This window comes from Pseudomonas lutea, from assembly GCF_000759445.1.
Taxonomy (GTDB): Bacteria; Pseudomonadota; Gammaproteobacteria; order Pseudomonadales; family Pseudomonadaceae; genus Aquipseudomonas; species Aquipseudomonas lutea.
Genome location: NZ_JRMB01000001.1, coordinates 1 through 115343, shown reverse-complemented (window position 1 = coordinate 115343; position 115343 = coordinate 1). Strand labels below are relative to the sequence as shown.

95 protein-coding genes, 3 tRNA genes and 3 rRNA genes (1 of these 101 running past the window's edge) are annotated in these 115343 nt (G+C 59.5%); 54 read left to right on the top strand and 47 right to left on the bottom strand.

Features of this window, described 5'->3' with window-relative positions:
- Both tnpB and tnpA read right to left on the bottom strand, forming a co-directional pair.
- On the bottom strand, positions 1 to 37 hold the start of the coding sequence (gene tnpB / locus LT42_RS26105; RefSeq protein ID WP_160176700.1) for an IS66 family insertion sequence element accessory protein TnpB. Its footprint begins 260 nt before the window's first position; the window shows 37 of its 297 coding nt (coding positions 1-37); the start codon lies at positions 35 to 37; its stop codon lies off the left edge, out of view.
- Positions 15 to 404: an IS66-like element accessory protein TnpA gene (gene tnpA / locus LT42_RS25040; protein WP_081955357.1), complete on the bottom strand. Its 390-nt coding sequence runs from the start codon at positions 402 to 404 to the stop codon at positions 15 to 17. Before tnpA ends, tnpB begins: the two co-directional genes overlap by 23 nt.
- Before the next feature lie 237 nt (positions 405 to 641).
- Here tnpA and LT42_RS26100 point away from each other — a divergent pair, with 237 nt between their 5' ends.
- A complete protein-coding gene (locus LT42_RS26100; RefSeq protein ID WP_276209476.1) occupies positions 642 to 773 on the top strand; it encodes a hypothetical protein in 132 nt (43 codons plus the stop codon).
- A gap of 147 nt (positions 774 to 920) precedes the next feature.
- Here LT42_RS26100 and LT42_RS00485 read toward each other — a convergent pair whose 3' ends face one another.
- From LT42_RS00485 to LT42_RS00475, 3 genes are all read right to left on the bottom strand, one after another.
- A complete protein-coding gene (locus LT42_RS00485; RefSeq protein ID WP_052074944.1) occupies positions 921 to 3008 on the bottom strand; it encodes a glycosyl hydrolase family 28-related protein in 2088 nt (695 codons plus the stop codon).
- A gap of 324 nt (positions 3009 to 3332) precedes the next feature.
- On the bottom strand, positions 3333 to 3674 hold the full coding sequence (gene copM, locus LT42_RS00480) for a CopM family metallochaperone (RefSeq protein WP_037008967.1): 342 nt from the start codon (positions 3672 to 3674) through the stop codon (positions 3333 to 3335).
- 538 nt (positions 3675 to 4212) lie between these two features.
- The gene (locus LT42_RS00475; RefSeq protein ID WP_037008966.1) at positions 4213 to 4671 is read right to left on the bottom strand and encodes a winged helix-turn-helix transcriptional regulator; all 459 of its coding nucleotides are present in this window, start codon (positions 4669 to 4671) and stop codon (positions 4213 to 4215) included.
- 134 nt (positions 4672 to 4805) lie between these two features.
- On the opposite strand from LT42_RS00475, the gene LT42_RS00470 reads away from it, so the two are divergent.
- Complete coding sequence (locus LT42_RS00470; RefSeq protein WP_037008964.1) at positions 4806 to 6083, top strand: MFS transporter; 1278 nt, start codon at positions 4806 to 4808, stop codon at positions 6081 to 6083.
- A 73-nt stretch (positions 6084 to 6156) separates the two neighbouring features.
- On the opposite strand, the gene LT42_RS00465 is transcribed toward LT42_RS00470, so the two are convergent.
- The 3 genes from LT42_RS00465 to LT42_RS00455 form a co-directional block, all read right to left on the bottom strand.
- Entirely contained in the window at positions 6157 to 6822 is a 666-nt protein-coding gene (locus LT42_RS00465) for a polysaccharide lyase family 7 protein (RefSeq protein WP_037008961.1), read from the bottom strand.
- Between the two features lie 78 nt (positions 6823 to 6900).
- Entirely contained in the window at positions 6901 to 8373 is a 1473-nt protein-coding gene (locus tag LT42_RS00460; protein ID WP_052074943.1) for a mechanosensitive ion channel domain-containing protein, read from the bottom strand.
- A gap of 802 nt (positions 8374 to 9175) precedes the next feature.
- On the bottom strand, positions 9176 to 9937 hold the full coding sequence (locus tag LT42_RS00455) for an SDR family oxidoreductase (RefSeq protein WP_037008958.1): 762 nt from the start codon (positions 9935 to 9937) through the stop codon (positions 9176 to 9178).
- Positions 9938 to 10236: 299 nt separating this feature from the next.
- Between LT42_RS00455 and LT42_RS00450 the strand changes: the two genes are divergently transcribed.
- The 3 genes from LT42_RS00450 (at position 10237) to LT42_RS00440 (ending at position 13344) form a co-directional block, all read left to right on the top strand.
- On the top strand, positions 10237 to 11241 hold the full coding sequence (locus LT42_RS00450; RefSeq protein WP_037008955.1) for an NADP-dependent oxidoreductase: 1005 nt from the start codon (positions 10237 to 10239) through the stop codon (positions 11239 to 11241).
- A 110-nt stretch (positions 11242 to 11351) separates the two neighbouring features.
- A complete protein-coding gene (gene pssA / locus LT42_RS00445; RefSeq protein WP_037008952.1) occupies positions 11352 to 12695 on the top strand; it encodes a CDP-diacylglycerol--serine O-phosphatidyltransferase in 1344 nt (447 codons plus the stop codon).
- 4 nt (positions 12696 to 12699) lie between these two features.
- Positions 12700 to 13344, top strand: a complete 645-nt coding sequence (locus LT42_RS00440) for a TetR/AcrR family transcriptional regulator (protein ID WP_037008950.1) — start codon at positions 12700 to 12702, stop codon at positions 13342 to 13344.
- A 1120-nt stretch (positions 13345 to 14464) separates the two neighbouring features.
- On the opposite strand, the gene LT42_RS00435 is transcribed toward LT42_RS00440, so the two are convergent.
- The 4 genes from LT42_RS00435 to LT42_RS00420 form a co-directional block, all read right to left on the bottom strand.
- Entirely contained in the window at positions 14465 to 18070 is a 3606-nt protein-coding gene (locus LT42_RS00435) for a molybdopterin cofactor-binding domain-containing protein (RefSeq protein ID WP_037008947.1), read from the bottom strand.
- Positions 18067 to 18585 (bottom strand): (2Fe-2S)-binding protein, encoded by a 519-nt coding sequence (locus LT42_RS00430; protein ID WP_037008945.1) that lies wholly within the window; start codon positions 18583 to 18585, stop codon positions 18067 to 18069. The genes LT42_RS00435 and LT42_RS00430 overlap by 4 nt, the downstream gene beginning before the upstream one ends.
- A gap of 751 nt (positions 18586 to 19336) precedes the next feature.
- Positions 19337 to 19771: a MarR family winged helix-turn-helix transcriptional regulator gene (locus LT42_RS00425; RefSeq protein ID WP_152597634.1), complete on the bottom strand. Its 435-nt coding sequence runs from the start codon at positions 19769 to 19771 to the stop codon at positions 19337 to 19339.
- A 253-nt stretch (positions 19772 to 20024) separates the two neighbouring features.
- Positions 20025 to 21074 carry a 2,5-dihydroxypyridine 5,6-dioxygenase gene (locus LT42_RS00420; RefSeq protein ID WP_037008941.1) on the bottom strand — a complete coding sequence of 350 codons (1050 nt, stop codon included), beginning with the start codon at positions 21072 to 21074 and terminating at the stop codon, positions 20025 to 20027.
- A gap of 340 nt (positions 21075 to 21414) precedes the next feature.
- Between LT42_RS00420 and LT42_RS00415 the strand changes: the two genes are divergently transcribed.
- The 4 genes from LT42_RS00415 to LT42_RS00400 all read left to right on the top strand — a co-directional run bounded on the left by LT42_RS00415 (position 21415) and on the right by LT42_RS00400 (position 25707).
- Positions 21415 to 22563, top strand: a complete 1149-nt coding sequence (locus tag LT42_RS00415) for an FAD-dependent monooxygenase (RefSeq protein WP_037008939.1) — start codon at positions 21415 to 21417, stop codon at positions 22561 to 22563.
- Entirely contained in the window at positions 22560 to 23378 is an 819-nt protein-coding gene (locus LT42_RS00410) for an alpha/beta fold hydrolase (RefSeq protein WP_037008937.1), read from the top strand. Before LT42_RS00415 ends, LT42_RS00410 begins: the two co-directional genes overlap by 4 nt.
- Positions 23379 to 23555: 177 nt before the next feature.
- Positions 23556 to 24203: an N-carbamoylsarcosine amidohydrolase gene (locus LT42_RS00405; protein WP_037008934.1), complete on the top strand. Its 648-nt coding sequence runs from the start codon at positions 23556 to 23558 to the stop codon at positions 24201 to 24203.
- A gap of 190 nt (positions 24204 to 24393) precedes the next feature.
- Complete coding sequence (locus LT42_RS00400; RefSeq protein ID WP_037008932.1) at positions 24394 to 25707, top strand: MFS transporter; 1314 nt, start codon at positions 24394 to 24396, stop codon at positions 25705 to 25707.
- A gap of 684 nt (positions 25708 to 26391) precedes the next feature.
- Here LT42_RS00400 and LT42_RS00395 read toward each other — a convergent pair.
- Entirely contained in the window at positions 26392 to 27210 is an 819-nt protein-coding gene (locus LT42_RS00395) for an aldo/keto reductase (protein WP_037008929.1), read from the bottom strand.
- A 339-nt stretch (positions 27211 to 27549) separates the two neighbouring features.
- On the opposite strand from LT42_RS00395, the gene LT42_RS00390 reads away from it, so the two are divergent.
- The gene (locus LT42_RS00390; protein WP_037008927.1) at positions 27550 to 27885 is read left to right on the top strand and encodes a hypothetical protein; all 336 of its coding nucleotides are present in this window, start codon (positions 27550 to 27552) and stop codon (positions 27883 to 27885) included.
- A gap of 207 nt (positions 27886 to 28092) precedes the next feature.
- Here LT42_RS00390 and LT42_RS00385 read toward each other — a convergent pair whose 3' ends face one another.
- A complete protein-coding gene (locus LT42_RS00385) occupies positions 28093 to 28434 on the bottom strand; it encodes a carboxymuconolactone decarboxylase family protein (protein ID WP_037008925.1) in 342 nt (113 codons plus the stop codon).
- Between the two features lie 112 nt (positions 28435 to 28546).
- Here LT42_RS00385 and LT42_RS00380 point away from each other — a divergent pair, with 112 nt between their 5' ends.
- A complete protein-coding gene (locus LT42_RS00380; RefSeq protein ID WP_037008924.1) occupies positions 28547 to 29473 on the top strand; it encodes an AraC family transcriptional regulator in 927 nt (308 codons plus the stop codon).
- Here the strand turns inward: LT42_RS00380 and ligD are convergent.
- Together ligD and ku are read right to left on the bottom strand one after the other, a co-directional pair.
- Positions 29470 to 32151, bottom strand: coding sequence for a DNA ligase D (gene ligD, locus LT42_RS00375; RefSeq protein ID WP_037012696.1), 2682 nt, complete (start codon positions 32149 to 32151; stop codon positions 29470 to 29472). The two genes, LT42_RS00380 and ligD, sit on opposite strands and share 4 nt — an antisense overlap.
- Before the next feature lie 90 nt (positions 32152 to 32241).
- Positions 32242 to 33162, bottom strand: coding sequence for a non-homologous end joining protein Ku (gene ku, locus LT42_RS00370; RefSeq protein WP_037008921.1), 921 nt, complete (start codon positions 33160 to 33162; stop codon positions 32242 to 32244).
- 292 nt (positions 33163 to 33454) lie between these two features.
- Here ku and LT42_RS00365 point away from each other — a divergent pair, with 292 nt between their 5' ends.
- Complete coding sequence (locus tag LT42_RS00365) at positions 33455 to 34639, top strand: MFS transporter (protein ID WP_037008917.1); 1185 nt, start codon at positions 33455 to 33457, stop codon at positions 34637 to 34639.
- Positions 34640 to 34744: 105 nt separating this feature from the next.
- Here LT42_RS00365 and LT42_RS25865 read toward each other — a convergent pair whose 3' ends face one another.
- The 5 genes from LT42_RS25865 to LT42_RS00345 all read right to left on the bottom strand — a co-directional run bounded on the left by LT42_RS25865 (position 34745) and on the right by LT42_RS00345 (position 39322).
- Positions 34745 to 34915: a hypothetical protein gene (locus LT42_RS25865; RefSeq protein ID WP_160176698.1), complete on the bottom strand. Its 171-nt coding sequence runs from the start codon at positions 34913 to 34915 to the stop codon at positions 34745 to 34747.
- Positions 34916 to 34948: 33 nt separating this feature from the next.
- Positions 34949 to 35482 (bottom strand): hypothetical protein, encoded by a 534-nt coding sequence (locus LT42_RS00360; RefSeq protein WP_037008914.1) that lies wholly within the window; start codon positions 35480 to 35482, stop codon positions 34949 to 34951.
- Between the two features lie 249 nt (positions 35483 to 35731).
- Positions 35732 to 36460 carry an alpha/beta hydrolase gene (locus tag LT42_RS00355; protein ID WP_037008912.1) on the bottom strand — a complete coding sequence of 243 codons (729 nt, stop codon included), beginning with the start codon at positions 36458 to 36460 and terminating at the stop codon, positions 35732 to 35734.
- Positions 36461 to 37040: 580 nt separating this feature from the next.
- Positions 37041 to 38366 carry an LLM class flavin-dependent oxidoreductase gene (locus tag LT42_RS00350; RefSeq protein ID WP_037008909.1) on the bottom strand — a complete coding sequence of 442 codons (1326 nt, stop codon included), beginning with the start codon at positions 38364 to 38366 and terminating at the stop codon, positions 37041 to 37043.
- A 14-nt stretch (positions 38367 to 38380) separates the two neighbouring features.
- Positions 38381 to 39322, bottom strand: coding sequence for an aliphatic sulfonate ABC transporter substrate-binding protein (locus tag LT42_RS00345; RefSeq protein ID WP_037008906.1), 942 nt, complete (start codon positions 39320 to 39322; stop codon positions 38381 to 38383).
- 207 nt (positions 39323 to 39529) lie between these two features.
- Between LT42_RS00345 and LT42_RS00340 the strand changes: the two genes are divergently transcribed.
- From LT42_RS00340 to LT42_RS00320, 5 genes are all read left to right on the top strand, one after another.
- The gene (locus LT42_RS00340; protein ID WP_037008903.1) at positions 39530 to 39973 is read left to right on the top strand and encodes a hemerythrin domain-containing protein; all 444 of its coding nucleotides are present in this window, start codon (positions 39530 to 39532) and stop codon (positions 39971 to 39973) included.
- A gap of 625 nt (positions 39974 to 40598) precedes the next feature.
- On the top strand, positions 40599 to 45068 hold the full coding sequence (locus LT42_RS00335; protein ID WP_276209515.1) for an RHS repeat-associated core domain-containing protein: 4470 nt from the start codon (positions 40599 to 40601) through the stop codon (positions 45066 to 45068).
- Positions 45065 to 45475 carry a hypothetical protein gene (locus tag LT42_RS00330; protein WP_037008902.1) on the top strand — a complete coding sequence of 137 codons (411 nt, stop codon included), beginning with the start codon at positions 45065 to 45067 and terminating at the stop codon, positions 45473 to 45475. The genes LT42_RS00335 and LT42_RS00330 overlap by 4 nt, the downstream gene beginning before the upstream one ends.
- 120 nt (positions 45476 to 45595) lie before the next feature.
- The gene (locus tag LT42_RS00325) at positions 45596 to 46105 is read left to right on the top strand and encodes an SUKH-3 domain-containing protein (RefSeq protein WP_276209475.1); all 510 of its coding nucleotides are present in this window, start codon (positions 45596 to 45598) and stop codon (positions 46103 to 46105) included.
- A gap of 25 nt (positions 46106 to 46130) precedes the next feature.
- On the top strand, positions 46131 to 46763 hold the full coding sequence (locus LT42_RS00320; protein WP_037008900.1) for a hypothetical protein: 633 nt from the start codon (positions 46131 to 46133) through the stop codon (positions 46761 to 46763).
- A gap of 566 nt (positions 46764 to 47329) precedes the next feature.
- Here LT42_RS00320 and LT42_RS00315 read toward each other — a convergent pair.
- Positions 47330 to 48328 carry a bile acid:sodium symporter family protein gene (locus LT42_RS00315; RefSeq protein WP_037012692.1) on the bottom strand — a complete coding sequence of 333 codons (999 nt, stop codon included), beginning with the start codon at positions 48326 to 48328 and terminating at the stop codon, positions 47330 to 47332.
- Positions 48329 to 48498: 170 nt separating this feature from the next.
- On the bottom strand, positions 48499 to 48729 hold the full coding sequence (locus LT42_RS00310; RefSeq protein WP_037008892.1) for a hypothetical protein: 231 nt from the start codon (positions 48727 to 48729) through the stop codon (positions 48499 to 48501).
- A gap of 414 nt (positions 48730 to 49143) precedes the next feature.
- Here LT42_RS00310 and umuC point away from each other — a divergent pair, with 414 nt between their 5' ends.
- Positions 49144 to 50424 (top strand): translesion error-prone DNA polymerase V subunit UmuC, encoded by a 1281-nt coding sequence (gene umuC, locus LT42_RS00305; protein WP_037012691.1) that lies wholly within the window; start codon positions 49144 to 49146, stop codon positions 50422 to 50424.
- A gap of 129 nt (positions 50425 to 50553) precedes the next feature.
- Here the strand turns inward: umuC and LT42_RS00300 are convergent, their stop codons facing one another.
- A complete protein-coding gene (locus LT42_RS00300; protein ID WP_037008891.1) occupies positions 50554 to 50994 on the bottom strand; it encodes a LexA family protein in 441 nt (146 codons plus the stop codon).
- A 98-nt stretch (positions 50995 to 51092) separates the two neighbouring features.
- Between LT42_RS00300 and LT42_RS00295 the strand changes: the two genes are divergently transcribed.
- Positions 51093 to 51821: an SOS response-associated peptidase family protein gene (locus LT42_RS00295; protein WP_037008889.1), complete on the top strand. Its 729-nt coding sequence runs from the start codon at positions 51093 to 51095 to the stop codon at positions 51819 to 51821.
- A 42-nt stretch (positions 51822 to 51863) separates the two neighbouring features.
- Here the strand turns inward: LT42_RS00295 and LT42_RS00290 are convergent, their stop codons facing one another.
- Complete coding sequence (locus LT42_RS00290) at positions 51864 to 54278, bottom strand: TonB-dependent siderophore receptor (RefSeq protein WP_037008886.1); 2415 nt, start codon at positions 54276 to 54278, stop codon at positions 51864 to 51866.
- Between the two features lie 208 nt (positions 54279 to 54486).
- Positions 54487 to 55371, bottom strand: a complete 885-nt coding sequence (locus tag LT42_RS00285; protein ID WP_037008883.1) for an EamA family transporter — start codon at positions 55369 to 55371, stop codon at positions 54487 to 54489.
- 319 nt (positions 55372 to 55690) lie between these two features.
- On the opposite strand from LT42_RS00285, the gene LT42_RS00280 reads away from it, so the two are divergent.
- Positions 55691 to 55891: a hypothetical protein gene (locus tag LT42_RS00280; protein ID WP_037008881.1), complete on the top strand. Its 201-nt coding sequence runs from the start codon at positions 55691 to 55693 to the stop codon at positions 55889 to 55891.
- A 77-nt stretch (positions 55892 to 55968) separates the two neighbouring features.
- Here LT42_RS00280 and LT42_RS00275 read toward each other — a convergent pair whose 3' ends face one another.
- Together LT42_RS00275 and LT42_RS00270 are read right to left on the bottom strand one after the other, a co-directional pair.
- Positions 55969 to 58110 (bottom strand): methyl-accepting chemotaxis protein, encoded by a 2142-nt coding sequence (locus tag LT42_RS00275; RefSeq protein WP_037008878.1) that lies wholly within the window; start codon positions 58108 to 58110, stop codon positions 55969 to 55971.
- 164 nt (positions 58111 to 58274) lie between these two features.
- A tRNA-Ser gene (locus LT42_RS00270) sits at positions 58275 to 58365 on the bottom strand.
- A gap of 168 nt (positions 58366 to 58533) precedes the next feature.
- Here LT42_RS00270 and LT42_RS00265 point away from each other — a divergent pair.
- The 7 genes from LT42_RS00265 (at position 58534) to LT42_RS00235 (ending at position 62797) form a co-directional block, all read left to right on the top strand.
- Complete coding sequence (locus tag LT42_RS00265; RefSeq protein ID WP_037008875.1) at positions 58534 to 59205, top strand: Bax inhibitor-1/YccA family protein; 672 nt, start codon at positions 58534 to 58536, stop codon at positions 59203 to 59205.
- 111 nt (positions 59206 to 59316) lie between these two features.
- A complete protein-coding gene (gene tusD / locus LT42_RS00260; RefSeq protein ID WP_037008872.1) occupies positions 59317 to 59709 on the top strand; it encodes a sulfurtransferase complex subunit TusD in 393 nt (130 codons plus the stop codon).
- 1 nt (position 59710) lies between these two features.
- A complete protein-coding gene (tusC, locus tag LT42_RS00255) occupies positions 59711 to 60073 on the top strand; it encodes a sulfurtransferase complex subunit TusC (RefSeq protein WP_037008869.1) in 363 nt (120 codons plus the stop codon).
- On the top strand, positions 60073 to 60369 hold the full coding sequence (tusB, locus tag LT42_RS00250) for a sulfurtransferase complex subunit TusB (protein WP_037008866.1): 297 nt from the start codon (positions 60073 to 60075) through the stop codon (positions 60367 to 60369). The genes tusC and tusB overlap by 1 nt, the downstream gene beginning before the upstream one ends.
- Positions 60366 to 60701 (top strand): TusE/DsrC/DsvC family sulfur relay protein, encoded by a 336-nt coding sequence (locus LT42_RS00245; RefSeq protein WP_037008864.1) that lies wholly within the window; start codon positions 60366 to 60368, stop codon positions 60699 to 60701. Before tusB ends, LT42_RS00245 begins: the two co-directional genes overlap by 4 nt.
- The gene (locus tag LT42_RS00240; protein ID WP_037008861.1) at positions 60698 to 61699 is read left to right on the top strand and encodes a glycosyl transferase family protein; all 1002 of its coding nucleotides are present in this window, start codon (positions 60698 to 60700) and stop codon (positions 61697 to 61699) included. The genes LT42_RS00245 and LT42_RS00240 overlap by 4 nt, the downstream gene beginning before the upstream one ends.
- Positions 61700 to 61795: 96 nt before the next feature.
- Complete coding sequence (locus LT42_RS00235; RefSeq protein WP_037008858.1) at positions 61796 to 62797, top strand: glutathione S-transferase family protein; 1002 nt, start codon at positions 61796 to 61798, stop codon at positions 62795 to 62797.
- Positions 62798 to 62931: 134 nt separating this feature from the next.
- On the opposite strand, the gene cysG is transcribed toward LT42_RS00235, so the two are convergent.
- From cysG to LT42_RS00205, 6 genes are all read right to left on the bottom strand, one after another.
- The gene (cysG, locus tag LT42_RS00230) at positions 62932 to 64326 is read right to left on the bottom strand and encodes a siroheme synthase CysG (RefSeq protein ID WP_037008856.1); all 1395 of its coding nucleotides are present in this window, start codon (positions 64324 to 64326) and stop codon (positions 62932 to 62934) included.
- Positions 64327 to 65607: a serine--tRNA ligase gene (serS, locus tag LT42_RS00225; RefSeq protein ID WP_037008855.1), complete on the bottom strand. Its 1281-nt coding sequence runs from the start codon at positions 65605 to 65607 to the stop codon at positions 64327 to 64329.
- A 44-nt stretch (positions 65608 to 65651) separates the two neighbouring features.
- Positions 65652 to 66026, bottom strand: a complete 375-nt coding sequence (gene crcB, locus LT42_RS00220) for a fluoride efflux transporter CrcB (RefSeq protein ID WP_037008854.1) — start codon at positions 66024 to 66026, stop codon at positions 65652 to 65654.
- Positions 66023 to 67348 carry a replication-associated recombination protein A gene (locus LT42_RS00215; RefSeq protein ID WP_037008852.1) on the bottom strand — a complete coding sequence of 442 codons (1326 nt, stop codon included), beginning with the start codon at positions 67346 to 67348 and terminating at the stop codon, positions 66023 to 66025. The genes crcB and LT42_RS00215 overlap by 4 nt, the downstream gene beginning before the upstream one ends.
- A gap of 18 nt (positions 67349 to 67366) precedes the next feature.
- The gene (gene lolA, locus LT42_RS00210; protein ID WP_037008847.1) at positions 67367 to 67990 is read right to left on the bottom strand and encodes an outer membrane lipoprotein periplasmic chaperone LolA; all 624 of its coding nucleotides are present in this window, start codon (positions 67988 to 67990) and stop codon (positions 67367 to 67369) included.
- A gap of 76 nt (positions 67991 to 68066) precedes the next feature.
- Entirely contained in the window at positions 68067 to 70472 is a 2406-nt protein-coding gene (locus tag LT42_RS00205) for a DNA translocase FtsK (protein ID WP_037008846.1), read from the bottom strand.
- 437 nt (positions 70473 to 70909) lie between these two features.
- Between LT42_RS00205 and aat the strand changes: the two genes are divergently transcribed.
- The 3 genes from aat to infA all read left to right on the top strand — a co-directional run bounded on the left by aat (position 70910) and on the right by infA (position 72674).
- Complete coding sequence (gene aat, locus LT42_RS00200) at positions 70910 to 71599, top strand: leucyl/phenylalanyl-tRNA--protein transferase (protein WP_037008845.1); 690 nt, start codon at positions 70910 to 70912, stop codon at positions 71597 to 71599.
- 47 nt (positions 71600 to 71646) lie between these two features.
- Complete coding sequence (locus LT42_RS00195) at positions 71647 to 72354, top strand: arginyltransferase (RefSeq protein ID WP_037008844.1); 708 nt, start codon at positions 71647 to 71649, stop codon at positions 72352 to 72354.
- A 101-nt stretch (positions 72355 to 72455) separates the two neighbouring features.
- Positions 72456 to 72674: a translation initiation factor IF-1 gene (gene infA, locus LT42_RS00190; protein WP_002553999.1), complete on the top strand. Its 219-nt coding sequence runs from the start codon at positions 72456 to 72458 to the stop codon at positions 72672 to 72674.
- Positions 72675 to 72975: 301 nt separating this feature from the next.
- On the opposite strand, the gene clpA is transcribed toward infA, so the two are convergent.
- A complete protein-coding gene (gene clpA, locus LT42_RS00185) occupies positions 72976 to 75246 on the bottom strand; it encodes an ATP-dependent Clp protease ATP-binding subunit ClpA (protein WP_037008843.1) in 2271 nt (756 codons plus the stop codon).
- Between the two features lie 29 nt (positions 75247 to 75275).
- Complete coding sequence (gene clpS / locus LT42_RS00180) at positions 75276 to 75641, bottom strand: ATP-dependent Clp protease adapter ClpS (protein ID WP_037008841.1); 366 nt, start codon at positions 75639 to 75641, stop codon at positions 75276 to 75278.
- A gap of 222 nt (positions 75642 to 75863) precedes the next feature.
- Between clpS and cspD the strand changes: the two genes are divergently transcribed.
- The 23 genes from cspD to nuoN all read left to right on the top strand — a co-directional run bounded on the left by cspD (position 75864) and on the right by nuoN (position 103959).
- On the top strand, positions 75864 to 76130 hold the full coding sequence (gene cspD / locus LT42_RS00175; RefSeq protein WP_037008839.1) for a cold shock domain-containing protein CspD: 267 nt from the start codon (positions 75864 to 75866) through the stop codon (positions 76128 to 76130).
- A gap of 543 nt (positions 76131 to 76673) precedes the next feature.
- On the top strand, positions 76674 to 78899 hold the full coding sequence (locus tag LT42_RS00170; RefSeq protein WP_037008838.1) for an NADP-dependent isocitrate dehydrogenase: 2226 nt from the start codon (positions 76674 to 76676) through the stop codon (positions 78897 to 78899).
- 196 nt (positions 78900 to 79095) lie between these two features.
- Positions 79096 to 79536 carry an NUDIX hydrolase gene (locus tag LT42_RS00165; RefSeq protein ID WP_037008836.1) on the top strand — a complete coding sequence of 147 codons (441 nt, stop codon included), beginning with the start codon at positions 79096 to 79098 and terminating at the stop codon, positions 79534 to 79536.
- A gap of 250 nt (positions 79537 to 79786) precedes the next feature.
- Positions 79787 to 80917: a tRNA 2-thiouridine(34) synthase MnmA gene (gene mnmA, locus LT42_RS00160; protein ID WP_037008834.1), complete on the top strand. Its 1131-nt coding sequence runs from the start codon at positions 79787 to 79789 to the stop codon at positions 80915 to 80917.
- A complete protein-coding gene (hflD, locus tag LT42_RS00155) occupies positions 80917 to 81537 on the top strand; it encodes a high frequency lysogenization protein HflD (protein ID WP_037008832.1) in 621 nt (206 codons plus the stop codon). The genes mnmA and hflD overlap by 1 nt, the downstream gene beginning before the upstream one ends.
- A gap of 132 nt (positions 81538 to 81669) precedes the next feature.
- The gene (gene purB, locus LT42_RS00150; RefSeq protein WP_037008831.1) at positions 81670 to 83040 is read left to right on the top strand and encodes an adenylosuccinate lyase; all 1371 of its coding nucleotides are present in this window, start codon (positions 81670 to 81672) and stop codon (positions 83038 to 83040) included.
- 84 nt (positions 83041 to 83124) lie between these two features.
- On the top strand, positions 83125 to 84291 hold the full coding sequence (locus LT42_RS00145; RefSeq protein ID WP_037008830.1) for a ribosomal protein uL16 3-hydroxylase: 1167 nt from the start codon (positions 83125 to 83127) through the stop codon (positions 84289 to 84291).
- Positions 84284 to 84709: a GNAT family N-acetyltransferase gene (locus tag LT42_RS00140; RefSeq protein WP_037008829.1), complete on the top strand. Its 426-nt coding sequence runs from the start codon at positions 84284 to 84286 to the stop codon at positions 84707 to 84709. Before LT42_RS00145 ends, LT42_RS00140 begins: the two co-directional genes overlap by 8 nt.
- 161 nt (positions 84710 to 84870) lie before the next feature.
- Entirely contained in the window at positions 84871 to 85659 is a 789-nt protein-coding gene (locus tag LT42_RS00135; RefSeq protein ID WP_037008827.1) for a secretin N-terminal domain-containing protein, read from the top strand.
- Positions 85660 to 87201: 1542 nt separating this feature from the next.
- Positions 87202 to 88527, top strand: a complete 1326-nt coding sequence (gene aceA, locus LT42_RS00130; RefSeq protein WP_037008825.1) for an isocitrate lyase — start codon at positions 87202 to 87204, stop codon at positions 88525 to 88527.
- 511 nt (positions 88528 to 89038) lie between these two features.
- Positions 89039 to 89452: an NADH-quinone oxidoreductase subunit A gene (locus LT42_RS00125; protein WP_037008823.1), complete on the top strand. Its 414-nt coding sequence runs from the start codon at positions 89039 to 89041 to the stop codon at positions 89450 to 89452.
- A 10-nt stretch (positions 89453 to 89462) separates the two neighbouring features.
- Complete coding sequence (locus LT42_RS00120) at positions 89463 to 90137, top strand: NuoB/complex I 20 kDa subunit family protein (RefSeq protein ID WP_037008821.1); 675 nt, start codon at positions 89463 to 89465, stop codon at positions 90135 to 90137.
- Between the two features lie 74 nt (positions 90138 to 90211).
- Positions 90212 to 91993, top strand: coding sequence for an NADH-quinone oxidoreductase subunit C/D (gene nuoC / locus LT42_RS00115; RefSeq protein ID WP_037008819.1), 1782 nt, complete (start codon positions 90212 to 90214; stop codon positions 91991 to 91993).
- 2 nt (positions 91994 to 91995) lie between these two features.
- Entirely contained in the window at positions 91996 to 92493 is a 498-nt protein-coding gene (nuoE, locus tag LT42_RS00110; RefSeq protein ID WP_037008818.1) for an NADH-quinone oxidoreductase subunit NuoE, read from the top strand.
- Complete coding sequence (gene nuoF, locus LT42_RS00105) at positions 92490 to 93848, top strand: NADH-quinone oxidoreductase subunit NuoF (RefSeq protein WP_037008815.1); 1359 nt, start codon at positions 92490 to 92492, stop codon at positions 93846 to 93848. Before nuoE ends, nuoF begins: the two co-directional genes overlap by 4 nt.
- Positions 93849 to 93981: 133 nt before the next feature.
- Positions 93982 to 96693: an NADH-quinone oxidoreductase subunit NuoG gene (gene nuoG / locus LT42_RS00100; protein WP_037008814.1), complete on the top strand. Its 2712-nt coding sequence runs from the start codon at positions 93982 to 93984 to the stop codon at positions 96691 to 96693.
- A complete protein-coding gene (nuoH, locus tag LT42_RS00095; RefSeq protein ID WP_037008811.1) occupies positions 96690 to 97679 on the top strand; it encodes an NADH-quinone oxidoreductase subunit NuoH in 990 nt (329 codons plus the stop codon). The genes nuoG and nuoH overlap by 4 nt, the downstream gene beginning before the upstream one ends.
- 11 nt (positions 97680 to 97690) lie before the next feature.
- Complete coding sequence (gene nuoI / locus LT42_RS00090; RefSeq protein WP_037008808.1) at positions 97691 to 98239, top strand: NADH-quinone oxidoreductase subunit NuoI; 549 nt, start codon at positions 97691 to 97693, stop codon at positions 98237 to 98239.
- 9 nt (positions 98240 to 98248) lie between these two features.
- Positions 98249 to 98749, top strand: a complete 501-nt coding sequence (gene nuoJ, locus LT42_RS00085) for an NADH-quinone oxidoreductase subunit J (protein WP_037008804.1) — start codon at positions 98249 to 98251, stop codon at positions 98747 to 98749.
- 4 nt (positions 98750 to 98753) lie between these two features.
- The gene (gene nuoK / locus LT42_RS00080) at positions 98754 to 99065 is read left to right on the top strand and encodes an NADH-quinone oxidoreductase subunit NuoK (protein WP_037008802.1); all 312 of its coding nucleotides are present in this window, start codon (positions 98754 to 98756) and stop codon (positions 99063 to 99065) included.
- Positions 99062 to 100909, top strand: coding sequence for an NADH-quinone oxidoreductase subunit L (nuoL, locus tag LT42_RS00075; protein ID WP_037008800.1), 1848 nt, complete (start codon positions 99062 to 99064; stop codon positions 100907 to 100909). Before nuoK ends, nuoL begins: the two co-directional genes overlap by 4 nt.
- A 52-nt stretch (positions 100910 to 100961) precedes the next feature.
- The gene (nuoM, locus tag LT42_RS00070; RefSeq protein ID WP_037008799.1) at positions 100962 to 102494 is read left to right on the top strand and encodes an NADH-quinone oxidoreductase subunit M; all 1533 of its coding nucleotides are present in this window, start codon (positions 100962 to 100964) and stop codon (positions 102492 to 102494) included.
- Between the two features lie 7 nt (positions 102495 to 102501).
- On the top strand, positions 102502 to 103959 hold the full coding sequence (gene nuoN / locus LT42_RS00065) for an NADH-quinone oxidoreductase subunit NuoN (RefSeq protein WP_037008798.1): 1458 nt from the start codon (positions 102502 to 102504) through the stop codon (positions 103957 to 103959).
- 123 nt (positions 103960 to 104082) lie between these two features.
- Here the strand turns inward: nuoN and LT42_RS00060 are convergent, their stop codons facing one another.
- The 6 genes from LT42_RS00060 to LT42_RS00035 all read right to left on the bottom strand — a co-directional run bounded on the left by LT42_RS00060 (position 104083) and on the right by LT42_RS00035 (position 109711).
- A complete protein-coding gene (locus tag LT42_RS00060; RefSeq protein ID WP_037008791.1) occupies positions 104083 to 105147 on the bottom strand; it encodes an AI-2E family transporter in 1065 nt (354 codons plus the stop codon).
- Positions 105148 to 105288: 141 nt separating this feature from the next.
- The gene (locus tag LT42_RS00055; protein WP_037008789.1) at positions 105289 to 106968 is read right to left on the bottom strand and encodes a methyl-accepting chemotaxis protein; all 1680 of its coding nucleotides are present in this window, start codon (positions 106966 to 106968) and stop codon (positions 105289 to 105291) included.
- Between the two features lie 82 nt (positions 106969 to 107050).
- Positions 107051 to 108409 (bottom strand): ATP-binding protein, encoded by a 1359-nt coding sequence (locus LT42_RS00050; RefSeq protein WP_052074942.1) that lies wholly within the window; start codon positions 108407 to 108409, stop codon positions 107051 to 107053.
- Positions 108406 to 109074, bottom strand: coding sequence for a response regulator transcription factor (locus LT42_RS00045; RefSeq protein ID WP_037008786.1), 669 nt, complete (start codon positions 109072 to 109074; stop codon positions 108406 to 108408). Before LT42_RS00045 ends, LT42_RS00050 begins: the two co-directional genes overlap by 4 nt.
- Positions 109074 to 109403: a PepSY domain-containing protein gene (locus LT42_RS00040; protein ID WP_037008783.1), complete on the bottom strand. Its 330-nt coding sequence runs from the start codon at positions 109401 to 109403 to the stop codon at positions 109074 to 109076. The genes LT42_RS00045 and LT42_RS00040 overlap by 1 nt, the downstream gene beginning before the upstream one ends.
- Positions 109403 to 109711, bottom strand: coding sequence for a PepSY domain-containing protein (locus LT42_RS00035; protein WP_037008780.1), 309 nt, complete (start codon positions 109709 to 109711; stop codon positions 109403 to 109405). The genes LT42_RS00040 and LT42_RS00035 overlap by 1 nt, the downstream gene beginning before the upstream one ends.
- Before the next feature lie 254 nt (positions 109712 to 109965).
- On the opposite strand from LT42_RS00035, the gene queD reads away from it, so the two are divergent.
- Positions 109966 to 110322, top strand: coding sequence for a 6-carboxytetrahydropterin synthase QueD (gene queD / locus LT42_RS00030; protein WP_081955267.1), 357 nt, complete (start codon positions 109966 to 109968; stop codon positions 110320 to 110322).
- 124 nt (positions 110323 to 110446) lie between these two features.
- On the opposite strand, the gene rrf is transcribed toward queD, so the two are convergent.
- The 5 genes from rrf to LT42_RS00005 all read right to left on the bottom strand — a co-directional run.
- Positions 110447 to 110562: ribosomal RNA gene (gene rrf / locus LT42_RS00025) — 5S ribosomal RNA — on the bottom strand.
- 146 nt (positions 110563 to 110708) lie between these two features.
- Positions 110709 to 113600, bottom strand: a 23S ribosomal RNA gene (locus LT42_RS00020).
- Between the two features lie 232 nt (positions 113601 to 113832).
- Positions 113833 to 113908: transfer RNA gene (locus LT42_RS00015), tRNA-Ala, on the bottom strand.
- Between the two features lie 106 nt (positions 113909 to 114014).
- Positions 114015 to 114091 (bottom strand) — tRNA-Ile (locus LT42_RS00010).
- Between the two features lie 95 nt (positions 114092 to 114186).
- Positions 114187 to 115343, bottom strand: a 16S ribosomal RNA gene (locus LT42_RS00005); the annotation flags it as partial.

Genomic DNA, 115343 nt, shown 5'->3' with positions numbered 1-115343 from the left:
GTGCGAGCGCGGTTTCAGTGCCGGCGCGCATGTCCATGGGCTCGGTGGCGAGACAGATGGAATCGACGCGGATCATCGCAGCAGGTCTCGTAGGAAAGCAGAACACGCCGCTGCATTTCTGCTGGCCAACTCACCACGACTACACCTTTTGGATGCGGCACTTCGATTCGGATCGTGGCAGGAAGGGCCTGATGCATCGGCACCGGCGGCGAAGTCTTGACCGGGATGAAGGCAGTTTGCAGTGCCAGGTTTTTCTGCGCATGCACCCGAATCCATTTATGGACGAGGTTTGCATTGAGGTTGTGGGTCAAGGCGACATTGGCAATTGAAGTGTCAGGATGGGCGCACTCAGTAATGACCTGGGCCTTGAAGGACTTGGAATAGGAACGGCGTTCTTGTGGCATGGGCGTCCGCTTAAAAAGGCTAAAAATGGTGTCCACTTAAATTTAGGTGGACACCATCGCCTTAACCGATGGCATCAGGAAGATGTGTTGCTCGGACGGTTACCCCACAACTAACGGTAACGACAATCATAAGTCGGCCAACATCAGACAGGCCGTGCTTGCGCTCGTAAGCGCGGTGTCCTGGTGCCGTTGGCAAAATGGGGCGACTGCGCTGATGCCAGGGTGGAGTCACAGCCGGTGGAAATCTACGCGGGCGCAACAGAGCGATCTGCGTTGAATTCAAAGGTGCGCGCGTTTATTGATGTTGTGCCGCAGGCGCTGCAGTTGGGGCTGCTCAGCCCCGAAGGCATAGACAGCCATCGTCGATGAACTCTACCTGGGAAATCCAGGTATAGATGGGCAGCTTCTGCGCACACCACTTGCCTGCTGACTGAATTCGCCAAGGCTCATCTATACAAAGACAGATGAGCGTTTCTTACCAATACCGTAGAGAGGCGAACTCAATCTGCCTGCCGATCAGCCCAGATGCTCGCCCCCATGCTCTGCCACGCCGATAAGGCTGATGGCCGTCGCGTCGGTATGGCTGTCTACGGTGCTCAGTAGCGGCGAGGAGGACACAACTTTACTCCCGTCAAAGTCTTTGAATATCAAATGAGCCGGGGTGAGATCCGCGACGTGGTTGCCCTGCAGCAGCAACTCGAAGCGCGCCCCGTCCCGGTCACTGGCGTCCAGTGATTTGAGCGCGGTCAGGGTGCCGGCGGCGTTCACGACCACCTTGAGCGTACCGTTGTGCCCATTGCCCAAGCCAAGAAAACCCGTAGCAGACACATCGATGACGTCGTTTTCGTTCCCATTGAAGTCAGTGATCGTGTCCCGCTGTGCGGTGCCGTCATTGTCGTAACGCTGGCTGTTTCGAAAGTTGCCGTACACGAAGGTATCGGCGCCCGCGCCCCCCGTCAGGGTATCGCCGCCAGCCCCGCCGTCGAGTCGATCATCGCCGGCGCCCCCATTAAGCGTGTCCCTGCCTGCACCGCCCAGTAAGGTTTCCGCAGCGCTGGTTCCCATGAGCTTGTCACTGCCGTCGGTGCCCTGGATCACGGATTGCAGATTGGCATTGGTGAAGGTATGCAGGAAGTTGCCGTTCAAGGCCAACTCGAACCGTTGCCCCAGCACGTCCGCGTCCAGATTCTTCAGATAAGTGACGTTCTTGGCCTCGTTGTAAGCCAGCAAGAGTGTGTGGTTGTGGCCATTCCCCAGCCCGGTGAAGCCGATACCGGCACCTGCTACGTCGATCTTGTCATGGGCCACGTCGAAATCGGTGATCACATCCGCATATGACTTGGTCGCGGTGCGATAGCTCTCACTGACCGTATGGAAGCGGAAAATATCATTCCCCTCGCCACCGGTGAGCTTGTCTACGCCAGTGCCACCGATCAGGGTGTCGTTGTTGCCCTTGCCGTTAAGGGCGTCGTTGCCAGCGCCGCCGTATATCACATCTTGAGTGATGTCACCGTTGAGCTTGTCGTTTGAGCGGGTACCGTAGATGTAGATAGAGTCGGTATTGTCCGAAACTTCGCTGCTGGCGAGCGCGGCAATGGCGCCCGTTTGGATGTGACTGATGACGTTGTGCGTGTACGAATTGTCAAACACGACGTTGCTTTCGCGGATGCCGTAAGTGGACTGTTCGCTGCCAGTGATGATATTCCCGGTCAACCGGATGTCGTGGGATTCGCTGGAGGTACTGACCTTGGTCACGCCGTATACCTGAATTTCGGCCACGGGGCTGCCTAGAGAATTATTGTGGATTGTGTTTGAAAAGACGTCGCCGTTTACGCTGCTTGCGATGTATATCCCGCTGCCCTTGTTGTCATGAATATCAACGCCCGTGATCTTGAAATGACGGGCGAACGCGGTGTGAATTCCGTCATCGCCATTGCCGTAGACTTCGCCGCCCTTGACGGTAGTGCCGGTGCTTTGCACGAATATTCCGAAGTCGGTATTGCTATAAGCGTCGTTGTCCACTACCTGAACATCGCCGCCGACATTGAAACCAGTCCGGTTTGCGTAGGCGACATTGTCATGCAACAGGCTGGCAGTCATTGCATAGCCGCGCACACCGTAGTCATTGTCATGGGCGACGCTGTTGCTCAGCTCTACCTGCACCAAACCATCGGTGCCCTGCAAATCGAAACCGTTGCCGGCTGCGTTCTTGGCTTCTACGCTATCAATCCTGACATTAGTCCCGCTGCCATTCAGCCAGCCTGAAAAATATCCCGTGTTGTGCTGAAGGTTGCCATCAAGCGTCAGCTTGCTGGCCCCCACATCGTGTGTGCCGTTGGCCGTCAGGATGCCAGTGACAGCGGAAGGCAGGTCGTTCGCCAGCTTGAGTGTCGAGACGCCCATGCCTTGGCCGACCAGTGAAACATTGCTCTTCAGGGCGAGGCAACTGCCAGTCGTTGCGCTGACCATGTAAGTGCCCTCGGGCAAGTACACCTGTCCGCCGCCCGCCGCAGCGGCGGCATCGATGGCTTTTTGGATGGCGAGCGTATCGTCACTGCTGCCATTACCCTTCGCGCCGAAATCTTTAACGTTGAATTTTGCCATGATGACTCTCTGCTGGGGATTCAAGTGTCTCCTTATCCACCAGGGAGCCAATGAGGCGGTGCGATCCCGGACAACGAACAGACTGCATGAGGGTTGGACTGCGCAACAGTGTGGTTGAGATCCAAGGGTTTACCAGTGCGCCGACCGCCGTCTATCGAAATTGGGATCAAAGCGAAAAAATGGTATGAGGGTGTAGCGCACATGGGTCGGGAGCAGCTATCTAGCCCGACTATAGCGGCCCAACGTTCAGCGGGTAGCCGGGCCACTAAGAACCTTTCCTTGGGATATCAGCGCTCCCGATCAAGGGCTCGGGACTTTGCAGCTTTAGTGGGCAGGATGAGCCTTGAGCCAGTTCTTCATCTGCGCGATTTCCGCGGCCTGCGCCGCCACAATCTTGCGCGCCAGCTCCAGAATCTGCGGATCCTTGCCGTATTTGAGCTCGATCTCCGCCATCTCAACCGCGCCTTCGTGGTGAGGCAGCATGCCTGCCGCGAACGCAACGTCCGGGTCGTCACTCATCATCCCGTGATGCATGTCGTCTTTCATGGCGCCCATTGATTGCCGATAGGCCTCATGCATCTGTTTGATGTCCTCCGTCTCGTCAGCCCTGACGGCTGTGACGGCAAGCAGGGCAATGACGCTGATAAGGGCGGCAATCTTTTTCATGAAGGGGCATCCTGGATGAGGGCAGATACGAAGCGGTCACGCTAGACCTTCCCACCAGAGCAAGGTCAAGCGCATTTTCCAATGCCGTTTCGGGATGTTCCCGTGCTCGGCGCCCTAGACGACCCAGGACGGGTGGTCTCCCAGCCAGGCTCGGCGGATTTTGCCGTTGCTGACAGCTCACCGCACCCTAAGAGGAGGTCCAATAATCGGGGCTGGCTGTGCTGCTGTCGGGGTTGCCGGCGTGCCTGGATCGTTGACCTGGTATGGGCTTGTGGCGGTCATGCTGTCGCAATCGAGGATTTCGTCGATGTACCAAAAGGCCCGAAAAGTTATTGATCGCCTTTGCGGTGGTCTGATTCTGGGGCTCGGTGTACGGCAACTCGTCTGAGTGTTGGATCGAATGCGCGGCAATGCGGGTAGCAGCTATCGCCACAGAGCAGGCAGGCGGCCTACAGGCCCGGTTCACTATCGCGGCCCGTTCAATCAAGACTGCCGCAGGTACTCGGACCATGGCTCTGCGCGTCGCGTACCCTCCGTCTCAAGCATCCGCAACTGACACCCGTACTCGGTGACAATCCCCGGGACTTAGCGGTTGGCCGCTCGAAGAAAGCACGACAAGTGGCTTCACAGGCTGACCAGATGCATTGTCCACTAACACTGAGCGCGCCTCTTGCGGCGCAAACAGGTAGCGTTCGCCCCACTGCCTCATGCTGATCACGACGGGGAAAATGGCTCGCCCCTTATCCGTCAGCACGTACTCCTTGTAGGCGCTGCCATCTGACGCGGGTGCGACGTCGAACACTCCTGTCGCCACCAGTGCTTTGAGCCGCGACGCCAGAATGTTCCTGGCAACGCCCAGGTTTTTCTGAAATTCGCTGAACCGGCGCACATCGTCAAACGCTTCGCGGATGATCATCAGCGACCAGCGATCGCCGATGGCTTCCAGCGTTCTGGCTACGGGACATTCATTGCTGGGTAGAGAGGCTTCTTCTGCCATTTCTCGTTATTCCGATGTTGATTGGCCGGATCTGTTTCAAGAGCCGGCGAGATACTGGTTGCAATTAGAGACTGGATTATCAAGAATCCGATCCAGTTTTTAATTGAAACCAGCTTACTGACATGGAAGCCTTTATGACAGCCGAGACCGAACAGTTGACCCGTCAGTCGTCCAGCTTCGACCCGGCGCAGATACCTGTGCAAACGACTCCCGCAGATGATGATCACACCGGGCTTTCATCCGCTCTGACCGTGCTGTTCGCCGTCACCTGCGCCTTGGCTGTTGCCAACGTGTATTTCGCTCAGCCTTTGCTCGATTCCATGGCGCAGAGCCTGGGGGTGGCGCCGGCCGTGATCGGAATCGTAGTGACAGCGACGCAGGCTGGCTATGCAGCGGGTTTGCTGCTGATTGTCCCGCTGGGTGACCGGGTCAATCGTAAACGGCTAATCCTCGGTCAGATCCTGCTGTCAGCACTGGCGCTCGCAGGCGTCGGCGCTTCACCTACCTGGCTGGTGCTGCTGGGCACCCTTATCGTTGTGGGCTTGATGGCCGTGGTGGTTCAAGTGGTCGTGGCGTATGCAGCGTCGCTGGCAACGCCCTCCCAACGGGGTCGAGCCGTCGGCACGGTCACCAGTGGCATTGTGTTGGGGATCCTGCTGGCACGCTTCGCGTCCGGACTGATCGCTGATCTGGCGGGCTGGCGCGCCGTTTATTTTCTGTCTTCAGGCTTGATGCTCATCCTTGGCGCAGTGCTGTGGAGAACGATCCCAAAGGCTGCTTCGCCGTCTACTCGAGACTCATATGTCGCCCTCATCCGGTCGCTTTTCAAGCTGCTGGTGAGCGAACCCGTCCTGCGGATACGGGGTCTGTTGGCGTTGCTGATCTTCGCCTCATTTTCAGTATTGTGGACGGCAATGGTCTTGCCCCTGAGCGCCCCGCCTCTATCGCTGTCGCATACTGCAATCGGGCTTTTCGGTCTGGCTGGAGTGGCCGGCGCACTGGCAGCCAGAAGGGCCGGTCGGTGGGCCGACCAGGGTTTAGGGCAGCGCGTCACCGGTCTTGCTTTGTGCGTACTGACTCTTTCTTGGGTACCCATCGGCTTTGCCCAGACTTCGCTGATCGCGCTGGTCTGCGGGGTGATACTGCTCGACTTCGCCGTGCAAGCCGTCCACGTCACCAGCCAAAGCCTGATCTTCGCCGCGCGCCCTGACGCCCAAAGCCGTCTGGTCGGCGCTTATATGTGCTTCTACTCGGTCGGAAGCGCGGTCGGCGCGGTGGCAGCGACCCAAGTGTATGCACGCTGGGGATGGGTCGCGGTCTGCCTCTTGGGTGCATCGACCAGCGCAGCGGCACTGGTGCTCTGGTATTTGACAGCTCATGTGCGTGACCCCGGCAAGGGAGGATCACGTTAAAGCCAGGTGCTGGCCCGAATCAGTCGTGCATTCGGGTTGGCGCTTGTCCAGCAGGACACTCTGCCGTGCCTCGTCAACCCTTGCTGTGCATGGCCTCCAGCGTGTTGAACGTCACCTGCCCGCCTTCGTTCTTGTAGCCGGTGTTATCCAGGGTGTAGACCCCCGCCTTGAAATAGAGCTGTTTGCCCTGCCAGCTTTTACTGAGCTGCTTGCCCCATCGGTTGCCTTGCGCGATCACATGCAGGTAACCCGCCGAGCTCAAGCGAACCTCGTAAGTGAACCGCTCGCTCAGTGCGACGTCCTCGGCAATCACCACCTTGGTGTCCGCGCTGCCCGGCTTGAGGCGGTAGTTGGCGATCACGCTGCCGGTCTTTTTGGCCTTGTCATAGACATACTCGACTTTCAGCAGCGGACCCTTGCCCTTGTAGATGTGGATCTGCCCGATCACCACCCTGCCTTCCGACGGCACCTGGTTGACCGACAAGCTGGCGGTCATCCGGTGATCGGCTTCAGGGTAGGTCCAGTTGCGCAGTTCCCCGCCCTTGTAGGTTTCGCGAAGTTCGCTACGCGGAAACTCCGATTTGGACGTAGTCCCGCCCGTCACCGGCGCCCAGAAAAACAGCGTATTGCCGGAGCGAAAGTACGAATCCGAGTAACCGTCCACCAGGCGCGGAGTCTCGATGACGCGGGCAGGCGTGCCGACCGGGAGGGTCAGGTTCCAGGTGCTTAGATCGATCATGCCGTGGCCTTCCAATGGGTCGTGGTTTGTTTTGCAGGTTACCCCGTCCAGGTTACTAGCCTGCAACCACGAGACTCATCAGCCCTTCCTGTCATCAGCTCCCGGCCCCCGCGTGACCTCAAACCGCCTCACATTCTTGCGCAGCCAGCTCATGAAACCGCTGGCATCCGCTACCACAGGCTTGGTCTCCAGCAGCGCCGCACGCGCCTTGGCGCGAAATTTCGCCAGCCCGGCCAACGCGCCCAGCAGCTCAGGGTGCTCGGCCAGCCACGGTTCCAGATCGGCCTTGTCGATGCGGTAGATCATGCAGTCGGTATACGCACAAAAACGCCCCAGCGTCGGGCTTGCGTCGACGAAACCGGTCTCGCCGATCAACTCGCCCGGGCCCATGCGGCCGACTTCCAGCCAGCCGTCCGACCGTTGAAGAGACACAGAGATGATCCCGGATTCGATGATGTACAACGCCTCAGGCACCACGCCCTCGGCCAGCACAATGTCCTTCGCTGCATAGGCGCTCAGGTGCATATGCTCTTGCAGTTGGGCACGGTCGGCGTCGCTGAGCATGCGCAGGGCGTTGACGGTGTTGAGCACGGCAGACTGGCGCGTCGCAGGGCGCTGCTGGTCCTGGCGGGTATCGGTGGAGGCCAGTTGACGATGGATCAGATCAAACAGCTGGTTGCGCACGGCGGCGCGTCGGTCGCGGGATTTGACGTAGCCGGTGACTTCGTACTCGACGATGCGCAGACCGGACTTGACCACCACCGCCGATGGCTTGGGTTGCGCCAACAGTTCGCGGCAACCGAGCAAGGCTTTTTCGAGGGAATCCAGGACCAGGCTGGGGCGAAGGCGGGTCGACAGTTCGATGGACAGCGTGACCGAATGAAAGTGGTCCGGGCGGCTGTAATTGACGATACGGGTCTTGGCGGCCATGGCGTTGGGAATCACCGCCATGCTGCCTTCCGAGGTGAGCAGATGGGTGGAGCGCCAGTCGATTTCGATCACTTTGCCTTCGATGTCGTCGACGCGAATCCAGTCGTCGACCCGAAAAGGCTTGGTCGCGTTGAGCACGATGCCGGAGAACACGTCGCCCAGCGTACTCTGCACGGCAAGGCCGAGGATGATCGCCACCGCGCCGGAGGTGGCCAGCAGCCCTTTGACGGGCAGGTCCAGCACGTAGCTGGCGGCAGCCACCGCGGCGATGATGAAAATGATCGCGCCCATCACATCTTGCAGAAGGTGACCTTTGCCCCCGATGCGCGGTTCCATGACGACCACGGCAAGCACCGTCAGCGTTCTCGCACCAAACAGCCACCAGGCGATGGTTAGAATCGTGGCCAGGACATGGCGAGGGACCGACCAGTCGGCGGGCACCTGATACAACGGGCTGAGCCCGCCATCGAGCAGCGCCATGCTGAACAGAATGAACAAGACCAGGCGGCAGAGCATTTTGCGCCGCAGCCAGCGCGGGTGCAGCCACTGCCAGAGCGTGAGGTCGATGACCAGCAGCACCGAGGCGCTGATCAACGGATAGGCGAACCACAAATGATCCATCGAAATTCCCTGAGGGTAGACAGCTCGTGCAGCTTAGCTGAATACCTTGCAAGGAGAAGTCGACGACAAGTCTGAGCTTCGCCGGAGAGAGTCCGGGGCGCATGCCGTTGCTGATGCTGATGCTGATGCCGATGCTGATGCCGATTCTGTAGCGCGCTTGCTCGCGAAAAATATCAGCCCGTGACATCGACGAACCTGACCCACCGCGTTCGCCAGCAAGCCGGCTCCTACAGATCTGCGTACGCCGCAAATTTCAAAGGTTGCCTGGATCAACTGTAGGAGCCGGCTTGCTGGCGAACCGGGGCATGACAACGCCACTGATGTTGCCCGAACCACCTTCGCGGGCAAGCGCGCTCCTACAGATGCGCGTACGCCGCACATTTCAGAGGTTGCCCGGATTTGCGTATGTCGCAGATTCCCAGATTGCCCGGATCAATTGTAGGAGCGCGCTTGCCCGCGAAAAATCTCAGCCCATGACATCGCCAAACCTGACGCACCGCGTTCGCCAGCAAGCCGGCTCCAGCAAATTTGCGTACGCCGCAAATTCAGAGATCGCCCGGATTTGCGTATGTCGCAGATTCCCAGATTGCCCGGATCAATTGTAGGAGCGCGCTTGCCCGCGAAAAATCTCAGCCCGTAACATCGCCAAACCTGACCCACCACCTTCGCCAGCAAGCCAGCCCCCACAGATTGACGTACGCCGCACGTTTCAAAATTGCCTGAATCAACTGTAGGAGCCGGCTTGCTGGCGAACCGGGGCGTGGTGTCAGTCGGCCCGCCGGGCAGCGCAAGGCTTCACGCATCAGAACGCCGTGACCCCGCCGTCCACGGCCAGCGAATGCCCGGTGGTGAACGCCGCGCCGTCGCTGCACAGGTAGAGCACCGCAGCGGCTATTTCTTCGACCGTGCCGATCCGCCCGACCGGGTGCATCGTCGCGGCGAATTCGGCCTTGCGCGGGTCGGCCTCGTGGGCGCGGCGGAACATGTCGGTGTCGATCACCGCCGGGCACACCGCATTGACCCGGATGCGTTTCTTGGCGTACTCGATGGCCGCCGATTTGGTCAGACCAATGACGGCGTGCTTGGAAGCACTGTAAATACTCATCTTCGGCGCGGCGCCGAGCCCTGCGACCGACGCTGTGTTAACGATCGCCCCACCACCTTGCGCCAGCATCAGCGGCAACTGGTACTTCATGCACAGCCAGACGCCTTTGACGTTAACGCCCATGATGGCGTCGAATTCCGCCTCGCTGCCTTCGGCCAGCCGGCCCTTCTCGATTTCGATGCCGGCATTGTTGAAGGCGTAGTCGACGCGGCCGTAGGCGTCCACCGCTTGCGCCATCATCTGCTGCACCTGGGCGTCCTTTGTCACATCGCACGGCAGAAACAGCGCCTCGCCTCCCGCCTGACGAATCAATCCAGCCGTGCCCTCGCCGCCCGCGCTGTCCATGTCCACCACCAGTACTTTCAGGCCGTGGGCGGCAAACGCAAGCGCGGTGGCGCGCCCAATCCCCGCTGCTGCGCCCGTCACCAATGCCACTTGACCGGCAAACGTCATGCTCATGGAATCGTCCCTTTTTGTACTTATTGATAGAAGGCTCGGCACACGCCGGGAATGCGCCGCAGCTTAGCGTTCACGGCACGACCAACGTCAGCACTATCAGAAGCCCGGTTGCTCAGCCATTGGCAACGGTGATGAGGAGCAGCACCTGCCATCATCAGCGTGGATCGACCGGCATTCGTTACAGTGGCAAACCTTGATGTCCGGACCTTTCCGGTCTATCACTGCACCGGTCCGCTTTTGCCGTCGTTAACCGCTTCCAACCGCCGTTAACGCCACCACCTTCTATTCGAGACCCCGCCATGACTGCTCAAGACAACCGCCAATTCCTACTCGCGCGTCGCCCGGTCGGTGCCGCGAGCCGTGAAGATTTCACCTTCCAGACGGTGCCCGTTGCCGAACTGGCGCCCGGGCAAATCAAAGTGAAGAGTGAATACCTGTCGCTGGACCCGGCCATGCGCGGCTGGATGAACGAAGGCAAGTCCTACATCGCTCCCGTTGAGCTGGGTGCGGTGATGCGCGCGCTGGGTGCGGGCAAGGTGATCGAGTCGCAGCACCCCAAATTCGCGGTCGGCGATTACGTGCAGGGCGTGCTCGGGGTGCAGGATTATTTCGTCGGCGAGCCCAAGGGCTTCAACAAGGTTGATCCCAAGCTCGTGCCACTGCCGGTGTATCTGGCCGCTCTGGGCATGACCGGCATGTCGGCGTATTTCGCCTTGCTGGAAGTCGGTCAGCCCAAGGCCGGTGACACCGTGGTGATCTCCGGCGCGGCGGGTGCGGTCGGCAGCATCGCCGGGCAGATCGCCAAAATCAAAGGCTGCCGGGTCATCGGCATCGCGGGTGGCAAGGAGAAGTGCCAGACGTTGATCGATGAGTTTGGCTTCGATGGCGCCATCGACTACAAAAACGAGGACATTCATGCGGCGCTGAAACGCGAGTGCCCGAAAGGCGTGGACGTGTATTTCGACAACGTGGGCGGCGACATTCTGGATGCCGTGCTGACGCGCCTGGCCCTCAAGGCGCGCGTGGTCATCTGCGGTGCCATCAGCCAGTACAACAACAAGGAAGCCGTCAAAGGCCCGGCCAACTACCTGTCGCTGCTGGTCAACCGAGCGCGCATGGAAGGCTTCGTGGTGATGGACCATGTTGAAAACTTCGCCAAAGCGGGGATGGAAATGGCCGGCTGGCTGGCCCAGGGCAAGTTGAAAAGCAAAGAGCACATTGTCGAAGGCCTCGAGACGTTTCCCGAGACGCTGCAGATGCTGTTCAAGGGCGAGAACAGCGGCAAGCTGATCCTGAAAGTGTAATGCGTCGCTGATAATCAGCTGAACAACTCATCGATACCGCTGCCATCACCACCAGAGGGCGCACTCTGGTGTAAGCTCGTGCGCTGTTGATCCGACCCATCGAGAGGCTTATGCGGGCTCCCTTCCGACGTTCTACCCTTGCGGCGCTGCGTGGTTTTGAATCCTCCGGCACGGCCATCACCCTTTTGCCGAGCGCCGCCGACTACCGGCAGACGTTGCTGGCGAAGATTGCCGCGGCCACCCGGCGCATTTACATCGTCGCGCTGTACTTGCAGCAGGACGAAGCCGGCCAGGAAATTCTCGATGCGCTTTACGCTGCCAAGGCCGCCCGCCCCGAGCTGGACGTCGTGGTGCTGGTCGACTGGTTCCGCGCCCAGCGCGGGCTGATCGGCGCCGGCAAGCAGGCGGGAAACTCGGCGTGGTATCAGGCGCAAAACCTGGAGCACGATCAGGAGGTGCCTGTTTACGGCGTGCCGGTGCAAACCCGGGAGTTGTTCGGCGTGCTGCACCTCAAGGGCAGTGTCATCGATGACTGCGTGGTTTACAGCGGCGCCAGCATCAACAATGTCTACCTGCACAAGCTCGCCAAATATCGGCTTGATCGCTATCACTTGATTGAAAACAAAGCCCTGGCGGACTCGTTCCAGCGTCTGGTGCAGAAGGACATTCTGCCGTCCGAGGCGGTGCATCGCCTTGACCTGCCCTCCCCGCCGAGTTCGCGCAGCCTGCGCGGGGAGATCCGGCAGTTTCGCCAGCACCTCAAGCGTGCCAGCTATGACATCAATGAGGGCGTGCGCGACAACGGCGAATTCCGGGTCATCCCGCTGCTGGGCATCGGTAACAAGAATCCGCTGAGCAAAACCCTGTGCGACCTGATCGCAGAAACCAACGAGCAACTGACGCTCTGCACCCCGTATTTCAACATGCCACTGGTGGTGAAGCGTGAGATCAACCGCGCGCTCAAGCGCGGCGTGAAGGTCGACATCATCATTGGCGACAAGACCGCCAACGACTTCTTCATTCCGCCGGATGAACCGTTCAAGGTGATTTCTGCGCTGCCGTACCTGTACGAGATCAGTCTGCGCCGCTTCATGCAGAAGCATCAGACGGCAATCGCCAAACATCAGTTGAACATTCATTTGTGGAAGGACGGCGACAATACCTACCACCTGAAGGGCCTGTGGTCAGACGATCGCTACACCTTGCTGACCGGCAACAACCTCAATCCACGGGCATTCCAGCTTGATCTGGAAAACGCCGTGCTGATCGATGATCCCAAGGGCGAATGGCTGAAACCGCGCGCCGAAGAAATTGCGCTGCTGATGCGCAATACCCATCGGGTCGGCAAGTTCGACGAGCTAGACACGTTGAGCGAATACCCGGTGGGCGTGCGCACGTTCCTGCGTCGGGTCAGCCGGGTGCGGGTCGAGCGTCTGCTGTACCGGATTCTGTGAGCGCATGAGTAAAAGCACCGGCGTGCGCGCACAACAAGCCGACCAGACCCGTGCGCGGATACTCCAGGCGGCCATCGCCGTGTTCACCCGGGATGGCTACTCGGGCGGGCGCATCGAGAAGATTTCCGCCGAGGCCGAGTCCAACGACCGGATGATCTATTACTACTTCGGCAGCAAGGAGAAATTGTTCGTCAAAGTGCTTGAGCACACTTACGAGCAGTTCAACCGGGCCGAAAGCACCTTGCAGCTGGACCCCTCGACGCCGGTGCAAACGCTGCGGCAGTTGGTGGCCTTCGTGTGGGATTACTACGTCAGCCACCCGGAATTCGTTGCCATCCTCAGCATCGAGAACCTGCACAAGGGTAAGCACGCGCGCCAGTCCGGCGAACTCCGGCGCTTGTCCGGCGAGGCCGTGGGTGTGCTCAGACCGATCATCGACGCCGGGCAACAGCAGGGTCTGTTTCGTCAGGACGTGGACATCAAGCACGTGTATTTGATGATCGCCTCGCTCTGCTACTTCTATAACTCCAACCTCCACACCCTCTCCTCCTTCCTTGGGCAGGACATGGCCGCGCCAAGTGAGCGCACCGACTGGCTGGCGTTCATACAGGACATAGTGGTGCGTGGAGTCATGGTGCTGCCGGGGTAGGCCGAGCGACAATCGTCCGCGCTTGCGCAACACCCCAAACCGCTTCGCCAGCAAGCCGGCTCCTACAATTAATCCCGGGCACCCTCTGAATCTGCGGCATACGCAAATCTGTAGGAGCCGGCTTGCTGGCGAATGCGGTGGGTCAGGTTTGGCGATGTCGAGGGCTGACATTTTCGCGGGCACGCGCGCTCCTACAATTAATCCGGGCACCCTCGGGAATCTGCGGCATACGCAAATCCAGGCAACCTCTGAAATGTACGGCATACGCAAATCTGTAGGAGCCGGCTTGCTGGCGAATGCGGTGGGTCAGGTTTGGCGATGTCGCGGGTTGATATTTTCGCGGGCAAGCGCGCTCCTACAACCGATCCGGGCAATCTGTGGAATCTGCGACATACGCAAATCCAGGCAACCTCTGAAATGTGCGGCATACGCAAATCTCTAGGAGCCGGCTTGCTGGCGAACGCGGTGGGTCAGGTTTGGCGATATCGCGGGCTGACATTTTCGCGGGCAAGCGCGCTTCTACAATTATCCGGGCACCCTCGGGAATCCGCGACATACGCAAATCCAGGCAACCTCCGAAATCTGCGGCGTACTCAAATCTGTAGGAGCCGGCTTGCTGGCGAATGCGGTGGGTCAGGTTTGGCGCTGCCGCGGGTTGATATTTTCGCGGGCAAGCGCGGTCCTGCGATTAATCCGGGCATCCTCGGGAATCCGCGACATACGCAAATCCAGGCAACCTCCGAAATCTGCGGCGTACTCAAATCTGTAGGAGCCGGCTTGCTGGCGAATGCGGTGGGTCAGGTTTGGCGGTGTCGCGGGTTGATATTTTCGCGGGCAAGCGCGCTCCTGCGATTAATCCGGATATCTCCGCAATCTGCGCCGTACGCATAACCTGTAGGAGCGCGCTTGCCCGCGAAGGCGCTGGGTCAGGCAACATCGGCGTCGTTGTCATACCCCGGTTCGCCAGCAAGCCGGCTCCTACAGTTAATCCAGGCAATGTCTGAAATCTGCGTCGTACGCATAACCTGTTTTTCGCGGGCAAGCGCGCTCCTACAGTCGATCCGGGCAACCGCTGTAATTCGCGAGCCCGCCGCTCGCCGGCGGCTTCGGGCGTCGGGGATCAATGGGTTCCGGGATTGGCTTTGAGATACGCCACTTTGTCGTTCAACCCGGTCCACTGCGGTTCATTCGGGGCGAACCGGCTGCGCAGATACGCCGCCAGATCGCTGATCTGGGTGTCGGACAGGCTATCCTTGAAGCCCGGCATGTAGCCCAGATCGGCCGTGGCCGGTTTGTCGATGCCTTGCTGAATGATCTTGATCAGGTTGTCCGGCAATGCGCTATGAACGTTGGTATTGCTCGCCAGCGAAGGGCTAACGCCAAACAGCTTCGGCCCCAGACCATCGGCATGACAACCCTGACAGGAGCCTTCAAACACTCGCCGTCCGTTGCTCAGCGACTGCGCCGAGACGCCCGCGTTATCAATCGATGCCGATGCCGATGCCAAATCCAAAGGCGCAGCCGCAGCCGGACGAGCATCAGCGCCCGCAGGTGCAGGTTCATTCAGCGCTGCCAGGTATACCGCAATAGCTCGCACATCACGCTTCGGCAGCTTCGCCAGTTCCGTCACCACCGGCCCCATCGGACCCGCCGCCACGCCGTGCGCGTCGGAATACCCGGTGCTCAGATAATTAAACAGTTGGTCCTCGGTCCACGGCGTCGGCGCTTTCGACAGGCTGTTGAGCGCCGGCGCCTCCCAGCCATCAACGGTGCCACCCGCCAGAAATGACGTCCCGCCCTTCTCCGCCCCTAGCCAATCCCGCGGCGAATGACAGGCCGCGCAATGTCCCAACCCGTTGACCAGGTACTGGCCGCGGTTCCATTGCGCGCTCTGTTGCGGCTGCAACTGCACCTCACCTTTTCGCAGATACAGCGCGTTCCAGCCAGCCATCAACGGCCGCACGTTGAACGGAAAGCGCAGGTCATTGGCAGGCTGAAGCTGCCTCACCGGCGTCTGCGACATCAAATAGGCGTACAACGCCTGCATGTCGGCGTCCTCGATGTTTCTGAAAGCGGTGTAGGGAAACGCCGGATAGAGATGTTTGCCATCGCGACTGATGCCGTCACGCATCGCCCGCTCGAATGCCGGATAGGACCAGTTGCCGATGCCGGTTTCAGGGTCCGGGGTAATATTGCTGGTGTACAGCGTGCCGAACGGCGTGTGCATCGCCAGCCCGCCGGCATTGTCGGCGCCATTCGGGGCGGTGTGACAGACCGCGCAGTCGCCCACGGCCGCCAGCAAACGCCCACGCTCCAGAGTCGCCGATGACCAGGTGCCCACGTCGGGCGGCCTGATCGGCGCGATTTCCGCACGCCAGGGCAACGCCGTCGCGGCCATGCCCAACACCGCCCCCAAGGCTGCAAACAACGAACCGAACAGCCACTTCGAGCGCTTGGCTTTCGGCGATTGCGGCGGCTGGCTGTTGGCCTGATTGCCAGCGCTGTTCAGCGCGGCAAGGATGCGCTCTGCGGTAATCGGCAGTTCGCGGAAACGGATCCCGGTCGCGTCGTACACCGCGTTGGCAATGGCCGCCGCACTGGGAACCGAGGCCGATTCTCCTGCGCCCATGGGCGGATCCGCCTGACGCGGCATCATCATCACGTCGACTTTCGGCACCTCGGGGAAGGTCAGAATCGGGTAGCCGCCCCACTCCTTGCTCGCCACCGTGGACTCCTCGAACGTCACCCGCTCCTTGAGCACCCGGCTGGTGGACTGGACGACGTTGCCATGAATCTGGTGCTGCACACCGGCAGGATTGACCATCATGCCGGCGTCGTGGCCAATCACCACGCGCGTCACCGACACGTCGCCGGTGTGCTTGTCGATGGCGACATCGGCGACCCACGCCGCCCATGCAGCGCCGAATCCGGGGAACTTGCTGTGGATGTAACGCGCGTAGGCAAACCCGCGGCCGCGCAGCACGCCGTCTTCTTCCGGCATCTGCATGGGTTGGGTGCGCGGGCTCCACTCGGCCCGGGCAGCGGTCGCACGCACCAGCTCGGCCGCGCGCTCGTCATGCAGGTAACGCAGACGGTACTCAATCGGGTCAACGCCCGCCGCGAAAGCCAACTCGTCGATGTAGGATTCATGAGCAAACGTGTTGGGCAACGCCGACACACCCCGCATCCATGAGGCCCGGACGATGGGCGCCATGTCGTGAATGGTGACGCGCATGTGCTCGATGTCATAAGGCGGGATCGACGTGCGATCGCCCATTTCAAACATCGTCGCCACCGGCTCCACGCGACCGGTCAGCAGCAAGGCCAGCGTGGGGGAATTGTTCGACGGGTAGCGGGTGCTGAAGTCATAACCGGCAATCCCGCCATCGGCGTTGAGCCCGCCATCGACCTCCATCAATTGCGCGGTGCCTTTGGGCTCCCAGGCGTGTTCCTGCTCACGGGTCAGCTGCACCCGCACCGGCCGGCCCACCGCCCGAGACAGCAACACGGCGTCGGCGCAGACATCATCGGCGCAGTTACGCCCATAACAGCCCGCCGCCTCCATGCGGATAATCTCGATCCTCTCTTCGGGGTATTCCAGTAGCCAGGCCAGATCCGCGCGCAGCATGTGCGGGTTTTGCGTGCCGGACCAGACGCGGAGGCTTTCTTCGTTGTAGTCCGCCAGCCCGCATGACGGTCCGACGGAGCCGTGGATCTGGTAAGGCCACAAGTAGGTCCGCGTCATGCGCTCGCTGGCATGGGCAAGCGCATCCTCGACGTTGCCCTGGTCCAGCACGACCCGCTGAATGCTCGGGTTGTCGCGAATGGCCTGCTCGATGTTGCTCATGTCCGGCAACTGGTGCTGCCAGGGCTTCCAGGTGATCTTCAGCTCGCGCGCCGCCTTGGCTGCCTGTTCCTCGCGCATCGCGACGATGCCGACAAAATCCCGAATCACCACCACACGGACGATGCCCGGAATATGGGCGATGGAGGACTCGTCCACCTCCAGCAAGCTGGTGCCGACGAAGTCGCCGGTGTCGTACCCCGCATACGGCGGGCGTACGACACGGCCATGCAGCATGTCCGGCAGGCGCATGTCGTGAACGTAGGTCAATTCGCCGGTGGCCTTGCCCGGAATGTCGACGCGCGCGGCACCCTGGCCCACCAGTTTGTAGTCCTCAAGCCGTTTAAGCGGGGCATTGTCGGAAATGCGCAGCTCGACACGTTGACCAGCCAGCAACTCGCCAAACGGCATCTTGCGACTGTCGCCAGATGTAATGACGCCGCTTTCAATGACAAGCGAATCCACGCTCACCGCCCATCGCTGCGCGGCCTGCTGCAACAGGTAACGTCTGGCCTCGGCCGCAGCATTGCGCAGGGGAATGGCGGAGATCTGCAGCGTGGCGCTGGCGATGGTTGCACCCTGATTCGGTGCCCGCTCGGTGTCGCCGAGGATCATCGTGACTTGATCCATCTGCAGGTCCAGCTCCTCGGCGACGATCTGCGTCAGCGCGGTGCGAATGCCGGTGCCGAGGTCAACGTGACCGTTGAAGGCATATACGCGGCTGTTCTGGTCGATGGCAATGAACAGCCCCAGCTCCATGGGCCGCACGGCCGGCGTGCCGCCTTTGGCCACCGGGCCGGAAGGCGGCAGGATGTCGTCGACGATCAGCAGCACGCCATTTTGGGCGAGCAATTGGTCGCGTGTGGGCAAGGTCTGGGTCATTTGACAGGATCCGGGCTGGAGTGAGGACGCGCAGCACGCATGACCGCGCGGAGGATTTCCAGGTGCGTCCCGCAGCGGCACAGGTTGGCCGACAGTTCGTTGCGGATTTGCGTTTCGGTGGGATGCGGGTTGCGGTCGAGCAAGGCTTTGGCGGTCATGATCATGCCGTTCATGCAATAACCGCATTGCGCGGCCTGTTCATCGATGAAGGCCTGCTGCACCGGATGCGGGCGTTCGCGCGAACCGATGCCCTCCAGCGTGGTGATGTCCCGACCGTGTGCGCCAGCCAGAGGAAACACGCAAGAGCGGGCGGCGACGCCATCGATGATGACCGTACAGGCGCCGCATTCACCCAGACCGCAGCCGTATTTGGGGCCATTAAGATGCAGGTCGTTGCGCAGGATCAGTAACAGCGGCGTGTCAGGCATCGCCGTGACGGTTGAAGTCTGGCCATTGACCATGAAGGTCACGGTCTTTTCCGCCACCCGCTGCACTGCACGTGTCTCAGCCGTCATGTGTTACCCGCTGTAGCTAGCTTTTGATGAAGTGGTTACTTCACCAAAAGGGAGCAGGAAACATGCCAGTGGAGAAAAGCCTGTAAGACGCCGGAGTTTTAGAGGGAAGCCATCGTCCCTCCGCCGCCGCGATTGCGATGGTCAGCCAAATGTGGGAGTGAGCTTGCTCGCGGATGCGGTGGGTCAGGCGCGGTGATATCGCCGGCAGAAATCTTTCGCGGGCAAGCGCGCTCCTACAGACGGTCGCGTGGCAGGCGATGGCGTGACTGGGTCGCAAGCCACGGTCAATGTAGTAGTGAGCTTGCTCGCGAATGCGGTGGGTCAGGCGCGGTGATATCGCGGGTGGAATGCTTTCGCGGGCAAGCGCGCTCCTACAGACGGTCGCGTGACACACGATGGCGTGACTGGATCGCAAGACGCGGTCAATGTAGGAGTGAGCTTGCTCGCGAATGCGGTGGGTCAGACACAAGAATGTCGCAGGCGGAAATCTTTCGCGGGCAAGCGCGCTCCTACAGGCGGTGGCGTGACACACGATGGCGTGACTGGATCGCAAGACGCGGTCAATGTAGGAGTGAGCTTGCTCGCGAATGCGGTGGGCCAGCCGCGGTGATGTCGCGGGTGGAATGCTTTCGCGGGCAAGCGCGCTCCTACAAGGGGTATGCGTTCAGACGTGGTTATTCATCGCCGGTCCAGGCGTTGAGTGAACAGCACGGTGGTTCAACGCGATCACGGTCGGCGCGATCAGAGCCGGCTATTCATCACCTTCATCAATCAGCTTGCGCAGCAAAAACAGCACCGCTACGCGCTCGGCGGGGTTGAGTTTGCTCAGGGTCAGCTCGCTGATTTGCGCGGCGCGGGGGACGGTTTCCTGCACCAGGCGCAACCCGCTATCGGTCAGGCTGCAGATCACTTTGCGGCGGTCTTGCGGATCCGGGTCCAGGCTGATGAGGTCGCGGGCCTTCAGGCGATCGACGATGCCGCGGATGGTCGCCTGATCAACGGCGGTGGCCTTGACCAGCTCGGTCTGCGAGCTAGGGCCATGATCACGCAGCGCACACAGGGTGACGAACTGCACGGCGGTCAGCTGCGAATCCCCCACGTTCTGCTGAAAGATTGCCAGATGACGCTGGTAGGCCTTGCGCAGCAGATGCCCGACTTGTTCGGAAAACGTGTACGACGAATCGATATGGGAAGAAGGCTCAGTGGACACGGGTGGCTCGTTCGGCGGGATCTGGAAGGGGTGGCTACAGTAACGGTTGCGGGGATTGAGGGGAATCTTCAGCCACTAAACAGCTTCCTGATGTGGCGCAACGGGTGAGTATTCCACTGCCACGTAGAAGCGCGCCTTCCCTCAATTACAGCGGGCCTGTGACGTGGATGTCACCGAAACACCTTCGTGGGCAAGCGCGCTCCCACACGTCCGCGTGGGAGCCGATACCTCAGGCCCTGGACGCTTCGGGCGCCACCACCTCCCCCGCCAGCACCACAGCCTGATCGTCCAGATAAATATCACAGCGGCGCAGCGGGATATCCAGGTGGCACGGGGTTTTACGGGTGCCGCCGACTTCAGTATTCGGTCCGGTAGAAAACAGGAAATTGCCATAGAACGCCCGGGCGTCCATGCACATACCGTCGTTCTTGTCATGCAGCCCCATCGCCGTCCACTGCGCACGCGGTTGCAGGCCCCAGCCGATATGGGAAATGCCGTAAACCTCCGGGTCGTTGAAGTACTTCAGGTAATCGCGCAGGTACTCGGCCTCGAAGCCGCCATGGATGGACGTAATAAACCCTTTATCAATCTCCAGCGTGATCTGTTCGCGGGAGTAGGTCTTGAACGGCAGCACGATATCGCCAACGTCAATGACCAGCGTGCCCTGCGCGGTTTCTTCGTTTGGCCAGGAGAACAGAAACCCGCTCGGCCAGTGATCCCAACGCCCCGGCTCGTCAGCGAAACCGTATTCGGTGACCGAGGGATACTGCCCCAACTGCGCGCGGAAATCGCTGCCAGCGCGTGACTTCACCTGAATCGACCGCGCAGCTTTCAGCACCTGTTCAGCGGCCAGGACACGCTCCTTGTCGGCCACCGTCGGCAGCATCCGCGCCAGCACTTCCGGGGGTTCGACGGCCAGCAGGATCCGCGTGCCGGTTTTGAGGATTTGCTCCTGTTCCGGGGAATGCAGCAGCATCATCGTGTCGACAATCAGGTCCGCCGCTTCAAGGGCCCGCTGCGCCGCGATATTGCCCGTAAGCGCCGTGTCGCCGCAGTAAGCGGTCATGTCATTGCCCATGGCTTTTGGGTGATTGAACGAGGGCAACTCGACCGCGTACACCTTCGCGCCCAGTCGCTGCGCGGCATCCATGGCGGCGCGCACGGTGCGCGGGTCGGAATAGTGGCTCTTGAGCACCGCCACGCTTTGCGTGGCGTCCACCCTGGACAACGTCAGAACGTGTTCAAACATCTGGGTCAATTCGCAATCGCTAACCGGCATCTCACATCTCCTCGGCGGGATATCGGCCCGGATGCACCATCGCAAGGCATCGCGCATCAGACCGGTGCATTTTTGCAGCGTACACGCTTATTTAAACTTATAAGACCTCAATCCCTTGCTGACTGCAAGAGGCGCACCTGATTGTTACCCAAGTACACAATCTCCCATAAAAATGGACTAAGAGCGCAACATGCCTGATTGCGACACCTCCTTGCCGCTTCTGAATAAAACGATTCACTTTTGAAAATATCAGCGTATACACTTTAAAAACGCAGCAAGACCTCACACTCGGTGTTGACCCGGTCAGCTCGAATTCACCCAATACGAAGGAATGCGCGCCATGCCTACCACGCAAAAAATCGCCATCGTCGGAGCCGGTCTGGGGGGCGCTGCCGCTGCGACGCTGTTGCAGAAAGCCGGTTTTCAAGTGGATGTCTACGAACAGGCGCCTGAGTTTTCTCGCATCGGTGCCGGCATCCACATGGGCCCGAACATCATGAAAATCTTTCGCCGGATGGGCATCGAAGAGCCGCTGAGCGACATGGGTTCGCACCCGGATTTCTGGTTTAGCCGCGACGGCGCGACCGGCGATTACCTCGCCCGCATTGCCTTGGGCGAATTCTCGGTCAAGGAATACGGTGCGGCTTACATCACCGTGCACCGCGGTGACCTGCACGCGCTGCAGATGTCGACGCTGGCGCCTGGCAGCGTGCATTTCAGCAAATGCCTGACCACGCTTGAAGAGCGCGACAACGGTGTGCGCCTTAATTTTACGGACGGCACTCACGCCGACGCCGACATCGTGATTGGCGCAGACGGCATCAACTCAAAGATCCGCGAAGAACTGCTCGGCCATGAAAAACCTTTGTACAGCGGCTGGGTCGCGCACCGCGCTCTGATCCCCAGCGAGGTGCTGACGAAGTACAACCTGAATTTTGAAAACTGCGTGAAGTGGTGGAGCGAGGACCGACACATGATGGTTTATCACACCACCGGCAAGCGCGATGAGTACTACTACGTGACCGGCGTACCCCACGCCGAATGGGACTTTCAGAGCAACTGGGTCGACAGCAGCCAGGCCGAGATGTACGAAGCGTTCGCCGGCTACCACCCCACCGTGCAGGCGCTCATCGAGTCCACTGACAGCGTGACCAAGTGGCCGTTGCTCAACCGCAACCCGCTGCCGTTGTGGAGCCGAGGCCGTCTGGTGCTGCTCGGTGATGCTTGCCACCCGATGAAGCCGCACATGGCTCAAGGCGCGGGGATGGCCATCGAAGACGCCGCGATGCTCACCCGCTGCCTGGAGGAAACCGGCCTGACGGACTACCGCACCGCGTTCCAGCTTTATGAAGCCAACCGCAAGGAGCGCGCTTCTCGCGTGCAGGCGGTCTCCAACGCCAACACCTGGCTGCGCACGCAGGAGGATCCCGCCTGGGTTTACGGGTATGACCTGTACGGCCAGGAACTGAAATCGGGGGTGGCAGCGTGAGTACGTTCATCCATGGTGGCAACGTCCACGCCAACGGGATTCGCCAGCACTACCTGCGCTACGGCGGCGAAAAACACGCCGGCAAACCGGCACTGGTGCTGATACCGGGCATCACCAGCCCGGCGATCACCTGGGGATTCGTCGCCGAACGGCTGGGCGAACACTTTGACACCTACGTGCTGGATGCGCGTGGACGAGGCCTTTCTTCCACCGGCCCGGAGCTGGACTACAGCGTCGACACTTGTGCCGATGACATCGGTGCGTTTGCCGCCGCCATGGGCATCGACCGCTATCACTTGGTAGGTCACTCCATGGGCGCGCGTTTCGCCACGCGGGCCTCGGTGCGCAACCCGCAGGGTCTGAAAAGCCTGGTACTAATCGATCCGCCGGTGTCGGGTCCGGGGCGTCGTGAATATCCCGCCAAGCTGCCGTGGTACGTGAACTCCATTCGCCAATCGCAACAGGGCATGAGCGCGCAGGATATGCGCGCGTTTTGCCCGACCTGGACGCCGGAGCAACTGCAGCTGCGCGCCGAATGGCTGCATACCTGCTACGAGCCGGCCATCGTGCGGGCTTTCAACGATTTCCATGAGGTCGATTTTCATCAGGACCTGCCGAACCTTCCGGTCCCTGCCCTGCTCATCGTGGCCGAGCGTGGCGGCGTGATTCAGCCAGAGGACGAAGCCGAAATGCGCGCGTTGCAGCCCGGCATCAAAATCGCTCGCGTGGCTGAGGCCGGGCACATGATCCCGTGGGACAACCTGCCGGGGTTCTTTGCCGCGTTTGGTGATTTTCTGGGGACCACTCTGGATTGAGCCAAGGTTCTGATGGCGTGAGGCGACATCACGCTGTAGGAGCCGGCTTGCTGGCGAACGCGTCATTCGTCTCAACACGTTGCCCGCTGTCCTGATGCATTCGCCAGCAAGCCGGCGCCTACGGCATTTGCGCCCGACATATTTCCGACTTCAACTTCATTGACCGAGGACCACGCAATGACCGACCCACAAAGCGCAGACGCCAATTATCAGGGCGTATGGGGTAACCGCATCGGCTTCGGCGTGAAGCCGGCCCTGCTGATGATCGACTTCATGCAGGGCTACACGCAGCCCGGTGCGCCGCTGTATGCGCCGGGGGTGGTAAATGCGGTGGCTGAAAGCGTCGAGCTGCTGGCCTGCGCTCGGCGCCTGGGCATCCCCGTGGTTCACACCAACATCCGTTACCACCCGACGCATTTCGCCGATGGCGGAATGTGGGTCAGGAAGGCGCCGGTGATGAAAGACATGGTGGAAGGCAACCCACTCGCCGCGTTCTGCGAGGCCGTGCAGCCGCTGCCCGAAGAAGTGGTGATCAGCAAGCAGTACGCCAGTTCGTTCTTCGGCACCTCGCTGGCATCAATGCTGCACGCGCAAGGTATCGACACCGTCGTCCTGGCCGGATGCTCCACCAGCGGCTGCATTCGCGCCACGGCGGTGGATGCGGTGCAGCACGGTTTCCGCACCATCGTCGTGCGCGAATGCGTCGGCGATCGCCACCCTGATCCCCACGAAGCCAACCTGTTCGACATCGACAGCAAATACGGGGACGTGGTCGGCAAGCGAGAGGCAATGGAGCAGTTACAGGCTGCGGGCATCAAGCGGTAAGCGACACAAGCTACGAGCTACGAGCTACGAGCTGCAAGCTGCAAGCTGCAAGCTGCAAGCGAGGGAGCGCGCGCTGCGGTATTTCTTGCAGCTTGCAGCTTCGTAAAAGCGCCCATATGCGAACGCCGCAAACGCAGGCAAGATCAGCCGCCGCCGCGCTAACCGGTCGAAGAACCGCCAGGAGATACCCATGCCCTCTGCGAATGTAAACACCGCCGCCACTGTTGCGGCGGACCCGATCAAGGCGCTTTACAGCAAGATCACCTGGAAGCTGATTCCGTTCCTGTGCTTCTGCTACCTGGCCGCTTACCTGGACCGCATCAACATCGGCTTTGCCAAACTGCAGATGCTTGATCAGTTGCACTTCAGCGAGATGGCTTTCGGCCTCGGCGCCGGTCTGTTCTTTGTCGGCTATATCCTGTTTGAAGTGCCCAGCAATCTGGTGCTGGAACGGGTCGGGGCGAAGATCTGGATCGCACGGATCATGATCACCTGGGGCTTGCTGTCGTCCTGCACCCTGTTCGTCAGCACGCCCACGCAATTTTACGTGTTGCGGTTTTTTCTCGGCGCCGCGGAAGCGGGTTTCCTGCCCGGCGTGCTGTTTTACCTGACCACCTGGTTTCCGACCTACCGCCGTGGCCGCATCATCGCCCTGTTCATGATCGGGCTGCCGCTCTCCAGCGTCATCGGCGGGCCGCTCTCGGGCTGGATCATGGGCCACTTCGACCAGACCGCCGGGCTGCGCGGCTGGCAGTGGCTGTTTCTGATCGAGGGAATTCCCAGCGTGCTGTTGGGGGTGATGACCTTCTGGGCGCTGCCGAATGCGCCAAAAGACGCCAAATGGTTGAACAGCACTGAGCAGGCGCTGCTGGAAGGCGAGTTGCGTCTGGACGATGCCGAGGGCAAGGACAGCAAGCACAGCTTCCGCGACGGTTTTTTCAATCTGAAAGTGTGGATGCTCGGCGGCATCGACTTTTCCATCCTGCTCAGCGCCTACGCGATGGGCTTCTGGATGCCCACGTTCATCAAGAACGCCGGTGTCGTCGATACCTTCCACATCGGTGTCCTGACCGCGCTGCCCAGCGTGGCGGCGCTGATCGGCATGCTGATGATCGGCGCCAGTTCGGACCGCCGTCGCGAACGCCGCTGGCACATCATCGTGCCGTTCTGGATCGGCGCAGTGGCGATGGCTGCCAGCCCTTTCTTCACGCACAACGTGGTGGCGACCGTTGCGTTGTTCGCTGTCGCGTCGGCGGCCATCATCGGCGCCGTGCCGGTGTTCTTCAGCCTGCCGGCCACATTCCTCAAGGGCCGTGCGGCGGCGACCGGTTTTGCCCTGGCCTGCTCCCTGGCCAACATCGCAGGATTGGTGAGTAATTCGATGATGGGCATCGCCATCGACGTGACCGGCAGCAGCGCCGGCGCATTATGGTTTTTCGCCGGCTGCCTGATCCTCAGCAGCCTCCTGGTCGTGGCCCTGCCGGCGAAGCTGGTGAACCGGTGATCCAAGTCACCGCGACCGCGGGACCCGGTGAATGACCGATGGTTGCCGGACACGACAGCCGTCGGGGCCGGTGGATGACCGGTATCTGTCGACGCAGACCTGTAGGAGCCGGCTTGCTGGCGAACGCGGTGGGTCATCCATAAAGATGCCGGCTGACAAAACGCCTTCGCCAGCAAGCCGGCTCCTACAGCAGTCCGCGGCGAACTGCCGAAAAGTGTCGGGGCCACAGCCGCAAGGACCGGTGAATGATCGATGGTTGCCGGACACTACAGCCGTCGGGGCCGGTGGATGACCGGTATTTGTCGACGCCGACCTGTAGGAGCCGGCTTGCTGGCGAACGCGGTCGGTCATCCATAAAGATGTCGCTGACAAAACGCCTTCGCGGGCAAGCGCGCTCCTACAGCGATTTGCGGCGAATTGGCAAATAAATGTCGGGCCCGCCGCCGTTGGAGCGGGTGAATGATCGACGGTTGTCAGGCACCACGGCCGTCGGAACCGGTGGATAACCGGTATTTGTCGACACCGACCTGTAGGAGCCGGCTTGCTGGCGAACGCGATGGGTCAGTCATGAAGATGTTGACTGACAAAATGCTTTCGCGGGCAAGCGCGCTCCTACAAAAGCGGGAGCGCGTGTATTGGCCGGGGTGCAGGAGGGGGCCTCCTATTCTGCGATCAAAAGACCGCTTACCCCACTCGTGCAATCAACTGCTGTCGCTGAGCATCGGTCAGCAGCGGCCCGCGTCCGGCTTCGGCGTTTTCCTTCATGTATTTGGGATTGCCCGTACCGGGGATGACGCACGTCACCGCCGGATGGGAGATCAAAAACTTCAGCGCCAGTTGCGCCCAGCTTTTGGCCTGCACCTCCCCCGCCCAGCCTGGCAACGGCGTGTCGCGCAGGCGTCCGAGCAGCCCGCCGCCGCCAAATGGCCGATTGCAGATCACCGCCAAACCCCGCTCACGGCATAACGGCAGCAAGCGCGCTTCGACAGCGCGGTCGTCCAGGGCGTAGTTGATCTGCAGGAAATCGAAGGACTCGGCTCTGAGCGCTGCCTCAACCTCGTCATAAGCCGATGCGGTGTAGTGCGTCAGGCCGATGTAGCGCACTCGCCCCTCTTCCTTCCACGCACGCAACGTCGGCAAGTGAGTCTTCCAGTCGAGCAGATTGTGAATCTGCATGAGGTCGATGCGCTCGGTCTGCAACAACCGAAACGAATCTTCCATCTGCGCGATCCCGGCGTCACGCCCACGGGTCCATACCTTGGTCGCCAGAAACGCCGGCGACGAGGGCTGATGAATCGACAGCAGTTCGCCGGTGCTCTGCTCGGCGCGACCATACATCGGCGAGCTGTCGATCACAGTACCGCCAGCACTGAAAAGCTGGTCGACCACCGCGGGCAGCAGTTTGTAGGCCTCGCTGCCGGGCTCGACATCGAACCCTCGATACGTGCCGAGGCCAATCACCGGCAACGCTTCGCCGCTGGACGGAATATTTTTTGTGAGCATGTTCCCTTCTCCTGCTGGACCCGGCGATGCACCGGTGGGTGGGTGTTCGGGGGGATAAGCGACGCTGTTGGCGCCAGCGTCAGTCAACGCGCAGCTCAAGGCCCACGCCGCCGAGCCACTGGCAACCAGGTTCAGCAGCCTTCTACGGCTGAGCAGCCATGGGTCGGTCACAGGCGAGTCTCCTGATGCCCGGGTGATGCGCGGGCGTTAGCGTGCAGTCATTGATCGACCCCGGTGACGCAGCGTCGGTTCAAGCCGATTGGACCATCTGCGCAGATCTCGGGAACGCTGGTCCGCGCCATGCGTCACATCTGCATCTTGAACAATCGGAGGCCCTCCATGAAAACCGTCATTACCCTCAACGAAATCGCCGACGCCGACCTTCGCCCCTACACCGAGGTGTGGCTGACGTCGACTACCGCGATTCGCGAAGCCGGTCACAGCGAAGACGAACTGTGCCTGTGGCGCGCCAATCAAGTGTTTTCCCACGACATGCTGAGCGAAGGCACCCACGGCCAGAACGTGATGCCGGTCTGGCTGGTGCTCGACGATATTGATAACCCCGAGCAAGTGCTCGAAGTCGAGACGCGCGTGCGCGAACGCTTGCTGGCGGCCGGGCTGGACGGTGAGTTTTACCCGGCCGAGGAAGGCGAAAGGACAGATGGCGTCAAATAAGCCGGGAGAGCGTTGGCGCAGGCGACCCATTTCACCAGCATCCCTACTCCGTCCGTAGGAGCCGGCTTGCTGGCGAACCCAATGGCGCCTTCAACGTGAAGTGACTGCAGCCACGCGCTCGCCAACCTGGCACTTACGCATTTGCCTCCTATCTGAGATGCCCGGAATGCCAATATCCAGACATTCCGGCGGATTCAACCCAGGCGCTTACTGCTTCAGCGCGTCGTAGGCTTCCAGCGCATGGAGCGAATAGACATACGCTGCACCCGCATTCAACGAGATAGCCGTGGCCAACGCTGCGGCGACCTCTTCACGTGTTGCCCCGGCAGCAATGGCGGCCTGAGCGTGAGTACCCAGACAACCGTCACAACGGGTGGTGACGGCCACGGCAAGAGAAATCAGCTCGCGGGTCTTGGCGTCGAGGACGTTATTTTCCGCAGCGGCCTCGCCAAGGGCCATGTAAGCCTTGACCATTTTCGGATTGGATTTGGACAGTGCGCCAAATGACTGCTTGATGGTTGAAACCAGATCGGGCCAATTGCTGAACATATTGGTATCTCCTGAAGGCGGCGACTAGACTGCGCCGGAACACGATCAGTCTCGGTCATCGACCTTGTCGCGGCTTGCTCGTTTGGCTCATTTTCTTGTCCGAAAGTCGCATATGAACGCCCTCAACACGCTCATCTCCCTGGCCGACATCCGCGGCAGCCTGGACCTCCGCTGTCACTTTCAAGGCGACTGGGCCCTCGAACACGATCAGGAACCGACCGGTATCGCGCCGTATCACATCGTGCTGGCCGGAGAATGCCGGGTAGAGATGCCCGACCAGCAACGCCTGACCCTGACCGCAGGGGATATCCTGGTGCTGCCCCGCGGCAGTCAGCATCTGCTGATGAGCACCGGCCCACGCGTGGCGCCTTCACGGCCGCAGCGCCAGACCAACAATGGTCTGTTGCCTGTGCAGCGCTTTGGCGAGGGCGCGGAGCTGGATTTACTCTGCGGACGCTTCATCCACCAGCGCCAGGCCCTGCTGTTCGCCTCGCTGCCGGATTACGTCAAGGTCTCCACCCGGGCCCTTGGCCAGAACGACCCCCTGCCCTCGCTGGTGGCGCTGCTGCGCAGTGAGGCGGAGGCCAATCAGGCGGGCGGTCAGTTCATGGTCAACGCGCTCACTTCGGCGTTGTTTACCTTGGTGCTGCGCGAGCACTTGCGTCAATCGCCCCTGCAGGAAGGCAGCCTTGCGCTGCTGAGTGACCGGCGTCTCGGGCGCGCCTGGCAGGCCATGCTTGAAGACCCGGCTCACGACTGGAGCATCGAAGCGCTGGCGGAACAGGCGAGCATGTCGCGGGCGACGTTTATGCGGGCCTTTGCAAAACTCAGCGGCAGCTCGCCCTGGACGCTGCTGACGCAGGTGCGCATGCAGCATGCGTACGGCTTGCTGAGCCGGTCGCAAGGGGGGTTGAGCGATATCGCCGCCCAAGTGGGTTACCAGTCACAAGCGGCGTTCAGCAAAGTCTTCAAGGAGACCTACGGAATGGCGCCGGGGCAGCTGCGCCGAAGTCTTTCCGCCGGTGGGGACACGACCTAACTCTGTGCAGGCGGCGTTGCTCCAAGGCGCTTCCACATCGGCTTGGTCAGTCGCTGGTTATTCTTGTAACCGGCCCACGGGTCAGCTTTCAGCTTGCGCAACCGTTGTTGCAGGTTGGCGATCGTCCACTGGGCCGCCGACTGCACCTCAGTCAGCTCATCACGGCTGATCGGCACCGAGACGGGCAAGCCCGGCCTCGCCCTGGCCGAGTACGCCACCACCGTGCTGGCGCCGCGGGTATTGCGCAGGTAATCGATGAAAATCTTGCCCACGCGGTTTTTCGGGCCGGACGTCGCCGTGAACCGTTCGGGCAACTCACGCGCCATGAACTGCGCCAGCGCTTTGGCGAAGGCTTTGACGGTGTCCCAATCCGCACGGCGTGCGAGGGGCACGACGATGTGCATGCCCTTGCCGCCACTGGTTTTGACGTACGCGTCCAGGCCCAGCTCGTCGAGGGTCGACAACGTCAGTTGCGTCGCTTCGATCATGCTGCGCCAGGGCAGCTCGGCATCGGGGTCAAGATCGAGCACGAAGTGATCCGGCAATTCGATCCGATCGTACGTCGCGCCCCAGGTGTGCAGTTCGATGGTGCCCATCTGCGCCGCGCCCACCAACGCCTTCACGCTGTCGATCTCCATCAGGCGGGCGTGCCCGGGGTCAAGCTTGGGGTCCAGTTGCTTGATGTTCGGGATCGCCATGCGCTCGGAATGCTTCTGGAAAAACTGCTCGCCTTCGACCCCTTCCGGGCAGCGCAGCAGCGCCACGGGCCGATGGTCAAGGTGCGGCAGAATCCAGTCCGCTACCGACGCGTAATATTGCGCAAGATCGATTTTGTGCAAGCCGCTCGCGGCGTCGATCAACCGCTCCGGGTGACTGACCATGACACCCGCCACGTCGATGCGGTCCTTGTCGGCACGCTTGCTCAATGATGTGGTTTTTTTCGCTGTAACAGCCTCGCTTTTCGCCGCCTTGCTCGTCCCGCCCGACGCTTTGGTGGCAGCAGGCTTGAACGGCGCCTTGATGTCTTTTGGCGTCTTGGGGTACTCGTGAACCACCTCGCTGGCCGGTTTATCGGTGCGCAGCGACACAAACGCGGAATGGCGAATGATGCCGTCGCGGGTCCACTCGCCAAACTCGACTTCTGCCACCAGCGTCGGCTTTATCCAATGCACGCTGCGGGCTTGAGCAGAAGTGACTTTCTTGGCCAGCGGCGAGGCATCCTGTTCCAAGGGCTTCATCTGCTCCAGCAGATCGGCGAGCATCTGCTGGTTGAAGCCGGTGCCGACACGGCCCGCGTACACCCAGCCGGCGCCCTCCTCGTTGACGGCCAGCAGCAACGCACCAAAACCGTTGCGCGCACCTTGCGGCCGGGTGAAGCCAACGATGACGAACTCCTGGCGCAACTTGCATTTGAGCTTGATCCAGTCGGCACTCCGTCGGGACTGATACGCGCTGCCGGCACGCTTGCCAATCACCCCTTCGAGAGACAGCAGGCAGGCGCTTTCGATGATGTCGCGATGGCCCGCAGTGAAGGCATCGGAGAACCGCACCAGGCCCTTTTTCTGTCGCCCAAGGACCTTCTGCAATGCCGCGCGGCGGTCTTGAACCGGCTGCTGGCGCAGGTCTTCGCCGTTGAGAAAGGGCACATCGAACAGGTAATAGACGATGTCCTTGCTGCGACCAATATCGAACGCGTTCTGCAGCGCCTGAAAATCCGGCAAACCGGCATCGTTCAGCACCACCACCTCGCCATCCAGCCACGTGTTGTCCAGCTTCAGAGCCGCGATGGCCTTGGCTTGCAGGGGCAATCTGTCGGTCCAGTCGTTGCCGTTGCGGGTGAAGAATTTCAGCTCGCCATCAATGATTCGTGTCAGCAGGCGATACCCGTCGTATTTGATTTCATAGAGCCATTCGCCTTCGGGCGGCGCGTCCATCAAGGTCGCCAACTGCGGCGTGAGCTTTGCGGGAACGGGGCTTTTCTTCGACGCAGCGCCCTTTTTGGCAGGCGCGCTCTTTGCGGCCTTTTCTGAAGTTTGCTTTGCAGCCTTCGCTTCGGGGGCCGATACACCGGACTTGCGCTTGGCGGTCGAAGGTGTGCCTCGCCCTGCGCCCACGGTCGCGCCGCTCACGACACTTTGCGGCTTGTCGACCACGATGTCGTACTCATCCTGTGGCCGCACCGCCTCGTCCTTTTCCTTGATCAGCAACCACTGCTCTTTGTCGCTATTGCCCGGCAAACGGGTGCGTACCAGCGTCCAGTCACCGGTGAGCTTTTCGCCAATCAGGGTGAATTTGAGTTTGCCGGCCTTGTAGGTCTCCTGCGGATCGCCATGGGGCTGCCAGATGCCCCGGTCCCAGACGATCACATCACCTGCGCCGTATTCGCCCTCTGGAATGCTGCCCTCAAAAGTGCCGTAGCCCAGCGGATGGTCTTCGACATGCACCGCCAGGCGCTTGTTTTTCGGGTCCAGACTTGGCCCTTTCGGCACTGCCCAGCTCTTCAGGGTGCCGTCCAGCTCGAGGCGAAAGTCGTAATGCAGATTGCGCGCATCGTGCTTGTGAATGACGAAACTCAGCGCCTTGCCCTTCTCGCTTCGTGCCTGGTCCTCGCTTTCCGCCGGCTCGGACGTGACATCGAAGTTGCGCTTGCGGGTGTATTCACTCACAGGTTTCGTCATGACAATCAACCTCTGCGCATTGGATCTTTGCAAGACAGAACGTTGCAAAACAAGACTCTGCAACACAACGCTCTGCAAAACGCCCTGCCATCAGGACGCCTTGGTGGTCTTCTTCCGGGCAGGGGCACGGCGTTTTGCAACGGGTGCGTCGTCCGAGGCAGCTGCCTTGCCCTTGCTCGCCGGTTTGGCTTTTGCAGGCGCTTTGCTCGCGCCGCCACGACTGCCCAGGCTGCGTTTAAGCAACTCGGTCAAATCGATGACATCTGCCGACTTACGCTCGGTATCACCCGCGTCGGTCTCGACGTTCTCGATTTTTCCTTCGCGCGCCTTGGTCTCGACCAACGCCATGATCTGGTCCTGAAACGTATCGCGGTACTCCTCGGCCTCCGGCGCCCACTCGGTGCTCATGTCCTTGATCAGGCGCTTGGCCATGTCCAGTTCACTCTTGCTGAGCTTGACGTCGGTGGCTTCCTTGGGCAGTTCGAGGCTGTCGAGCCCGCGCACTTCCGAAGGCCAGCGCAGCAGCACGAGCACAATCGCCGATTCCAGCGGCATCACGGCGGCCAGGTGCTGGCTGGTGCGAATGACCACATGGGCCAGCGCCACTTTGCCGGTGTCCACCAATGCCTGTCGCAGCAGCGCATAGACCTTTTCGCCGCGCTTGTCGGGGGCCAGAAAGTAAGGCGTATCAATGTGCTGGAGCGGAATCTGGTCGCTGTCGACAAAACCGAAAATATCGATGGTCTGGGTCGATTTGGGGTGCGCCGAGCGAATCTCTTCTTCGCTGATGACCACGTAGCGGCCTTTCTCGTACTGGACGCCCTTGACGATATTTTCTTTATTGATCTCCTTGCCGGAGACCTTGTTGATGCGCTTGTAGCCGACCGGATCCATGCTGCGCTTGTCCAGCCAGTCGAAGTCGACGCCTTGGCGCGAGGTCGCCGACACCAGCGCCACAGGAATATGCACCAGACCGAAACTGATCGCGCCTTTCCAGATTGCCCGAGGCATAGTTTTATTTCCGATGGGAGTAGATAGGGAGATGTGTAAGAAGTGACCGAAGCCCAAGGCTAAAAGTTTCGGCCGGGCGACCGGAGCGTCGTTTGCATCAATACAAATGGGCGCGGGCTGCCCGGCTGGGTACGGGCATGGCATCGGGCTTTATGCCGCGCCGATCAACGCTGCGCTATTCCTTGTCCAGCCCTTCTTAACGCAACGAAAAAGCGTTAACCTCGCGCCACTCTTTTCCGCATGCCGCACCAGAGCCCTTTCTGTCAGGCGCGCGATCTCTCCGGGTATCCGCATGACCGCCACTCCTTCTGCAAGCCACGGCACCACGATGACCAAGGGGCTGGCGATGCTGTTCGCCTTCTGCTGCGGCGCGATCGTTGCCAACCTGTATTACGCCCAGCCGATCATTGGCCTGATCGCGCCGGACATCGGCCTGTCGCCCACGCTCGCCAGCTTCATCGTGTCGCTGACCCAGATCGGCTATGCCCTCGGCCTGTTCTTCCTCGTGCCGCTGGGGGATTTGCTGGAAAACCGCCGCCTGATGATCGTCACCACCGGCGTCGCCCTGCTCAGCCTGCTCAGCGCGGCCTTTGCGCAAACGCCCAACCTGTTCCTGATCGCCTCGCTGCTGGTCGGTTTCAGCTCGGTGGCGGTGCAGATTCTGGTGCCGCTGGCCGCCAACCTCGCGCCGGAAGAAACCCGCGGCCGCGTGGTCGGCAGCATCATGGGCGGTCTGTTACTGGGAATTTTGCTGGCCCGGCCCGCTGCCAGCCTCATCGCTGACCACTTCGGCTGGCGCGCAGTGTTCGGCACGGCGGCGGCGGTGATGCTGATCATCAGCGTGGTACTGGCGACGACCATTCCCCGGCATCAACCGGCCCACAGCGCCACCTACGGCCAACTGCTCAAGTCGTTGTGGACGTTGCTGCGCAGGCAACCGGTGCTGCGCCAGCGGGCGTTTTATCAGGCCTGCCTGTTCGCCACATTCAGCCTGTTCTGGACTGCCGTGCCGCTGGAACTGGCACGCAACCACGGGCTGTCGCAAAGCCAGATCGCCCTCTTCGCCCTGGTCGGCGCGATTGGCGCCATCGCTGCGCCCATCGCCGGACGCCTTGCCGATGCCGGTCACACCCGCATCGCCAGCCTGTGCGCGATGCTGTTCGCCGCGCTGAGCTTTCTGCCAAGCCTCATCGCACCGGCCTACGCGGTGATCGGCATGGCCGTTACCGGCGTGGTGCTGGACTTCTGCGTCCAGATGAACATGGTGCTGGGTCAACGCGCGGTCTACGCCCTGGACGGCAAGAGCCGCAGCCGGCTCAACGCCCTGTACATGACCAGCATCTTTATGGGCGGCGCCATTGGCTCGGTGATTGCCAGCGCCCTGTACGACCATGGTGGCTGGACGTGGATCGTGGCCGTGGGGAGCGTGTTTCCGGTGTTGGCGTTGTGCGTGTTTCTAAAGAATTCACGGCCCTGAAAACGGAGTACGGTACCGAAAGCATCTTCAGGCCGTGGGCTTGACGCGCTGATGGCAGCCCAAAAAAAGAACCACCGATGCCGGCGGTTCTTCTAATTTGAAGCGTTACACCCTGGACCCTGCCATAGGGCCGACCGGTTCAAGCGCTCTTTCAATATCGAGCGCAACACACAGGAAGTGCATTTGAGACGGGATGATTTCCGTAGCACGCTTGCGCGCTTCGGCACGGAATTCAGCGATGGATTGCAGTTTTGCTCTGCGTTTACTTATGCTCATGAGCATCTCCTTGCTCTCGTCGTGAAACTCATATTAGGAACGACCCGCCGAAATAACAAGGCAGCCATCCGCATCGAACTGAAAACCCAACCTCTGGTAATAACTCACTACAGCTGGCTCAGGGCTTTCAATCTGGATGACATCACAACCCAGCATCCTTGCGTAAACCCCTACTGCTAGAACCATTAATCGGGCCACTAGCCCTTTTAGGGGATGGCTGGCGTTCGGCTGACCCTCGAGCAGGATGACCTTGATCCGCAATCGGCTTCTTCGCGGCGTTGCATAACATAGACCGCAAAGCTCGTCCGCATGCCACAGAGCGAGGTCAAGCCCTCTGGTGTCCTTGCGTGTCCAGCCTGGTACGTCCTCCCAAGGATAGAAGCTTCCATGCCAGCCGTGACTGATCGCTATCGCGGCTGAATCTATCGGCGCAAAGCGTACTGAACCTCCATCAATGCCAAGCGTATTTAGCGCAAGCGAGTTGGCAACTGCGTAAGTGATCTGCTGGCGCGCCTCCGATTTAGCGATCTGATCACGCAGATTGGTGTCCTTTCGGTATTTTCTCATTGCCCTATTCGCCCAAACCCGGGGCAGCGAATAATGGCGAAAGCATCAGATCAGCCTGCGGTACATATCTATCGAGACCGAATTAACCCGTTGAACGATCAACCCTCCGTGAGCGGGCTTTTACCCGTGCGCCCTGGAAAGACCTTGATCCGGAAAACCCGCCACCTCGCCTGTTTGCGATGGAAGTCACCGCCTTTCGGTCAATCACCCTGGCGCCGCAAACTCCCTCCGTACCTTGCGTCAAATCCCTCACTGCTTCGTTTGCAGTTGACCTTCCAGCCAGCGTTTCAAATCCGCGACCTCAGCCGTCGTGATGGTGTGCCCTGCCCCGGCGTAGGAATGAAACTCCGGGACGATCAGCAGATTCTCAAGCACCGCCCGCGCGTCGGTCGCACCCGAATACGCAACACGGGTGTCAGCGGAACCGTGACCGATGAACACCTTCAACGGCTTCAGGCGCTCGTCGGGCTTGAGCCGTGAATGGAGCGCCGCGAGAATTTTGCCGCTTAGCGGCGCGATGCCATGCACCAACTCCGGGTATTGCAGGCCGATCTGGTAGGTCATCATCGCGCCTTGACTGAAGCCAACCAGCACCACCTTTTCGGGCTGAGTGCGGTACTTCTCGGTCGCTTGCTGGATGAACGTGCGCAGCAGATCAGTGCTTTTGTCGACATCGCTGGTCACGCCTTCGTACTCGGCTTGATCGGTGTCCTGGGTGAACCACTTGTAACCGCCACCGTCGACTTCTTGAGGGGCGCGCACTGACAAGTAGGTGTAGTCCGGCGAGAGGTCGTTCTTGATGTCGAGCAGATCACGCTCGTCGCTGCCATAACCGTGCAGAAAGATCACCAGAGGCTTGTTTGTGGTTTCAGCGGGCGCCGCCGCCAGGTAGGGCAGCGCAAGGTCGGTGAGCAGTGCCGGCTCTGCATGGGCCAGGCCGGTAAACATGCACAACAGTGCGGCGAAAAACTTCATCATCGGGGCGAGCCTTTTTGCGAAAAACGTCGGCCCCATCATACGCAGCATGTCGCGAATGTCAGCCCGTCAGTGATCGGGCAAAGCTGTCGGCGGGCTGTACAGCAGGTGAATTTCCCGACCGTCCCGCCGGCTCGATGTGGGGTAGTCGGCGCGTTTGCCACCGTGGTGAGCGGCATTGATGCCAGCCGTACCGACGCCTTCGCCAGCAAGCCGGCTCCTACGGATTTTCTGAATGCCGCACATGTGAGCTGACACCGATATCCACTGTAGGAGCGCGCTTGCCCGCGATTGCGTTTTGTCCGCAATAAATCGATAGGCTGACACTCCACCATCGCGAGCAACTGCCTTCCACCTGCATCGGTATCGGTATCGGCATCGGCATCGGCATCGGCATCGGCATCAAATGGTCCGACGCCTTTGCCAGCAAGCCGACACCTACAGATTTTGTGAGTGCCGCACATGTCACCTGACACCGATACCCATTGTAGGAGCGCGCTTGCCCGCGATTGCGTTCCACCTGCAACGTATCAATTGGCTGACACTCCACCCTCGCGAGGAAATGTTCAGCGGTTTACAGCGGTCAGGGCGCCAACGCCTCCAGCCCTAAATGCTCTCGCAAGGTCGAGCCTTCATACGCGGTGCGAAACAGCCCTTTGCGTTGCAGATGCGGGATCACGCTTTCAACAAACTCACTGAAAGACCCTGGCAGGTACGCCGGTGAAATCACAAACCCGTCGCAACCGCCCAGAGTAAATATCTCTGCCAACTGATCGGCAATCTGCGCGCCGGTGCCGACCAATTGCGGCACACGCACACTGCTGGCGAAAATCCTTCCCAGCGCTTCAAGGGTGGTGTCAGGCCCCTGCATCAACAACTTCTCGGCTGCGGCTGGCGGAATCAACGGCGAGCGGGCGATCTCTGCCAGCGTCGCTGACAGGGGAAACGGCGACAGATCCACGTTCAACTGGGACGCCAAAGTAACCAGCCCCAGTTCCGGACGCGCCAAAGCGTTGTGCCGGTCGCGCTTGGCTCGGGCTTCGGCTTCGCTGCCACCAATGAACGGCATCACTGCCGTCAACACTTTGCAGCTGTCGGCGGCGCGGCCTTGCTGCACCACTTGATTCCGTACGTCCTCGCGGAACGCCTGCATCGCCTTGAGGTGCGGGTGAATGGTGAAAATCGCCTCCGCCCAACGCGCGCCGAAACGCCGCCCACGACCCGATGAGCCCGCCTGAATCAGCACCGGGCGACCCTGGGGCGTGCGCGGGATGTTCAACGGGCCTTCGACTTTGAACCACTCACCGTGATGCTGCACCGACGTGATCTTTGAAGGGTCGGCCAGCACACCGCTTTCCCGGTCCAGCTTCAACGCATCCGGCGCCCAACTGCGCCACAACTTGAGGGCCACTTCGACGAACTCGTCGGCGCGGTCATAGCGCAGGTCATGCTCAAGATGCTTGTCTTTACCAAACAATCGCCCTTCGCTGTCGTTCATTGACGTGACGATGTTCCAGGCAGCGCGACCTCTGGACAGATGATCCAGAGTCGCGAACTCGCGGGCGATGTGCGCCGGCTCGTAGTAGGTGGTCGACCGGGTCGCGCCCAGGCCCAGCTTGCGGGTCTGGCCGACCAGATACGACAGAATCGGCAACGGGTCCAGGCGCGTGGCGTCCTGCGCGCCATAACGCAGGGCCACGTCGCGAGAGCCGCCCATCTGGTCGCCCACCGCCAGACGATCGGCAAAGAACAGAAAGTCGAATAACCCCTCCTCCACCACGCGCGCCGTGCGGGCGTAGTACTCGGGATCAAGGTAATTGCCCACTGTTTCAGGGTGGCGCCAGACGGCATGGCTGTGAACGACCGGCCCGGTCAGCAGAAACGCCGACAGATGAATGTGACGACTCATATCGCGCTCCTGACTCAATGGGCCTGCGGCGTCCAGACGGAGATGTCGGACGCATGGAGGGGTTTTGGGATCATGCCTGCTTCGTAATAAAAGTCGGCAATGCGCTGCTGTTCTGCCAACTCATCCACGTGGACCGGCACGATGTCGTAGCTGCGCCGGCTGTTGGCCAGTTCAACGGTTTGCGTCGGGATGTTGCCCCACAGCGGCGCCAGGTTCGCCGCCGCTTCTTGCGGATGACCTTTCACCCATTGCCCGGCCTGACGCAGGGTGTCGAACACCACCTGCAGGACCTCGGGGTGCGCTTTGGCGAAGCTCGTATTGGCCACATAGAAGCGGTTGTAATTGGCGATGCCGCCGGTGCCGTCGGTCAGGACCCGAACATGGTGTTCACGCTGCTGAGTTGCCAGGAACGGGTCCCATATCGCCCAGGCGTCGACTTTGCCGCTGGCAAACGCCGCCACACCGTCTGGTGCCTCCAGATAAACCGGGGTGATGTCCTTGAGCGTCAGTCCGGCTTTTTTCAGCGCCGATATCAACAGAAAATGGCTGCCCGAGCCTTTCGAGACGGCGACGGTTTTGCCCTTGAGTTCGGCCACGCTGCGAATCGGTGAGCCGTCGGCGACGATGATCGCCTGCGCGGTAGGGGAAGGATTCTCACGGGCGTAATAGGTCAGGGGCGCATTTGCCGCTTGAGTGAACAAGGCGAACGCGTCGGCAACGTCGGCATGCAAGTCCACGCTGCCGGCATTCATCGCGCTCAACAGACCGCTGCTGAACTCATGCCAGCTGACCGTAAAGCCCAGAGGCTTTAGCCGTTCCTCCAGCTGGCCGTCATTCTTGAGCAGGATCCAGAGCGTGGAAGACCGTTGATACCCGATGTTGATGACTTGCTCGGCGTGGGCGTTGACAGTGGCCAGCATTAGCGCAGCGGCCGCAATGACGTTTCGCAGGGACATGACGATCCTTAAAGGTACGGGACGGCGGTGCTCAGCGCTGAAAAGCATGAGCCCAGGCTGAGTAATTCGCTTTCATTATAAAAACCTTTTCAGGTTATGAAAGAAACGTATAGCTCTATGCTTATTCCCGGCGCACAACGGAACGGCTGAAGCGACGGCAGGTCTAGGGATGAGCACAACTGTGCGTAGCCGAACCGAGGAATTACCGTGAACATTTTTGAAGCGCTGAGAGAGAGCCATGAACGGCAACGCGGCTATGCCGACGCCCTGATCCAGACCCACGGTGCGAGCGAGGAGCGTGTCGAGGCTTACAAGCAGCTGAAAGCCGAGCTCCAGGCCCATGAAACCGCTGAAGAGCGCTTTTTCTATATTCCCTTGATGCAGCACGACAACGGCGTCGATCTCAGCCGCCATGCCATTTCGGAGCACCATGAAATGGACGAGATGATGGAAGAGCTCGACGAGACCGAGATGTCCAGCCCGTCATGGCTGGCGACGGCCAAGAAGCTGTCGGAGAAGGTTCATCACCATCTCAAGGAAGAAGAACAAAAGTTTTTTCAGGCGGCCGGGAAACTGCTGGACGACAAGCAGAAGCAGTCCCTCGCCGTTGAGTATCAGAAAGAATATGAAGAGCAGCTGGCTGAAGCCTGACGTTCCTGGTTTCAGGAAGCCCCGATTCGTCGGGGCTTTTTTATGCCTGTTTTTTGAGGTGCCGGATGTCGCAGGGGTGTGTTGAATGTCTGGTCCGTTCCGGGGAGCGGGATATCAGCGACGTTGGGATGGTGCGTAAGAAGCTGCACACTGTGATGCTTTGCTCTGGCACGGACTGGCTTGGAAGTGGCGTGCTTGGCGAGTTGCGCATGGACTCGTTAATAGCTGCGCGCAGGTGCGCAAGATGCTGCGCACTTTGTTTTATAACCCCGTCTTGATGTTCGCTGACATGCCTTAAATTTGGCTTTAAGCCATTGATTTACAGTGAATAAATTCTTTCTGGCACATCCCTTGATATCTCCGTCGCCCCCCGGCAGGCATTCACGCCTGCCGGATCGGTTTTCGAGCACGGAGAGCATCCTTGGCAACCCCCGCACCCCAGCCTGCTACGGGCGAAACACGTCCCCCTCAAGTCGCCATCGTTCCCCTTGATCAGATCCAGCTGGAAGACGTCGGGCTGGGCGCGGCCAACGTCGATGCCTGGCTGCAGGAGATCAGCGGCGGCGTCGTGACGCTGGACAGGATCAAGACCGCTGCAGGCGCGCTGCCTGTCGTGGGCAACATCATGGCGCTGGTGGATGCGCTAAACGACATCGTCAGGCTGTCGAGCAGCGAACAGCGCGATCCGCTGGACTGGGTGAGCCTGGGCATCAATCTGATTGGTGTGCTGCCGTTCCCACCGACCATGGCGGCGGCACGCATGACCCTGCGGCCGATGCTGTTTCTGGTGCGTCAGGAGATGCGCCAGGCCGGAAAGTTGGTGTCGGGTGACGGGCTGGTCGAAGTGCTGATCGGGCATCTGAATGCCGACATCGTCGGCACGCTGGATGACTTCGTGACCCAGGCGCAGGCCCGGCTGGGCGGCATTCTGGATGACGCAGGGAAGCTCGGCGAAGAAATGCTGTGCCAGATCGCCCAGGGTCTGGAGACGCTGGTCAACGGCGATCTCGATGCCCAGGCTAATTTGCTGGAAGCGGAGCAGTTGGTCCAGGCGGCTGGCGATCAGTGGGCTTACGACCCCGCGGCGGCGATCGGCAACATCTTCGTGGCGGCGGCCGATGTGTACATCGCTGCTGGTAAGGGGGCGGTTAATAGCGTTGTGGACCATTTGGTGCCCACTACGCTGAAAGAAGAAGTGCTCAGGCAGGCGGCATCTTTGCGGGCCATGGGTGCAGAGCTTCGGGGCCAGATTGCTGGCTTGGCGGATCCTGCGGCTGAGCACTCCATTGGCGCGTTGCTGATGACTCTGGCTGGCGCGGTGGCCAGTTGGCGCTCGCGTAACGGTCATGGGCAGTCGGTCAGTATCAAACCGGGGTTGGTCAGTCAGGCCAAGCGTCGTGGGGGTGAAGGCAGACTGGGCGTTGTCCAGCATGAAGCCGCTGCCAAAGGCCGGCCCAACCCGAAGAAAAACTGCGTGTGCGACTCGACGATTCGCAGCATTAACTTTGCGATGGGGTCGGAATCGGTCGCGCACACCGATTTCAGTCTGCCGGGGCCGTTTCCTGTTGAGTGGACCCGAACGTACTGCTCAAGTCTGGGTGCCTACGACAAGGGGGCCATGGGCGCACGCTGGATCACACCATTTACCACACGGTTTGACTGCGTGGACGATGGCTTGCTGTTCCATGACGCCGACGGGCGCAGCCATGAGTTCACCCTGCCCAAGGTCAAGCTGGTTCACTACAACGCCATCGAAAATCTCACGCTGATCCGCGTCAGCAACGACACGCTGGTGCTGTGCCGAGGGTTTGAGCGCCGGGAAACCTACGTCCGTCGGGGTGAGCGTTTTGTCCTCATCAACATCGTTTTGCGAAGCGGCGCCGGGGCAATGCTGCATTACGAGCATCGGTATGGGGAGCAGGCGGTGTTCTCCGAGGTGGCTACTTATTCCGAAAACGATGTCAGCAAAGTCCATCTGCGCCTCGGCACTCAGATTGACGATTACGGACACCTGACCGGTTTTTGGGAAATCCGCGACGGTGAGGTGAAACGGCAGCTGTGTGCGTACGAATATGACGCTGAAGGCGACCTGACGCTTGCTCAAGACGAGAACGGTTCGGCGTGGCGCTATCAATACAAAAACCATCTGATCACCCGCTACACCGACCGCACCCATCGCGGCATGAGTCTGCAGTGGCAAGGTTCAGGCGCCGACGCCAAGGCTGTGCGCGAATGGGCAGACGACGGCAGCTTCGATACGCGGCTGTCTTGGGACAAAAACATCCGCCTCACCGTCGTTACCGATGCTCTTGGCCAAGAGACCCAGCACTTCTACGACAGCCTCGGTTACACCTACCGCATTCGCCACGCCGACGGGCGCTCGGAATGGTTCTTTCGGGACGACGCCAAGAACATCATTCGCCACGTCCATACCGACGGCACGACCGACCGCTACCGCTATGACCGCCTGAGCAACCTGACCGAACACACCCGCGCTGACCACAGCGTGATGAACTATGCCTACGACGACAAAAGTCAGCTGATCAAAATCAGTGACGGCGAAGGCGGGTTATGGAAAAGGGATTACGACGACAAGGGCAATCTGGTCGAAGCGGTTGATCCACTGGAGAACGCCACCGAATACGCCTACAACCCGTTCGGGCTTACTACGGCGATCAAGGACGCCAACGGCAACACTAAGACCTTGGCGTACAACGACGCCGGGCAATTGCTGAAGTATGTGGACTGTTCTGGAAAAACCAGCACTTGGGAGTACGACGAACGCGGACAGCTCTTTCGTTTTACCGACGCCGCTGGACACAAAACTGAATATTCCTACGAGCTAGGCCAGTTGGTGCTGACCAAGCACCCTGATAAAACGGAAGAACGCTTTAGCCGCGACGCCGAAGGTCGCCTGCTCGCCCACTCCGATGGTCTCGAACGCTGCACCACCTGGCGCTACACCACCGCCGGCTTCATCGCCGAACGCACCGACGCCGCCGAACAGACCCTGCGCTATCGCTGGGACAAACTCGGTCGTTTGATCGCGCTGGAGAACGAAAACCAAAGCCGCGCGCATTTTCAGTACGACCCGGTCGGGCGACTGCTGGAAGAATGCGGATTCGATGGACGCTCGACGCGATACCGCTACGACCCCGAAACAGGCCGCTTGGCCGAAACCGTCAACGGCCAGCGCGCCATCGGCCTGAGCTTCGATGCGATGGGCCGGCTGACCGAGCGCCACGCCACCCTTGGTGAGCAATCGCAAAGCGAAACCTTTTCCTACGACGGCAACGGCCAGCTGATCAGAGCCACCAACGCCGCCAGTTGCCTGCAATGGTTCCACGATCCGGCTGGCAATCTGGTGCGCGAGCACCAGCACTACCTGAGCTTGGAAAAGCCACTGGTTGCGGTGTGGCAGCACGAATACGACGTGCTGAACAACCGCGTCGCTACCGTCCGCCCAGACGGCCATCGCGTGAGTTCGTTGACCTACGGCAGCGGCCATCTGCTCGGCATGAAGCTCGATGACCATGAACTGCTCAGCTACGAGCGGGACGATCTGCACCGCGAAGTCGCTCGGCATCAGGGCAACCAGCTCAAGCAAACCCAGCAATGGGACCCTGCGGGACGCCTGCAGGAACAACTGCTCGGCAGCGCAGACGATAAAACCACGCTCATCAAACGCGCTTACACCTACGACGCAGCCGGCCAGCTCACCGACATCAATGACAGTCGCCGCGGGGCCCTCGCTTATAAATACGACCCGGTCAGCCGCCTGCTCAGCGCTACCAGTCGACTGGGCACCGAAACCTTCGCCTTCGACCCGGCAAGCAATCTGCTCAACACCACCACGCCCATCCGCCGACCACTCGACCCGGAACCCGCGCGCAACAAACTCATGGACAACCTGCTGCGCGAATACGCCGGCACCCATTACGACTATGACGAACGCGGCAACCAGACCCAGCGCTGGAACAACGCCGCCCGCAGCGACCTGCAGTGGGACCTCTTTGATCGCTTGGTGCATTTCCGGGATTCGCGCCTCACCGTCGACTTCGCCTACGACCCGCTAGGAAGACGCCTCTACAAACACTCCAAAGCCCATTACCGACCACGCCCCGAAGCCGGCACCGGCTGGAACCAAAACGAACAAGCCCGTAAAGAACAGGAATTGGGCTGCGGCTTCACCCTGTACGGCTGGGACGGCGACACCCTCGCATGGGAAAGCAGCCCCGCGCGAGGTCCCGGCGAAACCGGCCGCACCGTGCATTACCTCTTCGAGCCCGGCACCTTCGTCCCGGTGGTTCAAGCGATCCGCCACGCCACCATCCGCCTGATCAGCCAACCCACCTATCAAGGGCGTTACAACCGGAAAGAAGACCCGCTGTGGACCTACAAACCCACAGCACAACCCATTGACGTTCTCGCCTGGTACCAATGCGACCACCTCGGCACGCCACAGGAACTCACCGACCAGAACGGCGAAACCGCCTGGAGCGCTCAGTACAAAGCATGGGGCGAAGCTCACGAGCAGCGTTCCGATTTCGCCCAAAAGGTCGGCCTCAAAAACCCGATCCGCTTCCAGGGCCAATACCACGACCCCGAAACCGGCCTGCACTACAACCGGCATCGGTACTATGATCCAAGGGTCGGCCGGTTTATCAGCAGGGATCCGATTGGCCACAGCGGGGGACTAAACCTCTATCACTACGTGCCCAATCCTACCGGTTGGATCGATCCGCTGGGTCTGGCCAGTTCAACCGTTGGACCGGGGCGAAAACCTAAGTCTGATAAGCCTAATCAAAACTGTAAACGCGCTTGCAGAAATAAATGGGAGGTCAATCGGTACGATCGGGTTTGTGAGGGTAATGTCGGTGGCGTAGGTTATTCGAAATACTTTTATGACCCGAAATGGAGCCAATGGTGGTCGATGGATAAGACGGGTCATGGAGAGAGCGCGTGGAAAGTTTACGATAAAACTGGTACGTGGGTTGCCGACGCAGACATCTACGGTGATCACATGAGTAAGCACAAAAGTGGCATCGGAAAGAACATTGACTTCAGGTCTTTAAAATGCAAGGACAGTAAATGATTAGTTCTGCTGAAGAATTCATCGCGCTCCGAACCAGCGAGTTAAAAAGTGAGTATGACAGAGCTGCCACGGAAGAGGCTCCGATAGATGTTTGGCGCGAGATCATCATCAATCACCCAAACTTTAGACGGTGGGTTTCGCATAACAAAACCGTGCCACTGGAGATACTTGAAGAATTGTGCGTTTATGACAGTACTATCAGGCAATCTGTCGCGAGAAAAAGAAAGTTATCGCCGCCAATGTTTGAAATGCTCTCTAGAGACATTAGTGATGTTGTCAGGGTTGCGATAGCCGCAAATAGAAAAACGCCAATCGCTATTTTAGAGAGGTTGCTAGCTGATCCGGATAAAGATGTAGTGAGCGTGGCTAGACTGAATCTTGATGATAGAAAAATCAGCCACCGATGAAGATAATCACGTCTGCTTGGCAATTTTTCGAGCTAAAGGGGACGCGAGCTAAACGGGACGGACACCTTTATTCTTCAAAGGGGACGGTCCCATTTATTCTTTTCTATTCTTGGTAAAATCGTGACCGGCACACTGAACCTACCCCCGCTGATCGAACTTCCTGAAAGCCTGAGCCCACTATTTTTTGCCGCAGGCTGGCCCAGGATTTCCACCGTACCGCTACCGCATTACGTTCCACCCGAGCATCCTGCCTCCGCTCTACTTGAACAGCTTGCCGGGGTGCAGGTGGGCATCTGTGGCGCAGGAGAGGAGTGTGCTACCAGTGATGTCGCCTTTGGCACATTTGAACATCTGCATGGAAGCGAAGGATTTCTTGAGTGGCAGCAACGCCTAAGCAGTACCTTGGTGAGCATCGCCGAAATCCATCAGGGCCACGGCGCGCTGTTGATGGACGAAATGGGTTGCTGCTACGTCTTAAGCCTCATCCACGACGGGCTTTGGATAGAGGGACTGGACTTTGTTCAAGCCATGGAGAACTTGATATTCGGGCGTAAGGCCGGTGAGCCGGTGCAACTCGCAACGCCAGGCGCGATACCGATCTTTTGTACCGCAACAGCTAAAGAGGACTGACCCCTTATACATCAAGAAAAGAAATATGAGCAAGTACCGAATATTATGCTACCAATCAGAGTTTGAGGACTTCAAGAATTACGCCTGCGAATACATAAATGGGATGCCGGCAGACAAACAAGATCAATTCGCAATAATCATGGCTGTAAGCATGGACGGCGCTGTTGGTTTTGATAGATCCTGCGAGGGCCGTGAAACCATTAACACACTCGTCTCAAAATGTTATTGGGTTGACTTGGGAAATATGTCTATCCAACCTCCGCAGGAAAAATACTCGGGCCACATGCCGCGATTGCTATTTAGAGCAAAAAACGAAGACTTTGAGAAGCTTATTGAAGAGCACGTCACGTACGAGAGAAACCTGAGAAAGTACCTGATAGTCAGCAGGCATCGGCACACTGAAAAACCTAAAGAATCCAGGCTCGCAGGAATTTTAAAAGATTACAACTTACCAATAACTGAAAAGAAACTATTTGAAACCCTACAAGCAACTTGTAGCTACCTGTTAGTGCCGATTATCTCTCGAGAGCACGGGCAAGATGCGTTTTTTGTTATTTCGAAAAATCTGGATTATTTCCTGGAAGAGTTTAACTCTATCGTCGATGGTCGCGGCGAAATAACTTTCGTCGATAGCGTGTTAAAGCTGGTCTTTACCTGAGGGAGCTCAAGCGCCACTTTCGCAATTCAGATGAATGTGATTGGAGCTAAAGGGGACGGACCCGTTTATTCCGAGGTTGGTTACAGCAATCGAGGCGCTGGCGCTGGCGCAGAGCACCCCGTTGTGAGGGACCTCTACGCTTCGGTTCCGAGCGACAAACGTTCTGAGTTGTTTCATGGGGACTGCGGAGAAGCTGACCAAGTTAGAGCTAGCGAGCCACCCATCAAAGTGATGACGCGGACGAGCACCTTTATCCCAATTTCGGAGCCGACACGACCTCTACGACATAGCTGATCGATGAATAAAACAAGCCATGGCGAAAGCGCTTGTAAAGTCCATGATGAGTCTCGCGCGTGGCTCGCGGACATTGATATCTACGGAGACCGCCAGATCTTAGTATCTGTGTGCTGCACAGCCCAAGCGAAACCGGCGCTCGTACGGACGCGCCGGCATTCGCACCCTAGCTGGCGTAACGCCCAAGACTAGTAGAAAAATCAGTACATCAACAACGCAAAAAGCCCCGAATTACCGGGGCTTCCTCAAAGCATCACTTACCAAAGCCCCTCTCAAGGATCCACCTGCGCCATCAACTCCGCCACCGGCTCCGTCCGCTTGGCGTACCGTTGTGCCAGCACCGCACACACCATCAACTGGATCTGGTGGAACAGCATCAACGGCAGGATCAGCAGCCCGATCGTGCTTCCGGCGAACAGCACCTGGGCCATGGGCACACCAGTAGCCAGGCTTTTCTTTGAGCCGCAGAAGAGAATCGTGATGCGGTCTTCCTGGTTGAAGCCGAACAATTTGGAGAGCAGGGTCGAGGCCACCAGCACCAGCGTCAGCAGCAGGCAACACACCAATACCAGCCCTGCCAGGTCCCAGACCGGCGTCTTCTGCCAGATGCCTTCGTTTACCGCTTCGCTGAACGCGCCGTAGACCACCAGCAAAATCGAGCCTTGATCGACAAATTTCAGCCAGTTCTTGTTGCGTCCAACCCAGGCGCCAATCCAGCGGCGGGTGATCTGCCCGGCAATGAACGGGAGCAGCAGTTGCACGCTGATCTTCACGATTGCATCGAGGGTCGAGCCGCCTTCGCCATGCACATTCAGCAGCAGCGTCACCAGCAGCGGCGTCAGGAATATCCCGAAAAGGCTGGAGGCCGCTGCGCTGCAGATCGCCGCCGGAATATTGCCGCGTGCCAGGGAGGTGAAGGCAATGGCGGACTGTACCGTCGCCGGAAGCGCGCAGAGGTACAGGATGCCCATGTACAGGTCTTTGCCGATCAACGGCGACAGCACCGGTTTAAGCGCCAGTCCCAGCAGGGGGAACAGCACGAAGGTCAGCCCGAACACCAGCAGGTGCAGGCGCCAGTGCCCTGCCCCGGCGATGATGGATTCCCGGGACAGCTTGGCGCCATGCAGGAAGAACAACAGCGCAATGGCGATGTTGGTCAGCCAGCCGAAACCGACCGCGACCTGGCCGGTGGCGGGCAGGAAGCTGGCAATGATCACCACGGTGATCAGCATGAGGGTGAAATTGTCGGGAAGAAAACGGGGGCGGGTCATCTGCGTCATCCGTAGGTGCCAGGAACATGGCCCCTACTTTAACGCGCAACGCCGATGCCGACTAACGCCAATATGGCGATCAATAGCGCCTAACGGACACATCTGTCAGGCGCTTCGCGTCTTGACCTTCGCGGGTAAAGCGCGGCCCAAGGCTCGGCAGGTCAATAAAGTCAGGCAATGCCGCCCTGAATGACGCGCATCACGGTGACTCGACGCTGGCCGGGGTTGTCCGCAATCAGTCGGGACAATGCCGCTTGCCACTTCAATACATCTTTTTCCTGGGAGAGCATCATCAGCTGTTCCCAACCCATAGGGCCGCGCGGGCCAGCCTGGGCGACAGTGTCCTCAGGACTGTCTTCACGTTTCAAAAGGTTTGCTGCAATTTCCGAGAGAGTACTCATGGCTGGCTCCTGGGCATGCACGTCGTAAAGCATGCCGATTCAAAACTAAAGGTAATTTCAGGAGTGCCTTCGCGCCAATTTTCAGTGATCGAGGCCGCCTGTAACGGGGCTGTAGCAATGTTCAGACCAACAACCTGGCGCCCGCTCATTAATCATTATTCGTGGCTGCTGATGCAGTTAGCTGCGCTGGTCGGCCCGATGCCCTCTCCCATTGACCGCCCACGACAGAGCCGCTTAACTGTATATACATACAGCTAACCAAAGGAGGGCCAATCATGAATGCCGTTTTCCCACGTTTTTCTTCACTTCCCCAGAGCCGGCCAGTTGCATCGGGCATTCTCGCTGCTCCTCGACAGACTACCCGCGGCCGTCAGCAGCCGGGTTCACTGGCTGCTTGGGTCAGCGTGGCCGATCATGCTTACGCATGAGCGCACGTTCGCGTTGATCGACTGCAACAGTTTCTACGCCAGCTGCGAGCGGGTGTTCCGCCCCGATTTGGCAAGAACGCCCATCGTCGTGCTGTCCAACAACGATGGATGCGTCATCGCGCGCAGTTACGACGCCAAGCCGTTCGTCAAAATGGGCGCGCCGTATTATCAGATCAAGGACGACCTGCGCCGTGCCGGAGTGGTCGCGTTCAGCAGCAATTACGCGCTCTACGGCGACATCAGCGAACGGGTGATGACGATCATCGAGTCGATGGTGCCAGCGCTTGAGGTGTATAGCATCGACGAATCGTTTGCCGACCTCACCGGCGTCCCCGGCGACCTGAATCAGTTTGGCCGCGACATTCGCGCGCGGCTGTTCAAATGCACCGGCATCCCGGTCGGAGTGGGCATCGCGCGGACCAAAACGCTGGCCAAGCTCGCCAACCACACTGCCAAACGGCTGTCGCACATCACCGGTGGCGTCGTCGACCTCAGCGACCCCTTCAAACGCGACTGGACCCTGCGCAACACTGACGTCGGCGAGGTCTGGGGAGTCGGCAAACGCATGCGGGCACACCTCGAAGGCATGGGCATCAAAACCGCCATGGACCTGGCCAGGGCCGACCCGTGGACGTTGCGCAAGAACTTCAGCGTCGTGATCGAAAAAACCGCCCGTGAGCTGGCAGGCACAGCGTGCCTGGAGCTGGAAGACATCACGCCGCCGAAACAGGAAATCTGCTGCAGCCGCATGTTTGGCGCGCGGGTCACCGACATCGAGCCGATCAAGGAAGCAGTGGCCACCTACACCCAGCGCGCCGCCGAAAAGTTGCGAGCGCAGAACTCGCTGTGCAAAAAGATTCGGGTCAGCATCCGTACCGGTATGTTCAACCCCGAGGAGGTCAAATACGCCAACGCGGCATTGGTGGAGCTGCCCTACCCCACCAACGACGTGCGGCTGATGACCAAGGCTGCGACTGAAGCGGTCAATCGTCTGTTCCGGCCGGGCTTCAAATACAGCAAGGCCGAAGTGCTATTGATGGATTTGCGCCAGCCGGGGGAATTCACCGATGACCTGTTCGCCCATTCCCAGCCCTCCGACGCAGGGAAGGTGATGCAAGTGCTCGATGAGATAAATGGCCGTTGGGGCCGTGGCACCCTGCGCTCGGCCAGCGTCCCGTCGGCCCCGGAATGGGCCATGCGCCGAGACCTGATGAGCAGCAGCTATACGACGCGGCTTGATCAGCTGTGGACGGTCAAGGCGACATGAGGGGCTAGCCGCCTGCACAACTGAGCGGTGCGCAGGGCTCCAGCCCTGCGTGGCCAGTGGTTCAGTGGCTCAGTGGTAATGCCTGGGTGCTTCAGCGCTTCGGAACACGGTCTTCAAGCAACGCAACCCTCAAGAATGCATCACCTTGTCGTGATCGCGGACGCTGTACTTCACCACGCCCCAGATCACCAGCTCGTCACCCTCCATGACATAGCGCGGCGGGTACTTGCTGTTTTCCGACTTGAGAATCACCTCGTTCCCACGCATGTGCAGGCGTTTGCAGACCGGCTCGGTGTTGAGTGCAGCGATGACGATGTCGCCGTGCTCGGCGTACAAACTGCGGTCGACAATCACCAGATCGCCGCAGTAGATGCCCGCCCCCTGCATGCTGTCGCCTTCGATCTTGACCAGATAGACATGCGGCGCGCGGATGTCGAAAAGCTCGTCCAGCGAGATATGCCGCTCGATGTGGTCGGCGGCCGGCGACGGAAAGCCCGCCGGGATGCGGAATGCGTAAACGGGAAACCTGTCGCCCGCCGCCGAGAACGGTCCAAGGATGGTGACACTCATGATACTGGCCTTGTGATTGATAACTGTACGTATATACAGTTAACGTTTTCAGCCGCATGCGGTCAATCTTGAAAGCAGCAAAATTCGACGGGTGACACATGTGCGGACGCTACTCCATTTACGAGCCAATGGACCACTACCTCAAGACCCTTGCGCCAGAGCAGTTGGTGATCAACGGCTACGATCTCTGGCCCATCGAGCGTTACAACGTGGCGCCGACAACCCGCGTCGAGATCATCCGCCCGGTCGCTGACGGCTTGAGCGTCGACAAGGTGCGTTGGGGCTGGTCGCCTTTCTGGGCGAAGGGCAAACGACCCGACCCGATAAACGCGCGGGTCGAGACCGTGATGACGGGGAAATTCTTCAAGGACTTATGGCCGAACGGTCGCGCGCTGGCACCCGCCAACGGCTGGTTCGAATGGGTGAAAGACGCGAACGATCCAAAGCGCAAGCAACCCTGGTTCATCCGACTGAAGGATCATGAACCGATGTATTTCGCCGCCTTGGGGCAAGTCACCTCGGGCCTGGAGCCGAACGAAAGCGACGGTTTTGTGATCATTACCGCAGCGAGCGATGAAGGCATGCTCGACATCCATGACCGCCGCCCGCTGGTGCTGACGCCGGAGCTCGCCCGGGAGTGGATCGATCCGCAAACGCCGGCGTCACGCCTGCAGCAGATCGCGCAAGACGGCTGCCGACCGGTCAGCGACTTTCGCTGGCACGCGGTGAGCAAGGACGTGGGTAATGTGCGAAACGACGGCGCCAGACTGATCGAGCCCGTGGAGGGGCCCGATCTGGCAGAGCGTCAAACTGCGCTAGACCTTTGACCGCTGTGCCAGGCGGTCAAACGTGGCGCAACGCCTATGTGATCAGAGCGACCACTTGACCGAGAACATGACATTGCGCGGATCGCCATAGACGCCTGTGCCCCGCTCAGTCGGGATGCCCTGCCAGTAACGTTTGTCGAACAGGTTGTTGACGTTGACGCGGCCATCCCAGTGCTCGTTCAGCTTGTAACCGGCCATCAGGCCAACCACACCGTAAGCTTCCTGGTTGGCCTCACCGTCGCCGACACGGTTGAAGGTCTTGCTCTGGGCAAGCACGTCAGCGCCCACGCGCCATTTGTGCAACTCGCCGGGCAAGGTGTAGCTGGTCGCAGCTTTGAACAGGTGCTTGGGTTGCTCAGGCGCAAACAGTTTGCCCTCGTTGCTTTTAATGCCGTCTTCGACGAACTGGCTGAGCACATAGGTGTACGAAGCCGACAGCTGCCAGTTCGGTGTCAGCGCGCCGCTCAACTCAGTATCAATTCCTCGACTGCGAACTTTCCCTGCTGCGCCATAGCAACTGGCGGCATCGATGTTGGGGCAGTTCAAGACCGTCTGGTTGGGTAGCTTATAGGCGCGGTTTTCCTGCTCCATTTCAAACAGCGCCACCGAAGCGTTCAGCGCGCCGTCAAAATATTCACCCTTCAGGCCGAGCTCGTAGTTCTTGCCAGTCATCGGTTGAAGGACGGATTGTGATGCGTCCATCTCGCTTTGCGGTTTGAAGATTTCGGTATAACTGGCGTAGGCCGAATACGTTTCGTTCAGGTCATAAATGATGCCTGCGTACGGGGTGACTTCGCGAACCACCTTATAATCGCCGTCGCCCACACGGTCGTCGTAGTCATACCAACTGACTCGGCTGCCGAGGATGACGTGCAGTGGATCAATCGGGTTCAGGCGCGCTGCAGCGTAGACGCCCTCCTCGGTCGCGGCGTTGCGGGTCTCCCATCGATCGGTATCCACGTCTGGCTTAGGCACGGAATGAGTCGGATTGTAGAGATCGATCGGCGTGCCTTCGGTCCAGCCGCCCCATTGATGAAATTTTTCCTGCCGACGGCTCACGCCGAATACCATTTCATGCTCGCGACCAAACAACTGAAACGGGCCCGTGAGTGAAGCGTCGAGGTTGGTTTGGTCGTCGTCGTCGCGATACTTGCCCTGGTATTGCTGGAAGCCCAACAGATTGTCAGGAGATATATAGCTGGAGAACGTGTCCGCTTCCGCCCAGATCTTCTGCCCTGCCAGTTTGGCCGACCAGCCGTTGTCGAAGCGGTGAGTGACGTCGGTGAAGAACATAATGTTGTCTTTGTTCCAGTACGACCAGTCATTGCTGAGGAACGTCGAGCGCTTGAGGTGCAGGTCCTCGCCATTCGGACCGCTCGGCAGGCCGCCCCAGTCGGAGGTGTTGTCGTCACGCTGCTTGGAGGCGCCGACTGTCCACGTGGTTGAGTCATTCAGATCGGCTTCGAGGATGCCGTAAAAGGTCTGGCGCTGGTTCTCGCGGATATCGGAAAAGCTCTTGTCGTCTTCGTAAGCTGCAACCACACGGCCACGGACAGTGCCGGAATCGTTGAGCTTGTTCGACGCGTCCACCTCGGTGCGGTAACGGTCCCAACTGCCGGCGCTGGTCGTCACGCTCACCTGCGGCACCGCGGTCGGGCGCTTGCGCACCAGGTTCAACGTCGCCGCCGGGCTGCCCGCCCCGGTCATCAGGCCCGTCGCACCACGCACCACTTCGACACGGTCGTACATGGCCAGATCAGCGCCTGAAATCACGTCCTGCGTGTACGTACTGATGCTGCTGGGCAGCCCGTCGTACATGATGTTGTCGATCTTGAAGCCACGCGCCAGAAACTCCTGACGATCGGATGCGGTCCGGTGCAGGGTCACGCCGGGCGCGTACTTGACCACGTCGTTCAGGTCATTCATGCCCTGATCGTCCATGCGCTGGCGGGTGATCACACTGACCGACTGCGGCGTCTCGCGAATGGACAGCGGCAGCTTGGTCGCCGTGTTCATGGAGCCCGTAGTGTACGAACCGGTACTTTCAGTGGTGGCCAGGCCGGCAATGCCGTAATCAGCATTGATGCTCAGCCCTTCCAGCGCCACCGCACCCTGGGTTGCCGTTGCTGTTGCCTGGGCCGGGGCTTGCACCTGTGCTGCCTGGGCCGCAACGACCTGCGCCGAGTTGCCGTTGACGCTGCCTGTCAGGCCGCTGCCCGCCAGCAGCTGGCGCAAGGCTTGCGCCGGTTCCAGTTCACCGCGCACGGTCGGCGCCTGTTTGCCGGCCACGGTTTGAGGATCAAACACCACCCGAATTCCGCTGGCACTGCTCAACTGAGCGAGTGAAGTCGCCAACGGCTGGGCAGGCAGATCAAGGCGCACCGGCGTGGCGAAAGCATGGCTGGAAAAAGCAAGCGAAACGAGCGCAGTCAAGGCTGGCAAAGCGGGACGTAACATCGGGTGCTTCCTGGAAGGACGAAGACGTGCTGATCTGCGGCACGGCACCCTGAGGAGCGACGAACCGCATGGCGAAGAGCTATGAGGGCGCCGATCCTAACAACTTTTTCATAAAATGTTAATGCAAAGCGTTATCACCTGATAAGGCTTCTGATTCATGCTGTCATTTGGGTGATGTGCTGCGTCCGAAACTAGCCATAAGGCGGTATCACGCGGCTGCGCGCTTTACGCTGCCGAACAGTTTGGGCCCGAGCAGATTGACCGTCAGCCCCAACATCACCAGCACGCCGCCTGCGCATTGCAGCAGACTCAGGCGCTCGCCGAGAACCAGCGCTGAAGAACTCAGGCCGACCACCGGCACCAGCAGTGAAAACGGCGCGACCTTGCCCGCCGGGTAGCGAGACAACAGTTTGCTCCAGCTGATATAGCCAAAGAGGGTGGCCACGAAGGCCAGATACGCCAGCGACAGCACCGAGCTCCAGCTCAGGTTCAGCAACGAGTGCTCAATGAGCGCCGGGCCTTCCAGCCACCACGACATCGCCAGAAACGGCAGCGGCGGAACGATCGCACCCCAGACCACCAACGCGACGAGATCGACGTTTCCAAACCGGCGCGTAATGATGTTGCCCAATGCCCACATCGACGCGGCGCACAACACCAGCAACACAGCCAGCAACGGGGTTGCAGCCCCTGTGCCCATGCCGATAAGCGTCAGCCCGCCAGCGGCGATGAGCAAGCCAGCGACGCTGTAGACGCGTAATTTCTCACCGATGAATATCGCCGCGAACAGCAGCGTGAAGAATGCCTGCGCTTGCAGCAGCAACGAGGCCAGTCCTGGCGGCATGCCGTGCGCCATGCTCTCGAACAGAAAGGCGAACTGCCCGAAGGAGATGGTCGACCCATAGGCAAGCAACCAAAGCCAGGGCAGCTTCGGACGGCGGATGAAAAACACCGCCGGAATCGCAACCAGCGTGAATCGCAGCGCGCCCAGCAACATCGGTGGCAGGCCATCCAGGCCGTATTTGATCACGATGAAATTCAGCCCCCATGCAACGATGACAAGCAAAGCCAGGCACAGATCTTTAAACGGCATGGGGTTCCTTAAAAGGCGATAGCAGCGCGCTGCTGGGTGAAATGGGGCGCGGCAAATTGTGCAGGAGCACACGGATGCGTTCAACCGGGCGGGTCTTGCATCAGAGCGAGAAGTCGCCGGCCGAGGGCTACCCCCTCGAAAAACCGGGAACTAACAGCTCGAGCCATTCTCGGAATAACGAGAACTGAACCCTCCGGGAACGATACCAGAGCAAACAAACCCTGGTGATCGCTGCGGCGGGGTTCGGCAGATGGCAGACAGCCCACCCTAGGCCGCACCATGCTGGAACGGCCATCCATGCAGCAAAGGAGCAGGACCGATGGACTATAACGATGTCGCCGAAGTCATCACCACCAGTAGCACGTCGGGTGCCAACGATCTACTGGGCAAGGGCTGGACGCTGCTGGCCGTTGTGTCGGGCAACAGCGGTCCGGATTTCGTGTTGGGTCGACACAAGGATCAACCAAAGCTGGCGGGCAAGAGAAATTCCGGCGAGCTACTGGGCGACGCCGACCTTTAAGCGCAGGCGCCGTGGGACCGGTCACCTCAGGCAGCTGAACGACGAGCCCAACGTCCAGCCGGGAGACGCCAGCCTCCCTAGACTTTGAATTGCCCCATCAGTGCTTGCTGATGGTTGGCCAGTTTATTGAGCTGTTGGCTGACTTGCGCCGACTCGCCTGCCTGGCGGGAAATGCTTTCAGTCACGTCGCGAATGGCAGCCACGTTACTGTTGATCTCTTCCGCCACCAGACTCTGTTCTTCGGCGGCGCTGGCAATTTGCAGGTTCATGTCGGTAATCATCCCGACGGCTGTACTGATGCGCCTGAGAGCACTCACCGCGAGCTCCACCTGACGTACGCTGTTCTGCGCCTGTTCATGGCTTGCACCCATGGTGCCGACGACTTCGCGCGTGCCACTTTGAAGGCCTTCGATCACCTGGCGTATTTCTTCAACCGAATCCTGTGTGCGTTTGGCAAGGCTGCGCACTTCGTCAGCCACTACAGCGAAACCTCGTCCGGCATCACCGGCCCGGGCAGCTTCGATGGCCGCGTTGAGTGCCAAAAGATTGGTCTGGTCGGCAATCGAGCGGATCACTTCCAGTACAGAGCCAATCTGCTGGCTGCTGTGGGAAAGACCTTCGACCTCCCCCATGGCCATTGTCACTTTGTCGGCCAGCAGTTCAATGGCCGTGGTGGTGGTGTCGATGACGGCGAGCCCTTCATGGGTCGCTTCGTCAGCACTGCGGGCGGCTTCGGCGGCTTGCGCTGCATTGTGGGCCACGTCATGGGCGGTGGCGCTCATTTCCTGAAAGGCGGTAGCCACCTGATCCACTTCCCGGAACTGCTGCTGCATTCCATCGCTGGTTTGTCTGGCGATAGCCGCAGACTGGTCAGCGGTGGAACGTGCGTCCAGAACCGATAGCTTCACATCGGCGATAATCGGCTGCAGCTTGTCGAGGAAGCGGTTGAACCAACTCACCAGCTCACCCAGCTCATCGTCCTTTTTATACTCCAGGCGCCGGGTAAGGTCCCCTTCGCCGGTGGCAATGTTTTTGAGCATGTCCGCCACCTTCAGAATCGGGCGAGTGACGCCACGGGCGGTCAGCCACATCAGCACCAGGCCGGCGATAACGGCCAGCAAGCCAATGCCCAGCGCCATACGACTGTCGCTGGCGCGGCGGCTGTCGAGTTCCGCCTCAAGCTTTCTCGCCGGTGCAGTGAGGATTTCTTCCGGCACTTCGAGCAGGACACTCCACGGCTTGGCGCCTGGAATGGGGATCAGCGGCTCCAGCACCTGCAGCATCGGGCCCTGATGCAGCATTTGCGACTGGCCGCTGGCCGTCAGGCGAATGAGTTCGTCACTCTGGGCACCAAAACCCGTGCTCAAGGGTTTGCCCAGTACGGAGGCGTCGCCGCTATGGCCAGCAAAGAAGCCCAGCGGGCTGACGATACTGATACGACCCTGGCCGTCGTACAGCTCGGCGCTTGCCTTGTCGCTGATCCCTTGAAGGCTGGCCAGGCTGATGTCAGCGCCGACGACACCCACGACTTTGCCATCCACGACAAGGGGAACGGCGATGCTGGTCATCAAGGTTTTAACGTCGTCCACGTCGTCCACATAGGGATCGAGTACGCAGGTTTTTCCGCTGGTGACGGCGCAGGTGTACCAGAAATTATAGGGGGCGCCGTTGCTCATCACGGTGGTGTCGGTGAGCACTTTCTCCTTCATGGCCTCAGCTTCGAGTGTCCCGTCACTGGACTGTGACCAGTACAAGGCGAAGCGGCCCTTTTCGTTACTGCCCAACGCCGGCTGGTCCAAAAACTGCTCGTCCTTGCCATCAAGACCGTTGGCCTCGAACACCACATACAGTCCCAGCAGATTGGGCTTGGCCTGGAGGGCGTCGTGTATTTGCGAGGACAGATCGGCACGTACGGATTTTGAATCAATGTCGTGCTGCCGGGCCTGGGCAATCAGCATCTTTATTTGCCGGGTGAAGCCGTCGCTGTATTGGTAAACATCCATGAAATAGCGCTGGATGCTCAGGGCCTGGGTCTCGCCGCGAGCAGCCATGCGCTTCTGCGCCGACTCTTGCAGCATGGCGGTGCTGGAAGCCTGAACAATCCGGGCACTGCTGTGCGACTGATACAACGAAGCAGCGACCAGCAGCGTGACGATGAACAACAGACAAAGGGCTGCGAGCAGCGTGATTTTCCACTGAATAGAGAAGCGATTGAACATGGGTGTGCCTTGGATACGTCGGGTATGCAACGTATATCGGCGCATCTGCTCATTACTGAATTGAAGGTATTCGGGTATCAGGATCCGAACGGCGAAAGGAATCGTCGCCCACCAAACCCGAAAACAAAAAAGCCCCGCATTCGCGGGGCTCTTTTTACTGCGTTTGGCGGGGAACTAGGGATTCGAACCCTAGAAACGCTATTAACGTTCGCCGGTTTTCAAGACCGGTGCATTCAACCACTCTGCCAATTCCCCGAAGCTTCTGACGTAGGGTTCCGAGCACCCTGCGTCGCATTGCGGGCGCCATAATACCGTAATGAAACAAGCTGTCAAACTCTCCGGCTAGCGCGCTGCGTCGCCTCTGTTATGATCTTTGCAACTTGAGGTTTCAAACCCTTCATTTTCACCATCAGGAGTAGCGCCATGCGCGAACAGGATTACGCAGTCAACAACCGCGTGCAGGTCGAGCAGCTAGAGGTTAGCCGCGTCCTGCGCAACACTTACGGCCTTCTGGCCCTCACCCTTGCCTTCAGTGGCATCATGGCGTTCGTCTCGCAACAGATGAACTTCCGTTACCCGAACGTCTTCGTCGTACTGATCGGCTTCTATGGTCTGTTCTTCCTCACCAACAAACTGCGCGATTCGGCGTGGGGTCTGGTTTCTGCTTTCGCATTGACTGGCTTCATGGGGTTCATCCTCGGCCCGATTCTCAACCGTTACATCGGTATGCAGGGCGGCGCTGAAATCGTCGGCTCGGCGTTCGCAATGACGGCGCTGGTATTCGGCGGCCTGTCGGCCTACGTGCTGATCACCCGCAAGGACATGAGCTTCCTCGGCGGCTTCATCACCGCAGGTTTCTTCGTGCTGCTCGCGGCGGTTCTGGCCAGCATGTTCTTCCAGATCAGCGGCCTGCAACTGGCGATCAGCGCCGGCTTCGTGCTGTTCTCGTCGGTCTGCATTCTGTTCCAGACCAGCGCGATCATTCACGGCGGTGAGCGCAACTACATCATGGCGACCATCAGCCTGTACGTGTCGATCTACAACCTGTTCATCAGCCTGTTGCAGATCTTCGGCATCATGGGCAGCAAAGACTGATCGCTGCCTCATTAACAAAAAGCCCGCTTCGGCGGGCTTTTTGCTGTCCGGCGTTCGTGAATTCTTTATCATTGCGCTCATATGCCTTGTCAGCGACCCACTGAGCCGACCATGAAATTCGCCATCGCCCTCCATTCACCCGCACACGCGCCCTCCTCCCGACGCGCGCTGCTGTTCGCCAAGGCCGCGCTGGCTGAAGGTCATGAAATCGTGCGGCTGTTTTTCTACCAGGACGGCGTCCACAGCGCGTCCGGCAACGTGGTTTCACCTCAAGACGAGTCGGACACCGCTGCGCAATGGCGCGAATTCGTCAGTACGCACCAACTCGATGGCGTGGTGTGCATCGCCGCCGCCCTGCGTCGAGGGGTCCTGAATGTGGAAGAAGCGGAGCGTTATTCACGCCCTGCGGCGAATCTTCCAGCGCCCTGGGAACTGTCGGGGCTTGGCCAGTTGCATGATGCGGTGCAAGCGGCGGATCGCTTGATCTGCTTTGGAGGGCCGTAAAGTGGCGAAGTCATTATTGATCATCAGCCGGCAGGCACCGTGGGCCGGCCCCGACGCCAGAGAGGCGCTGGACATCGCGCTGGCGGGCGGCGCGTTCGACCTGCCCGTGGCCATGTTGTTTATGGACGATGGCGTACTGCAACTGGCACCGGTGCAAAATGCCACCCTGTTGCAGCAGAAGGACCTCACGGCCAATCTTCAGGCCTTGTCGATGTTTGGCGTGGAAGATCTGTTCGCCTGCCGCTTCAGTCTCAACGAACGTGGCATGCAGGCGACCGGCTTCAGCGTAGACCCGCTTGAGGTACTGGATGACGCGCAGATCGCTGCGCTCATCGACCGTTACGACCAAGTGATCACAATCTGATGGCGACTTTGCACGTACTTTCTCATTCCCCCTTCACCGACTCGCGTCTGAGCAGTTGCCTGCGCGTGCTCGGCCCCGACGATGGGGTCCTGCTGTGCGGCGACGCCGCTTATGCGCTGGGCACAGGAACCGTTGCTCAAGCGTTGCGTACCAAAAGCACTGGCCTGAGCGTGTATGTGCTCGATGAAGACGCCGAGGCCAGAGGCATCGCGCTGCCTGAGTGGGCGCAGAGCGTCGATTACGCAGGATTTGTCGCGCTGTCGGTGCATTACGACAAGGTCAACACGTGGCTATGAAGACGCTTACCGTTGACGGGCGTGATATTGCCCTGGACAAGGACGGCTACCTTACAGACCTGCATGACTGGTCCAAAGAGGTAGCCGAAGCCCTGGCCCGGGAGGAAGCGATAAGCCTGACTCCCGAGCATTGGGAAATCCTCGAACTGCTGCGTTCGTTCTACTCAGAATTCCAGCTGTCCCCGGCCACTCGCCCTCTGGTCAAGTACACCGCGCTGAAACTGGGCGCTGAGAAAGGCAACAGCCTGCACCTTAATCGCCTGTTCAACGGCACTCCCGCCAAACTTGCCGCCAAGCTGGCGGGCCTGCCAAAGCCGACCAATTGCCTATGACCGACTACGCCCCCCTCGTCACCCAAACCCCTGACGAACACCCGTTCGCACCCTTCGTACGTATCCTGGGCAAAGGTAAACGCGGCGCTCGCAACATGACCCGCGCCGAAGCCAGGGAAGCAATGGGCATGGTGCTCGATGAAAAAGTCGAGGACACCCAGCTCGGCGCGTTTCTCATGCTGCTGCGGCACAAGGAAGAGAGCCCGGATGAACTGGCGGGCTTTACCGAAGCCGTGCGCGAACGCCTGAACGCACCCCAACTCAGCGTAGACATCGACTGGCCGACCTACGCCGGCAAGAAGCGTCATCTGCCGTGGTACCTGCTCGCGGCCAAATGCCTGGCGCAGAATGGGGTGCGAGTGCTGATGCATGGCGGCGGTGCGCATACCGCTGGCCGCCTTTACAGTGAGCAGTTGCTGGAGCTGTTGGGCATCCCGTTGTGCCGCAACTGGCAGGCAGTGGGTGAGGCGCTGGAGCAGCACAACATCGCATTCATCCCTCTGGGAGACTGGGCGCCGCAGCTGCAGCGCATGATCGACTTGCGCAACACCCTCGGCCTGCGCTCGCCAATTCACTCGTTGGCGCGCATTCTCAATCCGCTGGGCGCACGCTGCGGTCTGCAGAGTATTTTTCACCCGGGCTATCAAGCCGTGCATCGCGACGCCAGCGGTTTGCTGGGAGACCACGCGATTGTGGTCAAAGGCGACGGCGGCGAAGTTGAAATCAACCCGGACACGATCAGCCATCTGTATGGCACCACCCACGGCCAGCCATGGGATGAGGAATGGCCTGCTCTGTCGGACCGCCGCCACGTCAAACCCGCCACGCTCGATCCCGATCACCTGGTCGCGATATGGCGCGGCGATCTGCAGGACAGCTATCCGCAACTGGCTCTGATTTCGACGATGGCCCTGGCGCTGCGTGGCCTCGGCATGCCGCGGGCTGAAGCCTTTGAACGTGCGGAACGCTACTGGGCCAGCCGCGATAAATCGATTTAACCGATAGGAACCGCCCAGTCTTTGCGCCATTTGTTCGAACGATTGTCTTTAGACTGACCTCCAACGTACATCAGTACACATTAATTGGAGTCAGACATGGGCCTCCTCGTCGAAGGCCGCTGGCAAGACCAGTGGTACGAGAGCAGCAAAGACGGCGCGTTCCAGCGTGAACAAGCCAAGCGCCGTCACTGGGTCACCGCCGACGGACGCCCCGGCCCGTCGGGCGAAGGCGGCTTCAAGGCCGAAGCCGGCCGCTACCATCTGTATGTGTCGCTGGCCTGTCCGTGGGCGCATCGCACGTTGATCGTGCGCAAACTCAAGGGCCTGGAGAGCCTGATCGACGTCTCGGTCGTCAGTTGGCTGATGCGCGAAAACGGCTGGACCTTCGACCCGCAGACCGGCTCCACCGGCGATGCGCTCGACGGCCACACGTTCATGTACCAGCGTTATCTGGCCGACACCGCGGACTACACAGGCCGGGTCACCGTGCCAGTGCTGTGGGACAAGCAGCTCAAACGCATCGTCAGCAACGAGTCGTCTGAAATCATCCGCATGTTCAACTCGGCGTTCGATGACCTGACCGGCAATCATCTGGATCTGTATCCGGAAGCGCTTCGTGAAGAGATCAACCGTCTCAACGACCGTATTTATCCGGCCGTGAATAACGGCGTGTACCGCGCGGGTTTCGCCACTTCTCAAGGGGCGTATGAAGAAGCGTTCGATGAAGTCTTCGCCGAACTGGACGCGCTGGAGCAACTACTTGGCGAGAAGCGCTATCTGGCGGGTGAATACCTGACCGAAGCGGACGTTCGCCTGTTCACCACGCTGATCCGGTTTGATGCGGTGTACCACGGGCACTTCAAGTGCAATCTGCGGCGTGTTGCCGATTACGCGAACCTGAGCAACTGGGTACGTGAGATGTATCAGCTGCCAGGGGTGGCCGACACCGTGGACTTCCAGCACATCAAGCATCACTACTACGGCAGCCACGCTACCATCAACCCGACCGGCATTGTGCCGAAGGGGCCGCAGCAGGATTTCAGCGGCGAGCACGATCGCGATCGATTGAGCGGGAAAGGGATTTTGCAGCAACACTGATGGGCGTCGCTTAATGCGCTGAAACCCGCCTCACCCTCCAGCGCAAAACCTGTGGGAGTGCCACCCCGGTCACTCCCACAGCGGGTGGTGTTGCTGGCCGTTTTAAACGCTAGCCACAAATGAGGTGAGCGCAATCAGACGCTCGCCTGCGCCCCTTCGAACCACGCGAGCTTGTCCCGCAGCGTGACGACTTCTCCCACGATCACCAGAGTCGGCGCATGAACCTCATGCTCCGCGACCAACTGTGGCAAGTTGGCCAGCGTACCGGTGAACACGCGTTGATGAACCGTGGTGCCTTGCTGGATCAGCGCAGCGGGCGTGTCCGCGGAGCGCCCGTGCTTGATCAATTCGTCGCAAATGATCGGCAGCCCGATCAGGCCCATATAGAACACAAGGGTCTGCGACGGCGAGACAAGGTCTTTCCATGGCAGATCGGTGGTGCCGTTTTTCAAGTGACCGGTCACGAAGCGTACGGACTGGGCATGATCGCGGTGGGTCAGAGGAATGCCGGCGTACGCGGCGCAACCGCTGGCAGCGGTAATCCCGGGCACCACCTGAAATGGGATGCCGTGGGCAGCCAGTTCTTCAATTTCTTCGCCGCCACGGCCGAAAATGAACGGGTCGCCGCCTTTCAGGCGCACGACGCGCTTGCCTTGTTTGGCCAAATCAACCAACTGCTGATTGATTTGATCCTGCGGCAAAGCGTGATCGGCGCGCTGCTTGCCGACATAGACCCGGTCAGCGTCACGACGGCACAACTCCAGAATTGCCGGGGCTACCAGACGGTCGTAGAGCACCACGTCCGCCTGCTGCATCAAGCGCAGCGCACGAAAGGTCAACAGGTCGGGATCCCCCGGACCTGCGCCGACGAGATACACCTCACCGGTCGCGGCCGGCGCATCTCCGTCGATCTTTGCCTGCAGCAAGCGTTCGGCTTCAGCGCCCTGCCCGGCCAGTTGCCGGTCGGCGATGGGCCCCTGGAAAACCTCTTCCCAGAATGCTCGACGCTGCTGAACGTTGGGAAACAGGCCTTTCACCTGATGGCGAAAGCGCGCCGCCAGCCCCGCCAGATGCCCATAGGTCGGCGGAATCCAGGTCTCGATTTTGGCGCGGATCAGTCGCGCAAGCACGGGTGCGTCGCCACCACTGGACACGGCAATGACCAGCGGCGAGCGGTCGACGATCGCCGGGAAGATCACGCTGCAGAGTGAGGGAGCATCCACCACATTGACCGGCACCCCGCGTTGACGAGCGTCAGCTGACACCTGCGCATTGAGAGGCTCGTCGTCGGTGGCGGCGATGATCAGCACGCAGCCGTTGAGGTCCGATTCGGTGTAGCCGCGCAGAATCTGCTCGCCACCGCTGCTGTCGATCAGCTCGCGCAGTTCTGTGCCGATGTCAGGGGCAACAACACGCAGCACCGCGCCCGCATCGGCGATGAGGCGGGATTTGCGCAGGGCAATCTCGCCGCCGCCCACGACCAGCACGCGCGCGCCACGAAGGTTATGGAACAGCGGCAGAAATTCCATTTAGCCGATGACCTCGATGCCGCCCATCCAGGGCTTTAGAACCTCTGGCACGCGGATCGAACCGTCGGCCTGCTGGTAGTTTTCGAGCACCGCCACCAACGTGCGGCCGACTGCCAGACCGGAGCCATTGAGCGTATGCACCAGCTCTGGCTTGCCGGTTTCAGGGTTGCGCCAGCGAGCCTGCATGCGTCGCGCCTGGAAGTCGCCGCAATTGGAGCACGACGAAATCTCGCGGTATTTGTCCTGGCTCGGAATCCACACTTCCAGGTCATAAGTCTTGACTGCACTGAAGCCCATGTCGCCGGTGCACAGGGCCAGCACGCGATAAGGGAGCTCAAGCAACTGCAGGACGCGCTCGGCGTTGCCGGTCAGGCTTTCCAGCGCTTCCATGGATTTGGTCGGCTCGACGATCTGCACCATCTCGACTTTGTCGAACTGGTGCTGGCGGATCATGCCGCGCGTGTCGCGTCCCGACGCACCCGCTTCGCTGCGGAAGCACGGCGTATGGGCAACGAATTTGAGGGGCAACTGCTTCGGATCGAGGATTTCACCCGAAACAATGTTGGTCAGTGACACCTCAGCGGTCGGGATCAGGTAGAGATCGGCTTCGCCTTCGCGGGAGATTTTGAACAGGTCTTCCTCGAACTTCGGCAACTGGCCGGTGCCCTGCAATGCCGGGGCCTGAACCAGGTACGGCGTATAAGCCTCTTCGTAACCGTGTTCATTGATATGCAGTGTGATCATGAACTGCGCCAGCGCACGGTGCAGGCGCGCAATCGGTCCGCGCAACAACGCAAAGCGCGCGCCGGAAAGCTTGGCAGCGGTTTCGAAATCGAGCCAGCCAAACTTCTCGCCCAGCGCGACGTGGTCCTGCACGGCGAAATCGAACGACGCTGGCGTGCCCCATTTGCGCACTTCGACGTTTTCTTCTTCATCAGCCCCGACCGGCACCGACTCATGGGGCAGGTTCGGCATGCTTAGAGCCATGGCGTCCAGCTCGGATTGAATACCGTCGAGCTCTTTTTTGCCGGCGTTCAGCTCTTCGGCCATGCGGTCGATGTCAGCCATCAGCGGTGCGATGTCTTCACCGCGCTGCTTGGCCTGGCCGATGGATTTGGATCGGGCGTTACGCTCGGCCTGAAGCTGTTCAGTGCGGGTCTGCACCGTCTTGCGCTGGGCTTCCAGCGCTTCGATGCGAGCCACGTCCAGTGTGAAGCCACGGGAAGCCAGGCGATCCGCTACGTCCTGAAGGTGGGTACGCAGCAGTTTGGAGTCGAGCATATCGTTGCCTCGTTATTGAATCAGGGTTATTAAATGTGAAGCGATTATATTCGGGTCAACGAAAGGCCTGCCCAGGTGGCAAGCAGTCCGCCCAGCACGCTGATCAGGGCGTAGCCAATGGCCAAAGGCGCCTGGCCGCTTTCAAGCAGACGAATCGTGTCCAGCGAGAATGACGAAAACGTCGTCAGCCCACCCAGAAACCCGACCATCAACCCGGCGCGCACTTCGATCGGGACCTCCGGGCGGATCATGAACAGCCCGTACAGCATCCCGATCAGCAGACAGCCCACCAGATTCACCGCCAGCGTCGCCGTATAGAAATAGCGCGGCCAGTTCGCGGCCACCACATTACCGGCCGCGAAGCGCAGTAATGTACCAGCCACGCCACCGGCGGACACAGCAAGAATCAACTGAATCACGGTTTTCTCCGCTGACGGGGGCTGGCGCGGTCGAGCGCCGAAAGGTGTTTGAGTTTTTCGCCGATCTTCAGCTCAAGGCCCCGCGGGACCGGCTGATAGTATTGGCGAGGCTCGAGCTCGTCGGGGAAATAATCCTCACCCGCCGCGTACGCGTCCGGCTCATCGTGGGCGTAGCGGTATTCTTCGCCGTAACCGAGTTGCTTCATCAGCTTGGTGGGCGCGTTGCGCAGGTGCAGCGGAACCTCCAGCGAGCCGTGCTCGGTGGCTTCCCTCATGGCCATCTTGAAACCCATGTAGACGGCGTTGCTCTTTGGCGCACAGGCTAGATAAACGATGGCCTGGGCAACGGCCAGCTCGCCTTCCGGGCTGCCGAGGCGTTCCTGCACGTCCCAGGCGGACATGCACAGCGGCAAGGCGCGCGGGTCTGCGTTGCCAATGTCTTCACTGGCCATGCGCACCACGCGCCGCGCCAGATACAGCGGATCGCAACCGCCGTCGATCATCCGCGCAAACCAGTACAGCGCAGCGTCCGGGTTGGAACCGCGGATGGATTTGTGCAGCGCGGAAATCTGGTCGTAGAACGCTTCGCCGCCCTTGTCGAAACGACGGCGGCTGTCACCCAACAGGCTTTGCAGCAATTCGGGATCGATCTCGCTGCCGTCTTCGGCAAGGTCCGAGGCGTTCTCCAGCAGGTTGAGCATGCGCCGACCGTCGCCGTCCGCTGCGGCCAGGAGCGTCTTGAATGCTTCATCACCGAGCGTCAGATGCCGATTGCCCAGCCCGCGCTCTTCGGTCAGCGCACGGTTGACCAGTTGGCGCAGCGCAGCTTCGTCCAGGCTTTTGAGCACATAGACGCGGGCGCGGGACAGCAAGGCGTTGTTCAGTTCGAAAGAAGGGTTTTCGGTGGTGGCGCCGATGAAAATCAGCGTGCCATCCTCAACATAGGGCAGGAACGCATCCTGTTGCGATTTGTTGAAGCGATGAACTTCGTCGACGAACAGAATCGTCCGGCGGCCATACTGACCGGCTTGCTGCTTGGCGATTTCCACCGCCTGGCGGATCTCCTTGACCCCCGCGAGCACCGCCGACACTGTTTCAAAATGCGCGTCCGAGACTTTGGCCAGCAACCGCGCCAGCGTGGTCTTGCCCACGCCGGGCGGCCCCCAGAAGATCATCGAATGCAGCGCACCCTGCTCCAGCGCCTCGCGCAGCGGCTTGCCGTGGGCGAGCAAATGCTGCTGGCCAACGTACTCGTCCAGATTGGTCGCCCGCAGGCGGGCGGCCAACGGCTGTGCGATCGGTTCACTGCTGAACAGGTCCATGAAACAGGCGAACCCCTTTTATTCCTGAATGACGTCAGCGCCCTTAGGGATCTGGAACTGGAACTTGCTCGCCGCGACAGGCTCGTTGGCCTTGACGCCGGTGAACAGGATATTGGTGCGTTGCCCAACACTGTCGATCAGCTGCATGTCGTTGATCATGCCGTTGCGAAACGACAGTCGCAGACTGTCGAACAGCGTGTCCTTGGATTTGGGCTTGAGCACGAAGTCAATCACACCGCCCGCTTCCTTGGCAGTGATGTCAAAGCTTTCGCTGATTTTCGACACGTCACCCGACAGTAACAGCGCCGGGGTCTGGGTCAGGCGCTGATCGAGGGTCTTGATGGTGACCTGCTCCAGGTCGGGGTCCCACAGCGACACCTTCTTGCCGTCGGAAACCATCAGCTGCTCCTGGGGCGCATCGGTGTGCCAATAGAACAGGCCGGGGCGCTGCAGAGTCATCTCGCCAGTGGTTTCCTGCAATTGGGTGCCACCGCCGTCCAGCGTGAGCTGGGAGAAACGCCCGCTCAGGGTTTTGGAGTTCTCCAGCAGTTGGGTCAGGCGCGCCACGTCCTTGCTGTCGGCGAGGGCCGGGAGGGCGGAAAAAGCCAGTGCAGATACCAACAACATGCGGATAAGACGCATGGGATTCCTCTTTGAGTGTGGTTGAAGCCGGACGCCGCCGTAGAGGCGCCGCCCGGTCAGGCATGACAGGGAAGTGTCAGTCACGCACGGGGGCTGGCGCAATCACTTCACGCGAGCCGTTGGTGTTCATGGCTGTCACGACGCCGGCATTTTCCATGGTTTCGATCATCCGCGCGGCACGGTTGTAGCCAATCTTCAGCTTGCGCTGCACGGCAGAGATCGAGGCGCGTCGGCTTTCAAGTACGAACTTGACGGCTTCGTCGTAAAGCGCGTCGCTTTCGCTGTCCTCGCCATCACCGCCGCCGCCACCGCCATCGAAGCCGCTGCCTGGCTCCTCGACGCCGGCGAGGATGTCGTCGTTGTAGTCCGGCGTGCCGCGCAGTTTCCAGGCCTCGACCACGCGGTGAACCTCTTCGTCGGACACGAACGCGCCGTGCACCCGGATCGGCAGGCTGGTGCCTGGCGGCATGTAAAGCATGTCACCGTGGCCCAGCAGTTGCTCGGCGCCGCCCTGGTCGATGATGGTCCGGGAGTCGATTTTGCTCGACACCTGAAATGCCATCCGCGTCGGGATGTTTGCCTTGATCAGACCGGTGATGACGTCAACCGACGGACGCTGGGTCGCCAGGATCAGGTGGATACCTGCCGCTCGGGCCTTCTGCGCGATACGGGCGATGAGTTCTTCAACCTTCTTGCCGACGATCATCATCATGTCGGCGAACTCGTCCACCACCACAACGATGGTCGGCAGCTTGGTCAGCAGCGGTGCTTCGTCGTGAATGCTCTCGCGGTGGTACAGCGGATCGGAAAGCGGCGTACCGGCCTCCTCCGCCTCGCGAACCTTCTGGTTGAAACCGGACAGGTTACGCACGCCCATCTTGGCCATCAGTTTGTAACGACGCTCCATTTCGGCCACCGACCAGCGCAAGGCGTTGGCAGCGTCCTTCATGTCCGTTACCACCGGGCACAGCAGATGGGGAATACCTTCGTAGATCGACAGCTCGAGCATTTTCGGGTCGATCATGATCAGCTTGGCGTCTTCCGGGCCGGACTTGAACAGGATCGACAGGATCATCGCGTTCACACCCACCGACTTACCGGAACCGGTGGTACCGGCAACCAGCAGGTGAGGCATCTTCGCAAGGTCGGTGATGACCGGCTTGCCGCCGATGTCGTGACCCAGCGCCAGCGTGACGGGCGATTTGGCGTCGTCGTACTCCGGCGTCGAAAGGACCTCGGAGAAGCGCACGATCTGGCGGTCCTCGTTGGGTATCTCGATGCCGACAGTGGTCTTGCCGGGAATGACCTCGACAACCCGCACGCTGGTCACTGCCAGCGAACGCGCCAGGTCTTTCGCCAGGTTGGAAATGCGACTGACTTTTACGCCGGCCGCCGGCTGGATCTCGTAGCGGGTGATGACCGGACCTGGATGGATCGAGTCCACCGAGACCTCAACCCCAAACTCCTTGAGTTTGATTTCAAGCAGGTGACCCACTGCTGCCAGCGATTCGGGCGAGTAATTGAGCTGCTTTTTCTCTGCCGGGTCGAGGATCGAGATCGGCGGCAGCGTACCTTCCACGGCGCTGTCCACGAACAATGGCGCCTGCTTTTCTTTCTGTACGCGCTTGCTCGGCTCTGGCACACGAGCGGGTGCCGGAGCGATAACCGCCGGAACGTGCTTTTCGCGAGCCGCCATGTGCTCGGTCAACGCCTGTTCGCGCTCGATGAGGCGTTCTTTGGCCTTGGCCTGCTCGCGTCGATCAGGGGCGACTGGCGCAACGACCTCGTCGACACGCATGTCAACTTCTCGCAGCTGGGCAACCATTTGCTTGCGCTCGTTGCGGGCGGCCCACCAACGGTTGAGCGAGCCGGTGAACAGCTCGACCAGGTCCAGCGTTATCTTGCCCGTCGTGTCCATGACTTTGAACCAGGACAGGTCGGTGAAGACGGTCAGGCCGAACAGGAACAGCGCAATGAACAACAGCGTGCTGCCCTGCACATTCAGCGCGCGCTTGGCCAGATCGCCAAGCACCTCGCCCAGCACGCCGCCGGCCGAGCCCGGGAGGCCCGACGCCGAATGAAAATGCAGATGCGCGAGCGATGCGCCGGCCAGGACCAGAAACACCAGACCGATCGTGCGCCAGGAGAACAGCCAGCCGCTCCACTGCCACGGTTCGTGACGATGGCGGAACACCTGATAAGCCTTGACCCCAAGCAACAGCGGAAAGATGTAGGCGAAGTAGCCGAGAATCATGAACAGGATGTCGGCCGAGAACGCGCCGGCGCGGCCTGCAGCGTTCTGCACCTGAGCCGAGCTGCTCGTGTGGCTCCAGCCTGGATCGCCCTGATCGTAGGTCAGCAGCGCCATGATCAGATAAAGACACAGGGCGCCGAACGCAATCAGTGCACCTTCCTTGAGCCGGTAGTGCAAATGCTGCCGCCAGAGCGGAACGGGGGTGGGTGCTATGGTGGATTTCTTCAAAACGCTTCAATTCCTGCGCGCAAGCGCGAACATCTGGTGATTGACTGTGTACGACTGCCTTGACGAAATGGCAGTGACGCTCCTGACGGCCATGGAAACCACAATGGCGCTAACCCAAGCTCGACAGGTGACTTGAAATAAGGTTAAACAACAACGGCATTGTACGGATTTGCACGCCGCGCGCTACGTTAGTCTGGCGCGGGGCTTGCGGATCTTCAAGCCTCGACGGCCGAAGGCAATTGGAGCACGCATTTTGTTTGGCGACAAAGACTTATGCGCCGTGCCTGCCGTACTCCTGAACTGTCAAAAGGCCACGTCTGGAAGCAACTGCTCTGCAGCCGGGCGTCGGGGCACAACCAAGCGCCTGTGACCGCAATTGCACAACGGAGTTGCACGCCGGCGCGGCCTCCCCTCCCCTCTCGTAAAGTCTGGATGCCATGCTGACCTGGTTACAACGCGACACCCTGGAATTCCCACCGCTGGAAAAAGCCATGCGCGAGCCCAACGGGTTGCTGGCGGGCGGCGGTGACTTGTCCGCCGACCGCCTGATTGCGGCGTACCGCCACGGGTGTTTTCCCTGGTATCAGCAGGGCCAACCGATTCTCTGGTGGTCGCCGGACCCGCGCACCGTGCTGTTTCCCGACGAGCTTCATGTCTCGCGCAGCCTGGGCAAGCTGCTGCGCCAGAATCGTTATCGGGTCACCTTCGATCAAGACTTTGCGGCCGTCATCCAGGCGTGCGCCGAACCTCGGGCCTACGCGGACGGCACTTGGATCACCGGTTCAATGCAGGCGGCATACATCGAACTGCACGCCCGCGGTTTTGCGCACAGCGTTGAGGTCTGGGATGGGGACACACTGGTAGGCGGCCTGTACGGACTGGCCATGGGCAGGTTGTTTTTCGGCGAGTCCATGTTCAGCCGCGCCGACAACGCCTCCAAGGTCGGCTTTGCCACGCTGGTCGGACACCTCAAGGCATGGGGCTTCGTCATGATCGATTGTCAGATGCCCACTCAACACCTGCAGAGCCTCGGTGCGCGGTCCATTCCACGTCAGACCTTCGCCCAATGGCTGGGCGAACATCTGGACGCAGACAATTGTGCCGACTGGCTGCCTAGGCGAGTTTGATATGGCTGGCATACACTCTTAACTCAAGTTTTTTTCGAGGGTTGATCATGACCGAGCTGGCGCGGCTGAAGTTCTATGCCACTCAACCCCACTCCTGCAGCTACCTGCCCGAGGAACAAGCCACAACGCTGTTTCTCGACCCCAGCCAGCCGATGGATGTTCAGGTCTATGCCGATCTCTCTGACATGGGGTTTCGCCGCAGTGGCGATCATCTGTACCGTCCGCATTGCCAGAATTGCAGTGCCTGCGTGCCTGCGCGAATTCCGGTCGGGCTGTTCACGCCTGATCGCCAGCAAAAACGTATTTTCAAGCGCAACGTCGACCTGGAAGTCACTAGCATCAAACCGCATTTCAGCGAAGAGTATTTCGATCTCTACCAGCGCTACATCGAGCAGCGCCACGCCGATGGCGACATGTTTCCACCCAGCCGTGATCAGTTTTCCACGTTTTTGGTCCGGGACCTGCCGTTTTCACGGTTCTACGAGTTTCGTCTGGAGGGTCGCCTGCTTGCGGTCGCCGTCACCGACCTGCTGCCCAACGGGCTTTCAGCCGTCTACACGTTCTACGAGCCGGCCGAGGAGCGTCGCAGCCTTGGCCGCTACGCCATCCTCTGGCAGATTGCCGAAGCGGCGCGCATGCAGTTGCACGCTGTTTACCTGGGCTACTGGATAAAGAACTGCAAAAAGATGAATTACAAGACCCAATATCGGCCTATCGAACTGCTCACGAATCAAAGATGGGTCACTCTTTACTGAAGCCCTTGGCTTAAACCTCAGTTTTCGGGCACAATGCAGCCCGCTTTTGCCTGGCTGCCGTTTGCACCGGGCCATTCATTGGATACCGAGGGCTCTACTGCATGTCGAAAGAAGACAGCTTCGAAATGGAAGGCACTGTCGTCGACACCCTGCCCAACACCATGTTCCGTGTGGAGTTGGAAAATGGGCACGTCGTAACCGCGCACATCTCCGGCAAGATGCGCAAGAACTACATCCGCATTCTTACCGGCGACAAGGTCCGCGTTGAGCTGACGCCCTACGACTTGAGCAAAGGGCGCATCACTTACCGCGCCCGCTAACAGGTCTTAACAAAAACGCCCGGCATCTGCCGGGCGTTTTTGTTGGCGCAGGATTCATGCCTCGCCTTCTGTTTGAAAGCTCGCCATCTTTGTAGCGCCGTGTCCCCGTAGGAGCCGGCTTACTGGCGAACGCATTGTGCCAGCCGACATATCCATCCCTGAACGACCGCGTTCGCCAGCAAGCCGGCTCCTACAGATTGCACGAAGCGTCACGTCCCACCATGGGTCACGAATCACGGCCATGAAGCCAACAAAAAAGGCGCCAATCGGCGCCTTTTGAGTGTGTGCCCCTAACGAAACGTCAGGCCATTTCGGCCGTGGTTTCGTAGTCGAACGTGATCTCGCCGTCCTTGAAGTCGATGTGAACCACACCGCCATGCTCGGACAACTCACCAAAGAGAATCTCTTCGGCCAGCGGACGCTTGATCTTGTCCTGGATCAGACGTGCCATCGGACGCGCCCCCATTGCCGCATCGTAACCACCTTCGGCCAGATAACTTCTCGCCGCGTCGGTCACTTCCAGCAATACGCGCTTGTCTTCCAGCTGCGCCTGAAGCTCGGTGAGGAACTTGTCCACCACGCTTTTGATGACCTCATGACTGAGGCGACCAAACTGGATGATGGTGTCCAGACGGTTGCGAAACTCAGGCGTAAAGCTCTTCTTGATCACTTCCATGGCATCAGATGAGTGATCCTGATGAGTGAAGCCGATCGAAGCACGCGCTGCAGTCTCGGCGCCCGCGTTGGTGGTCATGATCACGATCACGTTGCGGAAATCCGCCTTGCGCCCGTTGTTATCCGTCAGCGTGCCGTGGTCCATGACCTGCAGCAGCAGGTTGAAGACTTCCGGATGCGCCTTCTCGATCTCATCAAGCAACAGCACACAATGCGGCTGCTTGGTGATCGCTTCGGTCAACAGACCGCCCTGATCGAACCCGACGTAACCCGGCGGCGCACCGATGAGTCGCGATACGGTGTGACGCTCCATGTACTCGGACATGTCGAACCGCACCAGCTCGATACCCAGCGCCTTGGCCAACTGACGCGCCGCTTCGGTCTTGCCCACGCCAGTAGGCCCTGCGAACAGGAACGAACCGACCGGCTTGTCCGGCGACTTGAGGCCCGCGCGCGACAGCTTGATAGCAGTGGACAGCGAGTCGATGGCCGCATCCTGACCAAATACCGTCAGCTTCAGGTCGCGCTCCAGGTTACGCAGCAGCTCCTTGTCGGAACTGTTGACGTGCTTTGGAGGAATCCGCGCAATCTTGGCCACGATGTCTTCAACCTGCGGCACTTCAATGCGCTTGACGCGCATTTCAACAGGTTGCAGGCGTTGGTAGGCACCCGCCTCGTCAATCACGTCGATTGCCTTGTCGGGCATGTGACGATCATTGATGTAGCGCGACGCCAGCTCGGCTGCAGCGCGCAGTGCCTCATCGCTGTACTCGATGTTGTGATGCTGCTCGAACCGGCCTTTCAGGCCACGCAGGATGCCGATAGTGTCTTCAACCGATGGCTCGGAAACGTCGACCTTCTGGAAGCGACGCGCCAGGGCACGGTCTTTCTCGAAGATGCCGCGAAATTCCTGAAACGTCGTCGAACCGATGCAACGGATATCACCCGAAGACAGCAACGGCTTGAGCAGGTTGGAAGCGTCCATCACGCCGCCCGACGCAGCACCTGCACCAATGATGGTGTGGATTTCGTCGATGAACAGAATGGCATGAGGGCGTTTCTTCAGTTCGCCCAGCAACGCTTTGAAGCGCTTTTCGAAATCCCCGCGGTATTTGGTCCCGGCCAGCAACGCACCCAGGTCGAGGGAATAAACGACACTGTTGGCGAGCAGGTCCGGCACTTGATTATCGACGATACGTTTGGCCAGACCTTCGGCGATGGCGGTCTTGCCCACCCCCGCCTCGCCCACCAGCAGCGGGTTGTTCTTGCGACGCCGCGCGAGGATCTGAGCGACGCGCTCGACTTCCATCTCGCGGCCTACCAGCGGATCAATGCGGCCTTGACGGGCCAGCTCATTCAGGTTGCTTGCATAGGCATCCAGAGGATTGCCTGAAGAAGAAGACTCACCGCCCTCGTCGTCCTGCATATCTTGCTCACCTTCAGACTGATCGCCATGCCCAGGCACTTTGGAAATGCCATGGGCGATGTAGTTGACGACATCGATACGGGCAACGCTCTGCTGCTTGAGCAGAAACACTGCCTGGCTTTCCTGCTCGCTGAAAATCGCTACCAGTACGTTGGCACCGGTAACTTCACGCTTGCCGGAGCTCTGCACGTGAAAAACCGCACGTTGCAGAACGCGTTGGAAGCCGAGTGTAGGTTGGGTCTCGCGGTCCTCGTCGTGGACGGGGATCAGCGGCGTGGTGGAGTCGATGAACTCCTGGAGGTCGTGTTTGAGTTTGTCGAGGTTTGCGCCGCAGGCACGCAGTACGGTGGCGGCAGCCTCATTGTCCAATAGGGCCAGCAGAAGGTGCTCGACGGTCATGAATTCATGACGTTTGGAGCGGGCCTCCTTGAAAGCCAGATTGAGGGTGACTTCGAGCTCACGGTTTAACATAGCTTCACCTCATACCCAAGTGTCCGGCGTTAACCGTCCTTCTCGATTTCACAGAGTAGCGGATGCTGGCTTTCCCTGGCGTACTGATTGACCTGCATAGCCTTGGTCTCGGCAATGTCACGGGTGAACAACCCGCAAACGGCCCGTCCCTCTGTATGGACGGCCAGCATGACCTTGGTCGCCAGCTCACGATTCAGGTTAAAAAACACCTCGAGCACTTCGACAACGAAATCCATCGGGGTGTAGTCATCGTTGAACAAAACCACCTTATACATAGGCGGCACCTGCAATGTCGGCTCGGCTTCCTGTACAGCGATACCCGACGCGTCGTCCTCATGGGGCTGCTGCGGGTCATTCTGATTGAATGTTAGTCGAATCTTGCTGAATGCATGCATGGTAAAGAAGGTTCACAGAGGACGTGATTGAATTAAATGGTGGCGGCGATACCGTATTTCAACTGGACCGTCGCTTGGCCTTGACTATCGGCCAATCGGTGTTACAAACAATAGAACCCACATTGGGTAAAAAGGGTCCGCGCAGTCAACCAAAATTTTTTAGGTCCGGCGGATGAGAGGTGATGATACTCCCATCGGAGTCCTTTGCAGAGGGATGTGACTATGCTAAGCGGTAAGGTCAAGTGGTTTAACAACGCCAAGGGGTATGGCTTCATCGTTGAAGACGGCAAGTCGGAAGACCTGTTTGCGCACTACTCGGCGATCACTATGGATGGCTATAAGACACTGAAGGCCGGGCAGCCGGTCAATTTTGAAATCATCCAGGGGCCCAAGGGCCTCCATGCCGTAAAGATCGTTGCACAGCAGGCCGCGGCGCTTCCTGAAGCGGTTCGCACGCACGAAAGAGAGTTCGAGAAGCAACAGGCATAGCGTTACCATCACGCCTGAGCCGGACCGTTCAAGCGCGATTTCTGGAAGCCGGCCAACCTTATATAGGGTTGGCCGGCTTTTTTGTGGGTATTGATTCACGCCGCACGTGCTCCTTTAGTCGAAAAGCATCTGACTTCAGGCTACGCATTACCCCCCTGCGCCAGGTGCGTCAGGTTGCCGCAGGCCCCGTAACGCAAGGGCTGACGCAACATTGCAGAAAACCCCTCTCACTTATGCCACAGGCAAACCGGCCGCCAGCCCTTCAAACCCTTCGCATGACCGGCATAGTAATGGCCGGGTGCGGTGATATACTCGGGCCGATGACCGTTGGGTCATCGAGGGTCGAGCCAACGAAACCGGATGCTCAGCCCTCCGCAGGCCGAACCGCTATCCGGCTCCGACCGTTTGACGCTCGACTGATGCACCCCCTACAACGCGACGAAATTCTCGACTTTCGGCTCATCGGTAAATTGGGCGAAAGTGCCTACCCTGCGCATCTCGAAATTTTGTGTACGCTCAGCAAAGAAGAGAGTTATCCCGAATATGTCCAACCGCTCGAAGATCATCTATACCTTCACTGACGAAGCGCCAGCCCTCGCCACCTACTCACTGCTGCCTATCATCGAAGCGTTCACCGCCTCCGCTGACATCGCCGTTGAAACCCGCGACATCTCGCTTGCAGCCCGCATCCTCGCCAGCTTTCCCGAGCGCCTGGGTGACAAGAAGGTTTCTGACGATCTGGCCGAGCTGGGCCAACTGGCGACCACGCCGGAAGCCAACATCATCAAGCTGCCAAACATCAGCGCCTCGGTGCCGCAACTGAAGGCCGCGATCAAGGAGCTGCAAGCCAAGGGCTACGACATTCCGGATTACCCGGATGAAGTCGTCACCGAAGCCGACAAGGCTGCCCAGGCTGGCTATGACAAAGTGAAAGGCAGCGCCGTGAACCCGGTTCTGCGTGAAGGTAACTCCGATCGTCGCGCGCCGCTTTCCGTCAAGAACTATGCACGCAAGCACCCGCACAAAATGGGCGCATGGGCGGCGGACTCCAAGTCCCACGTCGCGCACATGGACAACGGCGATTTCTACGGCAGCGAAAAATCCTCGCTGATCGAAGCCGCCGGCGCTGTGAAGATCGAGCTGATCGGTAAAGACGGCAGCACCACCGTGCTGAAAGACAAAACGCCTGTACTGGCAGGCGAGATCATCGACTGCGCCGTCATGAGCAAGAAAGCGCTGCGTGCGTTTGTGGCGCGTGAGATCGAAGACGCCAAGAAGCTTGGCGTTCTGTTCTCCGTCCACTTGAAAGCCACCATGATGAAAGTCTCCGACCCGATCATGTTTGGCGAGTTTGTTGCCGAGTACTATCAGGAAGCGCTCAGCAAGCACGCTGACGTTCTCAAGGAAATCGGCTTCAACCTGAACAATGGTATCGGCGACCTGTACGCCCGCATCAAAGACCTGCCAGCCGACCAGCAAGCGCAGATCGAAGCGGACGTCAAAGCCGTCTACGCGACCCGCCCTGCCCTGGCAATGGTCAACTCCGACAAAGGCATCACCAACCTGCACGTGCCGAGCGACGTCATCGTCGACGCCTCGATGCCTGCGATGATTCGTGATTCCGGCAAGATGTGGAACAACGACGGCGTCCTGCAGGACACCAAGGCCGTGATTCCGGACCGTTGCTACGCGACCATCTACCAGGCCGTCATCGAAGATTGCAAGCAACACGGCGCCTTTGACCCGACGACCATGGGCAGCGTGCCAAACGTGGGCCTGATGGCACAAAAAGCCGAAGAGTACGGCTCGCACAACAAGACCTTCCAGATCGAAACCGACGGCGTGGTCCGCGTGACTGACGACAAGGGTCAGGTCTTGATGGAACAGAACGTTGAAGCCGGCGACATCTGGCGCATGTGCCAGACCAAGGACGCGCCGATCCAGGACTGGGTCAAACTGGCTGTCAACCGTTCGCGCCTGAGCAACACCCCGGCCATTTTCTGGCTGGACCCCGAGCGTGCGCACGATGCGGTGATGATCAAGAAGGTCGAGCAGTACCTGAAGGATCACGACACCACCGGCCTGGACATCACCATCAAGTCGCCTGTCGACGCCATGAAGGTGTCCCTTGAGCGTATCCGCGCCGGCAAGGACACCATCTCGGTGACCGGCAACGTGTTGCGTGATTACCTGACCGACCTGTTCCCGATCATGGAACTGGGCACCAGCGCCAAGATGCTGTCCATCGTGCCACTGATGAATGGCGGTGGTCTTTTCGAAACCGGCGCGGGCGGTTCGGCACCCAAGCACGTGCAGCAGTTGAACGAAGAAAACTTCCTGCGCTGGGACTCGCTTGGCGAATTCCTGGCACTGGCCGCTTCTCTCGAGCACCTGGGCAACGTCTACAACAACCCTAAAGCGCTGGTGCTTGCCACTGCCCTGGACAAGGCCACCGGTCAGTTCCTGGACAACAACAAGTCGCCGTCGCGCAAGGTCGGCGGTATCGACAACCGTGGCAGCCACTTCTATCTGGCCACCTACTGGGCTCAGGCCCTGGCGGCGCAGACCGAAGATACCGTGTTGCAGGCCAAGTTCACCGAGCTGGCCAAGACCCTGACTGACAACGAAGCAACCATCGTCGCTGAGCTGAACAGCGTACAAGGCAAGCCTCTGGACATCGGCGGTTACTACTTCGCAACGCCGGAGCTGGCCAGCCAGGCCATGCGTCCAAGCAAGACCCTGAACGACGCGATCAACGCGTTGAAGTAAGGCGCTCCGATCGGCGGCTGCAAAGCTGCTGAGTGCGATGAGAAGCCCTGGCCTTTGCGCCGGGGCTTTTTTTTGCTGACTCCGCTCCCTGTAGGAGCCATCGGAGGTTACGACGGTCGCGAATGCGGTTTACCTGACAATCCGCTTCGCGACCCTCGTAAACTCGGATTGCTCCTACAGCTAACGAGAAGCCCCAATGACCTGGCATCCCCATATCACCGTTGCAACCGTCATCGAAGACAACGGCCGCTTTCTGTTCGTAGAGGAACTGAAAAACGGCAAGCTCGTGCTCAATCAGCCCGCCGGACACCTGGAGCCTGACGAGACCCTGCGTGAAGCGGCCGTCCGCGAAACGCTGGAAGAAACCGGCTGGGACGTCGAGCTCACCGGTGTGGTCGGCATTTACCTGTACACCGCGCCGAGCAACGGCGTGACCTATCAACGGGTTTGTTTTACCGCCAGGGGCGTCCGGCATCACCCGGGCCGCGCCCTGGACACCGGTATCGTCGGCGCCCCTTGGCTCACTCGCGACGAGTTGGCCGAACAGCCCGAGCGCTGGCGCAGCCATCTGGTACTGGAATGCATCGATGACTACCTCGCAGGCCCGATCCACAGCCTCGATGTGGTGCGCGACTGACTGGCCTCTTCCCGGCGAAACCCGGTCCTACAGACCGTATGCATTGTGGGACCGGCTTCAGCCGGGATGGCGCCGGGTGTCACAACGCGAAATTCCTGGTGTTCGTTCAGGCCTCTTCCCGACTAAAGACGCCCCACAAAAACAGCGCTCTGGCGGGCGAAGGTGTCTGTGCAACTGAATAGCTTTTAGCCTTGGCGCTGACTCCCTGATAGAATCGCGCCCTTTCCTGCTGCTACCCAATCGAATTCCTATGTCTGATTCAGCCTTTTCCGATACAGAAAAGAAGCGCGTCATCGTCGGCATGTCCGGCGGCGTGGATTCTTCGGTCTCCGCCCTTCTGCTCATGGAGCAGGGGTATCAAGTGGAAGGCCTGTTCATGAAGAACTGGGAAGAAGACGACGGAACGGAATACTGCACCGCCATGGACGACCTTGCGGACGCCCAGGCCGTGTGCGACAAAATTGGCATCAAGCTGCACACCGTGAACTTTGCGGCCGAATACTGGGATCACGTCTTCGAGCATTTCCTCGAAGAATACAAGGCCGGACGCACGCCGAACCCGGACATCCTGTGCAACCGCGAGATCAAGTTCAAAGCGTTTCTGGATTACGCCTTCATGCTGGGTGCCGACCTGATCGCGACTGGACACTACGTGCGCCGCCGCGACATCGATGGGCGCACCGAATTGCTCAAGGGCCTGGACCCGAACAAGGACCAAAGCTACTTCCTGCACGCTGTGGGCGGTGAGCAGATCGCCAAGACCCTGTTCCCGGTCGGCGAGCTGGAGAAGCCTGAAGTGCGCGCCATCGCCGAGAAGTATCAGCTGGCGACGGCGAAGAAAAAGGACTCCACCGGCATTTGCTTCATTGGGGAACGTCGTTTCACCGACTTCCTGAAACAGTATCTGCCCGCTCAGCCCGGCGAGATCAAGACCACCGAAGGCGAAGTCATCGGACGGCATGCGGGCCTCATGTACCACACCATCGGCCAACGCCAGGGGCTGGGCATCGGCGGACTGAAGGATGCTGGCGATGAGCCGTGGTATGTGCTGGTCAAGGACCTGGAGCACAACGAGCTGATTGTTGGCCAGGGCAACGAACACCCATGGCTGTTCTCCCGCGCCTTGCTCGCCTCGGACATTTACTGGGTCAACCCGATCGACCTCAGCAGCCCGCGCAAGCTGACCGCTAAGGTGCGTTACCGCCAGAGCGATCAAAGCTGCACCCTGGAACGTACCGAAACCGGTTACCGCGCCACCTTCGACGAGCCGCAACGCGCCGTGACGCCGGGTCAGTCCGTGGTGTTCTACGACGGTGAGGTCTGCCTGGGCGGCGGCGTTATCGAGATCGCCGAGCCGTGGCACAACAGGAACGCACGTTGATGACCCCGATCCAGGAACAACTTGTGGCCCTGGCCGGGGTCTTTCAGGCCGCCGTGCTGGTCGATCGCATTGCCAAGACCGGGCAGGCCGGTGAAGCCGCGGTGGGCTGCCTGATGGGCACCCTGCTGGTCCTGGATCCCAAGGACACGCTTGACGTATTCGGCGGTGATGACCTGAATTTGCATGAGGGTTACCGTGCCCTGGCCAGCGCTCTGGAACGCGACCCCGCCACGCTGCAACGCGAGCCGTTGCGTTACGCGCTGGCGATGCTGGGCCTCGAGCGCCAGCTGTCCAAGCGCGATGACATGCTCGACACCATTGGCAAACGCCTGCCGCAGATCAAATCCCAGGTCGAGCACTTCGGGATCGCGCATGAAAACGTCATTGCCGCCAGCGGCGCACTGTACCAGGACACCCTGAGCACCTTGCGTCAACGCATCCAGGTACACGGTGACATGCGTAATCTGCAGCAGCCCAACAATGCGTCGAAAATCCGCGCGCTGCTGCTGGCCGGCATTCGCTGCGCACGACTTTGGCGACAGGTGGGCGGTCACCGCTGGCAACTGGTCATCAGTCGCCGCAAGTTATTGAAAGAACTGTATCCCTTGCTTCACCACTGAGTGGCAGACGCCACCCGGTTTGCTCACAATCCTGCATCGCGCGGCTCATCACGCTCGGCCAGCCTCGGCTGAGCGTGATTTTCATGTATGATACGCGCCCCTTTTCGTTGCCCGACAGTCCGAGAACACCCTATGCAGCTTTCTTCGCTCACTGCGGTTTCCCCTGTAGATGGCCGCTACGCCGGCAAAACCCAGGCCCTGCGCCCGATTTTCAGCGAATACGGCCTGATCCGTTTCCGCGCCCTGGTGGAGGTGCGCTGGCTGCAACGCCTGGCCGCGCACCCGCAGATCCCGGAAGTCCCCGCGTTTTCCGCTGAAGCCAATGCCATTCTTGACGCGCTGGCTGACGACTTCGCCCTTGAGCACGCTGAACGCGTGAAAGAGATCGAGCGCACCACCAACCACGACGTCAAAGCGATCGAGTACCTGCTCAAGGAGCAGGCAGCCAAGTTGCCGGAGCTGGCCAAGGTCAGCGAGTTCATCCACTTCGCCTGCACCAGCGAAGACATCAACAACCTGTCCCACGCCTTGATGCTGCGTGAGGGCCGCGACACCGTGCTGCTGCCACTGATGCGCCAGATTGCCGAGTCCATTCGCGAACTGGCCATCCGCTTCGCCGACGTGCCGATGCTGTCGCGCACCCACGGTCAGCCAGCGTCGCCGACCAGCCTGGGCAAAGAACTGGCCAACGTCGTGTATCGCCTGGAACGCCAGATTGCCCAAGTCGCTGCCGTGCCGCTGCTGGGCAAGATCAACGGCGCCGTCGGCAACTACAACGCGCATCTGTCGGCGTACCCGGACATCGACTGGGAAGCCAACGCCCGCGCCTTTATCGAAGGCGAGCTGGGCCTGGGTTTCAACCCTTACACCACGCAGATCGAACCGCATGACTACATTGCCGAACTGTTCGATGCGATCGCGCGCTACAACACGATCCTGATCGACTTCGATCGTGACATCTGGGGCTACATCTCCCTGGGCTACTTCAAGCAGCGCACCATCGCTGGTGAAATCGGTTCGTCGACCATGCCGCACAAGGTCAACCCGATCGATTTCGAAAACTCCGAAGGCAACCTCGGTATCGCCAATGCACTGTTCCAGCATCTGGCCAGTAAGTTGCCGATCTCCCGCTGGCAGCGCGACCTGACCGACTCCACCGTGCTGCGCAATCTCGGCGTGGGCTTCGCTCACAGCGTCATTGCGTACGAAGCGAGCCTCAAGGGCATCGGCAAGCTGGAACTCAACGAGCAGAAAATCGCTGCCGACCTGGACGCTTGCTGGGAAGTCCTGGCCGAGCCGATCCAGACGGTCATGCGTCGCTACGACATCGAAAACCCGTACGAGAAGCTCAAGGAGCTGACCCGTGGCAAGGGCATCGGCCCTGAAGCGCTGCAGACCTTCATCGACGGTCTCGACATGCCCGCAGAGGCCAAAGCCGAGCTGAAGAAGCTCACGCCCGCCAACTACATCGGTAACGCGGCGGCGCAGGCCAAGCGCATCTGATCGCACTGCACTCGCTCTGAACGCCCGGCTGAGCCGGGCGTTTTTATTCCCGTAGCAAAAATTCGTTTTTTCAATAGGTTACACATGAATCCTGACATCCCTCTTCAGCTTCTAGGCGGCATCACAGCGCGCGAGTTCCTGCGTGACTACTGGCAGAAGAAACCTTTGCTGATCCGCCAGGCCATTCCGGATTTCCAGAGCCCGATCGACGCTGACGAGCTGGCCGGGCTGGCACTCGAAGAAGAAGTCGAGTCGCGCCTGGTTATCGAGAAAGGCGAGCGCCCATGGGAGCTGCGTCGCGGCCCGTTCGCCGAGGACGAGTTCAGCAAATTGCCTGAGCGCGAGTGGACGCTGCTGGTTCAGGCTGTGGATCAATTCGTTCCGGAAGTCAGCGAACTGCTGGAAAACTTCCGCTTCCTGCCCAGCTGGCGTATCGACGACGTGATGATCAGCTATGCCGCACCGGGCGGCAGCGTCGGTCCGCACTTTGATAACTACGACGTGTTCCTGCTGCAGGGCCATGGCAAGCGTCACTGGCAGATCGGCCAGATGTGCGACGCCGAAAGCCCCCTGCTCACCCACGCCGACCTGCGCATCCTGGCCGACTTCCAGGGCACAGACGAGTGGACGCTGGAGCCGGGCGACATGCTTTACCTGCCGCCGCGGCTGGCCCATTGCGGCGTTGCCGTGAATGAATGCCTGACTTACTCGGTAGGTTTCCGTGCGCCGAGTGCCGCCGAAGTGCTGACCCATTTCACCGACTTCCTCAGCCAGTTCATACCGGATGAGGAACGCTACACCGACGCAGGCGCGCAACCGGTCAGCGATCCGCACCAGATTCAACACGACGCCCTTGATCGCCTTAAAGGTCTGCTGGCCGAGCACATGGGTGACGAGCGCCTGCTGCTGACCTGGTTCGGCCAGTTCATGACCGAGCCTCGTTATCCGGAGCTGGTAGTCGGCCCTGAACTGGCGGAAGAGGAACTGCTCGACAGCCTGGAACAAGGCGCTGTGCTGATCCGCAACCCGAGTGCGCGGCTGGCGTGGTCGGAAGTCGATGACGACCTGCTGCTGTTTGCCAGCGGGCAAAGCCGTCTGCTGCCAGGCCACTTGCGTGAACTGTTGAAAATGATTTGTGCGGCCGATGCGCTGCACATCGACAATCTGGGCCAATGGCTGGCAGATGACGATGGACGTAACCTGCTCTGTGAGCTGGTCAAACAAGGAAGTCTGGGGTTTGCTGATGAATAAGATCCGCGTACGGGTAGCCGACTGGCACAAAGACAACGCTGACATCCGCCGCATTCGCGATGCGGTGTTCGTGTCCGAGCAGTCCGTGCCACCTGAACTGGAATGGGACTCGGAGGACGCAGGCGCCCTGCACTTCCTGGCACTGGAAGGTGACTACGCTGTCGGTACCGCACGCCTTTTGCCAGACGGTGAGTTCGGCCGTTTGTCGGTACTGAAAGACTGGCGCGGCTTGAACGTGGGTGACGCGCTGATTACCGCCATTCTCGACGAAGCCGAGCGTCGCGACCTGAAGCAGCAGCGACTCAGCGCTCAGATTCACGCCACTGCGTTTTACGAACGGTTCGGGTTCACTGTCGTCAGCGACGAGTTTCTCGAAGCCGGCCTGCCCCACGTAGACATGGTGCGCAACTCGCACTGATCAGGCTTCGCGGCCTTTGGCGCCCCGTCGCACGCTTTCGGCAAACCCAGTCGAGAACCGCGCGCCGGGGCGTTTTGCCGTTTGCGATTCAACTTGGTGCTGCGCAGGCCGACAAACTGGCAAACTCGTCGCCTAGACGCGCCCTTGCGGAGACCGAACCGATGTCACTACGCACCCTGCTCGCTTCACTGCTGCTGGCCTGCAGCTTTACGGCCACGGCCGCCACCGAAGTCATTCCTCTGAACTACCGCACCAGCGATGACCTGCTGCCTGCGGTGAAGTCCTTTCTGGGCAACGACGGCAGCGTCAACGCCTATGGCAACAAGCTGATCGTCAACGCCGAGCCCGACAAGATCAGCGAACTGCGCGAGCTGCTCGGCCAACTCGACACCGCCCCCAAGCGACTGATGATCAGCGTCGACACCAGCGACAGCACGGTGCAGAACGATCAGGGTTACTCGGTCAATGGCACCGTGCGTTCCCAGGACGGACGCCTCAGTGCGGACGGTCAGACGCGCATTCAGAACTACGGCACGGTCAGCCGCGACGGTGGCGTACAGCAAGTGCAGGCCAATGAAGGCACCCCGGCGCTGATTCAGGTGGGTCAAAGCATTCCCATCACCTCGGTGCAGTCCGATGGTTATGGTTACCCTCAGACCAACACGCAGTACCGCAATGTGACCCAAGGCTTTTACGTGACCGCGACCGTGACGGGCGACATTGTTCACTTGAGCATCAGCACCAATAACGACCGCATGAGCCAGCAGCAGGCGGACGCGATCAAGGTGCAGAGCACCGACTCCCAGGTCAGCGGCCGACTCGGTCAGTGGATCACCCTTGCCGGGGTCAGCGACCAGTCTCGCGCGGATGAGCGCGGCGTGGTCCGTCGCTACTCCACGCAAGGCCGCAACGACATGCAGCTGCGCGTGAAGGTCGACAGCCTGGATTGAGGCGACATTTTTGATAAGCCACTGAAGCGACGCTCTGCAATCTGTAGGAGCTGGCTTGCTGGCGAACGGTGTCTGTCATTCACCACTGCGGTGGCTGAAAAATGGGTTCGCCAGCAAGCCGGCTCCTACGGATTTTGCCCACGACACGGGTAATCGCCGTCTGCATGGGATCTGTAGGAGCCGGCTTGCTGGCGAACGGTGTCTGTCATTCACCGCTGCGGTGGCTGAAGAATGGATTCGCCAGCAAGCCAGCTCCTACGGTTTTTGCGCGCGACACGGGTAATCGCCGTCTGCATGGGATCTGTAGGAGCCGACTTGCTGGCGAACGGTGTCTGTCATTCACCACTGCGGTGGCTGAAAAATGGGTTCACCAGCAAGCGGGCTCCTACGGTTTCTGCGCACGACACGGGTAATTGCCGTCTGCATGGGATCTGTAGGTGCCGGCTTGCTGGCGAACGGTGTCTGTCATTCACCGCTGCGGTGGCTGAAGAATGGATTCGCCAGCAAGCCGGCTCCTACGGTTTTTGCGCGCGACACGGGTAATCGCCGTCTGCATGGGATCTGTAGGAGCCGACTTGCTGGCGAACGGTGTCTGTCATTCACCGCTGCGGTGGCTGAAAAATGGGTTCGCAAGCAAGCCGGCTCCTACGGTTTCTGCGCACGATACGGGTAATTGCCGTCTGCATGGGATCTGTAGGAGCCGGCTTGCTGGCGAACGGTGTCTGTCATTCACCGCTGCGGTGGCTGAAGAATGGATTCGCCAGCAAGTCAGCTCCTACGGTTTTTGCGCGCGACACGGGTAATCGCCGTCTGCATGGGATCTGTAGGAGCCGACTTGCTGGCGAACGGTGTCTGTCATTCACCGCTGCGGTGGCTGAAAAATGGGTTCGCCAGCAAGCCGGCTCCTACGGTTTCTGCGCACGACACGGGTAATTGCCGTCTGCATGGGATCTGTAGGAGCCGGCTTGCTGGCGAACGGTGTCTGTCATTCACCGCTGCGGTGGCTGAAGAATGGATTCGCCAGCAAGCCGGCTCCTACGGATACGTAAAAGAGCCCGCCTGATCTCTCGCCCTAACCGGTCGCGCCCCACTCGATTATGTAGTGCTCCATCTGCCACTACATCTCGCCTCCAACCCGCGAACACCCAGCACCCACGCTGATTTGCCCTTCCCAGCACCCGCACGCCCTAAACTGACCGCCAAGTCGCATTAGACGGAATATGTAGTGAGGTAAAGAAACCACTACAAAGTGTTTGACGATGCAAAATCCCCGAGGCATGATGGCCTCGCTCCCACTGATCGGAAGCCGCGCAATAAGCCTCCTGATCGCGCCTGAACGAACCACGTTCGCGCCGATTAGCGTCTTTTATGCCCAAAAGGCCGTTTAACGCCTCTGCACATTGATGGCGACCAAACATGAACTGATAAACATGCTTTCCGATTCAGTGAGCAGCCATCAGTGCGCCTCGAAGAAACACCGGCGCCGGCGAAGCAAGGAGCTTCACCTCAATACCCACAAGAGCAAGCAACGAGGTTCATCCCATGGCACTGACACGCGAACAACAAATTGCAGCTATCGAGAAAGACTGGGCCGAGAATCCACGCTGGAAAGGCGTCACCCGCACTTACTCCGCTGCTGACGTCGTCCGCCTGCGTGGCTCGGTTCAGCCGGAACACACGTTCGCCAGGCTGGGCGCTGACAAGTTGTGGAACCTGGTAACCCAGGGCGCCAAGCCGTCGTTCCGTCCGGACAAGGATTTCGTCAACTGCATGGGCGCACTGACGGGAGGCCAGGCCGTGCAGCAAGTCAAAGCGGGCATCCAGGCCATCTATCTGTCTGGCTGGCAAGTAGCAGCTGACAATAACTCGGCCGAGTCGATGTACCCCGATCAGTCGCTCTACCCGGTGGATTCAGTGCCAACCGTGGTCAAACGCATCAATAATTCATTCCGCCGCGCCGATCAGATCCAGTGGAAAGCTGGCAAGAACCCGGGCGATGAAGGCTATATTGATTACTTCGCGCCGATCGTGGCCGATGCCGAAGCCGGTTTTGGCGGCGTGCTCAACGCTTACGAGCTGATGAAAAGCATGATTGAGGCCGGTGCTGCCGGTGTTCACTTTGAGGATCAACTGGCGTCGGTGAAGAAATGCGGCCACATGGGCGGCAAGGTGTTGGTGCCCACTCAGGAAGCCGTGCAGAAGCTGGTGGCGGCTCGCCTGGCCGCTGACGTTGCAGGCGTGCCGACCATCATTCTGGCTCGCACTGACGCCAACGCCGCAGCCCTGCTGACTTCGGACTGCGACCCTTACGATCAGCCATTCGTAACCGGGACCCGCACGCCGGAAGGCTTCTACAAGGTCCGCGCCGGCCTGGATCAGGCGATCGCCCGCGGCCTGGCCTATGCCCCTTATGCGGACCTGATCTGGTGCGAAACCGCCAAACCTGACCTGGATGAAGCGCGCCGCTTCGCCGAGGCGATTAAAAAGGAATATCCGGATCAGCTGCTGTCGTACAACTGCTCTCCTTCCTTCAACTGGAAGAAAAACCTGGACGACGCAACCATCGCCAAATTCCAGCGCGAGCTGTCGGCGATGGGTTACAAGCATCAGTTCATTACGCTGGCAGGCATTCACAACATGTGGCACAGCATGTTCAACCTGGCGCATGACTACGCACGCAATGACATGACTGCCTACGTGAAGCTGCAAGAGCAAGAATTTGCCGACGCTGCGAAAGGCTATACCTTTGTCGCGCACCAGCAGGAGGTGGGCACCGGGTACTTTGATGACATGACCACGGTGATTCAAGGCGGCAAGTCTTCGGTCACTGCACTGACCGGATCGACGGAAGAAGAGCAGTTCCATTAAGCCAGCATTGAAAGCGCTCGGTGCCTATTGACAGGCTCCGCCATGAAAGCCGCCCTAAGGCGGCTTTCTCTATTTGGCTGGATATTAAACCCACTGCAACGGTCAATTATTACCTGATAGACAGTTCAAATTGGCATCACAAAGTTAATTAGGCTCCGTATATCGACCAATGCTCGTCCGCCACATAATTAATTGGAACTTCGTCACACATCCGTGACATCGCTACCCGTCAGGCCCAAATGATATTTATTATCATTTAAACCGCTCTGTTTGCCTGCACAACTCCGCCATAGAGATTTATCCAAAGCGCCCCTCAACGCCCGCCCCTGCTGGGCCAGCGCATGAAAACCATGACCTATCTCATTAATCCTTCAAATAAATTTGATGCAGAAAATTTACTTGCCCTCCTTTTGCACATAAAATCCCGGGATTGGTCGCACTGCGACATATCGTCACTGCTTCTACTTCTTTCAAGCTCAGAGACCCTTGCTCTCTGTTAAGGACTGCCAGCATGCCCGACTCGACAGGATTGATTGCCCACAACTGGGGCTTCGCAGTTTTCCTTCTGGGCGTCGTCGGCCTCTGCGCCTTCATGCTCGGCCTCTCCAGTCTGTTGGGTTCCAAAGCCTGGGGCCGCAGCAAAAACGAACCGTTTGAATCCGGCATGCTGCCTACCGGCGGCGCCCGCTTGCGGCTCTCGGCAAAATTTTATCTGGTCGCGATGCTTTTCGTGATTTTCGACATTGAAGCCCTCTTTCTGTACGCCTGGTCTGTGTCCGTCCGCGAAAGCGGCTGGACCGGCTTCGCCGAAGCGCTCGTTTTCATAGCAATTCTGTTGGCAGGTCTTGTCTACCTATGGCGGGTAGGGGCGCTCGATTGGGCTCCCGTTGGTCGTCGTAACCGGCAGGCGAAGCTAAAACAATGAGGCTTTGGCAATGCAATACAATCTCACCAGGATCAACCCGGATGCTCCTAACGAGCAGTACCCCATCGGCGAACGCGAAGTCGTTTCCGATCCGTTAGAAGACCAAGTCCACAAAAACATCTTCATGGGCAAGCTCGAAGACGTACTGAGCGGTGCTGTCAATTGGGGTCGCAAGAACTCCCTTTGGCCGTACAACTTCGGTCTGTCGTGCTGCTACGTGGAAATGACCACCGCCTTCACGGCGCCCCATGACATCGCGCGCTTCGGTGCAGAGGTCATCCGGGCATCGCCGCGTCAGGCGGATTTCATGGTTATCGCCGGTACACCTTTCCTGAAGATGGCCCCGATCATCCAGCGCCTCTATGAGCAAATGCTGGAGCCGAAGTGGGTTATCTCGATGGGCGCGTGTGCCAACTCCGGTGGCATGTACGACATCTATTCAGTGGTTCAGGGCGTGGATAAATTCCTCCCCGTGGATGTTTATGTGCCCGGCTGCCCGCCCCGTCCAGAGGCATTTCTGCAAGGCTTGATGCTGCTGCAGGAATCCATTGGTCAGGAGCGTCGTCCCCTTTCCTGGGTCGTCGGTGATCAGGGCGTTTATCGCGCCGAGATGCCGTCGCAGAAGGAACAGCGCCGCGAACAGCGTATTGCGGTGACAAACCTGCGCAGCCCCGACGAAGTCTGATCCAGTTTTTCTTTTACAAAAAGAAGCCTGAACCTGGGTTCATTCTGTACGTTGACCGATAGCGATCGAGACCTATGACTGCAGACACCGCTCTGTACATCCCGCCTCACAAGGCTGACGACCAAGAGGTCGTCGTTGAACTCCATAACCGTTTTGGCGCTGACGCGTTCACCGCCCAATCCACCGTCACCGGTCTGCCGGTGCTGTGGGTGCAACGTGCCCGGCTGATCGAGGTCCTGACGTTCCTGCGTCAGTTGCCCAAGCCGTACGTCATGCTTTACGACCTGCACGGCGTGGACGAACGTCTGCGCACCAAGCGTCGCGGCTTGCCGGATGCCGACTTCACGGTGTTCTACCATTTGATGTCGATAGAACGTAACAGCGACGTGATGATCAAGGTCGCGCTGTCCGAAAGCGACCTGAGTATGCCGACCGTAACCGGCATCTGGCCGAACGCCAACTGGTACGAACGTGAAGTGTGGGACATGTTCGGGATCGACTTCCCGGGCCACCCGCACCTGACTCGCATCATGATGCCGCCGACCTGGGAAGGTCATCCGCTGCGCAAGGATTTCCCGGCCCGCGCTACCGAGTTCGACCCGTATAGCCTGACGCTGGCCAAGCAGCAGCTGGAAGAGGAAGCCGCGCGTTTCCGTCCGGAAGACTGGGGCATGAAGCGTTCCGGCACCAACGAGGACTACATGTTTCTCAACCTGGGCCCGAACCACCCTTCGGCCCACGGTGCGTTCCGTATAATCCTGCAGCTGGACGGCGAAGAGATCGTCGACTGCGTTCCCGACATCGGCTACCACCACCGTGGCGCCGAGAAGATGGCCGAGCGCCAGTCGTGGCACAGCTACATCCCGTACACCGACCGCATCGATTACCTCGGCGGCGTGATGAACAACCTGCCGTACGTGCTCTCGGTCGAGAAACTGGCCGGGATCACCGTGCCGGACCGGGTCAACGTCATCCGCATCATGATGTCCGAGTTCTTCCGCATCACCAGCCACCTGCTGTTCCTGGGGACCTATATCCAGGACGTGGGCGCAATGACGCCGGTGTTCTTCACCTTCACCGACCGTCAGCGCGCCTACACCGTGATCGAAGCCGTCACCGGCTTCCGTCTGCACCCGGCCTGGTTCCGTATCGGCGGTGTGGCTCACGACCTGCCCCGCGGCTGGGAAAAGCTCGTCAAGGACTTCATCGACTGGATGCCCAAGCGTCTGGACGAGTACACCAAGGCAGCGCTGCAGAACAGCATCCTTAAAGGTCGTACCGTCGGCGTTGCCGCGTACAACACCAAGGAAGCGCTGGAGTGGGGCGTCACCGGGCCTAGCCTGCGCGCCACGGGCCTGGACTTCGACCTGCGCAAGGCGCGTCCGTATTCGGGTTACGAGAACTTCGAATTCGAAGTGCCCCTGGCCCACGACGGCGACGCCTACGACCGCTGCATGGTCCGCGTCGAAGAGATGCGCCAGAGCCTGAAAATCATCGAGCAGTGCATGCGCAACATGCCGGCCGGCCCGTACAAGGCGGATCACCCGCTGACCACGCCGCCGCCGAAAGAACGCACCCTGCAGCACATCGAAACCCTGATCACGCACTTCCTGCAGGTTTCGTGGGGCCCGGTCATGCCGGCCAACGAATCCTTCCAGATGATCGAAGCGACCAAGGGCATCAACAGTTATTACCTGACGAGCGACGGCGGCACCATGAGCTACCGTACCCGGATTCGCACCCCAAGCTACCCGCACCTGCAGCAGATCCCTTCGGTGATCAAAGGCAGCATGGTCGCGGACTTGATCGCGTACCTGGGTAGTATCGATTTCGTTATGGCCGACGTGGACCGCTAAGCATGAACAGCACGCTTATCCAGACAGACCGTTTCGCCCTGAGCGAATCCGAGCGCTCGGCCATCGAGCACGAAATGCATCACTACGAGGACCCGCGCGCGGCGTCCATCGAAGCCCTGAAAATCGTTCAGAAAGAACGCGGCTGGGTGCCGGACGGCGCCATCTACGCCATCGGCGAAGTGCTGGGCATTCCTGCCAGCGACGTGGAAGGCGTGGCGACGTTCTATAGCCAGATCTTCCGCCAGCCGGTTGGCCGACACATCATCCGCGTGTGCAACAGCATGGTCTGCTTCATTGCCGGCCACGAAGACATCGTGGGCGAAATTCAGAGCTCGCTGGGCATCGGCCTCGGCCAGACCACTGCAGACGGTCGCTTCACCCTGTTGCCGGCCTGCTGCCTGGGCAACTGCGACAAGGCGCCGGCGGTCATGATCGACGACGACACATTCGGCAATCTGCAGCCCGCTGGCGTTGCCCGGCTGCTGGAGGACTACGTATGACCATCACTTCCTTCGGCCCCGCCAACCTGATCACCCGTGCCCCGGAAACCCATCCGCTGACCTGGCGTCTGCGCGATGACGGCGAACCGATCTGGCTCGATGAATACCAGAAGAAAGACGGTTACGCAGCAGCGCGCAAGGCGTTCGCCACGCTGTCGCCTGACGAAATCGTCCAGGCCGTCAAGGACTCTGGCCTCAAGGGTCGCGGCGGCGCAGGCTTCCCCACCGGCGTGAAGTGGGGGCTGATGCCCAAAGACGAATCCATGAACATCCGTTACCTGCTGTGTAACGCCGATGAGATGGAGCCCAACACCTGGAAAGACCGCATGCTGATGGAGCAACAGCCCCATCTGCTGATCGAAGGCATGCTGATCAGCGCCCGCGCGCTGAAGGCCTACCGCGGTTACATCTTCCTGCGCGGCGAATACACCACTGCAGCGGTGCACCTGCGTCGTGCGGTGAAAGAAGCCGAAGCGGCCGGCCTGCTGGGCAAGAATATCCTCGGCAGCGGCTTTGATTTCGAGCTGATCGTGCACACCGGCGCCGGGCGTTATATCTGCGGTGAAGAGACCGCACTGATCAACTCCCTGGAAGGCCGTCGCGCCAACCCGCGCTCCAAGCCGCCCTTCCCCGCCGCTGTGGGCGTGTGGGGCAAGCCGACCTGTGTGAACAACGTCGAAACCCTGTGCAACGTGCCGGCCATCGTCAATAACGGCAACGACTGGTACAAGTCGCTCGCCCGCGAAGGCAGTGAAGACCACGGCACCAAGCTGATGGGCTTCTCCGGCAAGGTGAAGAATCCCGGCCTGTGGGAACTGCCGTTCGGTCTCCCGGCTCGCGAGCTGTTTGAAGACTACGCTGGCGGCATGCGCGACGGCTTCAAACTCAAGTGCTGGCAGCCCGGCGGCGCTGGTACGGGCTTCCTGTTGCCTGAGCACCTCGATTGCCAGTTCTACGCCGGCGGCGTGGCCAAGGTGGGCACCCGGATGGGTACCGGCCTGGCGATGGCGGTGGACGACAAGGTCAATATGGTTTCGCTGTTGCGCAACATGGAAGAGTTTTTCGCGCAGGAGTCGTGCGGTTTCTGCACGCCGTGCCGCGACGGCTTGCCGTGGAGCGTGAAGATGCTGCGCGCCCTCGAAAACGGCCAGGGTCAACCGGGCGATATCGAGACGCTGCTGGGGTTGGTCAACTTCCTCGGCCCAGGCAAAACCTTCTGCGCCCACGCACCGGGCGCCGTTGAACCACTGGGCAGCGCGATCAAGTACTTCCGGCCGGAATTCGAGGCAGGCATCGCACCAACACGTGCGGGCGACCTCAATCAGGTCATCAGCCCGACCATGGTCGGCGCATAACACGATAAACGGTCGGCGGCTCATAAGGCCGCCTTCCTGCATCCGACGACGCCGCGAGGCTGTTTGAGTCGGATGCCACCGAGATTCCATTAGCCACGCCCGCTGACACCGGGCCAACGAAGATCTTTGAACCATGGCCACTATCCACGTAGACGGCAAAGCGCTCGAAGTCGATGGCGCAGACAACCTGTTACAGGCATGTCTGTCGCTGGGCCTCGACATCCCTTATTTCTGCTGGCATCCGGCACTTGGCAGTGTTGGCGCCTGTCGCCAGTGCGCAGTCAAGCAGTACACCGACGAGAACGACACCCGCGGTCGTATCGTGATGTCCTGCATGACGCCCGCCACTGACAACACCTGGATCTCCATCGACGACGACGAATCCAAGGCGTTTCGCGCCAGCGTCGTTGAATGGCTGATGACTAACCACCCGCACGACTGCCCGGTCTGCGAGGAAGGTGGTCACTGCCATTTGCAGGACATGACGGTGATGACCGGCCACAACGAGCGCCGGTATCGCTTTACCAAACGCACCCATCAGAATCAGGAACTGGGGCCGTTCATCGCGCATGAGATGAACCGCTGCATCGCCTGCTACCGCTGCGTGCGCTTTTATAAAGACTACGCCGGCGGCACCGACCTCGGTGTATTCGGCGCCCACGACAACGTGTACTTCGGTCGCGTCGAAGACGGCACGCTGGAAAGCGAGTTCTCCGGCAACCTCACCGAGGTCTGCCCGACCGGTGTATTCACCGACAAGACCCACTCCGAGCGCTACAACCGGAAATGGGACATGCAGTTCTCGCCAAGCATCTGCCACGGCTGCTCCAGCGGCTGCAACATCAGCCCGGGCGAGCGTTATGGCGAAATTCGCCGTATCGAGAACCGCTACAACGGGTCGGTGAACCAGTACTTCCTCTGCGACCGTGGCCGTTTCGGTTATGGCTACGTCAATCGCAAGGACCGTCCACGCCAGCCGCTGGCGCAAGGCGTCAAGCTGAGCCTGGATGCCGCGCTGGACAAGGCAGCTGACCTGCTGCGCGGGCGCAACATCGTCGGCATCGGTTCGCCGCGTGCCAGCCTCGAAAGCAACTTCGCCCTGCGCGAACTGGTCGGCGCCGAGCATTTCTATTCGGGTATCGAAGCGGGTGAGCTGGAGCGTCTGCGCCTGATTGCACAAGTGCTGAAAGACAGCCCGCTGCCAATTCCTACGCTGCGTGAAGTCGAAGAGCACGACGCAGTGTTCATTCTCGGCGAAGACGTGACTCAGACGGCTGCACGCATGGCTCTCGGCCTGCGTCAGTTGGTCAAGAACAAAGCCGAAGACATGGCCGCTGCGATGAAAGTCCAGCCATGGCTCGACGCCGCCGTCAAAAACATCGGCCAGCACGAACTGAACCCGCTGTTCATCGCCAGCCTGACGGATACACGTCTGGATGACATCGCTGAAGAATGCGTGCACGCCTCGCCTGACGATCTGGCTCGCATCGGTTTCGCGGTGGCTCACGCCATCGACCCAAGCGCTCCGGCGGTCATCGGTCTGGACGCAGAAGCACTGGAGCTCGCCGAGCGCATCGCCGCAGCACTTCTGGAAGCCAAGCGTCCACTGATCGTGTCGGGCGCCTCGCTGGGCTCGAACGCAGTGATCGAAGCCGCTGCCAACATCGCCAAAGCCCTGAAGCTGCGCGACAAGCAAGGCTCGTTGAGCCTGATCGTGCCGGAAGCCAACAGCATGGGCTTGACCCTGTTCGGTGGCGACTCGGTCGATGCCGCACTGCAGGCGGTGATCTCGGGCAACGCCGACGCCATCGTGGTACTGGAAAACGACTTGTTCACCCGTGTCGACGCCGCGACGGTCAACGCGGCATTGAACGCCGCCAAAGTGGTCATCGTGGCCGATCATCAGAAGACCGCCACCACCGACCGCGCCCACCTGGTGCTGCCGGCCGCGAGCTTTGCCGAGGGTGACGGTACGCTGGTCAGCCAGGAAGGCCGCGCTCAGCGCTTCTTCCAGGTCTTTGACCCAACTTATCTGGATGCCGGCATTCTGGTGCACGAAGGCTGGCGCTGGCTGCACGCCCTGCGCGCCACGCTGTTGAACCAGCCAATTGACTGGACTCAGCTTGACCATGTCACTGCGGCCTGTGCCGCAAGCACGCCGCAACTGGCCGGCATCGTCGGTGCCGCGCCTTCTGCTGCGTTCCGTATCAAGGGTCTGAAACTGGCTCGCGAACCGCTGCGTTACAGCGGCCGTACGGCCATGCGCGCCAACATCAGCGTGCACGAGCCGCGCACGCCACAGGACAAGGACACTGCGTTCGCGTTCTCGATGGAAGGTTATTCAGGCTCGGCCGAACCGCGTTCGCAGGTGCCGTTTGCCTGGTCGCCGGGCTGGAACTCGCCACAGGCGTGGAACAAGTTCCAGGACGAAGTCGGCGGTCACATACGCGCGGGTGATCCGGGCGTACGCCTGATCGAAAGCACGGGCGACAGACTGAGCTGGTTTGCCAACGTGCCGCGCGCGTTCTCTCCTGCCCAGGGCACCTGGCAGGTCGTGCCGTTCTACCACCTGTTCGGCAGCGAGGAGACCTCCTCTAAAGCCGCACCGGTTCAGGAGCGCATTCCGCAGGCATACGTTGCCCTGGCGAAGTCAGAAGCGGACCGCCTGGGTGTCAACGACGGTGCCCTGCTCAGCCTGAGCGTGGCCGGCCAGACCCTGCGTCTGCCGCTGCGCATCAGCGAAGAGTTGGGCGCGGGCCTTGTGGCATTGCCGTCCGGTCTGGCCGGCATTCCTCCGGCTCTGTTCGGCAAAACCGTTGACGCGCTGCAGGAGGCCGCCCTATGACCTGGTTTACCCCTGAAGTGATCGACTCGATCATCGCTGTCGTCAAGGCCATCGTGGTGCTGCTTGCCGTGGTGGTCTGCGGCGCGTTGCTCAGCTTCGTCGAACGTCGTCTGCTGGGCTGGTGGCAGGACCGTTACGGTCCGAACCGCGTTGGCCCCTTCGGCATGTTTCAGATCGCTGCCGACATGCTGAAGATGTTCTTCAAGGAAGACTGGAATCCGCCGTTCGTTGACCGGGTGATCTTCACCCTGGCGCCGGTAGTGGCCATGAGCGCTCTGCTGATCGCCTTCTCGGTCATCCCGGTCACCCAGACCTGGGTGGTCGCCGACCTGAACATCGGGCTGCTGTTCTTCTTCGCCATGGCCGGTCTGTCGGTCTATGCGGTGTTGTTCGCCGGTTGGTCATCGAACAACAAGTACGCCCTGCTGGGCAGCTTGCGGGCTTCGGCGCAGACCGTGTCCTATGAGGTGTTCCTCGGCCTGTCGTTGATGGGGATCGTGGTGCAGGTCGGCTCGTTCAACATGGGCGACATCGTCAAATACCAGGCCGATCATCTGTGGTTCATCATTCCGCAGTTCTTCGGCTTCTGTACGTTCTTCATCGCTGGCGTCGCCGTGACTCACCGTCACCCGTTCGACCAGCCGGAAGCCGAACAGGAACTGGCCGACGGTTACCACATTGAATACGCAGGCATGAAGTGGGGGATGTTCTTCGTCGGCGAGTACATCGGGATCATCCTGATTTCGGCGCTGCTGGTGACCCTGTTCTTCGGCGGTTGGCACGGCCCGTTCGATATCCTGCCGCAACTGTCTTTCATGTGGTTTGCCTTGAAAACCGCGTTCTTCATCATGCTGTTCATCCTGTTGCGTGCTTCGATCCCTCGTCCGCGTTATGACCAGGTGATGGATTTCAGCTGGAAGTTCTGCTTGCCACTGACCCTGATCAATTTGCTGGTGACCGCTGCGGTCGTCCTGGCGGCTCAGTGAGGATTTGACCCATGTTCAAATATATTGGCGACATCGTTAAGGGTACGGGTACGCAGCTGCGCAGCCTGATCATGGTCTTTGGCCATGGCTTCCGTAAGCGTGACACCCTGCAGTATCCAGAGGAGCAGGTGTATCTGCCGCCGCGCTACCGCGGTCGTATTGTCCTGACCCGCGACCCCGACGGCGAAGAGCGCTGCGTGGCCTGTAACCTGTGTGCCGTCGCCTGCCCGGTAGGCTGCATCTCGCTGCAAAAAGCCGAAACCGATGACGGACGCTGGTACCCGGAGTTCTTCCGTATCAACTTCTCGCGCTGCATTTTCTGCGGGATGTGCGAGGAAGCTTGCCCGACCACCGCGATCCAGCTGACACCGGATTTCGAGATGGCCGAGTTCAAACGTCAGGATCTGGTGTACGAGAAGGAAGATCTGCTGATCTCCGGTCCCGGCAAGAACCCTGATTACAACTTCTACCGCGTTGCGGGGATGGCCATCGCCGGCAAGCCGAAAGGCGATGCACAGAACGAAGCCCAGCCCATCAACGTCAAGAGCTTGCTGCCTTAAGGAAGAAAGATGGAATTCGCTTTCTATTTCGCATCCGGCATCGCTGTGGTGGCCACCCTTCGGGTGATCACCAACACGAACCCGGTGCACGCCCTGCTCTACCTGATCATTTCGCTGATCGCCGTGGCCATGACGTTCTTCAGTCTCGGCGCACCGTTCGCCGGCGCGCTTGAAGTGATCGCCTACGCTGGCGCCATCATGGTGCTGTTCGTCTTCGTGGTGATGATGCTGAACCTGGGCCCGGCCTCGGTTCAACAGGAACGCGCGTGGCTCAAGCCCGGCATCTGGCTTGGCCCGATTCTGCTGGGCGGCCTGCTGCTGGCGGAGTTGATCTATGTGCTGTTCGCCAACTCCACAGGCGCTTCCATTGGTCACACCACGGTGGACGCCAAAGCGGTGGGCATCAGCCTGTTTGGCCCTTACCTGCTGGTTGTCGAACTCGCCTCGATGCTGCTGCTTGCGGCAGCCGTGACGGCGTTCCATGTCGGCCGCAACGAGGCGAAGGAGTAACGCCATGAACTCAGCAATCCCTCTGGAACATGGCCTGGCGGTCGCCGGTATCCTGTTCTGCCTCGGCCTGGCGGGCCTGTTGGTACGCCGCAACATTCTGTTCGTGTTGATGAGCCTGGAAGTGATGATGAACGCAGCCGCTCTGGCTTTTGTCGTAGCGGGCAGCCGCTGGGCTCAGCCTGACGGCCAGATCATGTTCATTCTGGTGATCAGCCTTGCCGCAGCCGAGGCCAGTATTGGCCTGGCGATCCTGCTGCAGCTGTATCGCCGCTTCCACACTCTCGATATCGACGCTGCCAGCGAGATGCGCGGATGAACCTACTCTTTTTAACCTTCGTTTTCCCTCTGGTCGGCTTTCTGCTGCTGTCGTTCTCGCGCGGCAAATGGTCAGAGAACCTGTCTGCCTTGATCGGCGTGGGCTCGATTGGCCTGTCGGCCATTGTCGCCGCTTACGTGATCTGGCAATTCAACGTGTCGCCGCCAGAAGGCGGTCACCTGACCATGGTGCTGTGGCGCTGGATGTCGGTAGACGGTTTCGAGCCCAACTTCGCCCTGTATGTCGATGGCCTGTCCATCACCATGCTGGGCGTCGTGGTCGGCGTCGGCTTCCTCATCCACCTGTTCGCCTCGTGGTACATGCGTGGCGAAGACGGCTATTCGCGCTTCTTCGCCTACACCAACCTGTTCATTGCCAGCATGTTGTTCCTGATCCTGGGCGACAATCTGCTGTTCATCTACTTCGGTTGGGAAGGCGTGGGCCTGTGCTCGTACCTGTTGATCGGTTTCTATTACAGCAACCGCAACAACGGCAACGCGGCCCTGAAAGCCTTCATCGTGACCCGCATCGGCGACGTGTTCATGGCCATCGGCCTGTTCATCCTGTTCCAGCAGCTGGGTACGTTGAACATTCAGGAACTGCTGGTTCGTGCGCCACAGCACTTCAAGGTCGGTGACTTCTGGATTGTATTGGCCACGCTGATGCTGCTGGGTGGTGCTGTCGGTAAATCCGCTCAGCTGCCGCTGCAAACCTGGCTGGCAGATGCAATGGCCGGTCCTACGCCGGTTTCAGCGCTGATCCACGCCGCGACCATGGTGACGGCAGGTGTTTACCTGATTGCGCGGACCCACGGTCTGTTCATTCTGGCGCCGGACATCCTCCATCTGGTAGGCATTGTTGGTGGCGTGACCCTGGTGCTGGCGGGTTTCGCAGCCCTGGTGCAGACCGACATCAAACGTATCCTTGCCTACTCGACCATGAGCCAGATCGGCTACATGTTCCTGGCACTGGGTGTGGGTGCGTGGGACGGCGCGATCTTCCACCTGATGACCCACGCTTTCTTCAAGGCACTGTTGTTCCTTGCGTCCGGTGCGGTGATCGTTGCCTGCCATCACGAGCAGAACATCTTCAAGATGGGCGGACTGTGGAAGAAACTGCCGTTGGCCTACGCGAGCTTCATCGTCGGCGGCGCTGCGCTGTCAGCGTTGCCGCTGGTCACGGCGGGCTTCTATTCCAAGGACGAGATCCTTTGGGAAGCCTTCGCCAGCGGTCATCAGTATCTGCTCTATGCCGGTCTGGTCGGTGCGTTCATGACCTCGCTCTATACCTTCCGCCTGATCTTCATTGCCTTCCACGGCGAAGCGAAGACCGAAGCCCACGCCGGCCACGGGATTTCCCACTGGTTGCCGCTGGGTGTGCTGATCGTGCTTTCGACGTTCATCGGCGCCTGGATTCATCCGCCACTGGCCGGTGTATTGCCCCAAAGCGCGGGCCATGCCGGCGGTGAAGCCAAGCACAGCCTGGAAATCGCCTCGGGCGCCATCGCGCTGGCGGGTATCCTCCTGGCCGCCGTGTTGTTCCTCGGCAAGCGTCGTCTGGTCACTGCCATCGCCAACAGCGGCCCGGGTCGTTTCCTGTCCGCGTGGTGGTTTGCAGCGTGGGGCTTTGATTGGGTGTACGACGTGCTGTTCGTCAAACCTTATCTGGCTATCAGCCGCATGCTGCGTAGCGATCCGCTCGACCACACCATCGGCCTGATTCCGCGTCTGGTCAAAGCCGGCAATGGCTTGATGACCCGCACCGAATCCGGTCAGCTCCGCTGGTACGCCGCTTCGATCGCCGCAGGTGCCGTACTGGTACTCGGCGCGATTGTGCTGGTCTGATGAGTCGATATGACATGAACCTTGCGACTTTGCGAAAGGAATTGAGCCCGTCATGATTCTGCCTTGGCTAATCCTGATCCCCTTCATCGGCGGCCTGCTGTGCTGGCAAGGTGAGCGCTTCGGCCCTACCCTGCCGCGCTGGATAGCGCTGTTGACCATGTCTCTCGAGACGATTCTGGGCCTGTGGCTCTGGAGCACCGGTACTTTTACCTATGCACCTGCCCCGGGCGCCGATCCCACCTGGGCGCTTGAATTCAAGCTGCAGTGGATTCAGCGCTTCGGCATCAGCGTGCATCTGGCGCTGGACGGTCTGTCCCTGCTGATGATCCTGCTGACCGGCCTGCTGGGTATCCTCTCGGTACTCTGCTCATGGAAAGAGATCCAGCGTAACGTTGGCTTCTTCCACTTGAACCTGATGTGGATTCTGGGCGGCGTCGTCGGCGTGTTCCTCGCCATCGACCTGTTCATGTTCTTCTTCTTCTGGGAAATGATGCTGGTGCCGATGTATTTCCTCATCGCGCTCTGGGGTCATAGTTCGGCAGATGGCAAGAAGACCCGAATCTACGCGGCGACCAAGTTCTTCATCTTCACTCAGGCCAGTGGTCTGATCATGTTGGTGGCGATCCTGGGTCTGGTGCTGGTGCACTTCAACCAGACCGGCGTGATCACTTTCGGCTACGCAGACCTGCTGAAAACCAAGCTCTCCAACGGGACCGAATACATCCTGATGCTGGGCTTCTTCATCGCGTTTGCGGTGAAGCTGCCGATCGTGCCGCTGCACTCCTGGTTGCCTGACGCTCACGCCCAGGCGCCCACCGCAGGTTCTGTCGACTTAGCGGGTATCCTGCTGAAGACCGCTGCTTACGGTTTGCTGCGTTTCGCCCTGCCGTTGTTCCCGAACGCTTCGGCAGAGTTTGCGCCGATCGCCATGACCCTGGGCCTGATCGGTATTTTCTACGGCGCCTTCCTGGCGTTCGCGCAAACCGACATCAAGCGTCTGATCGCGTTTTCCAGCGTTTCGCACATGGGCTTCGTGCTGATCGGTATCTACTCCGGTAGCCAGCAGGCGCTGCAGGGTGTCGTGGTTCAGATGCTTGCCCACGGTCTGTCGGCAGCTGCGCTGTTTATCCTCAGCGGCCAGTTGTATGAGCGCCTGCACACTCGCGACATGCGTGAAATGGGCGGCTTGTGGAGCAAGATCGCTTATCTGCCTGCCATCAGCCTGTTCTTCGCTGCGGCGTCTCTGGGCTTGCCAGGCACCGGTAACTTTGTCGGTGAGTTCCTGATCCTTATCGGCAGCTTTGTCAGCGCCCCGTGGATCACCGCCATCGCCACCACTGGTCTGGTATTCGGCTCGGTTTACTCGCTGATCATGATCCATCGCGCCTACTTCGGCCCGGCCAAATCGGACGCGGTCTACAACGGCATGGACAATCGGGAACTGATCATGGTGCTGGGTCTGGCGGTGCTGTTGGTGCTGCTGGGCGTTTACCCGCAGCCGATCCTCGACACCTCTTCGGCGACCATGCATGGCGTGCAGCAATGGCTCGGCACCGCCTTCACTCAACTCGCTTCGGCCCGGTAAGAGCGCTATGGACCTGACGATTCAACACTTTATTGCGCTGGCGCCGCTGCTGATTACCAGCATCACCATTGTGGTGGTGATGCTGGGCATCGCATGGCGTCGCAATCACTCGCAATCATTCCTGCTGACAGTAGCGGGACTCAACCTGGCTTTGCTGTCGATCTACCCGGCGCTGAAAGTTGCGCCACTGGTGGTTACGCCATTGCTGCAGATCGACAGCTTTGCCTGCCTGTACATGGGCATCATTCTGGTGTCGACACTGGCCTGCGTTACCTTGGCTCACGCCTATCTGGGTGAAGGCAAGGCGGGCTATCCGGGCAACCGCGAAGAGCTTTACCTGCTGATCCTGATGGCTGCGGCCGGTGGGCTGGTGCTGGTCGCCGCGCAACACCTGGCAAGCCTGTTCATCGGTCTGGAACTGCTATCGGTGCCGGTCTACGGTCTGGTCGCCTACGCCTTCTTCAACAAGCGCTCGCTGGAAGGCGGCATCAAGTACATGGTGCTCTCGGCCGCCGGCTCGGCGTTCCTGCTGTTCGGTATGGCGCTGCTGTATGCCGAATCCGGCAGCCTGGGCTTCAGTGAAATCGGCAAGGCCATCGCGGCCACCGGTATGCCAAGCCCGATCGCAAGCCTGGGGCTGGGCATGATGCTGGTAGGGTTGGGTTTCAAGCTGTCGCTGGTGCCGTTCCACTTGTGGACACCGGACGTGTACGAAGGCGCCCCTGCCCCTGTGGCAGCGTTCCTCGCTACGGCCAGTAAAGTGGCGGTGTTCGGCGTGCTGGTTCGCCTGTTCCAGATCTCCCCTGCGGCCACCAGCGGTGTGCTGACGGATGTGATGTCGGTCATTGCCGTGGCGTCGATCATCGTTGGTAACCTGCTGGCACTGACGCAGAACAACCTCAAGCGGCTACTCGGTTACTCGTCCATCGCGCACTTCGGCTATCTGATGATTGCGATGGTCGCGAGCAAAGGCATGGCAGTCGAGGCGATCAACGTCTACCTGGTGACTTACGTACTGACCAGCCTGGGCGCATTCGGTGTGGTAACGCTGATGTCCTCGCCTTACAGCGGCCGTGACGCCGACGCGATGTTTGAATATCGCGGTCTGTTCTGGCGTCGTCCGTACCTGACGGCGGTGCTGACCGTGATGATGCTGTCGCTGGCAGGTATTCCGCTGACGACGGGCTTCATCGGCAAGTTCTACATCATCGCGACCGGCGTCGAAGCGCACCTGTGGTGGTTGACCGGTACGCTGGTCGTGGGCAGTGCCATCGGCCTGTTCTACTACCTGCGGGTGATGGTGACCCTGTACCTGCAAGACTCCAAGATCCAGCGCCATGACGCGCCGTTCAACTGGGCCCAGCGTGCAGGCGGTGTAATGCTGTTGGGGATTACGCTGCTGGCGTTCTTCCTGGGCGTCTACCCGCAGCCGCTGCTGACCCTGGTGGGCCATGCTGGTTTGTGATGGTTGAGTGATGCACAAAAAACCCTGCCTTCGAGCAGGGTTTTTTATGGCTTTGATTTAGTAGGTCTCTATAACGGCAGGCGCCCTTGATCTTGACCCAGCGCCCCCATGGCCTCTAAAGAATCAACCGGGCAATCGAACTGTCTTTTTGTCACCGGTAAACAACGCCCATGTCGACATGAACAACGCCGCTACCATCGGCCCGATCACAAAACCGTTCAGCCCGAACACCGCCATGCCCCCCAGTGTCGAGATCAGTATCAGATAATCCGGCATCCGCGTGTCCTTGCCGACCAGGATCGGACGCAACACGTTGTCCACCAGCCCGATCACGAATACGCCGAACAACCCCAGCACCACGCCCTGCCAGATCATCCCGCTGAGCAGGAAGTACAAAGCGACCGGTGCCCATACAATCCCCGCTCCTACCGCCGGCAGCAGCGACAGAAAGGCCATCATCACCGCCCACAAGAGTGCGCTGGGGATGTCCAGAATCCAGAAGATGAATCCGCCCAATGCCCCTTGTGTGATCGCCACCACCACGTTGCCTTTGACGGTGGCGCGGACGACCCGGGTAAACTTCAACTGCAGGCGTCGCTTCTGCGGCTCGGCCAAGGGAATGGCGATGCGGATCTTGCGGGTGAGCTCTTGACCGTCGCGCAAGAAAAAGAACAGCAAGTACAGCATGATGAAAAAACTGACGACGAAATCAAACGTGCCCTGACCGAAGCTGAACGCCTGCGTCGCCAGGTAGTTACTGCCCTGCATCGCACTTTTCGCGATCTTGTCGCGCAGTCCGTTGAAATCCCCCATGCCCAGGCGATCAAGCCAATGCTGCACATACGGTGGCAGCAGCACTTTAAACTCAGCCAGGTATTTGGCGATGTCCAGCTGCCCGCTTTCCACGTTCTTGTAGAGCGTCGCGCCCTCCTGAACCATCAGCGCCGCAATGACGATCACCGGGAGGATCGCAATGATCAGACAGATCATTAGCGTGCATAACGAAGTGAGGTTTCGCTGCCAGCCGAAACGGGCCAGCAGACGGCGCTGCAGCGGCGCGAAGATGATGCCGAGGATCACCGCCCAGAAAACCGCGCCATAGAATGGCAGCAGGATCCAGATGAACGCGATGGTCACCAGCACCAGGAGAAGCAGCAGGGTTTTGTTTTGCAGCGAAGTGTCGTTCATGTTCCGTCCATGTCAGTAAGCCGGGCCAAGCACATGGCCTGATGCTTAGTCAGCCAATCGCCGCAGGAGTGCCGCGCCGCAGGTAGAGCAACATGGAGTAGGCGGCGCGGGCAGGACCTGTGAAAGTCCTGCCCGACGGTCCTAGATTCTGAACTGCCTGACCAGTTGGCCAAGCCGCTGGTTCAGCGCTGTAAGGTTGCGAGACGTGGAAGCGCTGTGGCGGGTTTCATCAGCTACGCTTTCGACCGCCACGGCGATCTGGTGAACGCTGCGGTTGATCTCTTCGGCCACCGCCGTCTGCTCTTCAGCGGCACTGGCGATCTGTGCGTTCATGGCATTGATGGTACCGATCAGCTGACCGATCGTGTCCAGCGACGCACCGGCTTCGTTGGCGCGCGCAGAGGTCCCGTCACCCGCTTCACTGGAACGCCGCATCGCTTGCACCGCACCTTGGGTGCCCTGCTGCAAGCGATCAATCATGCCCTGGATTTCCTGAGTGCTTTGTTGCGTGCGGCTGGCCAGCGCTCTTACTTCATCGGCCACCACCGCAAAACCACGACCGGCCTCCCCCGCCCGGGCTGCCTCAATGGCGGCGTTGAGGGCCAGCAGGTTGGTCTGATCCGCGATGGAACGAATCACCCCAAGGACGCCGACGATGGATGACACGTCATTCTGCAGGCTGTCCAGCGAAGTACCGCTGTTGCGGATGTCGTTCACCAGCGCATGAATCTGCTGGATGCTACCATCGACCACGCGTTTGGCCGCCTGACCTTCGGCATCGGTTTGCTGCGCGGCCACCGAAGCGCCCTGCGCGCTTTTGGCGACTTCCTGCGCGGCGGCGGACATCTGATTGATCGCGGTCGCGACTTGATCGGTCTCGTGACGCTGCCGCTCCATGGCCTGCTCCGAGCGCTGCGCCTGATCCGTTACCTCACCGACAAGCCCGGTCAACTGCGCCGTCATCTCGGCAATCTGCCGGACCATCCCATGAATCTTGTCGACAAAGCGATTGAAGGATCCGGCCAACTCTCCAAGCTCGTCTTGGGACGTCACAGCGAGACGCTGGGTAAGATCGCCCTCACCGGCCGCGATGTCGTCAAGATTGGCCTTCATCAGACGCAATGGGCGCAGGATTCCGCCGGCGATCCAGAAGCCAATCGCCGCGATGATCACTAGCACCAGCAACGTGATGCCGATGATGGTGACAAGCATGTCTTGCCGGCGTTCAGCCGCGTTCTTCTGCAGCTCCAGCACTTTGGCGTCGATATTGTCCAGGTTGATCGAAGAACCGAAAGCCATGTCCCATTTGGGCAAATACTCGGTGTAACCGAGCTTGGGCACCAGTTCACTCGAGCCTGGGAGTGCGGACGAGTATTCCAGATAATGGGTACCCGCTTTCGCAACATCCACCAGCCCCGCATTCACGAAAACGCCCTTCGGATCGCGGGCATCCTTGAAGCTCTTGCCAATGCCGTCCGGGCTGTTGCCTTTGAACAGCCTTACCGCTTGGGAATCGTAACCAAAGAAGTACCCGTCCTTGGCGTAGTTGACTTGCGACAGCATCTTGATCACCTGCGCTCGGGCTTCCATATCGCCGGGCGCAGACGCGTCGTAGAGCGGCTTGATCGTGCCCATCGCTACGGCGACATAACTCTGCAACGTCGCCTTGGCCTCCGAGAGCAAGTGCTGCCGGGTTTCTTCAACCTCGCGCTTGCCCTGCTCACGAAGCATAACGATGGTGCTCGCGCTGATGATCAGCGCGAACATCAACACTGGCAGCACCGCGAGCGAAAGTACTTTGGCTTTGAGATTTAGCCGCATAGGAGTCATGACCCTTTGTTCTTGTGTGTAGCGCCGTTGGGGTTTCCTAAGGGTTAACGGCCCGGCGCACAAAAAGTTGAGGTCAGGTCAACGGGGGCACGCTTTCGGAAGCAGACAACTGTGGGCTGTGTCGCTCAGGTAGATCAATTCGCACTTGCAGGCCGCCCATGGGGCTGTCCAGCAATTGAATCTGCCCGCCCCACGCCTCAACAATGTCTTTGACGATACCCAGGCCCAGGCCATGGCCGGTCACCTGCTCATCCAGGCGATTGCCGCGGCCAAGCACCTCATCGCGATGCTGCGAGGGAATACCCGGGCCATCGTCGTCTATCATCAGCCAGTAACCCTCCCCGGCTGGGGTGATGGTCAGGCTGACCAGGCTGTCCGCCCACTTGCAGGCGTTATCCATGACATTGCCCAACAATTCGAGAATGTCTTCTCGATCCCAAGGCAGGAATAGACCCTCGGCCATTTCGCAGCGCAAATCGAGATGCTCGCCGTGAATCATCCGCAACGTATCAAGCAATCCGGGCACTTCCGCTGTGCAATCAAACCGTGCGCCCGGCAACGCATCGCCGGATAAACGTGCGCGGTTGAGTTCTCGTTCGAGGCGCTGCTGGATATGCTGCAACTGATCGCGCAGCGTAGCGCGCACGTGCGGATGCTCGGTCAGCTTGTCACCTTCGGCTAGGCTCATCAGCACGGCAAGCGGCGTCTTTAGCGCATGGCCCAGGTTGCCAAGGGCGTTGCGGGATCGCTTGAGACTGTCCTCGGTGTGGGCCAGCAGGTGATTGATCTGGGCGACCAGCGGTTCAAGCTCCACCGGTACCCGGTCGTCCAGCTGCGAGCGCTGCCCCTGTTGCAGCTGAAATATCTGCTCCCGGGCTCGATCCAGCGGGCGCAGCGCTCGCCTGACCGTTACCCGCTGTAGCACAAGAATCAGGACGAGAGCCATGAGGCCCAACCCGAGGCCGATGCGTTGAACCAGCGCAAAGCTGTCACGTACAGGCGTGTAGTCCTGAGCGACGGTGATAGAAATGGTCTGGCCAAACTTGCGGTAATCGGTGTGCAGCAGCAACAGCGACTGGTTGGTCTTTTCCAGCGCAAGGTCGGCATGCAGACCAGGCTGGCCTGGGTAAGGCAGTTCCACATCCCACAACGAACGCGAACGCCAATGGCCCTGGGCAAGATCAACTCGGAAGTAGTGCCCCGAATAGGGACGCAGATAGCCGGGGGAAAGCCGATGCTCGTCGAGTTCCAGACCATCGGGGCCTCGTACCAAGGCCACCAACAGTGACTCGCTCTCGTTACGCAGCCCGGATTCAAGATAGCGCTGCAAGCCTATTTCGAAGAGCCACAGGCTTATTTGTGCCAAGACCAGCCCAACTATCAGCAGCACACTGACAAGGCCCAGACTCAGCCGCCGCTGAATCGACTTCACTCGCCCGTCCCGGCAAACCGATAACCCTGCCCCCGTCGCGTCTCGACCACCGCACGCCCGAGCTTGCGCCTGAGATGATTGACGTGAACCTCAATAACATTTGAGTCGCGCTCGTTCTCGCCATCGTACAGATGTTCGGCCAAGTGGCTTTTGGACAGAATCTGCCCCGGATGCAGCATAAAGTAACGCAGCAGACGAAACTCCGCAGACGTCAACTGGATCTCTTCGTCGTCGCGACTGACGCATTGGCGGCCTTCGTCGAGGTGCAGGCCAGACGCTTCGAGTCTTGGCTGATTGGCCAGACCGCGCACACGGCGAAGCAGCGACTGCAGACGCAGCTGAAGCTCTTCAGGGTGGAAAGGTTTGGTCAGGTAATCATCCGCGCCCGCTTTGAGGCCTTCGATGCGTTCAGCCCAGGAAGCGCGCGCGGTCAGAATAAGTACGGGTGTGGACAATCCACTTGCGCGCCATTTTTGCAGGACTTCAAGCCCGGGAATCCCGGGAAGCCCCAGATCAAGGACAATCAGGTCGTAAGGCTCTGTTGTCCCTTGATGAATGGCGTCCCGGCCATCGGCCAACCAGTCGATCGCATAGCCCTGTCGGCCAAGCGTGCTGATGAGCTCATCCGCCAAGGGAACGTGATCCTCTACCAATAGCAAACGCATCAATCGTCTTCCTTGTCTTGCAGCAGGTGACTGTCACCGGCATCGAACTTCAACTCACGTACGACATGATCGGCGGTCAATAACTCGATCTCATACACCAGAGCCCCGTGTTTTTCCTCCAGCTCGGCTTCCAGCAGTTTGGAACCGGGATAGCGCCCGAGCGCTTGATCGATGAACTGTTCAAGAGGAAGAATGACCCCCTTCCTTCGTAGTTCGAGCACCTCGTCCTGATTGAGATCCCGAGCAAAGCCACTTAGGCTCTGAGTGACCGCGCATGCGGCCACTACGCAGTAAACGAAACGCCTGGCGGGACGCTTACCGGATGTCATCACGCGTCCTGATGATCTTTGAGTACCTGGCCACTAACGGCGTCGACTTCGACATCCCACTCGACACCCTGGGCGTCACGCAGCTCGATCTGGTAAACGTATTTGCCATATTCCTGTTCCAGCTCAGTGTCTGTGATGGTTGCTTTGGGATGCTTGCCCAAGGCAACCGCGTTGAGCTTTTCAAAAGACTGGATAGTACCTGCATCACGCAACTTCAGCGCCTCATCCGGGCCCAGGTCCCGGGCTTGCACATAGCCGGCAGTAGCCATAAGGGTGGTAGCAGCAATTACAACAGTCAGGGTTTTCATGATTTGTCTCCGTAGATTTGAGGTGTTTACGGAAATCACGTTAAACGAACCAACTTAATTGAAGCTGAATCTATCTGGCTACATGCCATTATGCCGCAAACTCGCCCTGCGTATCGGCGCGCTCCCAAGGGTTAATCCATGCGCCGCTTCACGGAGCGACGGGCGCTGCCTGTCCCTCGCTAATCCATTGCTGATAAACTTACAGCCTGCATTTATCGCGCTGGCGATCGCCACTTCTGAAGGCCTATATCACCGTGGAAATTTTCAAAGAATTTACGTTCGAGTCTGCTCACCGGCTCCCCCACGTACCGGAAGGTCACAAGTGTGGGCGCCTGCACGGGCACTCTTTTCGAGTAGCGATCTATCTCAAGGGTGAACCCGATCCTCATACAGGCTGGATTCGCGATTTTTCCGAGATCAAAACGATTTTCAAGCCGCTGTATGAACGCCTGGATCATAACTACCTGAACGACATCCCTGGCCTTGAAAACCCAACCAGCGAAGTGCTGGTCAAGTGGATCTGGAATGAGCTGAAGCCGCTGCTGCCGGAACTCTCCGCCATTCGTATTCACGAAACTTGCACCAGCGGATGTGTCTACCGCGGCGACTGACCTTGTCTGGTCGATGAAATAAAGCCACCCGTCAGGGTGGTTTTTTTTGGGCAAGGATCTCGCCCTTTTTTGCGCGCAAAAACAAAACCCCATCTGCGCAAGCAGATGGGGTTCTGGAATTTAATCTTGACGATGACCTACTCTCACATGGGGAAACCCCACACTACCATCGGCGATGCATCGTTTCACTGCTGAGTTCGGGATGGGATCAGGTGGTTCCAACGCTCTATGGTCGTCAAGAAATTCGGGTGCCGACTCGTCCTCTCGAACGCTTCGGCAAATCGGGTATGTGATCAGGTGTCTGTCTGTGTGGTCGCAAACTTTCGTCTTCATGCGTCTTCACACACCGCAATCTGCTGTCTGTCTGCAGATTGCTTGGGTGTTATATGGTCAAGCCTCACGGGCAATTAGTATTGGTTAGCTCAACGCCTCACAGCGCTTACACACCCAACCTATCAACGTCGTAGTCTTCGACGGCCCTTCAGGGAACTCAAGGTTCCAGTGAGATCTCATCTTGAGGCAAGTTTCCCGCTTAGATGCTTTCAGCGGTTATCTTTTCCGAACATAGCTACCCGGCAATGCCACTGGCGTGACAACCGGAACACCAGAGGTTCGTCCACTCCGGTCCTCTCGTACTAGGAGCAGCCCCTCTCAAATCTCAAACGTCCACGGCAGATAGGGACCGAACTGTCTCACGACGTTCTAAACCCAGCTCGCGTACCACTTTAAATGGCGAACAGCCATACCCTTGGGACCGGCTTCAGCCCCAGGATGTGATGAGCCGACATCGAGGTGCCAAACACCGCCGTCGATATGAACTCTTGGGCGGTATCAGCCTGTTATCCCCGGAGTACCTTTTATCCGTTGAGCGATGGCCCTTCCATACAGAACCACCGGATCACTAAGACCTACTTTCGTACCTGCTCGACGTGTCTGTCTCGCAGTCAAGCGCGCTTTTGCCTTTATACTCTACGACCGATTTCCGACCGGTCTGAGCGCACCTTCGTACTCCTCCGTTACTCTTTAGGAGGAGACCGCCCCAGTCAAACTACCCACCATACACTGTCCTCGATCCGGATAACGGACCTGAGTTAGAACCTCAAAGTTGCCAGGGTGGTATTTCAAGGTTGGCTCCACGCAGACTGGCGTCCACGCTTCAAAGCCTCCCACCTATCCTACACAAGCAAATTCAAAGTCCAGTGCAAAGCTATAGTAAAGGTTCACGGGGTCTTTCCGTCTAGCCGCGGATACACTGCATCTTCACAGCGATTTCAATTTCACTGAGTCTCGGGTGGAGACAGCGCCGCCATCGTTACGCCATTCGTGCAGGTCGGAACTTACCCGACAAGGAATTTCGCTACCTTAGGACCGTTATAGTTACGGCCGCCGTTTACCGGGGCTTCGATCAAGAGCTTCGCGTTAGCTAACCCCATCAATTAACCTTCCGGCACCGGGCAGGCGTCACACCCTATACGTCCACTTTCGTGTTTGCAGAGTGCTGTGTTTTTAATAAACAGTCGCAGCGGCCTGGTATCTTCGACCGGCATGAGCTTACGGAGCAAGTCCTTCACCCTCACCGGCGCACCTTCTCCCGAAGTTACGGTGCCATTTTGCCTAGTTCCTTCACCCGAGTTCTCTCAAGCGCCTTGGTATTCTCTACCCAACCACCTGTGTCGGTTTGGGGTACGGTTCCTGGTTACCTGAAGCTTAGAAGCTTTTCTTGGAAGCATGGCATCAACCACTTTGTGTTCTAAAAGAACACTCGTCATCAGCTCTCGGCCTTGAAACCCCGGATTTACCTAAGATTTCAGCCTACCACCTTAAACCTGGACAACCAACGCCAGGCTGGCCTAGCCTTCTCCGTCCCTCCATCGCAATAACCAGAAGTACAGGAATATTAACCTGTTTTCCATCGACTACGCTTTTCAGCCTCGCCTTAGGGACCGACTAACCCTGCGTCGATTAACGTTGCGCAGGAAACCTTGGTCTTTCGGCGTGGGTGTTTTTCACACCCATTGTCGTTACTCATGTCAGCATTCGCACTTCTGATACCTCCAGCAAGCTTCTCAACTCACCTTCACAGGCTTACAGAACGCTCCTCTACCGCATCACTTGCGTGATACCCGTAGCTTCGGTGCATGGTTTGAGCCCCGTTACATCTTCCGCGCAGGCCGACTCGACTAGTGAGCTATTACGCTTTCTTTAAAGGGTGGCTGCTTCTAAGCCAACCTCCTAGCTGTCTAAGCCTTCCCACATCGTTTCCCACTTAACCATGACTTTGGGACCTTAGCTGACGGTCTGGGTTGTTTCCCTTTTCACGACGGACGTTAGCACCCGCCGTGTGTCTCCCATGCTCGGCACTTGTAGGTATTCGGAGTTTGCATCGGTTTGGTAAGTCGGGATGACCCCCTAGCCGAAACAGTGCTCTACCCCCTACAGTGATACATGAGGCGCTACCTAAATAGCTTTCGAGGAGAACCAGCTATCTCCGAGCTTGATTAGCCTTTCACTCCGATCCACAGGTCATCCGCTAACTTTTCAACGGTAGTCGGTTCGGTCCTCCAGTCAGTGTTACCTAACCTTCAACCTGCCCATGGATAGATCGCCCGGTTTCGGGTCTATTCCCAGCGACTAGACGCCCTATTAAGACTCGCTTTCGCTACGCCTCCCCTATTCGGTTAAGCTCGCCACTGAAAATAAGTCGCTGACCCATTATACAAAAGGTACGCAGTCACCCAACAAAGTGGGCTCCCACTGCTTGTACGCATACGGTTTCAGGATCTATTTCACTCCGCTCTCCGCGGTTCTTTTCGCCTTTCCCTCACGGTACTGGTTCACTATCGGTCAGTCAGTAGTATTTAGCCTTGGAGGATGGTCCCCCCATGTTCAGACAAGGTTTCTCGTGCCCCGTCCTACTCGATTTCATTGACAAGAGATTTTCGCGTACAGGGCTATCACCCACTATGGCCGCACTTTCCAGAGCGTTCCGCTAATCTCAAATCAACTTAAGGGCTGGTCCCCGTTCGCTCGCCACTACTAAGGGAATCTCGGTTGATTTCTTTTCCTCAGGGTACTTAGATGTTTCAGTTCCCCTGGTTCGCTCCATACACCTATGTATTCAGTGTAAGGTAACTGTCTTATGACAGCTGGGTTCCCCCATTCAGACATCTCCGGATCACAGTCTGTTTGCCGACTCCCCGAAGCTTTTCGCAGGCTACCACGTCTTTCATCGCCTCTGACTGCCAAGGCATCCACCGTATGCGCTTCTTCACTTGACCATATAACCCCAAGCAATCTGGTTATACTGTGAAGACGACATTCGCCGAAAGTTTGCATTTCACAAACTTTACCTTAGCCTGGACACGCACCAGTGAAAGAGGTGCCCAGTCTATATTTCAATCACATACCCAAATTTTTAAAGAACGATCTAATCAAAAGACTAGAAATCAACACTCATCATCCACTGGATGGAGCGCTCATTTCTAAGCTTTCAGCAGTCAGAAGCAGTTATGGTGGAGCCAAACGGGATCGAACCGTTGACCTCCTGCGTGCAAGGCAGGCGCTCTCCCAGCTGAGCTATGGCCCCATAACAAAATTGGTGGGTCTGGGCAGATTCGAACCGCAAAAACCTGACCTCACCACTTTTTACCTTGGGGGCGGGGTGCGCTCTATCCAACAACTCACCAGTAAACTGGTGGGTCTGGGCAGATTCGAACTGCCGACCTCACCCTTATCAGGGGTGCGCTCTAACCAACTGAGCTACAGACCCGAATCGGGTTTGCAAAGCAAAAAACTGCTTCTATCGTCTTCTTCAATGAATCAAGCAATTCGTGTGGGAACTTGCGAAGAAGCTGAGTCTTCGATTAAGGAGGTGATCCAGCCGCAGGTTCCCCTACGGCTACCTTGTTACGACTTCACCCCAGTCATGAATCACACCGTGGTAACCGTCCTCCCGAAGGTTAGACTAGCTACTTCTGGTGCAACCCACTCCCATGGTGTGACGGGCGGTGTGTACAAGGCCCGGGAACGTATTCACCGCGACATTCTGATTCGCGATTACTAGCGATTCCGACTTCACGCAGTCGAGTTGCAGACTGCGATCCGGACTACGATCGGTTTTCTGGGATTAGCTCCACCTCGCGGCTTGGCAACCCTCTGTACCGACCATTGTAGCACGTGTGTAGCCCAGGCCGTAAGGGCCATGATGACTTGACGTCATCCCCCACCTTCCTCCGGTTTGTCACCGGCAGTCTCCTTAGAGTGCCCACCTTAACGTGCTGGTAACTAAGGACAAGGGTTGCGCTCGTTACGGGACTTAACCCAACATCTCACGACACGAGCTGACGACAGCCATGCAGCACCTGTCTCAATGTTCCCGAAGGCACCAATCCATCTCTGGAAAGTTCATTGGATGTCAAGGCCTGGTAAGGTTCTTCGCGTTGCTTCGAATTAAACCACATGCTCCACCGCTTGTGCGGGCCCCCGTCAATTCATTTGAGTTTTAACCTTGCGGCCGTACTCCCCAGGCGGTCAACTTAATGCGTTAGCTGCGCCACTAAAAGCTCAAGGCTTCCAACGGCTAGTTGACATCGTTTACGGCGTGGACTACCAGGGTATCTAATCCTGTTTGCTCCCCACCTTTCGCACCTCAGTGTCAGTATGAGCCCAGGTGGTCGCCTTCGCCACTGGTGTTCCTTCCTATATCTACGCATTTCACCGCTACACAGGAAATTCCACCACCCTCTGCCCTACTCTAGCTTGCCAGTTTTGGATGCAGTTCCCAGGTTTGAGCCCGGGGATTTCACATTCAACTTAACAAACCACCTACGCGCGCTTTACGCCCAGTAATTCCGATTAACGCTTGCACCCTCTGTATTACCGCGGCTGCTGGCACAGAGTTAGCCGGTGCTTATTCTGTCGGTAACGTCAAAACAGCGAAGTATTAATTAGCTGCCCTTCCTCCCAACTTAAAGTGCTTTACAATCCGAAGACCTTCTTCACACACGCGGCATGGCTGGATC

What these genes read in the sequence shown, in the direction of transcription:
- tnpA (WP_081955357.1), bottom strand. Translation starts at nt 404, where the DNA reads ATGCCACAAGAACGCCGTTCCTATTCCAAGTCCTTCAAGGCCCAGGTC.
- LT42_RS00485 (WP_052074944.1), bottom strand. Translation starts at nt 3,008, where the DNA reads ATGGCAAAATTCAACGTTAAAGATTTCGGCGCGAAGGGTAATGGCAGC.
- copM (WP_037008967.1), bottom strand. Translation starts at nt 3,674, where the DNA reads ATGAAAAAGATTGCCGCCCTTATCAGCGTCATTGCCCTGCTTGCCGTC.
- LT42_RS00475 (WP_037008966.1), bottom strand. Translation starts at nt 4,671, where the DNA reads ATGGCAGAAGAAGCCTCTCTACCCAGCAATGAATGTCCCGTAGCCAGA.
- LT42_RS00470 (WP_037008964.1), top strand. Translation starts at nt 4,806, where the DNA reads ATGACAGCCGAGACCGAACAGTTGACCCGTCAGTCGTCCAGCTTCGAC.
- LT42_RS00465 (WP_037008961.1), bottom strand. Translation starts at nt 6,822, where the DNA reads ATGATCGATCTAAGCACCTGGAACCTGACCCTCCCGGTCGGCACGCCT.
- LT42_RS00460 (WP_052074943.1), bottom strand. Translation starts at nt 8,373, where the DNA reads ATGGATCATTTGTGGTTCGCCTATCCGTTGATCAGCGCCTCGGTGCTG.
- LT42_RS00455 (WP_037008958.1), bottom strand. Translation starts at nt 9,937, where the DNA reads ATGAGCATGACGTTTGCCGGTCAAGTGGCATTGGTGACGGGCGCAGCA.
- LT42_RS00450 (WP_037008955.1), top strand. Translation starts at nt 10,237, where the DNA reads ATGACTGCTCAAGACAACCGCCAATTCCTACTCGCGCGTCGCCCGGTC.
- pssA (WP_037008952.1), top strand. Translation starts at nt 11,352, where the DNA reads ATGCGGGCTCCCTTCCGACGTTCTACCCTTGCGGCGCTGCGTGGTTTT.
- LT42_RS00440 (WP_037008950.1), top strand. Translation starts at nt 12,700, where the DNA reads ATGAGTAAAAGCACCGGCGTGCGCGCACAACAAGCCGACCAGACCCGT.
- LT42_RS00435 (WP_037008947.1), bottom strand. Translation starts at nt 18,070, where the DNA reads ATGACCCAGACCTTGCCCACACGCGACCAATTGCTCGCCCAAAATGGC.
- LT42_RS00430 (WP_037008945.1), bottom strand. Translation starts at nt 18,585, where the DNA reads ATGACGGCTGAGACACGTGCAGTGCAGCGGGTGGCGGAAAAGACCGTG.
- LT42_RS00420 (WP_037008941.1), bottom strand. Translation starts at nt 21,074, where the DNA reads ATGCCGGTTAGCGATTGCGAATTGACCCAGATGTTTGAACACGTTCTG.
- LT42_RS00415 (WP_037008939.1), top strand. Translation starts at nt 21,415, where the DNA reads ATGCCTACCACGCAAAAAATCGCCATCGTCGGAGCCGGTCTGGGGGGC.
- LT42_RS00405 (WP_037008934.1), top strand. Translation starts at nt 23,556, where the DNA reads ATGACCGACCCACAAAGCGCAGACGCCAATTATCAGGGCGTATGGGGT.
- LT42_RS00400 (WP_037008932.1), top strand. Translation starts at nt 24,394, where the DNA reads ATGCCCTCTGCGAATGTAAACACCGCCGCCACTGTTGCGGCGGACCCG.
- LT42_RS00395 (WP_037008929.1), bottom strand. Translation starts at nt 27,210, where the DNA reads ATGCTCACAAAAAATATTCCGTCCAGCGGCGAAGCGTTGCCGGTGATT.
- LT42_RS00390 (WP_037008927.1), top strand. Translation starts at nt 27,550, where the DNA reads ATGAAAACCGTCATTACCCTCAACGAAATCGCCGACGCCGACCTTCGC.
- LT42_RS00385 (WP_037008925.1), bottom strand. Translation starts at nt 28,434, where the DNA reads ATGTTCAGCAATTGGCCCGATCTGGTTTCAACCATCAAGCAGTCATTT.
- LT42_RS00380 (WP_037008924.1), top strand. Translation starts at nt 28,547, where the DNA reads ATGAACGCCCTCAACACGCTCATCTCCCTGGCCGACATCCGCGGCAGC.
- ligD (WP_037012696.1), bottom strand. Translation starts at nt 32,151, where the DNA reads ATGACGAAACCTGTGAGTGAATACACCCGCAAGCGCAACTTCGATGTC.
- ku (WP_037008921.1), bottom strand. Translation starts at nt 33,162, where the DNA reads ATGCCTCGGGCAATCTGGAAAGGCGCGATCAGTTTCGGTCTGGTGCAT.
- LT42_RS00365 (WP_037008917.1), top strand. Translation starts at nt 33,455, where the DNA reads ATGACCGCCACTCCTTCTGCAAGCCACGGCACCACGATGACCAAGGGG.
- LT42_RS25865 (WP_160176698.1), bottom strand. Translation starts at nt 34,915, where the DNA reads ATGAGCATAAGTAAACGCAGAGCAAAACTGCAATCCATCGCTGAATTC.
- LT42_RS00360 (WP_037008914.1), bottom strand. Translation starts at nt 35,482, where the DNA reads ATGAGAAAATACCGAAAGGACACCAATCTGCGTGATCAGATCGCTAAA.
- LT42_RS00355 (WP_037008912.1), bottom strand. Translation starts at nt 36,460, where the DNA reads ATGATGAAGTTTTTCGCCGCACTGTTGTGCATGTTTACCGGCCTGGCC.
- LT42_RS00350 (WP_037008909.1), bottom strand. Translation starts at nt 38,366, where the DNA reads ATGAGTCGTCACATTCATCTGTCGGCGTTTCTGCTGACCGGGCCGGTC.
- LT42_RS00345 (WP_037008906.1), bottom strand. Translation starts at nt 39,322, where the DNA reads ATGTCCCTGCGAAACGTCATTGCGGCCGCTGCGCTAATGCTGGCCACT.
- LT42_RS00335 (WP_276209515.1), top strand. Translation starts at nt 40,599, where the DNA reads ATGGCGCTGGTGGATGCGCTAAACGACATCGTCAGGCTGTCGAGCAGC.
- LT42_RS00330 (WP_037008902.1), top strand. Translation starts at nt 45,065, where the DNA reads ATGATTAGTTCTGCTGAAGAATTCATCGCGCTCCGAACCAGCGAGTTA.
- LT42_RS00320 (WP_037008900.1), top strand. Translation starts at nt 46,131, where the DNA reads ATGAGCAAGTACCGAATATTATGCTACCAATCAGAGTTTGAGGACTTC.
- LT42_RS00315 (WP_037012692.1), bottom strand. Translation starts at nt 48,328, where the DNA reads ATGACCCGCCCCCGTTTTCTTCCCGACAATTTCACCCTCATGCTGATC.
- LT42_RS00310 (WP_037008892.1), bottom strand. Translation starts at nt 48,729, where the DNA reads ATGAGTACTCTCTCGGAAATTGCAGCAAACCTTTTGAAACGTGAAGAC.
- umuC (WP_037012691.1), top strand. Translation starts at nt 49,144, where the DNA reads ATGCTTACGCATGAGCGCACGTTCGCGTTGATCGACTGCAACAGTTTC.
- LT42_RS00300 (WP_037008891.1), bottom strand. Translation starts at nt 50,994, where the DNA reads ATGAGTGTCACCATCCTTGGACCGTTCTCGGCGGCGGGCGACAGGTTT.
- LT42_RS00295 (WP_037008889.1), top strand. Translation starts at nt 51,093, where the DNA reads ATGTGCGGACGCTACTCCATTTACGAGCCAATGGACCACTACCTCAAG.
- LT42_RS00290 (WP_037008886.1), bottom strand. Translation starts at nt 54,278, where the DNA reads ATGTTACGTCCCGCTTTGCCAGCCTTGACTGCGCTCGTTTCGCTTGCT.
- LT42_RS00285 (WP_037008883.1), bottom strand. Translation starts at nt 55,371, where the DNA reads ATGCCGTTTAAAGATCTGTGCCTGGCTTTGCTTGTCATCGTTGCATGG.
- LT42_RS00280 (WP_037008881.1), top strand. Translation starts at nt 55,691, where the DNA reads ATGGACTATAACGATGTCGCCGAAGTCATCACCACCAGTAGCACGTCG.
- LT42_RS00275 (WP_037008878.1), bottom strand. Translation starts at nt 58,110, where the DNA reads ATGTTCAATCGCTTCTCTATTCAGTGGAAAATCACGCTGCTCGCAGCC.
- LT42_RS00265 (WP_037008875.1), top strand. Translation starts at nt 58,534, where the DNA reads ATGCGCGAACAGGATTACGCAGTCAACAACCGCGTGCAGGTCGAGCAG.
- tusD (WP_037008872.1), top strand. Translation starts at nt 59,317, where the DNA reads ATGAAATTCGCCATCGCCCTCCATTCACCCGCACACGCGCCCTCCTCC.
- tusB (WP_037008866.1), top strand. Translation starts at nt 60,073, where the DNA reads ATGGCGACTTTGCACGTACTTTCTCATTCCCCCTTCACCGACTCGCGT.
- LT42_RS00245 (WP_037008864.1), top strand. Translation starts at nt 60,366, where the DNA reads ATGAAGACGCTTACCGTTGACGGGCGTGATATTGCCCTGGACAAGGAC.
- LT42_RS00240 (WP_037008861.1), top strand. Translation starts at nt 60,698, where the DNA reads ATGACCGACTACGCCCCCCTCGTCACCCAAACCCCTGACGAACACCCG.
- LT42_RS00235 (WP_037008858.1), top strand. Translation starts at nt 61,796, where the DNA reads ATGGGCCTCCTCGTCGAAGGCCGCTGGCAAGACCAGTGGTACGAGAGC.
- cysG (WP_037008856.1), bottom strand. Translation starts at nt 64,326, where the DNA reads ATGGAATTTCTGCCGCTGTTCCATAACCTTCGTGGCGCGCGCGTGCTG.
- serS (WP_037008855.1), bottom strand. Translation starts at nt 65,607, where the DNA reads ATGCTCGACTCCAAACTGCTGCGTACCCACCTTCAGGACGTAGCGGAT.
- LT42_RS00215 (WP_037008852.1), bottom strand. Translation starts at nt 67,348, where the DNA reads ATGGACCTGTTCAGCAGTGAACCGATCGCACAGCCGTTGGCCGCCCGC.
- lolA (WP_037008847.1), bottom strand. Translation starts at nt 67,990, where the DNA reads ATGCGTCTTATCCGCATGTTGTTGGTATCTGCACTGGCTTTTTCCGCC.
- aat (WP_037008845.1), top strand. Translation starts at nt 70,910, where the DNA reads ATGCTGACCTGGTTACAACGCGACACCCTGGAATTCCCACCGCTGGAA.
- LT42_RS00195 (WP_037008844.1), top strand. Translation starts at nt 71,647, where the DNA reads ATGACCGAGCTGGCGCGGCTGAAGTTCTATGCCACTCAACCCCACTCC.
- infA (WP_002553999.1), top strand. Translation starts at nt 72,456, where the DNA reads ATGTCGAAAGAAGACAGCTTCGAAATGGAAGGCACTGTCGTCGACACC.
- clpA (WP_037008843.1), bottom strand. Translation starts at nt 75,246, where the DNA reads ATGTTAAACCGTGAGCTCGAAGTCACCCTCAATCTGGCTTTCAAGGAG.
- clpS (WP_037008841.1), bottom strand. Translation starts at nt 75,641, where the DNA reads ATGCATGCATTCAGCAAGATTCGACTAACATTCAATCAGAATGACCCG.
- cspD (WP_037008839.1), top strand. Translation starts at nt 75,864, where the DNA reads ATGCTAAGCGGTAAGGTCAAGTGGTTTAACAACGCCAAGGGGTATGGC.
- LT42_RS00170 (WP_037008838.1), top strand. Translation starts at nt 76,674, where the DNA reads ATGTCCAACCGCTCGAAGATCATCTATACCTTCACTGACGAAGCGCCA.
- LT42_RS00165 (WP_037008836.1), top strand. Translation starts at nt 79,096, where the DNA reads ATGACCTGGCATCCCCATATCACCGTTGCAACCGTCATCGAAGACAAC.
- mnmA (WP_037008834.1), top strand. Translation starts at nt 79,787, where the DNA reads ATGTCTGATTCAGCCTTTTCCGATACAGAAAAGAAGCGCGTCATCGTC.
- hflD (WP_037008832.1), top strand. Translation starts at nt 80,917, where the DNA reads ATGACCCCGATCCAGGAACAACTTGTGGCCCTGGCCGGGGTCTTTCAG.
- purB (WP_037008831.1), top strand. Translation starts at nt 81,670, where the DNA reads ATGCAGCTTTCTTCGCTCACTGCGGTTTCCCCTGTAGATGGCCGCTAC.
- LT42_RS00145 (WP_037008830.1), top strand. Translation starts at nt 83,125, where the DNA reads ATGAATCCTGACATCCCTCTTCAGCTTCTAGGCGGCATCACAGCGCGC.
- LT42_RS00140 (WP_037008829.1), top strand. Translation starts at nt 84,284, where the DNA reads ATGAATAAGATCCGCGTACGGGTAGCCGACTGGCACAAAGACAACGCT.
- LT42_RS00135 (WP_037008827.1), top strand. Translation starts at nt 84,871, where the DNA reads ATGTCACTACGCACCCTGCTCGCTTCACTGCTGCTGGCCTGCAGCTTT.
- aceA (WP_037008825.1), top strand. Translation starts at nt 87,202, where the DNA reads ATGGCACTGACACGCGAACAACAAATTGCAGCTATCGAGAAAGACTGG.
- LT42_RS00125 (WP_037008823.1), top strand. Translation starts at nt 89,039, where the DNA reads ATGCCCGACTCGACAGGATTGATTGCCCACAACTGGGGCTTCGCAGTT.
- LT42_RS00120 (WP_037008821.1), top strand. Translation starts at nt 89,463, where the DNA reads ATGCAATACAATCTCACCAGGATCAACCCGGATGCTCCTAACGAGCAG.
- nuoC (WP_037008819.1), top strand. Translation starts at nt 90,212, where the DNA reads ATGACTGCAGACACCGCTCTGTACATCCCGCCTCACAAGGCTGACGAC.
- nuoE (WP_037008818.1), top strand. Translation starts at nt 91,996, where the DNA reads ATGAACAGCACGCTTATCCAGACAGACCGTTTCGCCCTGAGCGAATCC.
- nuoF (WP_037008815.1), top strand. Translation starts at nt 92,490, where the DNA reads ATGACCATCACTTCCTTCGGCCCCGCCAACCTGATCACCCGTGCCCCG.
- nuoG (WP_037008814.1), top strand. Translation starts at nt 93,982, where the DNA reads ATGGCCACTATCCACGTAGACGGCAAAGCGCTCGAAGTCGATGGCGCA.
- nuoH (WP_037008811.1), top strand. Translation starts at nt 96,690, where the DNA reads ATGACCTGGTTTACCCCTGAAGTGATCGACTCGATCATCGCTGTCGTC.
- nuoI (WP_037008808.1), top strand. Translation starts at nt 97,691, where the DNA reads ATGTTCAAATATATTGGCGACATCGTTAAGGGTACGGGTACGCAGCTG.
- nuoJ (WP_037008804.1), top strand. Translation starts at nt 98,249, where the DNA reads ATGGAATTCGCTTTCTATTTCGCATCCGGCATCGCTGTGGTGGCCACC.
- nuoK (WP_037008802.1), top strand. Translation starts at nt 98,754, where the DNA reads ATGAACTCAGCAATCCCTCTGGAACATGGCCTGGCGGTCGCCGGTATC.
- nuoL (WP_037008800.1), top strand. Translation starts at nt 99,062, where the DNA reads ATGAACCTACTCTTTTTAACCTTCGTTTTCCCTCTGGTCGGCTTTCTG.
- nuoM (WP_037008799.1), top strand. Translation starts at nt 100,962, where the DNA reads ATGATTCTGCCTTGGCTAATCCTGATCCCCTTCATCGGCGGCCTGCTG.
- nuoN (WP_037008798.1), top strand. Translation starts at nt 102,502, where the DNA reads ATGGACCTGACGATTCAACACTTTATTGCGCTGGCGCCGCTGCTGATT.
- LT42_RS00060 (WP_037008791.1), bottom strand. Translation starts at nt 105,147, where the DNA reads ATGAACGACACTTCGCTGCAAAACAAAACCCTGCTGCTTCTCCTGGTG.
- LT42_RS00055 (WP_037008789.1), bottom strand. Translation starts at nt 106,968, where the DNA reads ATGCGGCTAAATCTCAAAGCCAAAGTACTTTCGCTCGCGGTGCTGCCA.
- LT42_RS00045 (WP_037008786.1), bottom strand. Translation starts at nt 109,074, where the DNA reads ATGCGTTTGCTATTGGTAGAGGATCACGTTCCCTTGGCGGATGAGCTC.
- LT42_RS00040 (WP_037008783.1), bottom strand. Translation starts at nt 109,403, where the DNA reads ATGACATCCGGTAAGCGTCCCGCCAGGCGTTTCGTTTACTGCGTAGTG.
- LT42_RS00035 (WP_037008780.1), bottom strand. Translation starts at nt 109,711, where the DNA reads ATGAAAACCCTGACTGTTGTAATTGCTGCTACCACCCTTATGGCTACT.